Source organism: Variovorax sp. CF079 (assembly GCF_900101545.1).
In the GTDB taxonomy this organism is placed as follows: Bacteria; Pseudomonadota; Gammaproteobacteria; order Burkholderiales; family Burkholderiaceae_C; genus Variovorax.
Genome location: NZ_FMZU01000009.1, coordinates 164,627 through 249,251 on the forward strand (window position 1 = coordinate 164,627; position 84,625 = coordinate 249,251).

The following is an 84,625-nucleotide window of genomic DNA, read 5'->3' on the forward strand; positions in this document are numbered from 1 at the left end:
ATCCACTTGAGGCCGAACGCGCCGGGAGCCAGGATGCCGGTCGCCCACACGACAGCTGAAGCGATGTTGGCAATCTGAAACGTAGACGCGGGCATTTCGCAGATGCCTGCCACCAATGGCACAGACGCGCGAAGGGGGCCGAGGAAGCGCCCGAAAAATACGCCGACCACTCCCCAGCGCTCGAAGAGCCTATGACCGCGCGGGATCAGGTCCGGATGGCGAGACAGGGGCCAGTGGTTGCCGACATTGCTCTTCAGCCGTCCGCCGATCCAGAAGGACAACCAGTCCCCCAGGACGGCCCCGACGACGGCCGCGCACCACAGCGGCCAGAACGCAATGCCGCTCCCCCCGATGAGCCAGCCGACACCAAACAAGATCACGGTCGCCGGCAACAACAGGGAAATGAACGCCAACGATTCCCCGAAGGCGAGGGCCAGCACGATAGGAGCGCCCCAGGCCTCATGCGCTCGGATGAAGGCGATGGTTGCCTGAGTGATTTCGTCAAGACTCATTGGCCGCACGGCACCGCGAATACCTCGACCGGTGATGCCTTGCCAATCTGGTCGCTTCGCAGCTTGACGTTCTTCGTCGCCATTCTCAGACTTCCTTCTGCCTCTCAATGTCTGGTCTTGGCCGCGCCCTGCCTTCAGCCCGACACGGCGGCCAGCGCCGCGTTGAACGTTGCGCTCGGCCGCATCACCGCATCGGTCTTGCGCACATCCGGCAGGTAGTACCCGCCGATGTCGGCCGGCTTGCCTTGCACGGCGGCGAGCTCGTCCACGACCTTCTGCTCGTTGGCGGCCAGGGCATCGGCGAGCGGCTTGAAATGGGCGGCCAGTTCCTTGTCTTCAGTCTGCTCGGTCATGGCCTGGGCCCAGTAGAGCGCCAGGTAGAAGTGGCTGCCGCGATTGTCGAGCTGACCGGTCTTGGGCGAGGGGCCCTTGTTGTTGTCCAGCAGCTTGCCGGTGGCGGTGTCGAGTGACTTGGCCAGCAACTTGGCCTTGGCGTTGCCGGTCTTGATGCCCAGTTCCTCCAGGCTCACGGCCAGCGCGAGGAACTCGCCCAGCGAATCCCAGCGCAGGTGATTCTCCTCCACCAGCTGCTGCACGTGCTTGGGTGCCGAGCCGCCGGCGCCCGTTTCGTACATGCCCCCGCCAGCCATCAGAGGGACGATGGACAGCATCTTGGCCGAGGTGCCCAGCTCCATGATGGGGAACAGGTCGGTCAGGTAGTCGCGCAGGATGTTGCCGGTGGCGCTGATGGTGTCCAGCCCGCGGATCACGCGCTCCAGCGTGTAGCGCATGGCGCGCACCTGGCTCATGATCTGGATGTCCAGTCCGGCGGTGTCGTGCTCGTGCAGGTACATCTTGACCTTGGTGATGAGCTGCGCCTCATGTGGGCGGTAGGCGTCGAGCCAGAACACCACCGGCATGCCCGAGTTGCGCGCGCGCGTGACGGCGAGCTTGACCCAGTCGCGGATGGCGGCGTCCTTGACCTGGCACATGCGCCAGATGTCGCCCGCTTCCACGTTCTGGCTGAGCAGCACCTCACCCGTATCGAGATCGGTGATGTTGGCCACGCCGTCCTCGGGGATCTCGAAGGTCTTGTCGTGTGAGCCGTATTCCTCGGCCTGCTGCGCCATCAAGCCGACGTTGGGCACGGTGCCCATGGTCTTGGGGTCGAAGGCGCCGTGCCACTTGCAGAAGTTGATGATCTCCTGGTAAATGCGGGCAAAGGTGCTCTCGGGCATCACGGCCTTCACGTCCTTCAGCCGGCCGTCGGCACCGTACATCTTGCCGCCGTTGCGGATCATCGCGGGCATGGAGGCGTCCACGATCACGTCGTTGGGCGAATGGAAGTTGGTGATGCCCTTGGCGGAATCCACCATCGCCAGCTCGGGGCGATGCTCATGGCAGGCGTGCAAGTCGCGCCTGATCTCATCCTGCGTACTTTCAGGCAGCGTGGCGATCTTGTTGTACAGGTCGACCATGCCGTTGTTGACGTTCACGCCCAACTCCTCGAACAGCTTGGCGTGCTTTTCGAAGGCGTCGCGATAGAAGATCTTGACGCAGTGGCCGAACACGATGGGGTGCGACACCTTCATCATGGTGGCCTTCACGTGCAGCGAGAACATCACGCCTGTCTTGTGCGCGTCCTGGATCTGCCGCTCGTAGAAATCGAGCAGGGCCTTCTTGCTCATGAACATCGAGTCGATCACCTCGCGCTCGAGCAGCGAAACCTTCGGCTTGAGCACGATGGCCTTGCCGCTCTTGGTGATCAGTTCCATTTTCACGTCGCGCGCCTTGTGCAGCGTCATCGACTTCTCGCCGTGGTAGAAGTCGCCGTGGTGCATGTGCGAGACGTGCGAGCGCGACGCCTGACTCCACTCGGCCATGTGATGCGGGTTCTTGCGCGCAAATTCCTTCACTGCCTTGGGCGCGCGGCGATCGGAGTTGCCCTCCCGCAGCACCGGGTTCACCGCGCTGCCGATGCACTTGTTGTAGCGCGCGCGGATCTCTTTCTCCTCGTCCGTCTTCGGGCTCTCGGGGAAATCGGGAACCTTGTAGCCCTTGTCCTGCAGTTCCCTGATGGCGGCCTTCAGCTGGGCCACCGAGGCGCTGATGTTGGGCAGCTTGATGATGTTCGCTGCGGGCCGCAGCGTCAGCTTGCCCAGCTCTGCCAGGTTGTCCGGCATCCGCTGCGTTTCGGTCAGCACCTCAGGAAACTGCCCCAGGATGCGGGCCGCCACCGAGATGTCGCTGGTGGCGACGTCGATGCCCGCCGGCGCGGCGAAAGCTTGGATGATGGGCAGCAGCGAGGCCGTGGCCAAGCGCGGCGCCTCGTCGGTGAGGGTGTAGATGATCTGGGAGTTTCCGGCGGTCATGGGGGCTTTCGGGCGGGCTGAACAACAACGCAATGCCACGAGATTGACTGCGTGGCGAACGGGCGCAAACTTTAACAAGTTTGAGGCGCGGCGCGCACGGCATTGTGGGGGCTTGGGCCGTGGCTCGCCGGTGCCGGGCAACTGTTGAGGCGCCGCCGTTCAAGCCGGTGTATAGGCCAGGTTCACGGTGGTGAAGAACTCCTGCGCATGACTCGCCTGGCCGCGCCCGCGGCGATAGCGTGAAGGTGCTTGGTCAAGAGGACGGCCGCAACTTCAGAGAGGTGGGCAACAACGATGGCCCGCTGCGGATAGCTCGTCTTGAGCACGCCACCGACCGACCGGTCTTGGGTGAATTCTGCGGCGTCACGGCCTTCCTGACCATCCCCGAGTGCCTTGCGCAGACCCGCGATATGAACTCTGAGATTGCCGTCCACGACGACGTTTCGCGGCCAGACTCTTTGAACAATCTTGGCGTTGCTCACGAACCTGCCGGCGTTCTCTACCAACAACGACAGGATCTCGAGCGCACGGCTGCCGAGTCGCACCGGCCGCCCCGCATCCTGGAGGATGTGTGTGGTGGGCGACAGACTGAACGGACCGAAGTGGATCAGATCCTCCGAAGAGGTGCCGGCGGGCGCGTGACGCCGTTGCAGCGGGCTGAGGGCATCGGCCGATTCGACGGGCCACATTCTCACGTTGCTCATCTCGGTTTCTCCGCGACGCCCGCATCGCCGTTTGATACGGGCAGAAACGCAATTAAACCTCAGCCATCGGACATTGCCGTGGAAGCGAAGCGGACGCTCGCATCACCGCATCGAACGTCCGCCCGCTACGTATTTCCCCTCACGGGCTGGTCAGATTCCGATCAGTGGCAAGGCAGGACCATTCGCGCCGGTCAGCAACTGCCACACCGGAGACAAACATCCCATGATCGATCGAAACCTCGCCCGAGGGCTCTTCCTCATCGCGATCTCGCTGGCCTTCGGGCTCCAGTCCCTGCGCTACCCGATCGGCGATTTCAGCCGCGCGGGGCCGGGCCTCTTCCCTGCCCTGGTCAGCTCCCTGCTGTTCCTCGTCGGCCTGGCGACCGTGATCCGTTCGCGTTTTGTCGAACGCGTGCACCTGGACCTCAACCTCAAGAACATTGCCATCATCCTCACGAGCCTCTGCGGACTGGCCGTGATCTCGATGTACGTGAACATGATCGCGGGCATCGTCTTCATGGTGTTCTGCTCCACCCTGGCCGGCACCTCCTACTCATGGGTGCGCAACGTCAAGATCGCCGCCGGCCTGGTCACGATGGCCCTGGTCCTCCAGAAACTGCTCGGCCTGAACCTGCCGCTCTACTGATGGACGTCCTGCACAACCTGGCGTTCGGCTTCTCGCACGCCCTCACCCTCCAGAACCTGATGTTCTGCGCCCTCGGCTGCACCGTGGGCACGCTCGTCGGCCTGCTGCCCGGCCTGGGCCCGCTGGCCACCATCAGCCTGCTGCTGCCGCTGACCTATTCCATCCCCACGGGTGGCGCGCTCATCATGCTGGCCGGCATCTACTACGGCGCGCAATACGGCGACAGCGTGAGCGCCATAACGATGAAGATCCCGCACGCCAGCAGCATCGTGGCCTGCATCGACGGCTACGCGATGACGCTCAAGGGCAAGACCGGCCTGGCCCTGTTCACCGCCGGCGTCTCCAGCTTCATCGGCGGCACGATCGCCATCGTGGTGCTCGCATGGCTGGCGCCCGTGCTCGGCGAAGTGGCCTTCCTCTTCGGCCCTGCGGACTACTGCGCCATGATGATGGTCGGCTTCGTGTGCGTGAGCTTCGTCACCACGGGCAGCCTGCTCAATGGCCTTGCCATGTGCCTGATCGGCGTGCTGCTCGGCCAGATCGGCACCGACGTGAATAGCGGCACCGCGCGCTTCACCATGGACCTGCCCTTCCTGATGGACGGCGTCGGCATTGTGAGCATCGCGCTCGGCTGCTTCGGCATCGCCGAGATCACCAAGAACCTCGACGCCCGCGAGGAGCGCTCGCCTTTCAACGGCAAGATCAACCTGATCCCGACGTGGGCCGAGTTCAAGCGGATCATCCCCAGCGCCTTGCGCGGCGGCGCGATCGGCTCGTTCCTGGGCATCCTGCCCGGCGGCGGCCCCACCATCGCGCAGTTTGCCGCATATGCGATCGACAAGAAGGTCAGCAAGTACAAGCACGAGATCGGCACCGGCTGCATCGAGGGCGTGGCCGGCCAGGCCGCGGCCGACGAAGCGGCAGCGCGCACCAGCTTCATCCCGCTGATGAGCATCGGCATCCCCGAGAACGCGGTGATGGCGCTGATGCTGGCCGCCTTCGTCATCAAGGGCATCCAGCCCGGGCCGAACATGATCGCCAGCCACCCCGACCTGTTCTGGGGCCTGGTGGCCAGCATGTGGGTGGGCAACGTCTTCCTGCTCGTGCTGAACGTGCCGCTGGTGCGCTACTGGCTGTCGGTGTTCAAGATCCCGTACAGCGTGCTGTTCCCGTCCATCCTGTTCTTCTGCTGCATCGGCACCTACAGCGTGAACAACAGCATGGAAGACATCTTCATCACGGCTGCGTTCGGCTTCGTCGGCTACATGTTCATGCGGCTGGAGCTGGATGCCGCCCCGCTCATGCTCGGCTTCATCCTCGGCCCCATGCTGGAAGAGAACTTCCGCCGCTCGCTGCTCCTGAGCCGCGGGAGTTTCACCATGTTCTTCACCCGACCCATCAGCGGCACCTTGCTTGCGTTGATCGGCGTGTTCGTCGCGTGGCAGGTGGTGGCGTTTGTGTTCCATGCGCGCAAGCGGGGTGTGCTTCAGCAGCCGGTTGCGTAGTGGACTTTGAATCGAGAAAGCTGGTAAGCATGTCGTGCGTTCAGTCGTCTTCGTGCTGCTGCTTCCTCCACATCAACAACGAGGCGCAAGACGAGGCATGTCACTCAACGCCCGCGTCGAGAGTCATGCCTGGTGACGAAGCGCTCGTAGAGCAACTGCAGCGTCGCGGCCAGCGGACCGCCGATGCCTGAGCCAGTAGGCGACCAGTGGAGTGCGCTGTCTTCCAACGGCAGCACGCAACGGATCAATCCCTCGATGGACATGCCTTCGCGGGCGTGCACCTCGGAACACCGGGCGGCATCGATAGCGTCGAAGCACGCCTGCAGGCGCGTCATGCGGGCGAGAAAGATCTCGGTTTCCAGAGACGGAAAGGCGCCCTTGGCGCGGCGGTAGTCGGTGTTGAACTTCGCCGCAACGCAGGGCGCATCGCACGAGGCGACAACGACACCGACGTTGATGAACTCGGCCGTGCCGACGTCGTGCACGTAGCGAAGGACTCTGTAGGTGTAAGGGCCTTCCATCACTCGATCGTGGACGAGCGCCAATGCGTTTGCTCTACGAATAACGTAGACAAGCTACGGGACCAAAACCTCAACTAAAGTTGAGGCTGAGAGGTCCCGATGAAATCCAAGCCAGAACCCATAGATCGTTCCGCCACGCTTTCCGTCGGCGAGGTCGCGCAACGCAGCGGCGTCCCGGTCTCCACCCTTCATTTCTACGAATCCAAAGGCCTCATCGCGAGCCATCGGGCGCCGAGCAACCACCGTCGCTATGCGCGTGAGGTGCTCCGGCGTGTGGCGTTCATCCGTGTCGCGCAGCGGGTGGGCATCGCGTTGGCCGACATCTCCGATGCCCTGGCGACCCTCCCCACCTCGGCGGCGCCCAGCCGCGCGGACTGGGCGCGGCTTTCCGCCGGCTGGCGCGCGGAGCTGGACGAGCGCATGGCTCAGCTCAAGAAGCTGCGCGACACCTTGGACGACTGCATCGGCTGCGGCTGCCTGTCCATCGACCGCTGCCGGCTGCGCAACCCTGGCGACAAGCTGGCATCGCAGGGACCCGGCGCACGCCGCCTGGTGGTCATCCAGCGCGCGGAGGGCTGAGGGCCTGCTGTCACCCCGCGTCGATGGGGAGCAGCAGCGACATCAGCTCGCTCTTCTCCACCGAGTTCATCGCGCGCGCCAGCCGGCCGAGCTGGGCCTGGTAGCAAGGCAACATCAACGCCGCGGTCAGCGCGTGGACATCGTTGTTCCGCGTGAGATGGTCACTGCACGCGGCAATGCTGCGATGGATTTCGAGCGCGTGCGCGACGCGGCCGGAGGGTTGGGAATCACAGTTCATGCGCCGCACTGTGATCCCTCAAGCTAACTTGAGGTCAAGCGGAAATTTAATCAGGAGGCAAGAAAACAGAGCCCGCCACGTCGTGGTGGCTGGCCGCCGCACTTCGAGTTCAGGCGGCTGCCGGGCACCGGTCGCCGATGCAGTGCGAAACCGTAAGGCCACGCTGGCCGAGGAGTGCGGTGAGAAAGGCGACGCCACCGGCTGCGACTGAAGCCCAGAATCCCTGGCCAGGGCCGAATGCGTCGATGACCCAGCCGGAGGCGAACGAGCCGATGGCCATGCCGATGCCGATCCCGGTCATCACCCAGGTGATGCCTTCAGTGAGCTTGGCGGCCGGGACGAGCCGTTCGACCAGGCCGAAGGCCGTGATGAAGGTTGGCGAGATCGCTGCGCCGCTGATGAACAGGGCGAGTGCCAGCATTGGAACGTTGCCTACGAACAGCAGCGGCACGGTCGCCGCCGCCGCGATGGCGATCGCGATGGCGAATTGGCGCGAAAGCGGCATTTTGGGCTTCAAGGCGCCGAACACCAGGCCGACGAACATGGAGCCGAGGGCATAGCCGCCAAGCACCAGACTGGCCGCGGCCGCGTTGCCGAATTCGGCCGTGAGCGCAATGACGGTCACCTCCGCCGTACCGAAGATCGCGCCGATGGCCACCATCGCGAAGGTCAGGATCTGGACCGGGCGCAGTCTGATGGTCGGCGCGCCGCCGCTCTTGGCCGTCGGCTGCACCTTGGGCTCGGTACCCTTCTGCAGGATGAAGGCTGCGGAGCCGACGGCCAGGAACAGGGTCGAGGCGAGCGGGCCGGCCTCCGGGAACAGGGAGACGCTGAGACCGACGGCCAGGGCCGATCCCGATATATAGACAAGCTCGTCTGCGACCGACTCGAAGGCGAAGGCCGTGTTGAGCTTGGGTGTGCCGCGGTACAGCTGCGTCCACCGCGCCCGGACCATGGCCGGCATGCTGGGCATCGCGGCGGCGAGCAGCGCGAATGCGAACAGCGTCCAAACCGGCCCGCCGAAATGCGTCGCGACCAACAGACCGATGAAGCCCGCCACCGAAAGCGTCGTCGCCGGCGTCAGGATGCGACGTTGGCCGAGCCGGTCCACGAGACGGGAAATCTGCGGCGCGACGAGCGCGTTGGTCAGCGCGAACGTGGCCGCGACCGCACCCGCGAGCCCATACGCGCCGTGCGTCTGGGACAGCATGGCGACGATGCCGATCGTGGACATGGCAACCGGCAGGCGGGCGATGAAGCCGGCCGCCGCAAAGCCCTTGGCTCCTGGAGGCTTGAAGATCTCGCGATAGAGGTTGAGCATCGGGAAACACCTTGCAAATGAGCAGTGGCACAATGACATACGCAGTGTATGTCAAAAACATACGCCGCGTATATGAAAGGAAAAGCAATGGCACACAGACCGCGCAAGGAGATGCTTGCCGAGACACGGGCAAAGCTCGTGGATGCGGCGCGCCAGGCGTTCGGTTCGGTCGGCTACGCAGCCGCGTCGATGGACGACTTCACGGCCGCAGCCGGTCTGACGCGTGGCGCCCTCTATCACCATTTCGGTGACAAGAAGGGGCTGCTTCAGGCGGTCATCGCCGAGATCGACGAGGAGATGTCGCAACGTCTGCGCGCCATCGCTGCCAAGGCGAAGGACCCGTGGCGCGGCTTCGTCGATGAAAACATCGCCTACATCGAGATGGCCCTGGAGCCCGAGATCCGGCGCATCGTCATGCGCGACGGCCCCGCGGTGCTCGGTGATCCCTCGACCTGGGCGAGCCAGAGCGAATGCAACCGCTCGATGACCGAGGGCCTCAAGAGGCTGAAAAGCGACGGCTTCATCATCGATGTAGATCCGGAGGGTGCCGCCCGTCTGCTCAGCGGAGCCGCGTTGCACGCGGCGCAATGGATCGCCAATGCGGACGATCCGGCCGCCACGTCGAAGCGCGCGGTGAAGGCGTTCAAGGCGTTGCTGAACGGGCTTCTCGTCGAGGGCGCGAAAATGTCGCGGCGGCGGGTCAGTAGGACGTGCTGACGGCGGCGGAGTTTCTTCGCAGTGCTATTCAAACCGTATCTCGGCCACCGTCGGGGCATCGGGCCCCTTGGTATTTGAGTTCGCGATGGCGCCGTCTTTCGTGAACCAGTAGCGGCAGCCGGTTCGCATCACCATCGTGACGCACATATAGCCATCGGCGTTGAGGATCCACGTGCCCGACGCGCTGCCGGGGCCGCTTCGGTTGACGAAGTCGACGTGGCCGTCCGAATGGAATTCCCAGCGCGAGATCATTCCGGTCGCAAGATTGTTTGAAACTATGGCCCTGCCGATCAAGGTTCTCTCGATCTCGTCCTTGCTCAGAAACACGCGATCCTGGGCTGGCATCGGCTCTTCGGAGATGGCGGGCATGGCAGCGATGCACAACAGCATGCGGACGATGCAACGGGTGAACATGACGGCCCTCGGCGCCTATTCATAGGGGTTACACCGCAGTAACCAAAAAGTTCTACCTCTCTGCGTTCCAGGCGCGAGCCATGCACGCGAATCCAGCCTGCTCTGTCCAGCGACGGCGGTGCTCTCTTCGAGCCCGTGAATGTCAGGCGGCTTCCGTGGTGCCAGCTGGCCAGAAATGCGTAAGGACACGATCTGTGCTCCGGTTGCCTCTCTGCGAGTGGCCGAGAGACGGCGTGAGATCACTTTGCCGGCCCTTTCGACGTCGCATGTACTCCGGATGTAAGCAACAAACATCGTCCTCCGACCGTTGTGCCGAAAGTGCAATCTCTCGTCCGCACTGCTCCTACGTCGCGCATCCCTCGGCGCTGACACGCGAGCTGGGGCGCTGTCGGGAGGATTTGTTCGCTGTCTCTGCAGTTTCAAGCGAAGGGACTTTGATGAATCCGAAGAACCCCGATGACGCGACCCCAACCGTCGCGGATGAAGCCAGTGCCGTTGTTGACGACGAGCAGGTGATATCGAAAACGCTGCCTTGCACACCGATACCGGTGGGCGCAGCGCCACTCAAGGCCCATGTCGATCGAGCGCTGGGCGTGACGCGCGAATTCGTGATCGAGCAGCCCGTGCGAGCGGTGCTGATCGCTGCTGCCGCAGGTGCTGCGCTGTCCGCCTTGGCGAGCGTCTGGTTGCGCGACGACCTGGATCGCTAGAGCTGAACCTCGGTGATCTTCGCGCCGTGGAGCGAAACGCCGGCCTCCAGGCCCACATTGGTCAACACGAAGCCGACCACCGGTTGGCGGATCGTGTTGGTATCGATTCTGCCGTTGGCCCCGATGGTCGCGGCGGCTACCGTGGCGTCCGCCCCAGCCGTCCAGCCCTTGCTGTTGCGGAACTTGTCCAGCGCTTCCTGGGTGGTGAACAGATAGATCATTGCCTTCGACTGCGCGCCGGCCTGGAAGCCGATCGAGCCCGCCGTCGTGCTGTAGTAGGCCTGGGTGCGGCCGCCGACGCGCAGCGCGCCCCGGCCGTACTCGGCGCCGATCCCCAGCTTCGCGCCAACCACCGACGGGAACACCAGCACGCCCCTGGACTTGGCCACCAGCTCGCGTGAATCCGGTACGGCGTCGTAAAGCTTGGACAGGGAGGCGTCGACCTGCGCGTCGATGGACGTCCGCGAAGAAGCGGTGCTTGCACGGTCGTCGGGACGTGTCGTGGTGCAGCCGACGAAGGCAATGCTGCAGGCGGCAAGAGCTGCCGCGGTGCAGAAGGTTCGGAGATTGATGGCGTTCATGGCTCGCTCCTTTCCAGCATCAAAAGTGCGAGCCCTGACTCCTGATGGTGCAAGCCTGTTGCGCATGACGATGTAGGACGACCCTCCACGCGGGCATGCGTTGAGACGGCGCAACGTCATTCCACGCCTCGTCCGCTGTCACGGTCTTCCCGGGCCATGCGCGCGACCTCGTCGGCGAAGGCCATGAGTTCGCTCGACAGCGTCTCGCCGGGCGCCAGCACGCCGAAGCGCTCGGCCAGGGCCTGGTAAACCGCCCGCTGGGACGCCAAGCCGGGTGGAAGTGGAATATTGGGGTTTTCGGGCATCGTGGGCTCCTGTGGAGTGGTCAAACTTTCTTCGCGCGCTCGCCTGGCGTGGGTTTCTACGCTTGATTGGATACGAGCCATTCATCCACGCAAGCCCCGAACAGCGCGATGTTCTCGTCGACTTCGTCATGCAGGAACCGTCGCGCTCCGGCCTGGGCCACCGTGTCGGCTGCTATCCAGGCTTCCTGCGCATCGACGCTCGCAGGAGGAGCGGAAGCGCCCCACACCTGCGCGAAGATCGCGAGGGTTTCGGCGGCCGACAGATCGACCCAGATCATTCCTACCTTGGAGAGGATGCCCGGGCCGTCGCTCAGATCGATGCCGGTGAGTACGTGGCCGCCCTCTTCGACGATCACCGGGCTCAGGCCACCGCGCAGCATGACGCGCAGCAGATCCTTCGGCTCGGCGCGGCGAATCCACTCGTCCGCTCGCCGGACCAACTGCGCGGCGATGTCTGCCTTGTCGGGATGCGCGTGCTTAAGCATGTCGTTGCGATGAGGCGGGCGGGTCCTTTCGCATTAGCCTGCGTTCCATGGTGCATATCGCGCGCTCGATGACCGGTAGGCAAAGCTGCTTACGCTTCGAAGTCCTGTTCCTGCAAACAGGCGCGGCGCGGGATCAGCGGTGGGGTAGCCTGTCGTCATGGACTCCCTGATCGCCGCCTCCGCGCGCGCCCTCGCCGCCGGTGACGCGCTCGGCGCCCTCAAGCGGGTTGCCCTGCGCGACGACCCGCCGGCGCTGGCCCTGCGCGGCATCGCCATGGCCCAGCTCGGCGAGCACCCGCGCGCCCGCGAGCTCCTGCGGCTCGCCGCCCGCGGCTTCGGCGCCCACGAGGCGCTGGCGCGCGCTCGCTGCGTCGTTGCGGAGGCCGAGGTGGCGCTGGCCATGCGCGACCTCGGCGGCTCGCCGCGCTCGCTGGCGGCAGCCTCGGCCACGCTCGAGGCGCACGCCGACCATGCCAACGCGCTGCAGGCGCGGCTGATCGCGGCGCGCCGGCTCCTGCTGCTCGGCCGCCTCGACGAGGCCGCGGCCACGCTGGCGCCGCTCGATGCGCGCGGCCTGCCGCCGTCGCTGGCGGCGGTGGCCGAGCTGGCCGCGGCCGAGCTCGCGCTGCGCTCGCTGCGCCCCGGCCCGGCGCAGGCGGCGCTCGCCCGCGCGCACGAGGCGGCCGATCGTGCACGCGTGCCGGCGCTCCTGGCCGAGGTGGCGGAGGCGCGGGCTGCGCTCGATCGTCCCGCCGCCCGGCGCCTGTCCAACGGCGGCGAGCAGGCGCTGCGCCTCGACGAGGTCGCAGCGCTCCTGGCCTCGGACGCGCTGGTGGTTGACGCCTGCCGTCGCGGGGTGGGTGCCGGCGACGCGTGGCGGCCGCTGGCGCGCCGGCCGGTGCTGTTCGCGTTGGCGCGTGCGCTCGCCGAGGCGTGGCCCGGCGATATCGATCGCGAAGCCTTGATCGCGTGCGCGTTCCGCACCCGCCACCCCGACGAGACACATCGAGCGCGCCTGCGAGTCGAGATCGGCCGCCTGCGCGCGCTCGTCGCAGCGCTGGCGCAAGTCGAGGCCACCGCGCGCGGCTTCGTCCTCAGGCCGCGCGACGCGCGCGATGTCGTCGTCCTGGCGCCGCCCATCGACGGCGAGCAGGCATCGTTGGTGGCGCTGCTCTCCGACGGCGCGGCCTGGTCGACCTCGGCCCTGGCGCTGGCCCTGGGCGCCAGTCAGCGCACCGTCCAGCGCGCGCTCGTCGAGCTCGAGGCAGAGGGGAGGGTGCGCGCTATCGGGCGGGCGCGGGCGCAGCGCTGGCTCGCGCCGCCGCTGGCCGGATTCACGACGATCTTGTTACTCCCCGCTGCGCTCGCGCTTGATTAGAGTTGTCTCCAGGCGCCGATCCGAGGCGCACCACAAGGAGCAACGATGAGCAGCAAGGACAGACCTCAGGCAACGGCGCGTGCGGCCGAGATCGTGCGCGAGTACGGTCCCTTCCCTGGGGCCGACAGCGTGCACGGCGTGACCCACGATGGCCAGCGCGTCTGGGCCGCCACCGGGGCCAGCCTGATCGCCTTCGATCCCGAGAGCGGCGAGCCCACGCGCACGCTGGCCCACGCCTGCGACGCCGGCACCGCCTTCGACGGCACGCACCTCTATCAGATCGCCGAGGCACGCATCGACAAGATCGATCCTGTCAGCGGCGACGTGGTGGCCTCCATCCCGGCGCCCGGCAAGGGGAGCGACTCGGGGCTCACCTGGGCTGAGGGCAGTCTGTGGGTGGGCCAGTACCGCGATCGCAAGATCCACCAGATCGATCCGGCGACCGGCGCAGTCATTCGCACCATCGAGTCCAACCGCTTCGTCACCGGCGTGACCTGGGTCGACGGCGAGCTGTGGCACGGGACATGGGAAGGCGACGAGAGCGAACTCCGCCGCATCGACCCGAAGAGCGGCACCGTGCTCGAGCGGCTGGAGATGCCGCACGGCATCGGCGTCAGCGGGCTCGAGTCCGACGGGGCCGATCTCTTCTATTGCGGCGGCGGCGCGAGCGGAAAGGTCCGCGCCGTGCGGCGTCCGAAAGGCCTCAGGTCATAAAGCAAAGGAGCACACCATGAACACCACCGAAACAAGCACAGTGAACCATCCCGTCGTGTCGAAGGAGCGATGGGTTGCCGAGCGCAAGACGCTGCTGGCCCGCGAAAAGGAGCTGACGCACCTGCGCGACCAGATCGCCCGCGAGCGCCGCGCGCTGCCGTGGGAGCGCATCGAGAAGGACTACGTCTTCGACGCGCACGAAGGCCGCCGCGCGCTCGCCGACCTCTTCGAGGGCCGCCGCCAGCTGCTGGTGCAGCACTTCATGCTCGGCCCGGGATGGGAGCAAGGGTGCCCGAGCTGCTCCTACATGGCCGACCACACCGACGGCATGAACGTGCACCTGGCGCATCGCGACGTCACGTTCGTGGCCATCTCGCGCGCGCCGCTGGCCGAGATCGAGCGCTTTCGCCGGCGCATGGGCTGGCAGTTCAAGTGGGTGTCCTCTAACGGCAGCGACTTCAACTACGACTTCGGCGTCAGCTTCACGCCGGAGGAAGTGGCCAAGGGCAAGCTCCACTACAACTACGGCGAGTGGCCCCTCGCTGGGGAGGAGTGGCCCGGCATCAGCGTGTTCTATAAGGACGACGCGGGCGAAGTCTTCCACACCTACTCGACCTACGGGCGCGGCGTGGAAGTGATGATGGGCACCTACAACCTGCTGGACCTCACGCCCAAGGGCCGCGACGAAAACGCGGGCCAGGGCATGGCATGGGTGCGCCACCACGACCGCTACGAGCCGGCACCGGCCGCGAAGCCGGCCGCTGCGGCCGGATCGTCCTGCCACTGACATCGAGCATGCGTCATGGCAAGCCTTTGGCCATGGCTGGCGGTCGCAGGGGTCGGCGCCCTTCACGGGCTGAACCCTGCCACCGGCTGGATGTGGGCCGCCGCCTGGGGCCTGCGTTCGCGCGATCGGGCGCAGGTGCTGCGGGCCTTGATGCCCATCGCCGTTGGGCATGCCGTGTCGGTTGCGATCGTGGCCTGCGCCTTTGCACAGGGCATGTCGATGGACCGCACGCTGGTCCAGGGCCTGGCCGGCGCACTGCTCGTCGGCGCGGCGGCCTACCGTTGGCTGCGCGGCGCCGGGCAGCGCACGCCCATCAGCACGCAGGCCGGCCACGCCGGCATCGCGCTCTGGTCCTTCCTGATGACCACCGCGCACGGGGCCGGGCTGATGCTGGTGCCGGCGCTCGTGCCGCTGTGCCTTGGCGACAATCCGGCGCGCGAGATCACCGCGTCGGGCTCGCTGGTCCTGGCACTGACGGCCGTCGGCGTGCACACGGCTGCGATGCTGGTCACGACCGGCGTCATCGCCACCGGCGTGTGCCGCGGCGTCGCCATGCACCCTCGCCTGCTGAGCGGCACGGCGCCGCGCCAGGCCTGGACCGCGGCCCTGGCCCTCACCGGCGTGCTGTTGATGGCGCTTCGCTAGCAAGCAGATTCGACATGCGCCGGCAGTCCGCTCTGGCCGACGGCGACATGGCTTGCCAGCACATGGCCGTCCGGATAGTCTCCGCCGTTCTGCCGCCGGAAGGGAATGGGTGCGTCCTCGAAGAGGCCCGCTAGACGCGAACGCCAGGCTTCCTTCGTCGCGCTCAGCGCTTCCCCTCTCATGCGCCCGGCGCCATAGGCCGCAAAGGTCGGCAGCACGTCGAAGCCAGGGAAGTAGAGCGAGCCGTGCGTGATGGGAAAGAGCAGCTGCTCGAGCGGCCCGTTGATGCCTCGCGGCGAATAGTCCTTCGCCGGCCCACCGGCCGCGACGCACAGCATGGCCCGCTTGCCCTTGAAGGCGCCATCGCCGTAGCGATATGTGTTGCCGGCGTTCTTGTAGCCATACGCGAGGCCGTAGGCCCACACCCTGTCCAGCCAGCCCTTCATGATGGCCGGCATGCCGTACCACCAAAGCGGAAACTGAAAGATGACTGCGTCCGCGGCAAGCACTTTCTGCTGCTCCGCGGCGATGTCGGCGGCCTGGCGTCCGTTGGCATAGGAATGCCCGGACTCGTCCACGAAGGACAGCCGCTGCGAATCGGCACGGGCGGGGAAGTCGTGTTCGTCGAACACGGCTTTCCAGCGCATGCCGTACAGGTCCGACTGCAGCACTGCATGCCCTTGCTGCCGAAGCGTCTGCCGGGAGACCTCGACCAGCTGCCGGGTCAGCGATGTGGGCTCGGGGTGGGCATGGACGATCAAGACTTTCTTCATGCACGCAAGTCTCGGTCGCTCGCAGCCATCCGTGAAATCGCAAAATTGTTTGGCTACCATCCATCCAATGGATAGCAAACGCCTCGACCTCAATCTGCTGGTCACGCTGGAGGCCTTGCTGGTGGAGCAGAACGTGACGAAGGCGGCCGCCCGCCTGCACCTGAGCCAACCAGCGGTCAGTGCCCAGTTGAGCCGTCTGCGGGATGTCTTCGATGACCCGCTGCTCATTCCCGCACAGCGAGGGATGACGCCGACCGCCAAGGCGGTCGACCTGCTCGACCCGCTGCGCCAGGCCCTCGATCAGCTTCGTGCCACGGTCGCCGCCCACAGCAACTTCAACCCTGCCAAGGCCAGGCTGACCGTCGCCATCGCCTGCACGGACTACCTGCACGCCGCGCTGGTCAAGCCGCTCGTCGTGCAACTCAGGACGAAGGCGCCCGGGGTGCGTGTGGCGCAGCGCAATCTGGACATCCCCGAGTTGGAAGCACAGATGGCGCGCGGCGATGTCGACCTGGCGCTCATGACGCCGCAAGCCGCGCCGCCCAGTCTTCGCACCCGGCATCTGTTCGACGAGCGCTATGTGCTCATCGGCCGGCGAAAGCACCCGCGGCTGCGGGCCGGGATCACTGTCGAGGAATTTGCCCGGCTGGAGCATGTCGTCGTGTCCCTTTACGGAGGCGGCTTCGTTACGCCGGTGGACGACGCCCTGGCTGCCTTCGGACTCAAGCGCAACGTGGTGCTGTCGGCGGCTTCGTTCCTGGTCGTCCCAGATATCGTGTCCCAGTCGGACTTCGTGGCCCTGGTCCCGGAACGGCTGGTACGCGACCGTGCCGACCAGCTGAAGTTGATCGACTGTCCGTTCCCGGTGGAAGGCTTCGCGGTGGGGATGGTGTGGCACGAGCGCAGCCACGGGCACAGCGGCCAACGCTGGATCCGGGAGACCGTCGCCTCTCTGATCGGTCAATCCTGAGCGTGCATCCCGCCTTCTGGCGAGCGCTGGAATCTCGCATAAACAGAAACCAAAGGCGTATCCTCGCAAGTTCGCTCCAGAGGGTGGCGAACAATGCAAACAATTGTCCAGTGGCTTGCTGAGATCGGCATGGAGCGCTATGCGCCGATGTTCGAGGCGCAGCGCATTGAACTGGACGTCATCGCCGGCCTCACCGACGCAGACCTCAAGGAAATCGGCATCGCGGCGCTGGGCGATCGCAAGCGGATCCTGTTGGTGATCGCGCAGGGTATCCAAGAGGTCCCCACGAGCCACATCACGCAGGCTGCGGCTAGCCTGCCTGCGACAGCGCAAGTCGCCGAGCGGCGGCAACTGACGGTGATGTTCTGCGACCTGGTCGGTTCGACCCAATTGGCCGGCCTGCTCGATCCCGAGGATCTGCGGGCCGTCATCGGCGACTACCATGCCGCGGTGACGGCGGCGGTGGCTGCACACAACGGCTACGTCGCACAGTTGCTCGGCGACGGGGTGCTCGTGTATTTCGGCTACCCGCACGCCAACGAGGACGATGCAGCGCGCGCGATCCATGCAGCACTGGACGCGATCGCTGCAGTCGGCCGACTCGCAGCGGGTGGCCAGCACGCCTTGCACACCCGCATCGGCATCGCGACGGGCCTCGTCGTCGTCGGCCAGATCGGATCCGGCACGCCGGCGGCCGAGTTGAGCGCCAGCGGCGAAACGCCGAGCCTGGCGGCCAGGCTGCAGAGCCAGGCAGCGCCTGACTGCATCGTCATCGCAGATCGGACCCGGCGGCTCATCGGTGAAGAGTTCGAACTCGACTCGCTGGGTCTGCTGGAGCTCAAGGGCTTCGAAGCGCCGGTGCATGCGTGGCAAGTGCTGCGCGAGCGCCGGACCGCAAGCCGTTTCGAAGCCATTCACACACAACAACTGTCCCAGTTGATCGGACGCGACAGCGAACTGGCGCTGCTGCTCGAGCGGTGGAACACCGCGTGCGAGGGCGAGGGCCAGATCGTGCTGCTCTCCGGCGAGCCGGGGATCGGCAAGTCGCGGATCACCCAGGCCCTGCGGGAACGCACAGCCGCCGGAGCCCGCGAGACGATGGTGCTGCAATGCTCGCCCTCTCACAGCAACAGCGCCCTCTATCCGCTGGTGCGCGGTCTGGAAAACGCGGCGAACCTGACGCCGGCCGATCCACCGGCCCAGCGCGCCGCGAGCTTCGAACGGTATCTGAGCGACCATGGGGTATCGCTCGTGCCCGATGCGCTGGGTTGCCTGCTCAGGCTGATGATGCTGCCGGATGGAGGCCGGCCGGCCCCGGCCGGCCAGACGCCGCAGCAACAGAAAAGCGCGACCTTGCAGGCGGCGATCGACGTCATCGACGGTGTTTCCCGTCGGGCGCCGCTGCTCGTGCTGGTCGAGGACGCGCACTGGATCGATCCGACGACCGAGGAATGGATCGGCCTGGCCGTCGACGGCCTGCGCGACGCGCGCGTCCTGATGCTGTTGACCTGCCGTCCGCAATACGTGCCGTCCTGGGGCAACCCTTCGACCTGGTTGACGATGAACCGGCTGAGTCACCGGCAGTCGGCGGCGCTGATCGAAACCGTCACCGCCGGCAAGTCGCTGCCTGTGGAGTTGATCGACGAGATCATCCGCAAGACCGACGGCGTACCGCTGTTCGTCGAGGAGCTGACCAAGACCGTGCTGGCCTCCGCGCTCGTCGAGGACACACCGGCGGGCTACCGGCTGCACGGTCCTCTGCAGACGCTGGCGATTCCGTCGACGCTGCAGGATTCATTGATGGCGCGGCTTGACCGGCTGGCTCCCGCCAAGGAGATCGCACAGGTCGCAGCAGCCATCGGACGCGATTTCAGCCATGCGCTGCTCGCGCAGGTGCTGCAGATGCCGGCCGCGCAGCTCGACCAGGCGCTGGATGAGCTGCTTCGTGCCGAGCTGGTGTTTCGCCGCGGTACGCCTGCGGACGCGGGCTATGCGTTCAAGCATGCGCTGATCCGGGACACGGCCTACAACAGCATGGTCAGGAGCCAGCGCGCGCTGCGGCATGCGCAGATCGCGGACGCACTGGAGCGCAGCGAGCCGCAGACCGTCGCTGCGCATCCCGAACTGCTGGCTCAGCATCATCAGGAAGCCGGCCACGGCAGCGAAGCCATCCGGTACTGGACGGCGGCCGGCGACCTGGCGCAGCGCCGATACGCCAGCCGCGAAGCAGCGAGCCACTACAACGCCGCCATCGCACTCGTGTCCCGCTTGCCTGCCGGGCCGGCGCGCAGCGAGCTCGAGCTGGCTCTCCAGCTGAAACTCGGCAATGCGCTGACGGTCTCGGAGGGCTACGCCTCCAGCGCCACGTACCAGAGCTACGCGAGGGCGCGCGAACTGGCGCGAGAACTCGGACGGGTCGAGGACTACGTGAGCGCGTGGGTCGGCTCGGCGCCGACGATGAACTCGGTCAGCAACAGCGAAATCATCGAAAGCATCCGCGAGATCGAACCGGCGCAGCTGGCGTCGCTGCAAGCGCGGTTGCGCGTCAGCGTATCGATCGTTCTCGGTAGCGCCCGCTATCTGCGCGGCGAGATCGGCGAGGCGTGGGCGCACCTGGAAGAGGCCAAGGCGCTCGACGACAGCGTGCAGCTCACGCATGAACACCCCATCGCGGGGGCGGATCCGGCGGTCATGATTCGCGCCATCAGCATGAGAGTGCGCGGGATGCAGGGCTATCTGGAGCAGGCCGAAGCGCTCGCGGCGCAAGCGTTGCAGATCGCCGAAGCCAGAGGTCATCCCCCGACGATCGCAATGGCCAGGCAAACCTGGATCAGGGTCCTGCTGGCTAAAGGCGAGCCGGCGCAGGCAGCTTCGGAAGCGAAGCAGATGCTGGAGCTGTCCGAACGTTTCGGCATCCAGACGCGGGTTGCCAACGCCTTGATTTTCCTCGGACGGACCAGCGTTGCGCTGGGCGATGTCGAGGCCGGGATCCTTCTCCTCAGGAAGGGCTATGACCTCTGGAGGTCCGCCGGCGGAAAGCAACAAGGCTCGCAGTACGGGGCGCAGGCGGCAGACGTGCTGTTGCGGGCCGGGCGAAGCGACGAAGCACGGCGATTCATCGCCCAGGCGCAGGCTGCCCAGGGCGAGACTGACGAGCGCTTCTACGAGACCGAACTGCTGCGGCTTTGCGGCCGGTTTCTGGAGATCGACGGCGACGACACCGGCGCCGAAGCGCACTACCAGAACGCCATCGCCATCGCCGAGGAGCGCGGCGCCAAGCTCTTTTCATTGCGCGCGGCCCGCGACCTGGCGGGGTTCTGGCAGCGTCAGGGGAAAAGCACCGAGGCGCGGCAGATGCTGCAGCCGCTCTACGGCTGGTTCACCGAAGGGTTCGGGTTCAGCGATCTTCGCGAAACTAAGGCGCTGCTCGACTCGCTGCAGAAAGGGCAGACGAAGCTCGACCGTTGAGGCAGTGGTTCGCCCCTCAGTACTTGAGCTTCGGATACCAGTCGGTCCCGCGTCCGTCCGGAGTCAAGTCCAGCATGGACCAGAGCGAGGCGATGTCGGGGGCGTCGCGCGGGTCCTGGCCGGGGTCGGCCATCTCGCTGGTCATCTCACTCGCCCAGAACAGCCGGACCTTGCTGCCGTCGCGCCTGAACACGTTCAGCGCCGGGTACTCGCTCCCGTCGGGCATCAGGATGCCGAGGTCGTTGGCGTAGTCGTCGCCGATGGTCTGCACGAAATTCAGGTCACGCCAGCCGCGCTCCTGCGCGAAGGCGTATTGCCGCTCCACGGACGAGCGCCCCAGGATCTTGAGCGCAACCCGCTGCTTGATGTCGGCGGCATTGCCGTTCACCGCGCCCAGCCAGTTGGTGCACATCGGACACGGCCGTTCACGCTGCGGCCCGTACATCCAGAAGTAGGTGACGAGCGTGTCCTTGTCGCCGAACAGATCGATGAGCCCGACCTCGAAGGCCTGCTCGTCCTTGAAGCGGTAGTCCTTCTCGATCACCGGCCCAGGCGGCAGCGCGCGGCGCTGCTCGCCCAATCGAGTCATGTGGCGACGAAACTCGATCTCTTCCGCCAGCAGCGCTTGGCGCGCGGCGTCGTATTCGGCCGTCGCGCCCGGGAACGGCGTCTTCGCCTTCTTCGCGAGTTCTGCGGCGGGGGTGAGCGGATCTTTCATGTCTTGCTCCTGTGTTCGGTGCCGGCCGAGGCGCGGCGCTCCACAGTGCATGGTGCGCGTTCGACGAGCGGTAGACAAGGCTGCTTGCGCCGCTGCAAAGAAGAGCGGTGCTAGGCTGCGGCCCTATCCCTCATCCCCGGTAGGACAGATGAAAGCCGACGACCACGCCAGGAAATACCGCAGACGCTCCGGCAACAAGGGCTTGAGACCTTACGTTTTGGTTGCCGTCTTCGCGGTCATCGGCGCATGCCTTCTCTATGCATGGACGCCCGAGCCGCTGCCGGCCTCCGCGGCGTCTGCCGGATCGATCGACTCGGGCAGGAAGCCGATTGAACGAACGGCCGCACTTCCGCCCCTGAACCTGCCGGCCGACGACGCGCCTCATGGGTCCGGCATGGAATGGTGGTACTACAACGGAATCCTCGACGCGAAGACAGGCCATCGCTATGCATTTCACGTTGTTGTCTTCGTAGCCAACGGGCTGGTCAAGCACACGGTCATGCACGCGGCGTTGACCGACCTCCAGACCGGGCAGCGCTATTCCAGCCAAACGCGTACCGGCGGCGTTCCTGCGAAGAGCGCCGCAAACGGCCTGGACTTCAGGCAGGACGGCTGGCAAGTCGCTGCTGCGGGCCCATCTCATGCAGTGCACGCTTCTCTTGAAGGAGGTGCTTCGATTGCGCTCGACCTGAGCGATTCGCACCAGCCTGTCCCCCATCGAGCTGCAGGGTCGGAAACCCCGGGTCTGCTTGATTTCGGCATGAGCGGGATCAGTTACTACTATTCGCGTCCCCGCATTTCCGCCCAAGGCGAAGTCTCCATCGGAGGGAAGCCGGTCCAGGTCAGCGGCGACGTGTGGTTCGACCATCAATGGGGCGATTTCGATGTGTTGAGCCTCGGATGGAACTGGTTTGCGTTGCATCTGGCGGATGGTTCCGACGTGATGCTCTATGCGCTTTTCGACACGACTGGCCGGCAAGTCATGACAGCCGGCACGGTCTCGAATGCACGCGGGTCTCATCCATTGAAGCCGGACGAGATCGAGCTGGTGCCCGTCAACAGATGGACGAGTCCGAGCACGAAGATCAGCTACCCCGTCGATTGGCGCATCAGGCTCCCCTCCGGCGAGTTGAGCATCAAGCCCTTCTTTGCCGACAGCGAATTCGATTCGCAGAAAACGACTGCGAACATTTATTGGGAAGGGCCCGTCCGGGTGACGGGAAGTTCCACGGGCGAGGGTTTTCTGGAGCTGAGCGGATACGACCGCTTGAAGATTCGATGACCTGAAGCGCCCACGCGTTGAGCAGGCCTCTCACTCCTTCACCGACCCCGTCAACCCCGACACGTAGTACTCGACGAAGAAGGAGTAGATGAAGGCCACCGGCAGCGACCCCAGCAGCGCGCCTGCCATCAGCGGCCCCCACTGGTACACGTCGCCCTGCACGAGCTCGGTCACCACGCCCACCGGCACGGTCTTGATCTCCGACGACGAGACGAAGGTGAGCGCGTAGATGAACTCGTTCCACGAGAGCGTGAAGGCGAAGATGCCTGCCGAGATCAGGCCGGGCACGGCGAGCGGCAGCACGATCTTCACCAGGATCTGCCAGCGGCTCGCGCCGTCGATCAGCGCGCACTCCTCCAGCTCGAAGGGGATGGAGCGGAAGTAGCCCATCAGCAGCCAGGTGCAGAAGGGGATGAGGAAGGTCGGGTAGGTCAGGATCAGCGCCAGGCGCGTGTCGAAGAGACCGAGGCCGAACACCACGTTCGCGAGCGGAATGAACAGGATCGACGGCGGTACCAGGTAGGCGAGGAAGATCGCGAGTCCCACCTGCCGCGAGCCGTTGAAGCGCAGCCGCTCGATCGCATAGGCCGCGAACACCGAGCAGGCGAGCGAGCAGAAGGTCGACACCACCGACACCAGCAGCGTGTTCCAGATCCACTGCGGGTACGAGGTCTCGAACAGCAGCTTGTGGAAATGCGCCAGCGTCGGCGCCACCACCCAGAACGGGTTGCCCTCGCGCGTCAGCAGCTCGGCATCGGGCTTCACCGAGGTGATCGCCATCCAGTAGAACGGGAACAGCAGCACGATCAAAAAGACCACGAGCGGCAGGTACACGGTCACCACCTTGCGCGGCAGCGATTCGAGATAGCTCATGCCGACCATGTCGGTCGTTGCGGCCTTCGCGTTCATTTGTCCGATCCCCCTTGCTGCCACTTGCGGCGCTGCAAGCCGAAGTAGCTGAACAAAACGCAGGCCAGCAAGAACGGCACCATCGCGATCGCAATGGCTGCACCCTCGCCCAGCGCCCCGCCCGAGATCGCGCGCTGGAAGGACAGCGTGGCCATCAGGTGCGTCGCGTTCAACGGACCTCCGCGCGTGATCACGTAAATGAGCTGGAAGTCGGTGAAGGTGAAGAGCACCGAGAAGGTCATCACCACCGCGATGATCGGCGTCAAGAGCGGCAGCGTAACGTGCCGGAACTGCTGCCAGGGCGAGGCGCCGTCGATGGCCGAGGCCTCGTAGTACGAGGGCGAGATGGTCTGCAGCCCCGCCAGCAGCGTGATGGCGACGAAGGGGATGCCGCGCCACACGTTGGCCGCGATCACGGACCAGCGCGCATTCCAGGGATCGCCGAGGAAATCGATGTAGGCGTCGATCAGCCCCATCTTCATCAGCGCCCAGCTGACGATCGAGAACTGCGAGTCGTAGATCCACCAGAAGGCGATGGCCGATAGGGCCGTCGGCACGATGTAGGGCAGCAGGATGACGGCGCGGAAGAAGGTCTTGAAGCGGATGTTCTTGTTGAGCAGGAGGGCCAGCCACAGCCCCAGCACGAACTTGAACACGCTGGCCACCACCGTGTAGAGCAGCGTGTTGAAGAGCGCCAGCCGCGTGACCGCGTCGTCCCAGAGAAACTCGTAGTTCTCCAGCCCGATCCACTGGCCTCCGCGGCCGACCTTGGTGTCGGTGAAGCCGAGCCAGATGCCCAGGCCGAGCGGATAGGTGAGAAACAGCAGCAGCAGCCCCGCCGCCGGCAGCATGAAGAGCAGGCCGAGGAAGTTGCGGCTGTCGGCCAGCCGCGCCGTCCACGGACGCGCCGCAGGCGCGTCCGTGGCAGGCTCAGACCTTGTAATAGCGTTCGGCACGCTTTTGCGCCCGTTCGGCGGCTTCCTTCGGCGACTTGGAGCCGCTGGCCGCCTCGGCCACCATGTTCGTCACGATGAAGTCCGCTCCCGCGCCGGCCGACGCATAACCCAGCGTGCCGGCATACCCGGTCGGCCGCATGTTCTTCGTGCAGTCGCGGTACGGCGTGTGCTTCGGGTCGACGGTCCAGACGGCGCTCTTCTCGTAGGCTGCGAGCGGCTGCGAGATGTAGCCGCCTGCGGCCTGCAGCCACGGGTCGAACTGCTCCTGTTCCATCATGAAGCGCAGGTACTCCTTGGCCGCCTGCGGGTACTTCGTGTACTTCATGACCATCTGATTGAAGAACAGGTGCGACTCGGTCGGCACGCCCGCCGGCCCGATCGGGTAGGGCGCGTGGTTGATGTCCTGCGCCATCTCCTTGAGCTTGTCGTCCTTGGAGTTCTTCGTCGCGTAGTAGATCGAGATGCCGTTATTGGTCAGGCTGATCTGGCCGTCGAGGAAGGCCTTGTTGTTGTTCGGGTCCAGCCACGACAGCGTGCCGGGCGCGAAGGTGGCGTACATCTCCTTGGCGTACTCGAGCGCCTTGATGGTCTCCGGGCTGTCGATGACGACCTTGTTGCTCTTGTCGACGAGCTTGCCACCGTGCGACCAGATCAGCCAGTTGGTCCACAGCCCGTCGCCGGTGGCGTTGCCGAGCGCGAAGCCGGCGGGCGTGCCTTTCGCCTTCATCGCCTTGAGCAGCTCGAGGAAGCTGTTCGTGTCCTTCGGGAAGGTGTCGAAGCCGGCCGCCTTCACGTGGCTCTGGCGGTACACCAGCATCGCGCCGGCGGTGCCGAGCGGCACGCCGATCCACTTCTTTCCGTCGGGCCGCAGGTAGGCCTCGCACCCCTGGTACCAGCCGCCGTACTTGCGGCCAAGGTAGGTGCACAGGTCGGTGACGTCGAGCAGTTTCTCCGGGTAGAGGTTCGCGTCGTCGTTGGTCGACAGGATGATGTCGGGCCCCGCGCCGGTGTTGGCCGCCACCGCCGCTTTGGGTCGCACGTCCTCCCAGGTCTCGTTGTCGACGCGCACCTGGACGCCCGTGGCCTCGGTGAACTTCTTCACGTTGGCCATGTAGGCATCGATGTCGCCCTGCACGAAACGGCTCCAGCGCAGCACGCGCAGCGTGGCGCCCTTCTCGGGCTTGAAAGTCATCGACTGCGCATGCGCGGCGGTGGAGAAGAGCGCGGTGCCGGTGCCGAGCGTGGCCGCGGCGGCGACGCCGGCCGAGCCTTCCAGAAACTTGCGGCGGTTGAACTCATTCATTCGTGTTGTCTCCTGTGCGTTGTGAACGGACTGCCGATGGAAACCTCAGGACACCAGCCGTTCGCCGGTGCCTGCGTCGAAAAGATGCGCGCGCTGAAGATCGGGCTGCAGGTGGATCGTGGTGCCGGGCGCGAAGTCGTGGCGCTCGCGGAACACCGCGGAGAGTTCGGCGCCCTCGTGGCGGCACGAGACGAAGGTGTCCATGCCGGTCGGTTCCATCACCGCCACGCGCGCGGGGATGCCGCTGCCGTCGGCGAGCGTCAGGTGCTCGGGCCGGGTGCCGTAGACCACCGACTGGCCGTCGACGCCGCCGGCGTGCACGGGCGCATCGAGCTGCGTGCCGTCCTGCAGTTCCACGCGCGCCGTGCCGGCGCTGCGCCTGAGCGTGCCCGGCAGGAAGTTCATGGCCGGCGAGCCGATGAAGCCGGCGACGAACTGGTTGGCGGGGTTGTCGTAGAGGTCGAGCGGGCTGCCGGTCTGCTCGATGCGGCCGTCGCGCATGACCACGATCTTGTCGCCCATGGTCATGGCCTCGATCTGGTCGTGCGTGACGTAGATCGAGGTTGTCTTCAAACGCTGGTGCAGCTCCTTGATCTCGCCGCGCATCGCCACGCGCAGCTTGGCGTCGAGGTTGGACAGCGGCTCGTCGAACAGGAACACCTGCGGGTCGCGCACGATCGCGCGGCCCATCGCCACGCGCTGGCGCTGCCCGCCCGAGAGCTGGCGCGGAAAGCGGTCGAGCAGAGGAATGAGACCGAGAATCTCGGCAGCGCGCTTGACCTTCGATTCGATCGTCGCCTTGTCCAGCTTGGCGAGCGCCAGCGCGAAGGCCATGTTGTCGCGCACCGTCATGTGCGGATAGAGCGCGTAGTTCTGGAACACCATCGCGATGTCGCGTTCCTTCGGCGGCAGGTCGTTGACGCGCCGCTCGCCGATGCGGATCTCGCCGCCGTTGATCTCCTCCAGCCCGGCGATCATGCGCAGCAGCGTCGACTTGCCGCAGCCCGAAGGCCCCACCAGCACGGTGAAGGAACCGTCCTGGATGTCGATGTCCACGCCATGCAGGATGGGGACATTGCCGAAGCTCTTCTTGACTGCCTGGATCGTGACACTGGCCATGCACTGGAATCCTGAAGTTGCGCGAAGCTCGCGGGCGACGCGGGACCCCTGCATCGCAGACGCGGAGTATCGGCACTGGGTTGCCGGGTCGCTATCAGGGCAAACCGGTACGCGTTAACCCCTCGATGATTTGTATGATGACCTGATCACCGTGCTCCATTCCGCCACGCCCGCGCAGGCGCCCGCCCCCTCCGAACCCCTGCGGTCGGCAGCCGACCGGCTGTCCGACCGCCTGGCGCTGCGCCTCGGTGCCCTCATCGAATCCGGCGAGCTGGCGCCCGGCGACCGCCTGCCCACCGAGCAGCAGCTGGCGGCGACGCACGGCGTCTCGCGAACGGTGGTGCGCGAGGCGTTGCACCAGCTCAAGTCCAGGTCGCTGGTGGTGTCGCGCCAGGGCTCGGGCGTCTTCGTGGCGCCCACGCCGCAGAACCAGCCGCTGGCCTTCGACCCGGCCGTGCTGGGCTCCGTGCAGGCCGTGGTGCACGTGGTCGAAGTGCGGCGAGTGCTCGAAGGCGCGATCGCGGCCCTGGCGGCCGAGCGCGCCACCCGTGCCCACATCGCGGCGCTGCGCCGCGCGCTCAAGGCCATCGACGCCGCGGTGGCCGAGGGGCGCGACGGGGTGGCCGAGGACCTGGCCTTCCACCGCATCATCGGCGAGTCCACGGGCAACCCGCAGTTCCGCCTCCTGCTCGGCTTTCTCGAGCAGTACCTGCGCGAAGGCATGCGCATCACGCGCGGCAACGAAGCGCGCCGCAAGGATTTCATGGAGGCGGTGCAGCAGGAGCACCACGCCATCGTCGAGGCGATCGCCTCGCGCGACCCGGAAGCGGCACGCCACCACGCCACCCGGCACCTGATCCTCGGCGAAGAACGGCTCGTAGAGGGCGGCATCATTCCCAGCCGCAAACGAAGATTGAAGGAGAAGAAATGAAACTGCTGATCACCGGAGGCGGCGGCTTCGTCGGCGCGCGCCTCGCCCGCACCCTGCTCGCGCGCGGCACGCTCGCCGGCGAGCGCATCGACCGCATGGTCCTCACCGACATTGCGCCGCCGCCGGCCGACCTGCTGGCGGATGCGCGCGTCGAGGCGCGCACCGGTCCGCTGCTGGCGCAGACCGACGCATTGCGCACCGAAGCCTTCGACGGCGTGTTCCACCTGGCCTCCGCCGTCTCCGGCGAATGCGAGCTCGACTTCGATCTCGGCCTGCGTTCCAACCTGGACAGCACGCGCGCGCTGCTCGATGCGCTGCGCGCCAACGTCAATGCCGGCGGCAAGGTCACGCGCGTGGTGTTCTCGAGCTCGGTCGCGGTCTTCGGGCCGGATCCGGCCGTGCCGCTGCCGAAACTGGTCGCCGACGACACGCTGCCCGCGCCGCAAACTTCCTACGGCACGCAGAAGCTGATCTGCGAACACCTGATCGCCGACTACACGCGCAAGGGCTACATCGATGGCCGCGCCGCACGGCTGATGACCGTGACGGTGCGGCCCGGCAAGCCCAACGCCGCGGCCTCGTCCTTCTTCAGCGGCATCATCCGCGAGCCGCTGGCCGGCGTGGAAGCGATCTGCCCGGTCTCGCCCGAGGTCTCGCACCCGATGTCTTCGCCGACACGCACGGTGGACGGCCTGATCGCCGTCTACGAAGCCAGCCGCGAGGCCTTCTGCGGCCGCACCGCGCTCAACCTGCCGGCCCTCAACGTGCGCGTGAGCGAGATGCTCGACGCGCTCGAGCAGGTCGCCGGCCCGGCGGTGCGGGCGCGCGTGCGCTTCGAGCGCGACGAGCGCATCGCCGGCATCGTGGCCAACTGGCCCGGCGGCGCAACGGCCGCGCGCGCCGCGCGGCTCGGCCTGCTGCCGCACGAGAGCTTCGCGGACATCATCCGGCAGTACATCGACGATTGCCGCGCGCTTCCGAACGCCAACGAAACCCTGAAGGGAATGTCCTGATGAAACCGAAGAACAACAACAAGAAGCCGAAGCAGGCCCTCAAGCTGCGCTCCCAGGCCTGGTTCGACAACCCGGCCAATGCCGACATGACGGCGCTCTACCTCGAGCGCACGATGAACTTCGGCCTCGGCTTCGACGAGCTGCAGTCGGGGCGGCCGATCATCGGCATCGCGCAGACCGGTTCGGACATCGCGCCCTGCAACCGCCACCACCTGGTGCTGGCCGAGCGCGTGCGCGAAGGCATCCGCGATGCCGGCGGCATCGCCTTCGAGTTCCCGATCCATCCGATCCAGGAAACCTGCAAGCGCCCGACGGCGGCGCTCGACCGCAACCTGCAGTACCTGTCGCTGGTCGAGGTGCTCTACGGCTACCCGCTCGACGGCGTGGTGCTGACCACCGGCTGCGACAAGACCACGCCGGCGCAGATCATGGCCGCCGCCACGGTGGACATCCCCGCCATCGCGCTCAATTCGGGGCCGATGCTCAACGGCTGGTACGAGGGCGAGCGCACCGGCTCGGGCACCATCGTCTGGAAGGCGCGCGAGCTGATGGCCGCGGGCAAGATCGGCTACCAGGAGTTCCTGAAGCTCGTGGCCTCCTCGGCGCCGTCGACCGGCCACTGCAACACCATGGGCACGGCGTCGACCATGAACTCGCTGGCCGAGGTGCTGGGCATGACGCTGCCGGGCGGCGCTGCGATCCCGGCGCCCTACCGCGACCGCCAGGAGATGGCGTACATGACGGGCAGGCGCATCGTCGAGATGGTGCGCGAGGACCTGAAGCCTTCGGACATCCTCACGCGCGCCGCCTTCGAGAACGCGATCGTCGTCAACTCTGCGCTCGGCGGCTCGACCAATGCGCCGGTCCACCTGAACGCCATCGCGCGCCACATCGGCGTCGAGCTGACGACGGCCGACTGGGAGAAGCACGGCTACAAGATTCCGCTGATCGTGAACCTGCAGCCCGCCGGCGAGTACCTCGGCGAGGAGTACTACCGCGCCGGCGGCGTGCCCGCGGTGGTCGCCGAGCTGATCGCCCAGGGCAAGATCCAGCCCGCCCTCACCGCCAACGGCAAGACGCTGGTCGAGAACTGCGAAGGCAAATTCACGAGCGACCGCAAGGTGATCTTTCCGTACGCCAAGCCGATGAAGAAGAACGCCGGCTTCCTCAACCTCAAGGGCAACCTGTTCGACTCCGCGATCATGAAGACCAGCGTGATCACGCCGGAGTTCCATGCGCGCTACCTCGAGAACCCGAAGGACCCGATGGCCTTCGAAGGCACGGCGATCGTCTTCGACGGGCCGGAGGACTACCACCGCCGCATCGACGACCCGAAGATGAAGCTCGATGCGAACAGCATCCTCTGCATGCGCGGCGTGGGGCCGGTCGGCTATCCCGGCGCGGCCGAGGTGGTCAACATGCGCGCGCCCGACTACCTGCTCAAGAAAGGCATCACCGCGCTGCCCTGCATCGGCGACGGCCGGCAGTCGGGCACCTCGGGTTCGCCGTCGATCCTCAATGCCTCGCCGGAGGCCGCGACGGGCGGTGGGCTCGCACTGCTCAAGACCGGCGACCGCGTCCGCATCGATCTCAAGAAGCGCACCGCGAACATGCTGGTCTCGGACGAAGAGCTTGCCAAACGTCGCGCGAAGCTCGAAGCCGCCGGCGGCTATCCGTATCCGCCGAGCCAGACGCCGTGGCAGGAGATCCAGCGCGCCGTCGTCGACGAGCTCTCCGAAGGCATGGTGCTGAAGCCCGCGGTCAAGTACCAGAAGATCCACGCGACCTTCGGCATTCCGCGCGACAACCACTAGCGCCTGTCAGCGTCTAGGCACGCGAAGCCTTGCTTGCCTGTCGCGGCGCTCCGTGCGCCAAGTTGGCGGCAATGAGTGCCGCGGTCAGTGTCACGAGCCACGAAAAATACACCCATAGCAAGAAGACGGGAAAGACCGCGAAGGCTCCGTAGACGGCCTTGTAGGTGGGAATCTTGAGAAGGTAGGTCGCGAAGCCGCGCTTGCCCAACTCGAGAGCGATGCCGGCGATCAAGCCACCCGCGATCGCATCACGCCGCCGAACCTTGGTGTTCGGGACGAAGTAGAACAGGCTCGTCACGACCACCATGCAGAGCGCCAACGGGCCCAGGTTCAGTACGAACCTGACCGAGGGTGGCAGGGTTCCGATCAAACCCATCGACGCACCCAGCACATGCGACGTCGCCCACAGACTCACCCCCAGGGCCGGTGGCCCCACGGCCAGCATCAACAAATACAGGCCCACTCGCTTATAGAACGGACGATTTCTTTTCACGTTCCAGATCTGGTTGAAGGCGTTTTCTACGGTGAGCATCAGCGCAATCGCCGCCACCAGCAGAAACAATGAGCCGACCAAGGTGAGGCCACTCGCATTGGCGGCGAACTGATGGAGGTACTTCAGCACCGTGCGTGAGATGTCTGCCGGAAGCAGGCTCTTCAACAAGTGCTCTTCGAGCGCATCCTCGAAGCGCTTGAACATCGGGAACCGCGTGAACAGCGCGAGGCTCACCGCGAGAAACGGCGCGATGGACAGGACTGTCGTGAAAGTCAGGCTGCCGGCGACCTGGGCCAGGCGTTCTTTCCTGGCGCGGCGGATCGTGAGTCGGGTCAGGCTGAGCATGCGTCATTGATGTTTGGGTGTCGGCTGAGATTCTCGCCTGGAGGAGGTGCCGGAGGAGATGGCACGTGGCCGCGAGACGTCTTGAAAAAGGAGCATGTCCCGCACGCGCCGCGAGGCACCGTCGTAGAAGCCCTGCGTCGGCTGCTCCTGCGCGGCTGGATTGGAAAAAGTGCCGAATCCCGACCACGCTGGTCGCCGCGGGCGCGGCGCGCGAGCGCGGGCTCTCGACCGTGATGGGCGGGCCCAACGTCGTTCGCGGCGGCTCGCATTCGGGCAACGTGGCGGCGGCCGAGCTGGCGCGCCACGGCCTGCTCGACATCCTCTCCTCCGACTACGTGCCGAGCAGCCTGCTCGGTGCCGTGATGCGGCTGGTGGAGGACGAGATCCTCACGCTGCCGCAGGCGCTGGCCACGGTCACGCGCGCACCGGCCAAGGCCACCAGCCTGCACGACCGCGGCGCGATCGAGCCCGGCCTGCGTGCCGACCTAGTGCAGGTGCGCATGGCCGAGCTGGCAGATGGCTCGCGGCATGCGGTGATGCGCGGCGTGTGGCGCGAAGGGCGCCGCGTGCTTTAGGTGCGATTCGCCGCGCTGCTTCGCGGCGCCACGGCGGCACCTTCGATGCCATGCCGCCTCAGCGCGTCCGCAACGAAGCCGGAGGCCTTCATCTCCTCGATGAAGCCGCTGAGCCAGGCCTGGGCGGCGGTCCGGCCCTTCGGCACCCCCATGGCCTGCTCGATGACCATGAAACGCCCGGGCAGCAGGCGCACGCCGCCCACGCGCTTGGCGTCCGCTTCCAGCTGCTGCTTCACGCCCGCGGCCACTTCGAGGTTCTGCGCCAGGAACATGTTGGTGACCTCGGGCGAGGTCGGTGCGCGCACCAGCGTGGCGGCCTTCAGCGCGCGCGTGAGGAACAGGTCGTAGGCGCTGCCGTGGCCCACCACGACGCGGGTGCCCGTGCGGTCGACCTCCGCGTTGCCTTGCAGCGGCGAGCCGTTGCGCACCAGGTAGGCGCCTTCGATGATCACGTAGGGCGCGGTGTATTCCATGTCCGCTGCGCGCACCGGGTCGATCGCCACGAAGGCCAGGTCGACCTGTTGCGCCTTCACGGCTTCCACGACGTTGCCGGCGGAGTTGAACTGCACCAGCTCGACGGCCAGCCCGAGACGGCGTGCCGCCTCGCGCGCAAGGTCCACCGACACGCCGCGCGGCTCGCCGCCCGGGCCGCGGCTGGCCAGGATCGGGTTGCCGAAATTGATGGCGGCGCGCAGCTTGCCGGTGGCGCCGAGCTGCGCGATGGCGCCCGCCGGCGGGTTGGACCGGGTGCCGGCGCAGCCGGCCAGCACCAGCGCGCTCGCGGCACAGAAGCAGCGGCGCGTGGCGGCCATCAGAAGTCGACCTTCTGGCCCGGCTCCGGCACCAGCACGCGGGTGGCGGACGCGGCGCCGAGCGCGGAAGAGAACTCGGCGGGCGTGCCGCGAAGCAAAGGGGACGTGCCGTAGTGCATGGGGATGGCGTACTTCGGCTTGATCATGTCGCGCACCGCCGTGGCGGCGTCCTGCGGGCCCATGGTGAAGTGGCCGCCGATCGGGATCAGCACGAGGTCGGGCTTGTAGGTCTCGCCGATCAGCCGCATGTCGCCGAACAGGCCGGTATCGCCCATGTGCCAGATCTTGAAGCCGTTCTCCAGTTCGATGATGTAGCCCACCGGCTCGCCGCCGTAGTGCGTCTCGTCCTTGTCCGTGGCGGGGTTCTTCCACGCCAGCTCGGAGGCATGCTCGGCGTGGACCGCCGTGATCTTCGGGCCTGTGGCGCCGAAGGGCGCGACGGTGCCGCCTTTGCCGAAGCGCTGCACCAGCGCCGCGGGCAGGATGCCGAGGGTGATGATGCTCTGGCCCATGCCGCCCGCGTTGTAGACGGGTGCGTTGTGCAACCTGGCCAGCGCGGGGGCGTCGGCGAAATGGTCGGCGTGGGCATGCGTCACGAGGATCAGGTCGACCTTGCCCAGCGCGTTCAACTGCTTGTACTGGGGCGGTGTCTTCGGGTTGGTGATGAGCCAGGGGTCGATCACGATGACCTTGCCGCCGGGCGTGGTGATGCGCATGGTGGCCTGCCCGAGCCAGAGGACTTCCGCCTTGCCGGAGGCGATGCTGGCCGGTGCAGTGGGCTGCAGCGCCGGCGGCGCCTGCGTGGAGGTGCCCGCGCACCCGGCGAGTCCGGCTGCGAACGCGGTAGCCAGAAGAAGGGAAACGAATCTTTTCATGTGCTTCTCTCTCTTTCTTTGATGAATGAACTACCGGACCATGTCACGAGCAGCCTAGGGGCGCGCAAGGGCCGTGAGCGTGCGAACGTCTCCTGCCTCGCCCAGCGCCCAGCATCCGGCCAGCAGCGTCGAGCTGCGCTGCGCGCCGACGACCGCATCGGCCAGGCCGTGGAACTTGCGCGCCAGGTCCTCGTCGCTCATCGGCCGCTGCAGCGAGCCGATCGCGTGTTCGACGAACACGTGCTCGCGCCGGCCATCGGTGAGCACCGCGGTCACGTCGGCGCTCGCCTCGTCGATCTTGTCGTCCACCGTCGCGACCACCTTGCGGCGCAGCGCGACCACGTCGGGGCGCGTCACGATGGCGTCCGCGAACTCTTCCTCGGCCGCGCGCCCGAACAGCAAGCCGGCCGCACACCCGTGATAGACGCTGAACTTGCCCTGCAGGCCGTCGGCCGGCTCCTTCTTGCCGGTGAGCTCCAGCACCAGCGAGTGGACCTTGAGCTCGATGCGCTCGATCTGCTCCGGCGCGATGCCGCGCTCGCGCAGCTGCACGCAGGCGTCGATGCTCGGATGTATCACGATGCCGCAGGCAAAGGGCTTGTAGCTGTTGAAGGAGATCTCGAAGCGCTGGCCCAGTTCGTCCGTGACTTCATTCCATGCGCACTTGGTCGACACCACCTGCGCCCAGCCGCGCGGCGCCTCGATCGCCTTCGGGCTCGCGGTATAGCCGTGCTTGGCCATCAGCGCGGCCATCAGGCCGGCGCGCGCTGCGCCGCCGGGATGGAAGGGCTTGGTCATGGTGCCGAACTGCTCGCGCAGGCCGACCGGTTGCGAGGCGGCGATGCCGAGTGCCATGGCCGTCTTCTCCGCATCGAGGCCCAGCAGGCGCGCGCAGCCGGCCGCAGCGCCCAGCATGCCGGTGGTGCCGGTGATGTGCCAGCCGCGGTCGTAGTGCTCGGGGTAGACCGTGTTGCCCAGGCGGCAGGCGACGTCGATGCCGAGCACCAGCGCGTCGAGCACAGTGCGGCCGCTCGCGCCGGTGTGCTCGGCAAGCGCCAGCACCGCAGAAGCCACCGGGCCGGCCGGGTGAATGATGGTCTTCAGGTGCGTGTCGTCGAAATCGAAGGTGTGCGAGCTGATGCCGTTGAGCAACGCGGCGCTTGCGATGTCGACCTTCTCGGCGCGGCCGAGCACGGTGGCCTGGGCAGCGGGCTGCAGCATCTGCACCGCGGCCAGCGCGGCTTCGACGGCTTCGTGGCGCGCCGCGCCGACGGCGCAGCCGAACCAGTTGAGGAAGGTGCGGTGCGCCTCGTGGTCCACCGCGTCGCTCCAGCCGCGCGATGGATGGTTGGCCACGTACTCGGCGAGGATGCGCGTGACGGGCGGGGCGTTGTGGTCGGCGGCGACCTGGGTATTGCGGGCCATGGGTGAAATGTCTTGCGGAGTGGTTGAAAGAAAAAGGGGTAAGCGCGCGCTAGTTGTCGAGCTGGATGTTGCGATCGCGGGCGAGTTTGGTCCAGCGCGCGATGTCGGCGCGGATGTAGTCGCCGAACTGCTGGGCGCTCATGGGCATGGGTTCGACGGCCTCGACCGACAGCTTCTCCCGCAGGTCCGGCGCCTTCAGTACCGCGTTGAGCGATTCGTTGAGCTGGCGAACGATGTCGGCAGGCATGCCGGCCGGGCCGACCACGCCGTACCACTGCATGGCATCGAAGCCCTTGAGGCCGAGCTCCTCGAGCGTCGGCACGTCCGGCAGCGCCGGGTGGCGCGTTGTACCAGTGACGGCCAGCGGGCGCACGCGCTGCGACCGGATGTGCGGCATCGCCGCGGCCAGGCCCGGGAACATGGCTTGCGTCTGGCCGCCCACCAGGTCGGTGAAGGCCGGCGCGATGCCGCGGTAGGGCACGTGCAGCATGAACGCGCCGACCTGCTGCTTGAAGAGCTCCATGGTCAGGTGGGTGAGCGATCCCGCGCCGGCCGAGCCGTAGCTGATCTTGCTCGGATTGGCCTTCGCGTAGGCAACGAACTGCTTGAAATCCTTGGCCGGCACGTCGGCGTTGACCACCAGCACGTTGGGCGTGCCGCCAATCATGCCGATGGGCGTGAAGTCCTTGACCGCGTCGTAGGGCAGCTTGCGCGTGGCCGGGCTGGTGCCGTGGGTGGCGACGTAGCCCTGCATCAGGGTGTAGCCATCGGCCGGCGCGCGCGCGGTGTTCTGCGACGCGATCACGCCGCCGCCGCCGCCCTGGTTGTCCACCACGAAGGTCTGGTTCAGGGCCTTGCCCCAGCGCTCGGTCACGGTGCGGCCGACCATGTCGCTGCCGCCGCCCGCGGACACCGGCACGATGTAGCGGATGGGCTTGTTCGGGTAGGCCTGGGCATGCGCCAGCCGTGCCAGCCCTATCAAGGCCGGCGGGAGGGCGAGGACGAAGGTGCGTCGTTGCATGGTTTGTCTCCTTGAGCTGTCTGGGAAAGAGGGTTCGGCGGCTCAGCGCACCGCACCCTGAAGCCGGACGTAGGCATCGCCGACGTGGCGCGCCATGAGCTTTTCGCAGCGCGCGACATCGCCTTCCCGAAGCGCGCGGGCGATCGCCAAGTGCTCGGCGATCGATACGGTCATCCCGGTGTCCCGCGAAAGGTTCTTCAGCCGCGAGAGGTGCAGCTTCTGCACCACGCCGCGGTAGGTGTTGGCCAGCGCCTGGTTGCCCGCGGCCTCCACGATCGCCCAGTGGAAATGCAGGTTCTCGCGGTAGTAGCGCTGAACGTCCTGCGCGGCAGCGGCGGCATTCATGGCGGCGATGGAGGCATCGAGCGCATCGGCCAGCGCGATGCGCGGCAGGGCGTCGAGTCGCGCCGCGCGCCGCCCTGCAAAGCCATCGAGCAGCCCGCGCATCTCGTAGAGGTCGCGCACCTCGTCCGCGCTCGGCTCGCGCACGAAGACGCCGGCGTGCTTGCGTGCCACCACCAGGCCGGTGCTTTCGAGTTCGCGCAGGGCTTCGCGCACCGGCACGCGAGAAATGCCGAGCCGGCCGGCGACGTCGGGCTCGTTGATGCGCTGACCCGGTAGCAGTTCGCCCCGCAGGATCATGGCCAGCATGTCGTCGCGGGCCAGTTTGGCCAGCGGGATATCGCGCACGGTTGAGAGGCGGTCAGGGATCGGATCGGCGAGCCAGGGCAGCATGCAAAGTCCTTCGTAGGTCGGCATATCGTATACGAGTGCCTTTCAATATGTCCACTCTTTCAATAAAAGTGTTGACACTTTATCGATCAATGAAAACAATCCATCCCATTCAAGGCCATCAAATTCCCGCCGAATGCCACACCTGCCTGCTTCCTCCGCCCTGCAACGATTCCGCGTGATCGACCTGACGCAGGTTCGCGCCGGCCCCACCGCCTGCAGGCAGCTCGCCGACTGGGGCGCCGACGTCATCCAGGTGCAGATGCCCGAGCACATGCGCGGCGACGACACCCTGGGCGGGCAGGACGGTTCCGACTACCAGTACACGCACCGCAACAAGCGCTCGATCACGCTCAACCTCAAGGAAGAAGAAGGCGTCGCCACTTTGAAGCGCCTGATCGCCGGCGCAGACGTGGTGGTCGAGAATTTCCGGCCGGACGTCAAGTTCCGCCTCGGCATCGACTATGAGACGCTCGCGGCGGACAACCCGGGCCTGGTCTACGCCAGCATCTCCGGCTTTGGCCAGACCGGCCCGCTGGCGAAACGGCCGGGCTTCGACCAGATCGCGCAGGGCATGGGCGGACTGATGTCGGTGACCGGCCTGCCGGGCGACGGCCCGGTGCGCGTCGGCATCCCGATCGCCGACCTGTGCGCCGGGATCTTCGCGGCGCAAGGCATCCTGGTGGCCTTGCTCGAGCGCGAATCCTCCGGTCGCGGCCAGTGGCTTCACACCTCGCTGTTGGAGTCGATGGTCTACATGCTGGACTTCCAGACCTCGCGCTACCTGATCGACGGCGAAGTCGGCGTGCAGGCCGGCAACTTCCATCCGACCAGCATTCCGACGGGGGTCTACAAGGCACGCGACGGTTATCTCAACATCGCCGTGTTCGGCTCCAAGATCTGGGAGCGCTTCTGCAACATCCTCGGCGCGCCCGAATGGATCAGCGACGAGCGCTACCACGACAAGGCGGGGCGTTCGCTCAACCGCGATGCGCTCAACGCCGAGATCAACCGGCGCCTCGCCGCGCACGACCGCAGCCACTGGATCGAAGAGTTCAATGCCGGCGGCGTGGCCTGCGGCCTCATCAGCGACATGCGCGAAGTCTTTGCGGAGCCGCAGGTCCGGCACCTGGGCATGGTCAAGGAGGTGGTCTCGCCCCGGCTTGGGCCCCAGCGGCTGGTCGGCCAGCCGATGCAGCTGGAGCGCACGCCCAGCACCATTGCCCGCGCTGCCCCGCGGCGCGGAGAACACACGGAGGAAGTCCTGCTCGAACTCGGTATCGGCCGGGACGATCTCGCCCGCATGAAAGCGACCGGAGTCTATTGATGTCGAATCCCGTCTACGAATCCAGCACCGAACGCGTGCAGACCTGGCTCGACGCCAGCACGCTGCACATCCGCTTCAACAACCCGGCGCGGCACAACGCGCTCTCGGTCGACATGTGGGAAGCCGTGCCGCGGCTGCTTCGCATGGCACAGGACGACGACCGGGTGCGCCTAGTCGTCTTCTCCGGCGCGGGCGAGAAGGCCTTCGTCTCGGGCGCCGACATCTCGCAGTTCGAGGACATGCGCGCCGCGCGCGAGGCCGTGGCGCGCTACGAGGCGATGGCCGAAGAGGCGCTGATGAGCATCCACGACTTCGCCAAGCCGACGCTGGCCTGCATCCGCGGCTACTGCATCGGCGGCGGGGTGAACGTGGCGATCAGTTGCGACATCCGCATCGCGTCCGAGGACTCGGTGTTCTCGATTCCGGCCGCGCGGCTGGGCCTGGGCTACCGCTACTCCGCGATGAAGAACCTGGTCGATCTGATCGGCCCGGGCGCGGCCAAGGACCTGTTCTTCACCGCCCGGCGCATCGATGCCGCGGAGGCCAAGTCGCTCGGTCTCGTGACGCGCGTGAGCGCGCCGGCCGCGCTCGACAAGCTGCTGGCCGAGTACACCGGCGCCATCGCCGAGAACGCGCCGCTGACCGTGGCGGCGGGCAAGGCGATCACGCGCGAGATCCTCAAGCCCTCGCCGGCGCTGGACGAGGTTTTGTGCGCATCGCTGATCCGCGGCTGCTTCGAGAGCGCCGACTACACCGAAGGCCGCACCGCCTTCATGCAGAAGCGCAAGCCGGTCTTCACCGGCCGCTAGCCGCACACGAGAAGCCAAGGAGACACCATGCAGTCGTACTGGATGCAGATGAGCGATGCGGCAACGCTTCTGGAACTGCGCGAGGTTGCCGTGCCGCAGCCGGGCCCGCAGCAGTTGCTGTTGCGCATGCACACCGCGTCGCTCAACCGCGGCGAGTTCGTGGCCGGCCATGGCCTGCACGGCGCGGCCGGCAGCTGGAAGGCGATCGGCGGGGAAGGCGCCGGCGAGGTCGTTGCCGTCGGGGCGGAAGTCACCCGCTTCAGGCCGGGGGACCGGGTCATGGGCCGCTGTGCCGGCGCGTTCGCCGAGTTCGCGCTCATGGAGGAGGCCGAGGCGATGGCAGTGCCATCCGGGCTGTCGTGGGACGAGGCCGCCAGCGTCGCGCTGACCTTCCTGGTTTCCTACGACATGCTGGTGCTGCAGGGCCGGCTCGACGCCGGCGATTGGGTCCTGATCAACGGCGTGTCTTCGGGCGTGGGGGTGGCAAGCCTCCAGCTGGCCAAGGCGCTGGGCGCGAAGGTCATCGGCACCTCGGGCTCGGCCGACAAGCTGGCCTCGCTGCAGCCGCTCGGCCTGGATGTCGCCATCTGCACGCGCGCGCCCGACTTCGCTGCCGCGGTGATGGAGGCGACGCAACAGCACGGCGCGGACCTGGTCGTCAACACGGTGGGCGGCACGGTCTTCGCAGAGAACATTCGCGCCATGGCTTTCGAAGGCCGGCTCGCCACCGTGGGCTATGTCGACGGCGTGGTGCACGCCGAGCTCGACCTCGCCGCCCTGCATGCGAAGCGGCTCACCGTGTTCGGCGTGTCCAACAAGCTGCGCAGCAAGGCGCAGCGCGCAGCGGCGGTGCCCGCCTTCGTCGCGGAGGTGCTGCCGCACATCGCAGCCGGCCGGATCAGGCCGCGGATCGACCGGGTCTTCGAGTTCGCCCGCCTGGAAGAAGCCAAGGCACGCATGGAATCCGGCGGCCATGTCGGAAAGATCGTCCTGCGCATGCCGGCCGCGGCCTGATTCCCAAGAACACAAAGGAGACAAGCAGATGAGAACCAAGAACCTCGTCCTGGCATGGGGTCTGTGCGCGTTCGCGTGCGCCGCCTGGGCGCAGCCCGCGGACTATCCGGGCAAGCCGATTCGCCTCGTGATCGGTTTTGCCCCTGGTGGTGCGGCCGACTACGTGGCGCGCGCCATGAGCGAAGCGCTCGGCAAGGCGCTCGGGCAGCCGGTGGTGGTCGACAACAAGCCGGGCAACGGCTCGAGCATCGCGGCGGACCTGGTGGCCAAGTCGGCGCCCGACGGCTACACGCTGCTGATCGCGAGCCCCAGCAGCATCTCGGTGAATCCGGCGCTCAATCCCAAGTTGCCGTACTCGGCACGCGACCTCAAGCCCGTGACCAAGATGACCACCTCGCCGCTGGTGCTGGCGGTCCACCCGGCGACCGGCATCCGTTCGGTCGCCGACCTCATCGCGGCAGCCAGGAAGGACCCCGGCAAGCTCAACTACTCGACCTCCGGCAACGGCTCGGCACCGCACCTGGGCGCCGCGCTGTTCAGCCAGGTGACCGGCGCGGAGATGACGCACATCCCGTACCGCGGCGGCAGTCTGGCGATCCAGTCGGTGATGGCGGGCGACACGCAGCTGACCTTCGGCACCTCGCCCTCGGTGCTGCCCATGGCCAACGGCGGCCGGCTGCTCGCGCTGGCCGTCAGCACGCGCGATCGTTCGCCGCTGGTGCCCGGGCTGCCGGGCATGAAGGAGGCCGGCCTGCCCGACTACCACCTCGAGTTCTGGTATGGCATGTTCGTGCCGGCCGCGACGCCGCCGGCCATCGTCCGGAAGATCTACGACGCGACCATCAGTGCGATGCAGCAGCCCTCGGTCAAGGCCTCGCTGGCGCGCGACGGCACCGAGGTGTCCGTCTCCGCATCGCCCGAGCAGTTCGACAGCTTCCTCGCCGAGGACGGCAAGTTCTGGGTCAAGCTGGTCAAGAGCGCGAACGTCAAGGTCGAGTGAGAGGCCGCGCGGGGAAGCGTCCACGACCAGGTCAGAAGTTAGGATTGCGCATGCCCCCGCCCTCTTCAAGCACCCGTGGCTCCGCCCTGTCGGAAGCCATCGTCAACGAGCTCAAGCAACTCATCTACACCGGCGAGTTCAAGCCGGGTGAGCGGTTGAACGAAGCGGCCCTGGCCCTTCGCATGGGCACCAGCCGCGGGCCGATCCGCGAAGCCATCAAGGTGCTGGCGGGGCTGGGCATCGTCAATGCCGTCACCAACCGCGGCGTGTACGTGCGCCAGTTGTCGCTGCGCGAGATGGTCGAGATCTACGAGCTGCGCGCGCTCGTGTTCGGCTATGCGGCCGACCGGGCCTGCGAGCATCTGACCGAAGAGCACAAGAAGCAGTTCGAGGACCTGCTCGCGGCGATGGACGCCGCCTGCGATGCGGAAGACGGCACGCTCTACTACGAGCTGAACCTGCAGTTCCACGCGCTGATCCTCACGCTTTCGAACAACCGGCGCGCCTACCAGGCCTACGACGACTACGTGAAGGAATTGCACCTGGTGCGGCGCAAGTACTTCAATGCGCCGGGCAACATGCGCCGCTCGAACGTGGAGCACCGCGCGATCTACGAGGCGATCGCGGCATCGAACCGCACGCGCGCGCGCGCGGCGGCGGAACGTCACGTATTGGCCGGGAGGGCGCGGCTGCTGTCGAACTTCGAGGAGTAGCTGCCGGGCGCCTGACGCAGTTCAGGAGCGCGCCGCCTTCCGCCCCTTCGCTTCCGCCGCCTGCAGCTCCTTCGCAGTCAGCACGTAGGCCGGGTTGTTGACCAGGCGCTTGAGAGCCAGGTCGATGAAAGCCCTGACGCGCATGGGCTGGGCGGTGCGGCTTCCGTAGTAGATGAAGGTGCTGGAGCGATCGGCCACGTGCCTGGTCAAGAGCGGCACCAGGCGTCCCGCGCGAATGTGCGGCGCAGCGGCGACGTTGGTCAGGAGCCCGAGGACGTGGCCGGCCAGCACGGCTTCGGTCTCCAGCGGCTCGTCGTTGACGCACAACGCCGGCACCACGTGGTGCTCGACGATGCTGTCTTCCACCTTGACGTACCAGGGCATGAGCGTGCCGTTGCGCGGACGGCGAAAGACGCTGCAGCGGTGCGCGGCGAGCGCGTCGAGGTTGTCCGGCGCACCATGGCGAGCCAGGTACGCCGGCGCCCCGCAGATGATGAGCTGCAGCGGAAACAGCTTGCGTGCGATGACGCCCTCGGCCGGCGAGGGCCCGACGCGAAAGCCGACGTCGACGCGGTCTTCCACCCAGTTGCCGATGCGGTCGTCCAACTGCACGTCGGGCTGCACTTCCGGATGCAGCCGGCAGAACTCGTCGAGCACCGGCCACAGCACGGGCGCGAAGACCGAATGCGGGCCGACGATGCGCAGCGGCCCGGCGATCTCGTCCTTGGCCTGACGCGCCATGTGAAGGGCGCGCTGCATGCCGACCAACGCCGGCTGCGCGGCCTCGAGGAACTGCCGGCCTTCGTCGGTGAGTGACAGGCTGCGCGTCGTGCGGTGAAACAGCCGCACGCCGAGGTGCTGTTCCAGCTGTGCCAGGGCCTGGCTCGCCGCCTGCGGCGTCATCCCCTGCGCAGCGGCAGCCTGGCGCAGGCTGCCGAGCTCGGCGGCCTTCGCAAAGGTCGCGATGGAACGCAATTCGTTGATCGGCATGGAGCGCCCTTTCTCCATCGATTATCAACAGCAACTTGTCAGTCCTTCAAGGTTGCGCGGTCTATTCGGCCAGAAGGTGCAGACCTAAAGTGCCTTCATCAAGGAGTGCTACGCCATATGAAAACCCCCGATGTGTTCACGATTTCCCGGCGCGGCCTGCTGAAGGCCGGTGCGGCATCCGCCTCCGTCCCCGCGATGGCGGGGGCGGTCGCCGCCGCGCCCACGCGCGCGGCCAGCGGGGCGGGCCCTTCGACCGTGACGCTGAGCGTAAACGGCAAGACGCGCCGCCTGGTGCTGGACACCCGCACGACCTTGCTCGACGCGCTGCGTGAGCATATTCATCTGACCGGAACCAAGAAGGGTTGCGACCATGGCCAGTGCGGCGCCTGCACGGTGATGGTCGATGGCCGGCGGATCAATTCGTGCCTGACGCTCGCCGTGATGCACGAAGGTGCCAAGGTGACGACGATCGAAGGCCTCGGCACGCCCGCCAAGCTGCACCCGATGCAGGCGGCCTTCGTCAAGCACGACGGCTACCAGTGCGGCTACTGCACGCCGGGGCAGATCTGCTCGGCCGTGGGCATGCTGGGCGAGATCGCCCAGGGCATACCGAGCCATGTCAGCGCCGATCTCACGGCCAGCCCCCAACTCACGACCGTCGAGTTTCGCGAGCGCATGAGCGGCAACATCTGCCGCTGCGGCGCCTACAGCAACATCGTCGAAGCGATCTCCGAGGTCGCGGGGGTGAAGGCATGAGAGCCTTCAGCTACGAGCGCGCGAGCTCGCCTGCGCAGGCGGTGGCGGCGGCTGCGCGCGAACCCGGCGCGCGCTTCATCGCAGGCGGCACCAACCTGCTGGACCTGATGAAGCTGGAGATCGAGACGCCCGGCCATCTGATCGACGTCAACGGCCTCGGCTTCGACAAGATCGAGAGCACGTCCGACGGCGGCCTGCGCATCGGTGCGCTGGTGCGCAACACGGACCTTGCCGCGGACCTGCGCGTGCGGCGCGACTACGGCCTGCTGTCGCGCGCACTGCTCGCGGGCGCATCGGCACAGTTGCGAAACAAGGCGACCACCGCGGGCAACCTGCTGCAGAGAACGCGCTGCCCTTACTTCTACGACACGAACCAGGCCTGCAACAAGCGCCAGCCCGGCAGCGGCTGCTCGGCGATCGGCGGTGTCAGCCGGCAGCATGCGGTGGTGGGCGCGAGCGACGCATGCATCGCGACGCATCCCAGCGACATGGCGGTCGCCATGCGCGCGCTCGATGCGAGCGTCGAGACGATGCGCCCGAACGGGTCGCGCCGGACCATCCCGATCGCCGACTTCCACAAGCTTCCCGGTGCCACGCCGCATGTCGAGACGGCGCTCGAGTCCGGCGAACTGATCACCGCGGTCACGCTGCCCAAGCCGGTGGGCGGCCAGCAGATTTATCGCAAGGTGCGCGATCGGGCTTCCTATGCCTTCGCGCTGGTGTCGGTCGCCGCCATCGTGCAGCGCGACGGCACCGGCCGCGTGGCCCTGGGCGGCGTGGCGCACAAGCCGTGGCGCGTCGAGGCGGCCGAGGCGGAGATGCCACGCGGCGCTCGTGCCGTCGCGGCGCAGCTGTTGGCCGGCGCCAGTCCGACATCCCACAACGAATTCAAGCTGATGCTGGCCGAGCGAACGCTCGGCGCGGTGCTGGCACAAGCAAAGGCTTAAGCGATGAAGTTCGACACGCCCGCAACCACCAACCCGATCGACCAACTCAAGGTCGTCGGCAAGCCCGTCGACCGGATCGATGGCCGCCTGAAGACGACGGGCACCGCCCCCTATGCCTACGAACGGCACGACGTCGTTCCCAACCAGGCCTATGGCCATGTGGTCGGCTCGGCCATTGCCAAGGGTCGGATCGCCTCGATCGACCTGAGCCGCGCCAAGGCAGCGCCCGGCGTGCTCGCCATCGTCACCGCAGACAACGCCGGGAAGCTCGGCAAGGGCAGCTTCAACACCGCCAAGCTGCTCGGCGGTCCCGAGATCGAGCACTATCACCAGGCGATCGCGCTGGTGGTCGCTGAGAGCTTCGAGCAGGCCCGCGCGGCCGCCCAGCTGGTTCGCGTCGACTACGTCAAGGCACAAGGATCGTTCGAGCTCGCGGCCGTCAAGGACGCCGCGGCCAAGCCCCCGCGCATCACCGCCGGCGCGCCGGACACCGCCGTGGGCGACTTCGCGGGCGCATTCGCCGCCGCGCCGGTTCAGCTCGACGAGAGCTACACCACGCCCGACGAGGCCCATGCGATGATGGAGCCGCCTGCGTCGATCGCGGCCTGGAACGGGGACAAGCTCACCCTCTGGACCTCGAACCAGATGATCGACTGGGGCGCGACCGAGATGGCGAAGACGCTCGGCATCGACAAGGCGAACGTCCGCCTCATCTCGCCGTTCATCGGCGGCGGCTTCGGCGGCAAGCTGTTCCTGCGAGCCGACGCGCTGCTGGCTGCGCTCGGCGCGCGGGCCGCGAAGCGCCCGGTGAAGGTTGCGCTGACGCGGCCCTTGATGTTTAACAACACGACGCACCGGCCCGCGACGATCCAGCGCGTTCGCATCGGCGCCACGCGCGACGGCCGGATCACCGCCATCGGCCACGAGAGCTGGTCGGGCGATCTGCCGAGCGGCAAGCCCGACGGCGCGGTCCACCAGACCCGCCTGCTCTATGCCGGCGCCAACCGCATGACGGCCACGCGCCTCGCGGTGCTCGATCTGCCCGAAGGCAACGCGATGCGCGCGCCGGGCGAGGCCACGGGCATGATGGCGCTCGAGATCGCGATCGACGAAATGGCCGAGAAACTCGGACTCGACCCCGTCGAGTTCCGCATCCGCAACGACACCCAGGTCGATCCCGAGAATCCCGAGCGGCCCTTCTCGCAGCGCCGGCTGATCGAGTGCCTGCGCAGCGGCGCCGATCGCTTCGGATGGAGCAAGCGAGATCCGCAGCCGGGCAAGACGCGTGAAGGCCATTGGCTGATCGGCATGGGCGTCGCCGCGGCGTTTCGCGGCAACCAGGTCACGAAGTCGGCCGCGCGCGTGCGGCTCGACCGCCGCGGCGTCGTGACGGTGGAGACCGACATGACCGACATCGGCACGGGCAGCTACACGATCATCGCGCAGACCGCTGCAGAGATGATGGGCGTGCCGCTCGACAAGGTGGTCGTGCGCCTTGGCGACTCTTCCTTTCCGGTGTCTGCGGGCTCCGGCGGGCAATGGGGCGCCAACTGCTCCACTTCAGGGGTGTATGCGGCTTGCGTGAAGCTTCGCGAAGCGGTGGCGCAGGCGCTCGGCCTCGACGCGGCGGATGCGGTGTTCGCTGACGCACAGGTCCGCTCGGGCGGCCGCAGCGTGCCGCTGGCGCAGGCGGCCGGCGAGAAGGGCCTCGTGGCCGAGGACACGATCGAGTTCGGCGATCTCGACAAGAAGTACCGGCAGTCGACCTTCGGCGCGCACTTCGTCGAAGTCGCCGTGGACGCTGCAACGGGAGAGACGCGCGTGCGACGCATGCTCGCCGTCTGCGCCGCCGGCCGCATCCTGAACCCCAAGACCGCGCGCAGCCAGGTCATCGGCGCGATGACCATGGGCGTCGGCGCGGCACTGACGGAAGAGCTCGTGATCGACAAGCGCGTCGGCTTCTTCGTCAACCACGATCTGGCCGGCTATGAAGTGCCGGTTCACGCCGACATTCCCCATCAGGAGGCGATCTTCCTCGATGAGACCGATCCGATCTCGTCGCCGATGAAGGCCAAGGGCGTCGCCGAACTCGGCATCTGCGGGGTGGCCGCGGCCATTGCGAACGCGATCTACAACGCGACCGGCGTGCGGGTGCGCGACTACCCGGTCACGCTGGACAAGCTGCTCGCCAAGATGCCTTCGCTCGCGAGCTGACGACCTGCAAGAAACACCCTCATGAAATCCGTGGCAATGACCGCCATCTCCCTTTCCATGGCCGCATCCGCGCTGGCGCAGGACACCGGCCTGCAGATCGCGCGCAATGGCTCGCAAGCTTCAGCCAGGGGGCCGGCCGACTATTTCACCGGCACAGTCCGGGTCGACCCGCTGTTCCCCAAGCCCAGGGAACCCTCGCGTGCGACGGGCTCGTACGTGACCTTCGAGCCCGGCGCACGCACGGCCTGGCACACGCACCCGATCGGACAGACGCTGATCGTCACGGCCGGCACGGGCTGTGTGCAGCGCTGGGGCGACCCGGTGCAGGAGATCCGGCCGGGCGACGTGGTCTGGATCCCGCCGGGCCAGAAGCACTGGCATGGCGCGTCGCCGACCACGGCCATGACGCACATCGCCATCACGGAGCAATTGGATGGCAAGGCCGTCGACTGGCTGGAGAAGGTCAGCGACACGCAGTACGGGAGCCGGCCCTGAGCGATCACCAAAGAAGAGAAGCCATGAAGAAATCAGTTGCAGGTTCCCTGGCCGGCGTCGCCGTGGCGTTGGCGGGGGCGGTGTCCACGCCCGCCCAGGCACAAGCGACCCCGCCGGCTCCGGCCGCGCGCGGTGCCACCCCGGCCCAGCAGATGTTCGGCGACATCTCGCCCAAGTTCGCGGAGCTCACGGACAACGTGCTGTTCGGCGACGTGTGGGCGCGTCCGGGCCTTTCGCCGCGGGACCGCAGCCTGGTGACCGTCAGCGCGCTGATCGCGATGAACCGTCCCGACCAGCTTCGCCCTCACCTCGTCAGGGCGCGCGACAACGGCGTCACGCAGGAAGAGCTGATCGAATCCATCACGCACCTGGCCTTCTATGCCGGCTGGCCGAGCGCGGTGACCGCCATTTCGGTGGCCAAGGAAGTGTTCCAGAAGAAGTGAAAGCCATCTCTCCAGTCCGCACCACCTACGACAAGGGCATGGTGCTCACCATCATCCGCCAGCTACCTGGTGATCGCGCTGCCTGAGCCTTCTAGGCTGTCACGAAGGTGAGCCGCGCCTCGTGCGCCAGCTCATCGCGAACGATGTCTCGGGCATCGTCGTCTGCGAACTGGAAGAGTGCATCCGGGATCTCGTCTTCATCGAGCGCGAAGAGGATCTCGATGGCCTCTTGCTGGGCTTCCGAGAAGGTGCCGACCTGGGTCAAGCGGTTGAACTTCGCAGCGGTCTCCTGAGGCGCCAGCTGGCGCAACTCGAGCAGCTCGAGCACGAGCGTCATCTGCGATGGGGTGAGGGGCTTGGGAGCGACAGAAGGCTTCATGGCGTCTGATCCTTTTCGGTGGAGCTCGGGACTGTTCCTTTGCTGTGGAATCAGTCTCTTCGTCGATCCTTAAGCGTCGCTGAAAAGTCCCCCGGGATGGCCTTTCCCGATGGCCGAAACCTGGCCTGCGCGTGAGGAAAGTCTCGCGCCATCGCGTTGATCGCGGTCGTCTGGTGCAGCCGGAGAGAAGCGCGTAGCATGCCGACCGGCTTTCCGATCTCGCGTTCTTTCCAGCTTCTTCCATCGTTGTTCATGAGGTGAGTCATGGCGCAAGAAGAGTTCGATCCGAAATTGAATGGTTCGGTATTACGTCGCAAGCTTCTTCGCGGCGTGGGCGCCGCGGTAGGCGCCGCGATGGTCGCCCCGCGCTGGGCACACGCGCAAGCTGCACCGGTTGCACCGCCGAGCACCATCACGCAGCCGCCACGCGACTTCAGCCGGCGAGGGGCCCCGACCACCTACTTCACCGACCCCGACGTGCTCACGATCGACCCGGCCTTCGATGGCCTGCGCCAGCCCAATGCCCCGATCCAGCGGCTGTGGACCGGCGCGTTGTGGGCCGAAGGACCGGCATGGAATTCGGTCGGCCGTTTTCTGGTCTGGAGCGACATTCCGAACAACCGCCAGCTGCGCTGGAGCGAGGACGACGGACACGTCAGCGTGTTCCGCACGCCTTCCAACAACAGCAACGGCAACACCTTCGACTACCAGGGAAGGCAGCTGTCCTGCGAGCACCTCACGCGGCGCGTCGTGCGCTACGAGCTCGACGGTTCGGTGACCGTTCTCGCCTCGACCTTCAACGCCAAGCGACTCAACTCGCCCAACGATGTTGTCCCTCACCCCGATGGCAGCTACTGGTTCACCGATCCGCCGTATGGCGCCCAGCTCTACGAGGGCACGGTCGATGCCCCGGGCGGACCCGCGAACAAATCCGGGCGGCTGAACCCGAAGCTCGGTCAGCCGCCGGAGATCGGCGCGTACAAGCGCGAATTGCCGACCGCGGTCTACCGCCTGGACAAGAGCGGAACGCTCACTCAAGTGGCCGGTGAAGATCTCGTGCCTGACCCGAACGGTCTCTGCTTCTCGCCCGATTTCAAGAAGCTCTACGTCGTCAGCACCGGGCAGGGACCGGGTGACACCATCGCCGGCGGCAAGGGCGACATGTATGTGTTCGACGTCGGGACGGACAACAAGCTCGGCAACGGCAAGCTGTTCAGCAGCTTCATGGTCGACGGCGTGAAGTGCGGGCCCGACGGTGTCCGCACCGACGTGGACGGCAACCTGTGGTGCTCCAGCAATGCGGGCCGCAGCGTGGGCTACAGCGGCGTCACCGTCTGGACGCCGCAAGGACGGCTCATCGGGCGCATCCGGCTGCCCGAGGTCTGCGGCAACGTCTGCTTCGGCGGCCCCAAGCGCAACCGCCTGTTCATGGCGGCCAGCCAGTCGCTGTATGCCGTCTACACGGCCACGCAGGGTTCGGCGCCGGGCTAGAGGGACAAGGCGCCAACGCGCGAGCCGCTTCATCCTGCGACAGCGACGTCAAGGTGGAACGCCCGTCGCACGCCCAGTCCGCCAGCCCGCTCCACAGGTCGTGACCGTCCGCTTCTCGGACGGGCGCAGGACCGCACTGAAGTCACTGAACGACCAAAAGCGGAAGTCAAACAAAGGTGCGCATAGCGGCCGTTCGCACGTGGGTCCGAGGCCAATTTTGCCAATCGGACTTTTCAGAACGAGACGAGCAATGTCGCGACACCCCATGCGACCAAGAGGGCCCCTGCGCCGCGGCCTATCCAGTCGCCGCCCGGGCTGAGCTTTTCGACCAGCACGAACAGAGCGATGCCCGCGATCCAGGCGAGGTTCATGACGCCACCAATGAAGAGCAACAACATCAGCAACCAGCAGCAACCCACACAGACCGCGCCGTGACGCAAGCCCATCCTGAACGCGCCGCCCGCGCCAGGGCGCCAATGCGTCATGATGAAGTCCAGAGGCGAGCGGCAATACCGAAGGCAGGCGTGCTTCAACGGCGTCCATTGGTAAAGACCGGCGCCGATCAGCACTGCGCCCGAGAGCGCTATGCTGGTTGTCTGCATCATCGGCGACAGCATGGCGACTTTCTCCAGCCCAAACTGAAGGGCTGCCGCTGCCAAGCTGAACGCAGCCCAAACAGCGATGTACCCGATGGCGAAGATGCCTGAAGCAGTCGCGCATTCGCCTCGTTCGCTGCGGCGCTGTGCGATGGTGGCATAGAGCAGGATCATCGGCGCGGCGCTCGGCAACATCATTGCCGCCATCATCACAGCCCACATGACGAGGACGATGATCGCATGGCCGAATGTCCATGGCCCTGAACTCATGGGCATCAGCATTTCGCCCATCTCTTGCATCATCCCGGCGCCGGTCAGCAAATAAGTCCACGACAAGACGACAACGAACAACAGGCAGGAAATGACGAGGAGGCGGTCACGCCGCAGCGCCCCCTGGATCAGTGAGCCGCCATTCACTTGGGCGCCTCCAACGGTCTCTTCACCTCTGCGCAGGCGGAGCCCTCGCTACGCTGCCACACCTTCCGGTGTCTGCACGACGTGGGCAAGTGTGCTGTGTCCACCCTGCGTCTCGAACTTGATGGCCCCGGTGCTGCGGATGTTGGAAGAAGCCACCTCGCCCTCGAGGTTCTCGAACCCCTCCGGACACACGATTTGGACTCGGTGGGGGGCACCGGTCACCGGGTTCTTGATAGGTTCCACCTCGGTTTCGAGCACGCCGGGGATGACGAGGCGTGCGGTCCGGGCGGACTTGTCAAACTGGAACGTGATGGGAGCGAAGATGGGGTCATGCATCTTGGTCACGATGAGGCTGCAGATCTGAAAAAGCGTCCCTTCGGCCGAGTTCTTTCCCGACATGATGTTGAACAGCGCCTCGCGCTGCTCCGCGGTGGCGCGTTCCTCAATGATGGGTTGCAGCTGGCCATTCCCTTCATGCAGCGGGCCGGGGAATGAGACGACCGCGAAGAAGCACAGTCCATCCAGCGTCGTGCTGTCGAAATGTCCCTTCGTGATGCGCATACCCAAGAAGCCCTTGCAGTAGCCCTGTGTCGGCTTCGCGTTGAAATCGCAGGGGCAGCCGTATGCGCAGGTGCAGTTCTTGAGCCATTCGCCTTCGAGGCGCCAATTCGCTTGTGCCATGATCTTGTCTCCTGTCAAAGGTTGCGACGATCGCGGCGGGCGTCCCCTTACCATCCTGCCCCTTCCCGCTCTCGGCCCGCGTGAAAGCGAGACCTCCAGCTCCACGCTGGCAGCAGATCGGCGCGCCGCGCACGTTGCATACGGCCAGTTGACTATCTGCCGATTGCAGGCGGAGCGCAACACCTGTTCGAGGCATCAATAGCTATCTCGCCAGTTCCCCGAGGACCGCTTCGACGTCGAAAATGTGCCGCTCAGGTCGGGTTCGGGTCGAAAGCGGGGTTGGCAGGCCGCTTTGGGGCGCCAGCACTGACCGGCTGCTCTGGCCGATTGTTGCCCGCCGCGTGGTCAGTGCGCTCGCGGCACCCACGAGGAAGAGCGCGCCGCCAACAAGCATGTTGGTCCAGACCTTGAACAGAAAAGCGCCTGCATGCGCGCCGCTCGCAACAGCGAGATATGAGACCGGCGACTTCGGCTGGCCGCGCTCGAGCGCTTCGGTCCTCTCTGACCTCGTTGATTCCTGGCCGCGCTCTCATGAGGACGCGGCCGGAACAAGTGACTTGCGATAGAAAATCCGCTCGTACCCACCCTCGGTTCTGCGGTCGTACTCGACGTAGCCGATCTTCGGGTAGAGGATCTGGTTCTCGGTCATCCTGGCGTTGGTGCGCAGGTAGACGGCCTCGAAACCGCGGCGCAGCGCCTCGCTCTCGGCAAAGCGCAAGAGCGCCCGTCCGACTCCCGTGCCCTGACACGCCGGGGCCACAGCCACGGTGTCGACATAGAAGCCATCCTCCGTCTCGTACTGCACGAGCACCCCCGCCACTTGGCCGCTGCGCACCGCGACCCACACCTTGTCTGCACCAATGAGCGCAGGATAGTCGGCCAGCATGGGCGCCGGCGCCTTGCCCATGCGCTCGATGTACAGCTCGAAAGCGGCATTGACGCACGCCGCGGCCGCGACAGCATCATCAAGGCCGGCGGCGCGAACAAGGATCTCTGATGCCGGAACCGGCGCTCCGGCAGCGCCGCGCAACAACGCCATCGAATAGCTGTCGAAGTACTCGCCGTCGACCCGGAAAGCGCGGCGCAGGAGCCCTTCGACTTCGAAACCGAGCCGTTCGTACAGGGCCTTGGCGTTCGTGTTGTCGACGCGCACCGTGAGTTCGATGCGCGTCATTCCCTTGGCCCATGCCGCCGCGATGGTTGCCTGCATCAGCTTCGCGCCGATGCCCAGATGCCGCGCGGATGGAATCAGGCCGATGCCGAGAATGCCCACATGCGACCGGGCCTGGCCATGGCTCGGCAGCACGTCGCACCAGCCGGTCACCTGTCCGTCGAGCAAGGCGACCATCTGGCAGCCGTCGTCGGCGATGATGGAGCGGTAGAAGTCGAAGGCTTGCTCCACAGGAGGCGCCTGCGTGAATGCAAGAAATCGCTTCTCGCGCGCCACCGTGTCGAGCGCGACACGCAGCCCCGCGAAATGCGCTTCGGAAACGGGTTCGATCGACAGGTTCATGTCTCAGCCTAGCAGCGCCAGAGATCGCGCTCATCTCACGATACATGGCCTGCGCCTGAAAGCCATCGGCTGACACACGGGCGTTGTCAACGCGTCAAGAGGCCGTCACAGCCGGTCATCAGACTCCGGTTGTCTAGACGACTTCGAGACCGACGATGGAAACCGAGCCGGACGCGCTTTCGGGTGTCAGATATGAGAATAATTCTCATTCTGTCGCCTACAATCGACCGGTCTCAATCTCTCTTTCCTGATGTCGTCGCCGGGATCTGCGCCCGTCGGCTTGCGTTCCCATGCACAAGTTTTTCGCCTCGATGCCGCTCGCGCTGGCGGCGCAGCTGGCCTGCGCGCAGGCCGCCCCCTCTCCCTCGAATACCGGCGACGAACTCCGCGCCGTGACCGTGCAGTCCGACCGCACCAGCGGCTTCGTCGCCAACACCGTCGAAGCCGGCACCTTCCGCGGCGCCAGCATCATGGACGTGCCGGCCACGGTCAACACGGTGACGCGCGAAGTCATCGAGCTGCAGGGCGCGGCCAGCATCTACGACGTGCTGCGCAACACGGCCGGCGTCACGCGCCAGCAGAACGGCGGCGACACCTTCGACCAGCTCGTGATCCGCGGAATCGCGGTGGAGAACCGCACCAACTACCGGCTCAACGGCTCGCTCGCGATTCCCAACGTGTCGGAGATCCCGATGGAGAACAAGGAGCGTGTCGAAGTTCTGAAGGGCGCGTCGGCGCTCTACTACGGCTTCACCTCGCCGGCCGGCGTCGTCAACTTCGTGACCAAGCGCGCCGGCAGCACGCCGGTCGCGACGCTCGGCATGACTTTCGACAACCACGGCACGGCGCAGGGCTTCGTCGACGTGGGCCGCCAGTTCGGCGACCAGAACCAGTACGGCCTGCGCATCAACGCGGCCGGCGGACAGCTGGGCTCGCCGATCGAGGGCGTCGACGGCAACCGCAAGTTCCTGTCGGCGGCATTCGACTGGCGCGTCAACAACCGCCTGACGCTGAAGGCCGATCTCGAGCACTACCGCAAGAGCATCACCGAGCAGGCCGGCATCACGCGCCTGGCGGCCGTCAACGGCGTGATCGCGCTGCCGGCCCTGCCCGACCCGCGCAAGCTGATCGGTCCGCCTTGGGCCACCTTCGAAGCCGAAGTCACGAACACCCAGCTGCGCGCCGACTACTCGCTCAGCGACAACTGGGCCCTGATGGTGGAAGCCGGGCATTCCGAGGCCGAGCGCGACCGGCGGCTCGCGATGTTCGGCAACTACAACGTGCGCACCGGCGCCGGCCGCATCACCGGCAACGTGCAGCACCTGGAGCAAAGCTCCGACCTGCTGCGCAGCGAGCTGTTCGGCACCTTCGCGACCGGCGGCGTGCAGCACGAGCTCACGCTGGGCGTCGCGCGCAGCGACAAGACCCAGGACCCGATCTTCCAGCGCAACTACGGCGGCGCCACCACCGCGCAGAACCTGTACTTCCCGCGCGCCATCGGCTTCCTGCCGCTGACCGCGCTGCCTACACAGCCGACCACCGGCGCGCAGGACAGCACGGAGCTGGGCCTGTACGCGCTCGACCGCATCACTTTCTCGCCGGAATGGCAGCTGGCGGCGGGCGTGCGGCACACGCGCTTCGAGAGCACGCAGTTCGCCAGTTCGACGCTGCCGCGGATCGACTACGACGTGAAGAAGACCACGCCGCTGGCCGCGCTGAGCTACAAGTTCACGCCCGATCTCGTGACCTACGTTTCGTATGCGGAAGGCGTCGAGGAAGGCGAGGTCGCACCCACGGGCACCGCCAACCAGAACAACCGCATGCCGCCGGGCGTGAGCAAGCAGAAGGAGCTCGGCCTGCGCTGGCTGACCGGCACGGGCACGCTGCTGTCGGCGGCGCTGTTCGACATCGAGCGGCCCGGCGCCTACACCAACAGCGCCAACACCTTCGTCGCCGACGGCCGCCAGAACTACCGCGGCATCGAGCTCTCGGCGCAGGGACGCCTGACGCGCCAGCTGGCCTGGCAGCTGTCGGCGCAAGCCCTCGACGCCGAGTTCCGCGACGTCAACGCCCAGTACAACGGCAAGATGCCCGAGAACACGGCCAAGCACACGGCGAGCGCCTTCCTCTCCTACGACATCGCGGCGGTGCCGGGGCTCTCGGTCAACGGCGGCGCCTACTACACGGGCCGGCGCCCGATCGACGACCTGAACCAGGGCTTCATCGGCGGCTACACGATCTTCGCCCTCGGCACGCGCTACGTCACGCAGCTCTTTGGCAAGCGGACGCTGTGGCAGCTCAACGTCGACAACGTCGGCGACAAGCGCTACTGGGCGGCCGCCGGCACACGGCTGGCGGTGGGCGCGCCGCGCAGCGTCAAGGCGACGCTCAAGATCGATCTCTAAAGAAGACGACGGCTTCTGCGATGGCTCTTCTTCGGCGCATCTGGGTCCAGATTCACTGGTTCATCGGCATCACGGCCGGGACGGTGCTGGCCGTCATCGGCTTGAGCGGCGCCGTGCTTTCGTTCCGCGCCGAGATCGTCGACCTGCTCAATCCGGCGCTGCACCGCGTGCCGGCCGCAGCCGATGCCAGGGCGCTGGCGCCGGCCGCCCTGCTCGACCAACTCCAGGCCGCAGAGCCCGGCCGCCGCGTCCTGACGCTGACGCTTTACGCCGAGCCGGGCCGGCCGGCGCGCGTGAACTTCGCCCCCCCGCCCGGCGAACGCCGCGGCGAAACGCGCCTGGTCGATCCCTTCAGCGCGGCCTTGCTGCCCGAGCCGCGCGGCGATGCCTTCTTCGAGTTCGCCGAAAGCCTGCATCGCTGGCTCTTGATGCCGCGCGACACCGGCAAGCCGGTCACCGGCACGCTGGCCGCAGCGCTGCTGGTGCTCGCACTGTCGGGCCTGTACCTGCGCTGGCCGCGTCGGCCGCTCGCGTGGCGCAGCTGGCTGCGGATCGACTTCGCGCAAAGCGGCCGTATTTTCCTGTGGAACCTGCATGCCGTGGCCGGGACGATCGCGCTCCTGGCCTATCTGGTGTCCGGCCTCACGGGCATCTACTGGGCCTTCGATGGGGTGCGCTCGCTGGTCGACGACGCGGCAGGCGTTGGGCGCGCCGCGCGGACGCAGCGGATGCAGGGCGGCGCCGCCAATGCCGCCGCCCCCGTCCGGCTCGACCTCCAGCGCGTGTGGCTGTCCTTCCAGCAAACGACCGGCGGCGACTGGAGCCAGGTCACGCTGCGCCTGCCGGCGCGCAATGCCTCGCAAGTCGAGGCGACCTACCTGCGCGCCGCGCCCGAGCACGAGCGCGCGCGCAACCGGCTCTACCTGCACGCCGCCACCGGCGAGGCGAGCCAGCACGAACGCTATGCCGACAAGCCGCTGGCCGGACGTCTCGTGAACAGCATCTATCCGCTGCACATGGGCACCTACTGGGGCCTGCCGGGCCGCATCCTGATGATGCTCGCCAGCCTGGGCCTGGTGCTGTTCGCGATCACCGGCTGGATGCTGTACCTCGGCCGCCGTCGCACAAGCCAAGCGGTGCGCGCCGAGCGTGCGCGGCTCGGCCGCGGCCGAAGCGGCGCGGCGCAGGGCGCGGAGCAGGTGCTGATCGCCTTCGCCACGCAGACGGGCCATGCCGAGCGCGTCGCCCTGCAGACCGCGGCCGCGCTGCAGTCGGCGGGCGTCGGCACCGTGGTCAAGACCCTGGCCGAGCTGAGCGTCGATGCGCTGCTGCACTTCCGCAAGGTGCTGTGGGTCGTCAGCACCTTCGGCGACGGCGATCCGCCCGACAGCGCACGCGCCTTCGCGCGCAAGTTCGCGCAGCAGGCGGGCTCGCAGCTGCGGCACGTGCACTACGGCGTGCTGGCACTCGGCGACTGGCACTACGCCGCCTTCTGCGGCTTCGGCCGGAAGCTCGATCACGACCTGCGCAGCCAGGGGGCGCAGGCGCTGTTTCCGATGGTCGAGGTCGACAACGGCAATCCCGAAGCCATCGGGCGCTGGCAGCGGTCGATCGCCGAGGCCTTCGATGTGCGGGGTCCTGCGTGGCCCTCGCATCCGGCCTCTTCTGCCGAGCGTCCCTTCGAAGCCTGGCGGCTCGTGCGCCGCAGCCTGCAGAACGATGGCAGCCAGGGCGATCCGCTGTTCGAGATCGAGCTGCATCGTGCCGGCGCGCCAGCGTGGGCGCCGGGCGCGCTGGTCGAGGTGCTGCCGCCTCATCCGAACGGCACTGCCGATGCCCGTCCTCCTCTTGCGCCGCTGGCGCCGCGCAGCTATTCGGTGGCCTCGATCGCTGCCGACGGCTGCGTGCAACTGCTGGTGCGGCAGGCGCGCCACGACAACGGCCTGGGCGTCGCATCCGGCTGGCTGACCGCCGGCGCGCCGCTCGATGCCGACATCGAGATGCGGCTGGTCGCCAACCCCGGCTTCGCGCTCGCAGACGAGAACCTGCCCTGCATCTTCATCGGCAACGGCTCCGGCTTCGCGGGCCTGCGTTCGCACCTGCGCGAGCGGGTGCGGCGCGGCCACGGGCGCAACTGGCTGGTGTACGGCGAACGCCAGTCCGCGCACGACGCCTTCTGCGCCGCGGAGGTCGCGCAGTGGCAGGCGCTCGGCATGCTGGCGCGCGCCGACCTCGTCTACTCGCGCGACCAGCCCGAGCGCAGGTACGTGCAGGACCGCCTGCGCGAAGCGGCGGACGAACTGCGGCGCTGGATCGCCGATGGCGCGCTCGTCTACGTGTGCGGCAGCCTCGAAGGCATGGCGCCCGGCGTGGACGCGGTTCTCGGGGAAGTGCTGGGAACGGCCGGGTTCGACGAGCTGATCGCGCAAGGCCGCTATCGGCGCGACGTGTATTGAGCCCCTTCAGGCCGGATCCATGCCATGGCGGCGCTTTGATTCGGCGCTGTCCGCCGAGATCATGAAATCGAGCAGCGCGCGCACGGCGGCGGGCTGCGCGGAGCCGATGCCCGGAGCGGCCGAAAAGATCGTGATGATCTGAATCTCCGGTGGCAAGGGGCCGATCAATCGGATCCTTTCGATGCCGATCAGCTCGCTCATTTGCTGGAATCCCAGCGCGGCCTCGCCGCGCGCGATCAGCGAACCGACCGGCACGCCAGGCGGCGCCTGCACCAGTCGGCTCCGGATCTCGCCGGCAATGCCCCAGCGCTCGAACAATGCCATCAATGCGACGCCGCTCGGGCCGGTGGAATAAGCGATGCTCGCGGCGCCCTGCACAGCGCTGCGTAGCGCATCTCCCGTGGAGATGTCGGGTCGCTCGGCGCTCGCGTGCACCGCCACGCCGACGCCCGAGCGGGCCAAGTCGACCTTGCCGGCCGCGTCGACCTTGCCTGCGGCGACCAGCTTGTCGATGGCGTCGGAGGCAAGCGCCACCACGTCGAAGGGCTCGCCCGCGGACACGCGCCGTACGGCTTCGACACCGCCGACCGGCAGGAAGGAGACCGGCACCCCGGTGAGCCGTGAATACATCGCTGCCAGCTCGTCCAGCAGAGCTCGCGTTGCCATCGAGCAGATGCCTCGGATCGAAGTCGTCATGGTGATGGGTGCCAACGAGCCGGCAGGCGAGAGAACATGTCAATCCGGCTTGATGCCGGCCTCGCGAATGAGCTTCCCGTAGCGAACGGCGTCGCTCTTGAGCAGCTTGTCGAAACGCTCGGTCGCACCGGGCAAGGGAACACCGCCGGCCGCGGCGAGCTGGTCGCGTACTTCCGGCGACTCGAGCGCCTTCTGCACGGCTTCATGCAATTTCGTCAGCACCGGCTTGGGAAGGCCTGCCGGTGCCACGAAGCCGTACCAAACGCTGGCTTCGAATCCTGGATAGCCCGACTCGGCGACCGTCGGCACGCCGGGCAGCACCGCTGCGCGCTCGGGACTCATCAGTGCCAGCACGCGCAGCTTGCCGGCCTTCGCCAGCGGCGAGGCTTCGAGCGCATTGACCGCGACCACGTCCACATGCCCGCCGATCACATCGGTGATAGCCGGTGCGCCGCCCTTGTAAGGCACGTGGCGCAGCGATACGCCGGCGGTGTGCTGGAACAGCTCCATGGCCAGGTGCGGCGTGGAACCGTTGCCCGGCGTGGCGACGCTGAGGGTACCGGGCTTGGCCTTGGCAGCGCTCACCAGCTGCTGCAGGGTCCTCCACTCCGAGTCCTCGCGCACCGCAGCCACCACCGGCACCCGCGCGACCAAGGACACCGGCGTCACGTCGCGCTCCAGGTCGTAGGGCGCCGGCTGGAACAGCGTGGGGTTCACGGCCAGTGCGTTGGCTGCCAGCATCAGGGTGTAGCCATCGGGCGGGCTGGCGATGAGCGCCTTGACCGCGATGTTGGTGCCGGCGCCCGGCTTGTTCTCGACGATGATGGGCTGGCCGAGAATGGTGGCCATGCGCTGGCCGACCGAGCGCGCGATCAGGTCGACCGCGCCGCCGGCGCTGTAACCGACGATGATCTTGATGGGCTTGGTCGGGTAGGCATCGGCGGCGCCGGCACCGAATGGCGCGCCGATCGCCAGCAGGCCGGCCAGGGCGAGCAGGTGGCGGCGGGAAAGCATCTTCATGACCTGTTCCAGGTTTGGGGCGCCGCGTCCTTGCCGGCCACCGAATACAGTGCGCTAGGCGCGTTGCGGGTTTGCTGGAACGCTTCCAGCGATTGGCCGCGCATGGCGGCGTAGATGTGAAGGTTGGAAACGCCGAGCACGGCGCCGAGCTTCTCGAGCATGAAGAAGATGACGCCGTAGTGGATCAATCCGCGCCAGTCGCGCTGGCGTACGAGTTCGCGCTCTTGCAGGGTCAGCTCGGCCGCTTCGAACGCGCCCTCTTCGTCAGCCAGGAAGCGGGCGCGATGCTCGGGGCGCGTCATGCCGTGCAGGAACTTGTTGAGACGCAAGGCGCGCACGCTGGTCTCCAGCGTGAACGGATAGGTGCCCTCCAGCGCTTCCACGCCGACCAATTGCTCATCGATGCGGCGACGATGCCGCTTCGCCTCGCCGGCGACCGGCGGGCTCGCCAGGTTCTCGTAGATCGCGGTGGCGATGCCGGTCATCGAAGGCAGGTAGTAGCTCTGGTGCGTCTTGCGGACGTTGGACGAAAGGGCGCCCCGCATGACCAGCCACATGATGACTTCCGCACCTTCAAGTCCGCCCAGGGTCGCCAGCTCCGCCTGGGTCATCTCGGTGAGCCGGACCGGGTCGTTCTCGATCAGGTCGAGGAACTGCGCATCCCAGGCTGTGTTGTTGAAGCCGGCGCGCTCACCGTGCACCTGATGCGAAAGGCCGCCCGTTGCAACGATGGCCACCTTCAGGTCTTCCGGATAGCTTTCGATCGCGCGCCGCAATGCCTGCCCCAGGCGCCAGCAGCGCCGCGCCGATGGCGCGGGCGACTGCAGCACGCCGACCTGCAGCGGCACGACCGGTGTCGGCCATGCCGGCTCGTGGGGGCACAGCAGCGAAAGCGGCGAGAACACGCCATGGTCCAGCGGCCGGTCCTGGAAGAAGGACATGTCGAACTCGTCGGCCACCAGCGAGCGGCCGATGTGCCGCGCCATCGCCGGGTGGCCGGCCAGAGCAGGCAGATCGCGCGCGCCGCCACCCTCGTCCGCCACCTCGTGCCGCTCGCCAACGCCGAGTGCGAAGGCCGAATAGTGGTCGAAGAAGAAGGAGCTGACGTGGTCGTTGTAGATGACGAACAGCACGTCGGGTTGGCGCTCTTCCAGCCAGCGTTGCACGGGCTCGAAGGCCTCGAAGATGGGTGCCCAGACCGGGTCCTGCTGCTTGCTCTTGTCGAGAGCGAAGCCGATGGTGGGCGTATGCGAGCAGGCGACGGCGCCGATGATGCGAGCCATGTGTCTGCGCTCAGTCGATGTAGCGCAGGCCGGCCTTGGCCAGCGGCTCGCGCATGGCGTACATGTCCAGGCCGAGCTCGCCGGCGGCGAAACGCGCGCGCTTGTTGACCTCGTTGGACTCGCGGGCTTCGGCCGCGTCGGCCACCTGCTGCGCGCGCGAAGCCGGCACCACCACCACGCCGTCGATGTCGGCCACCACCACGTCGCCCGGATGCACCAGGGCGCCGGCACACACCACCGGCACGTTGACCGAGCCCAGCGTCGCCTTGATCGTGCCCTTCGCATGGATGGCGCGGCTGAACACGGGGAAGTTCATCCCTGTGAGATCGCGCACGTCGCGCACGCCGCCGTCGATCACCAGGCCCTTGCAGCCACGCGCCTTGAAGGAGGTAGCCAGCAGATCGCCGAAGAAGCCGTCGGTGCTGTCGCTGGTGCAGGCCGCGACCACCACGTCGCCGGGCTGGATCTGCTCTGCCGCGACATGCAGCATCCAGTTGTCGCCGGGCTGCAGCAGTACGGTGACGGCCGGACCGCACAAGCGCGCGTCGGGATAGATGGGGCGGATGCGCGGTTGCATCAGGCCGAGGCGGCCGAGCGCCTCGTGCACGGTCGAGACGCCGAAGCGTGAGAGCTTTTCGACAGCGGCCGGGTCGGCGCGCGTGACGCTGCGGTGGACGACGCCGAGTTGATGGAGTGTGGTCATGGTCAAAGGCTCTTGGCTTTGAGGGCGCGGTCGAGGCGCGGATACACCCGGCGCGCGTTGGCTTCGTAGATCTGGTGGCGCGCCGCGTCGTCGAGCATGGGCGTGGCGTCGATGTAGCGCCGCGTGTCGTCGTAGGGAAAACCGGTCTCCGGATCGATGCCGCGCACCGCGCCGATCATTTCGCTGGCGAACAGGATGTTGTCGACCGGGATCACGCGCGTCAGCAGATCGATGCCCGGCTGGTGGTAGACGCAGGTGTCGAAGAAGATGTTGTTCAGCAGGTGGTCCTTCAGCAGCGGCTTCTTCATTTCCTGCGCCAGGCCGCGGAACCGGCCCCAGTGGTAGGGCACCGCGCCGCCGCCGTGCGGGATCACGAAGCGCAGCGTCGGGAAGTCCTCGAAGAGGTCCGACGTCAGGCACTGCATGAAGGCCGTGGTATCGGCGTTCAGGTAGTGCGCACCGGTGGTATGGAAGCAGGCATTGCAGCTCGTGCTCACATGCACCATCGCCGGGATGTCGTGCTCCACCATCTTTTCGTAGAGCGGGTACCAGTGGCGGTCGGACAGTGGGGGGCTGGTCCAGTGGCCACCCGAAGGGTCGGGGTTGAGGTTGAGGCCGACGAAGCCGTACTCCTTCACGCAGCGCTCCAGCTCCGGGATGCAGGTGCGCGGATCGACCCCCGGCGACTGCGGCAGCATGGCCGCGCCGATGAAGTGATCAGGGAACAACTGGCTGACGCGAAAGCACAGCTCGTTGCATAGGGCCGCCCAAGCGGAAGAAATCTCGAAGTCGCCGATGTGGTGCGCCATGAAGCTCGCCCGCGGGCTGAAGATCGTCAGATCGCTGCCGCGCTCCTTCATGAGGCGCAACTGATTGCCCTCGATCGACTCGCGCAACTCGTCGTCGCTGATCTTCAAATCCGAGGCGCGGGGCTTCAGCGCGGAATCCCTGATGCCCGCGATCTGCTGATTGCGCCAGTTCTCCAGTGCCTTGGGAGCAGTGGTGTAGTGGCCATGGCAGTCGATGATCATTTGCAATCCAGTCGGTTGATGACGTCATTGCGCCAAGTGTGGTTGCCGGCGCCGCGGCGTGGCGTGAATTCGGCTTGCCTTGCCATCAGACTTCTTTATCTGCTAGGGTTTACACTGAGATTCATCAACTCCTTTGGAGAGAGAAGATTTGCCGGTGAAGCCCGACCATCAGAGACACAAAGTTATCGACAGGGCACACAGCGGCGCGCTCGGCATCAACCTGCGGCACCTGCGCGCGTTCTCGGCCGTGGCCGCGGCCGGCAGCATCGCCGGGGCCGCGGACGAGCTGTACCGCGTGGCCTCGGGCGTCACGCGCTCCATCTCTGAACTCGAAGGCGGGCTGGGCAGGCCGCTGTTCGATCGACGCCCGCGCGGAATGGCGCTGAATTCGTACGGCGAGCTGGTGCTGGTGCGTGCGCACCGCATCGAGCGCGAGTTCGAAGACGCACGAGCCCGGCTCGTCGCACGCGGCGGCATCGGCGCGTCTGCCGACCTCCACCCGCTGTTCACGTCGATACTGAACGGCCGTCGTCTCGCGGTGGTCGCGAGTCTCGTCGAGAAGCGCAACATGCCTGCGGTCGCGCGCGAGTTCGGGATCACGCAGCCGGCCATCAGCAGCGCGCTGAAGGACCTTGAAGGCGGGCTCGGTGTCGCGCTCTTCGATCGCAAGACGCGCGGGCTGTCGCCGACGCCGGCGGGCGAGATCGTCGCGTTCCACTTCAAGCGGGTGCTTGCGGAACTGCGCCACATCGGCCCGGACATCGCCGCCAGCGAAGGAACGCTGCAGGGGAGCGTGAATGTCGGCGCGCTTCCGCTCGGCCGTACGCAGATCCTGCCGCTCGCGATCGCTTCGCTGGTCGTGCGTCACGCGGGACTGCACGTTGCGACGGTTGAGAGCCCATACGACGCGTTGGCAGCATCGCTGCGCAGCGGCGACATCGACTTCATCCTCGGCGCACTGCGCAGCGCCGACGAGGCGAAGGACCTGAAGCAGGAAGCGCTGTTCGAGGATCGCATTTCGGTGATCGCACGCGCCGGCCATCCGCTCGCACGCGCCGCGCGCATCGACTTCGATGCGTTGCGCCAGGCGAGATGGGCGCTCTCGCGGCACGGCTCGCCGTCGCGCGAGTTGCTCGAGCGCTTCTTCTCGGAGGCGCGGCAGGCGCCGCCGATGCCTGCCGTCGAGACCGGCGATCTCGCGGTGCTGCGCGGCTTGCTGCTGGAAAGCGACATGCTGACCGCGATCTCGGCGCACCAGCTGCGTTACGAGATTCGCGACCGCAGCCTGGTCGTACTGAACTTCCCCCTTGACCGGACGCGCCGCGAGATCGGTCTCACGCAGCGTCTGGGCGCATTCCCCTCGCCGGGCGCGCGAGCGTTGATGCAAGAGATCAGAGCGGTGGTGGCTCGATCCCCCGATTTCCGCGCTCGGCGTTGATCCGACGCCATGCTCAGCTCGGTTCGTCGGCGTGCGGCCTGCCGAGAACAAGGATGTTGGCCGCCTGCATCAGTGCGGTCTCATATCGCTGGCACTCTTCGGCGATGGCTTCGTCCGTCCAATCCCTGAAACCTTTCTTCGCCTTGACGCCGAAGCGCCCGCGCGTCATCAGATCCGTCAGCGTCTTTCGGGGGGCGCTGTCGTTGCAGAGCGACGGATAGATGACGGTCGCCGCCGCGTGCTGGGTATCGAAGCCCGCGAACTCCTTGAGCAACATCGGGCCGGCAGCTGCATAGCGGAATCCGAATCCAAACCGAACAGCGACATCGACGTCCTCGGCCGTCGCAGCCCCTCGTCGATGACGGCAAAAGCCTCCCGCATCAGCGCGTGCTGGATGCGGTTGGCGAGGAAGCCTGGAACGTCGCGATTCACGCGCACCGGCGCTCTTCCCAGCGAGCGGAACACCTGGTGGAGCGCATCCAATGTCGATGCTTCAGTGCGTTCGCCTTTGGCGATTTCCACCAAGGGGACCAGATGCGCGGGCTGAAAGAAATGGGTGTTCGCCATGCGCTCTGCGGTTTTCAGGCCCGCACAGATGTCGGTGATGCGCATGCTGGAGCTATTCGACCCCATTGGAACGCCCGCAGGAGCCAGCCTGTCCAGGGTCGAAAAAATCGACTTCTTGATCTCCATATTCTCCGTGACCGACTCCAGCACGATATGGACGTTGGCCCATGAGATGTCTTCGATCCGGGAGTGAAATACCAGTGACCCGGACTCTTGCTCCGAGCCCAGCTGCTGGACAGACTTCGCGATGCGCTCCTGCGCACCCACCCACTTCGAGGGACTGTGCCCCACGAGCTGCACCGACCATCCGCCGGCCAGGAAGATGGCCGCAATATCGCAGCCCATGATTCCGCACCCGATCACCACCGCGCTTCGATCATTCATGCTCACACCTTGATTCTTCGTTGGCCGGATCACGTTCTAGAGCGCATCGCGCGCGGCGACGATCATGTCCAGCTCCACGGCCGCATTCTTCGGCAGGGCGTAGACGCCGACGGAGGTGCGGGTGTGCACGCCGGCCTCGCCGAAGACACGGTGCATCAGATCCGAGGCTGCATCGGCCACCTCGCTTTGCTGCGTGAAGTCGGCGGTGCATTGCACAAGCACGCCGATGCGCAGGATCTTCTCGATCGCATCGAGCGAGCCGAGGGTCTGGCGCAGGATGGCGAGGGCGCGCAGCGCGCAGATCTGCGCAGCCTTCCGCGCCTCATCGAGCGAGACCTGTTCTCCGACGCGGCCGGTCACCATCACCGTGCTGCCGACCCGCGGCACCTGGCCGCTGATGTAGACCGTGCGGCCATCACGCACGGCGGACACGTAGTGGCCGCCGATGCGGATCTCACCGTCGAAGCCATGCCCCAGTTCGGCCGCGATCTGATCGGCAATCTGGCTGCGGGTCAGTGTTGTCATGGAACCTCTCGCTTGAACGGGGTTCCATCCTCGTCGCGCAGTGCGGGGAAGAACAGATACAGAACGTGCGAAGTCGATGCGCAACAGGTGGATGTTCGGTCGTGCGACCGACTTGATCAGTGCGCGCAGGCGGTGGCCACGACCGAACCCCGTCGCTTACCGCTGCGCAGCCCCGGTAACGGCGCCCGGCTCCCTCCTCCCATCGTCCGCAAGCCGCAGCCCGCGGCGCTCCACGCTCGAAGCGATCTGCGCCACCGACCGGCGTCCCAGTCGCGTCATGACAAACAGCTTCCGGGGCGATACGCGCGTCACGTCGCGGACTGTGTTCAGGTCGTGGCGCCGCAGCACGTTGGAGGCTCGCAAGGAAAGGCCGAGGATCGCGATGTCGGCGTCGAGAAGGGTTTCGCTGGACGGTTCTGCTTGTGGCATGGGCGGGCGGGTGGCAACGGATGCCGCTTGACAGTGCACATGCCGTGCCTGCGCTCGTGCACCCTCCTTTCCCGGAGGCTCGCGAAGGCATGGCCGCACCGTGTTGGAAATGCGGACAAATCAACTGCCTGAAACATCGACAACTGTCTGCTGAATGAGCAGGGTTGTCCCTGAGGCATGCGCGTGCGACCTCACCCCATGTGAACCGCGTCACATGCCACGCGTGCGCTGCTTACTCGTGCCGAAGGAGGCGAATCCCCAAAATTAGCGGCCATGGCGAACCCGATTGCGACACGGGTTCCGATCGACGAAAGGCCCACATTGTGCGCAGTTCCTCCTTCATCCGGTTCGCCTTCGCCGCACTCGCGACATTCGCCATCCTGCAGCCGGGCGCGGCCTTCGCCGAAGAGCGCACCTACCTGAGCAAGGCCGAGATCGAGGCCAGCCTGCTCGGCAAGACGGTGGTGTCGAAGAACATCGCGAGCGGAAAGCTTTCCCAGTGGGAATTCCGCGCAGACGGAACGGTGGAAGCCGTGGGCGGGCTCGGCCGGGTCGTGGGCACCTGGAGCATCCGTGACGACGGGCAGACTTGCGTGAAGGTGCTGGGCCGCACCGGATGCCGCTACTGGTTCCGCCAGGGCGGCGCCTACGCCAACGCGGACACCAACCAGGCCGATGCCCCGGTCGTGGCCGAGGTGCGCTATCTTTGATGCGCTTCGCCTGTGCCGGGTTGAGGCCAGCTTCAAGAAGGACCTTGCGTATGTCGCGAGCATCCATGCAGAAAGTACTGATCGCTGTTCTTGCGCTTGGCTTTTCAGTTCTCGTTGGATGCACCCGACATGCTCGCGAGCAAGCTTCAAAAGCAGAAGTCGGATTCATAGAGGCGACTTCCGACATCAAGCTCAGGCGGATGGTCGTTCACACTGCAAGGCCGAAAGGCGTCGTGCTTTTTCTGCATGGCTTTCCGGAGACTCTCCATGCCTGGAAGGATATTTCCCTGGTGCTCGGCAAGGACTACGAAGTCCATGCTTTCGACTGGCCGGGCTACGGTCTTTCATCAAGACTGCCGGCGGGCAAGTTCTCTTACGCGCCGCAAGACTATGCGCGTGTGCTGAAGGCATACATCGACAAGGCAGGCATCGATAGATCCAGGCTGGTCATCTACGCCACGGACATCGGTGCCCTGCCGGCGCTTCTTCTCGCCTTGGAAGAGCCGGGTATCGCGAGGACGATCATCGTGGGCGACTTTGCGCCATTCGACAGGCCTCAGTACATGCACGAGAACCTGCAGGGCCTCAAGTCGAAGCCATCGTCCGATTTGATTCATGCCTCGATGAACAGGAATCGCGACGAGATACTGGAGAACGCTTTCAGAAGAGGCTTGCCAAAGAATGAGCAGTTCGACCTGTCCCCGGAACTCAAGGACGACATGCTGCGCGGATGGAGTCAAGACGGCCTCACCTCGGCGGATGCCTTCTATCACTACTACTCACACTTCACCAGGGATCAGAAGTATTTCGAGTCCCATCTGGCGAGGCTCAAGACGCCCGTCAAGGTCATCTGGGGTGAGAAGGATTTCTATATCAACAAGGAGATGGGCGTCGAGTTCGCCAAGAAGGCCAATATCGAATTCACTCTTCTCCCCCATCTCGGGCACTATCCGCATCTCCAAGATCCAAAACAAACAATCGCAGAAATTCAGGCCTCCTTCAGCAGCAGGTGAGAAAAGCTCTGAATGTCGCTTCGACCCGGCCCACGCGAGGCCGCGCTCAGCGCGACGAGCAGACGCTGACGACCACCTTGCAAGGCTCTGTCGGCAGATGGCTGTCGCATTGCCCGGCGGCCGCCTTGCCCGCAGCGGCCGCCGTGGAAGCGGTGGCCGTGCCCCATTCCCCGTAGTTTCCCGTCGCGAGAGCGCCGCAGGAGCGATCGAAGTACGCGCGGACCGCACAAGGGCCCGAGCGGCCCGCCGCGCGATCGCACTGGGCGCGTGCCGCAAGCTCCGCAGCGCCGCGGGATGGGTGGTTGATCGAGTAGCCGTACCACCCGTGCACGGACGCGATCGCGCCCCAGCTCGGGCCTTGGCCGGGGTTGGCATGGGCCGGAGCGACGGCGATGTCTGTCAGGCCGCAGCACAACGGCAGCGCAAGCGCTCCGAGCATGCGGGCTACGCGTGATGGAAGGCTCATGGAGCAGCGGACCGCTAGCTCCCCGCGGGTTCGTGGCATGCGACGCAGAGCTTGTTGCCATCCGGGTCGCGGAAGTAGGCGCCGTAGTAGTGCGGGTGGTACTGTTCTCTGAGCCCGGGCGGTCCTTCGCAGCTTCCGCCATGTTCCAGCGCTGCCTGATGTGCAGTGTGGACCTTGGCCCGGTCGGCGGCAGCGAAGGCAATCATTTGACCGTTTCCGGCCTCATGCGGCTGGCCGTCGTAGGGTTTGCAGATCACGAAGAACGGCCGCGCGCGCCCGGCGCTGTGCCAGCCCGCCCATGGCTTCTCGCGCTCGCAGAACCGAAGCTCGATGCCGAGGCTGTCCATGACGGCGCTGTAGAAGGTCAACGCGCGCTCGAAATCGGTCACGCTCACAAAGACATGTGAAAACACAGAGGCTCCTGCGGCACGGGTGATGAGAAATGGGAGCTGCATTCTGACGTAGCGGCATGTCGCGGCGCCGATGGTTCTTCGGCCTGCTCGCGATCTCGATCGTGTTCGACACCTTGCTGAAGGGGCACCAGTACTTCGCCGGCTTCGACCTCGAGTACCCGCTGCACATCGGGGGCTACCTCGTGCTGGCGGGGGGTCGCGGCCTATACGGCGAACCGGCGTTTCCACGCGGGGCTCGCGGCGGCGAATCTGGTCTACCAGCTGTCGTGGATCCTGCGCAGCTTGGACGTTCTCAGCTAGGGCCCGCCCGGGACATCGCCTCGGCCTCCTGCACGATCCAGGCTTCGAAGGCCTGCACGCGCTCGGGCAGCGGCGCTTCGCTGCGGCAGGCCAGGTAGTAGGCGCCCGGCGTTTCCACCTGCAGCGCAAACGGCGCCACCAGGCGGCCCGATGCCAGGTCGTCGCGCACGAAGGCGTGCAGCGCGACCATCACGCCCAGCTGGTCCGCTGCCGCCTGGTAGGCCAGCGCGGCGTTCTCGAACTTGAGGCCGCTGTTGCCGTCGATCTGCGGCGCGCCCGCGGCCGCCAGCCAGGCCGGCCAGTCCTTGGGCCGGTTCATCGAACACAAGAGCACGTGGCGCGCGAGGTCGGCCGGCCGCGCCAGTGGTGGCCCGCGCTGCAGCAGGCCCGGCGCGCAGACCGGCAGCAGTGTCTCGCCGAACAGGCGCCGCACGCCCGGCCCCGCGGGCGGGCTCGGCTCGGAATGGATGCTCACGTCCACCTCCTCGCGCGCGAAGTCGGCGCGCTGGTGCGAGGTGGTGATCTGCACGTCGATGCGCGGGTGCAGCGCATGGAAGCGCGCGAGCCGCGGCACCAGCCAGCGGATCGCGAAGGTGGGCGGCAGCTTGATGCGCAGGCAGCGCTCGTCGGGGCTGGCCTGCAACTGGCGCGTGCCGTAGTCGATCTGGTCCAGCGCCGCGCGCACGGTGCCGAAGTAGGCCTGCCCCGGCGGCGTGAGCGCGATGCCATGACGGCCGCGCTCGAAGAGTTGCACCTTGAGCCAGCCTTCCAGCGTCGCGACATGCCGGCTCACCGCGCCCTGGGTGACGCACAGCTCCTGGGCCGCGCGCGTGAAATTGCCGCAGCGGGCCGCGGCTTCGAAGGCGCGCAGGGCATTGAGCGGGGGCAGACGTCGTGACATGGAAGTTGAGGTTGAGGCATGAGCTTTGATCATGCCCCGCATGCCTTAATTGTGATTGCTGCGCCGGGCTGCGGCAAATAGCATGGCCTCCACTACAAAGACAGGAGACCACGCGATGATGAAGAAAGCGCATGTCTGCATGATGGCGGCCCTGCTCGCCGCCGCAGGACTCGCGGCAGCCCAGCAAGGAGCCGCCGGCTACCCGAACCAGCCGATCAAGCTGATGGTGCCCTGGCCCGCGGGCGGCGGCGTCGACACCACCGCGCGCATGATCTCGGAGCCGATCGCGCAGAAGCTGGGCCAGCCGATCGTGATCGACAACCGCGGCGGCGCGGGCGGCAACATCGGTACCGAGCTCGCGGCGCGCATGAAGCCCGACGGCTACAACCTGCTGATGGGCTCGATCAGTCCCAACGCGGTCAACATCCATCTCTATTCGAAGCTGGGCTTCGACCCGATCAAGGACTTCGCGCCGATCGTCTACGTCTCGAACGTGCCCAACATCCTCGTCGTGCCGGCCTCCTCGCCGGCCAAGACGGCCAAGGAGCTGATCGAGGTGGCGCGCGCCAATCCGGGCAAGCTCAACTACGGCTCCGGCGGCGTCGGCTCCTCGCAGCACCTGGCGGCGGTGCAGTTCATGAGCGCCGCCAAGATCAACATCGTGCACGTGCCCTACAAGGGCACCGCGCCGGCCGAGGCCGACCTGGTGGCGGGCCACATCTCGCTGATGCTCGACACCACCACCTGCCTGCCCTTCATCGCCAGCGGCAAGATGCGCGCGCTCGCGGTGGCCTCGAAAAAGCGCAATCCCGCGCTGCCCGACGTGCCCACTTTCGACGAAGTGGGTCTGCCCGGCGTCTATGCCTCCTCGTGGTACGGGCTGATGGCGCCGGCGGGCACGCCGCGGCCCGTCATCGACAAGCTCAATGCCGAGGCCAACCAGGTGCTGCAGTCGGTCGACATGAAGCGGCGCATGGCCGAGTTCGGCGCCGAGATCGGCGGCGGCACGCCCGAGGAGTTCGGCCAGTTCATCGTCTCCGAGATCAAGCGCTACGAGTCGATCGTGCGCTTGTCAGGCGCCAAGCTCGATTGATCCAGAACCGATGACATCGAACACGCCCCCACGCACCCTCCTCGACAAGATCTGGGCCGAGCACGTCGTGATGCAGCGCGACGACGGCCAGAGCCTGCTCTATGTCGACCGCCACCTGCTGCAGGACGGCTCGGCGCCGGCCTTCGAGATGCTGCGGCAGAAGGGTCTGAAGGTCCGCGCGCCGGAGCGCGCCTTCGCCACGCCCGACCACTACGTGCCCACCGACGCGCGCGCGCTCGGCCGCATCGCCGACCCCGAGAAGCGCGCGATGGCGCAGGCGCTCGAGGACGATTGCGCCGCCGCCGGCATCCGCTTCTTCGGCCTCGACGACGAGCGCCAGGGCATCGTGCACGTGGTCGGCCCCGAGCAGGGCTTGAGTCTGCCGGGCATGCTGATCGTCTGCGGCGACAGCCATACCTCCACGCACGGCTCGCTCGGCGCATTGGCCTTCGGCATCGGCGCTTCGGAAGTGGCGCACGTGCTCGCCACGCAGACGCTGTGGCAGCGCAAGCCGCGCACGCTGCGTGTCAGCGTCGAGGGCCGTCTAGTCGCGGGCGTGACGGCCAAGGACATCATCCTCGCCGTCATCGGCCGCCTCGGCACCGCCGGCGCCACCGGCCACGTGATCGAGTACGCGGGCGAGGCGATCCGCGCCCTCTCGATGGAAGCGCGCATGACGGTGTGCAACATGTCGATCGAAGCCGGCGCGCGCGCCGGCATGATCGCGCCCGACGACACCACCTTCGCCTGGCTGGCCGGCCGGCCCCACGCGCCGCAGGGCGCCGCCTGGGACCAGGCCGTGGCGCGCTGGCGCACGCTGCCCGGCGATGCCGATGCGCGCTTCGACCGCGAGCTCTCGCTGCATGCGGACGACATCGCGCCCATGGTCACCTGGGGCACCAGCCCCGAGGACGTGCTGCCCATCTCGGGCCGCGTGCCCGACCCCGCGAACGCGGCCGGCGCCGAGAAACGCGAGGCCATGCGCCGCGCCCTCGCCTACATGGGCCTCGAGGCCGGCCAGGCCTTGACCGACATCGCGGTGCAGCGCGTGTTCATCGGCTCCTGCACCAACGGCCGCATCGAAGACCTGCGCAGCGCCGCCGCCGTGGCGCGCGGGCGCCATGTGGCCGAGGGCGTCGAGGCCTGGGTGGTGCCCGGCTCGGGGCTGGTCAAGCGCCAGGCCGAGGCCGAGGGGCTGGATGCGGTGTTCCGCGCGGCCGGCTTCCAGTGGCGCTACGCGGGCTGCTCGATGTGCCTGGGCACCAACGGCGACCAGGTCGCGCCGGGCCAGCGCTGCGCCTCCACCTCCAACCGCAATTTCGTCGGCCGCCAGGGGCCGGGTGCACGTACGCACCTGATGAGCCCGGCCATGGCTGCCGCCGCTGCCGTGACCGGCCGGCTCGCCGACGTGCGCGGCCTGATGCAGAAGGAGCATTGAGCATGGAAGCCTTCAACCGGCTCGATGCCGTGGCCGCGCCGCTCGCGCGCATCAACATCGACACCGACCAGATCGTGCCGGCGCTCTATCTGCAAAAGCCGCGCTCGGCGAACTTCGGCGACTTCCTGTTCCGCGACGTGCGGCGCGATGCAGAGGGCGCGCTGCGCGCCGACTTCCCGCTCAACAACCCCGCCTATGCCGAAGCGCGCATCCTCGTGGCCGGCCGCAATTTCGGCTGCGGCTCCTCGCGCGAGCATGCGGTGTGGGCGCTCGTCGACGGCGGCTTCCGCGCCGTGATCGCGCCCAGCTTCGGCGACATCTTTTTTTCCAACGCGCTCAAGAACGGGCTGCTGCCGGTGCGCCTGGCCGAAGACCTCGTCGACGGTCTGCTCGCCACCCTGAAAGCCAGGCCCGGCGCGCGGCTTTGCATCGATCTCGCGGCGCAAAGCGTGACGGCGCCGGACGGCAGCCGCGCTTCGTTCGAGATCGATCCCTTCGCGCTCCACTGCCTGCTCGAAGGCCTCGACGAGCTCGACTACACGCTGACGCAGTCCGCGCGCATCGAGGCTTTCGAGCGCGCTCGCGCGGGCGCCTGACCCTCCCTCCTCTCAACGAAAGAAGTGTCCCCAAGATGAAGATCGCAGTGATGGCCGGCGACGGCATTGGTCCCGAGGTGACGGCCCAGGCCGTCAAGGTGTTGAAGGCCGTGCTCGGCCCGACCCAGGCGGTGGAACTGGTGGAGGCGCCCATCGGCCAGGCCGGCATCGACAGCGCCGGCGACCCGCTGCCCGCCGCCACCAGCGAGATCGCGCGCCGTGCCGACGCCATCCTGTTCGGCTCCGCCGGGATGCCCGGCGACGAGGCCATTCCCTTTGCCATGCGGCCGGGCGCAAGCCTGCTGCGGCTACGCAAGGAACTCGGCCTGTTCGCCAACTTCCGTCCCGCTTTTCTCTTCCCCGAACTGATCGGCGCCTCGACGCTCAAGCCGGAGATCGTCGAAGGCCTGGACCTGATGATCCTGCGCGAGCTCACCGGCGACGTCTATTTCGGCGAGCCGCGCGGCAGCGGCACCAACGCCCGGGGCGAACGCGAGGCCTTCAACACCATGCGCTATTCGGAGCCCGAGATCGAGCGCATCGCGCACGTCGCCTTCCGCACCGCGCGGGCGAGGCGGCGCAAGCTGTGCTCGGTCGACAAGGCCAACGTGCTCGAAGTGATGCAGCTCTGGCGCGAGGTCGTCGCGCGCGTGGGCGCCGAGTATCCCGACGTCGAGCTCACGCACCTGTTCGTCGACGCGGCCGCGATGCAGCTCATGCGCGCGCCCAAACAGTTCGACGTGATCGTCACCGGCAACATCTTCGGCGACATCCTCTCGGACGCGGCCGCCATGCTTACCGGCTCCATCGGCATGCTGCCCTCGGCCTCGATGGCGGCCGGCAGCAAGGGCCTCTACGAACCGGTGCACGGCACCGCGCCCGACATCGCCGGCAAGGACCTCGCGAACCCGCTCGCGTCCATCCTCTCGATGGCGATGCTGCTGCGCTATTCCTTCGGCCTCGCCGAGCAGGCCGAGCGCGTCGAGCGCGCGGTGCGCGCGGTGCTGGCCGAAGGCCTGCGCACGGGCGACATCTTCCAGCCGGGCTGCCGGCGCGTCGGCACGCGCGAGATGGGCGAGGCCGTGGTGGCGGCGCTTCGGCGCGCGGCCGGCTGACTACGGCAGCTTCGCCTTCAACTGCCGGTAGGCGTTCGGATCTTCACGCCTGAGCGCGTCGAGTTCTTTCTGCAGCCGCTCGACGCGCGGCTGCCGCGCGCTCTGCTTGATGCGCTCGACCTCGCGCGCCAGCGTCTCGAAGTCGGCGATGCGCTTGTCGGATTTCTCCTTGGGCGGCAGCTTTTCGGCCAGCGCCGAGACCGCGTCCATCAGCCGGCCGATCTGGCGGCCATAACTGTGCTGCTGGAGCACGTCGCGCTCGATGTCGGGTGCCGACGAGTTGTTATGGGTCACGCTGACCAGTGACCAGCCCGAGTTGATCGGCTGGCTCAGCTGCTGCGGCGCGACAGCCGGCCATGGCCACTGCTGCAGGGGCCAGTTCCACCACGAGGAACGCCCCGCGCCGAAGTCCGCGGTGCCGCTGCCATCCGACCTTGCTGCCGTTGCCATACCACCTCCTGCCGAACGCGTGTCGCGCGATGTGGATCGTAGCGCGCCGCCGGCGAGTTGCGCGATGACGACCTTCGGGTGCTCAATGGCTAGCTCGCACGATGACGACTTTCAAAAGAACAAGGAGACCGCCATGGATTGCGATGTCCTGATCGTCGGCGCCGGCCCCACCGGCCTGATGCTCGCCAACCAGCTCGGCCGGCGCGGCGTTCGCACCGTGATCATCGACCGGCACGCCGGGCCCTCGCTGCAGACCCGGGCGCTCGGCGTGCAGGCGCGCACGCTGGAGATCTACGCCCAGCTCGGGATCGCCGAGCGCGCGCTCGAACTCGGCAAGCGTGGCACCGGCGCCAACATGTGGGCCGAAGGGCGGAAGATGGCGCGCGTGCCCCTGGGCGAAGCCGGCGCACGCGTGACCCCGTTCCCGTACATCCTGATCCTCGGCCAGGACGACAACGAACGGATCATGGGCGACCGGTTGAGCGACTGGGGCCTGGCGGTGCACTGGAACACCGAGATGATCGAGCTCGCTCAGGAGCCCGGCCATGTGACGGCGACGCTCCGAGTTGCCGGCGGCACGATCCGCCGCATCGACGCCACCTGGATGGCCGGCTGCGACGGGGCGCGCAGCGCGGTGCGCGAGATGAACCGCATCGGCTTTCCCGGCGCCCCCTACGAACACGTGTTCTTCGTCGCCGACGTGGAGATGACGGGCGGCATGGTCCCCGACGAGGTCAACGTGTATTTGTGGAGGAAAGGCTTCCACCTGCTCTTCCCGATGCGCGGCCAGGACCACTGGCGCATCGTCGGCATCCTGCCGCCCGAGCTGCGCGGCAAGGACGACGCGCGCTTCGAGGACGTGATTCCTTCCTTGCACGCCGAGGCCGGCACCGGGCTGTCCTTCAAGGCGTGTACCTGGTTCTCCACCTACCGCATCCACCACCGCAGCGCGTCGCGGTTCCGGGATCGCCGCTGCTTCCTGCTCGGCGATGCGGCCCATATCCACAGCCCGGTGGGCGCCCAGGGCATGAACACCGGCCTGCAGGATGCCTACAACCTGGCATGGAAGATCGCGCTGGTGGTCGAGGGCAAAGCCGGCGAGACGCTGCTCGACTCCTACGAGGCCGAGCGCCTCCCCGTCGCGCGGCGCCTGCTCGAGACGACCGACCGGGGCTTCAGGGTGGTGGTCTCCGACGCGCCGTTCGCCGGCCTGCTGCGCACGCGGGTGCTGGCCCGGCTCGCCGCCTTCGCGATGGGCCGCGAACGCGTGCAGAAGCTCGCGTTTCGCACCGTCTCGCAGACCGGCATCCACTACCGCGCGGGCCCGCTGTCGGCAGCGCTGGACGCGCTGCCGTCCGATGCGCCGAGCGCCGGCGATCGCTTCCCCTGGCTGTATCTGCGCTTTGCCGCGGACGGGCCGGTCGAGGATTCGTTCGACAAGCTCGCGGACACGCACTTCCATCTGCTCGTGTTCGGACAGGACCTGCCTGCGGGCAGCGCGACGGGCCTCGGCGAGCTGCTGCGGGTGCACGTGATCCCGGCCGATCCGGTCAACGACGCGGAACTGGAGCGCCAGAAGATTGCGCGGCCTTCCTTCTATCTCGTGCGTCCCGACGGCCATGTCGCGCTCTGCGGGCGGCGGCTTGCGCCTGCGGCCGTCGCGCGCTACGCCGAGGAGCGTCTGAAGTTCATGACCTGCGATGGCGGCGAACTGAACTTCGATCGGCCCTGGCGTGCTGCGGGATTTCACCAAGGATTTGTGCCGTCCTGAGCGGCGCATACTGGCGGCAGACCCGAGCCGGCTCCTCCCCGGGGAGCCCCGGGCGGCAGACAGGAGACACGCTTTGCAGCGAACCAACATTGCCAACCCGGCCTATTTCCACAAGGTCGTCGATTGCCAGTACGCCTGTCCGGCGCACACCCCGGTCCCCGAATACATCCGCATGATCGCGCAGCGCCGCTACGGCGACGCCTACATGATCAACTGGGTCTCCAACGTCTTCCCCGGCATCCTGGGGCGCACCTGCGACCGGCCCTGCGAGCCGGCCTGCCGGCGTGGGCGGGTGGAGGAGAGCAACGCCAGCAAGCCCGAGCCGGTGGCGATCTGCCGGCTCAAGCGCGTGGCGGCCGACATGAAGGACGACGTGCGTTCGCGCATGCCGGCGGTGGCGCCCAGGAACGGAAAGCGCATCGCCTGCGTGGGCGCCGGGCCGGCCTCGCTCACCGTCGCGCGCGACCTGGCGCCGCTGGGCTATGAAGTGACGGTGTTCGACAGCGACGCCAAGGCCGGCGGTTTCATGCGCACGCAGATCCCGCACTTTCGCCTGCCCGAGTCGGTGATCGACGAGGAGACGGGCTACATCCTGGACCTGGGCGTGGAGTTCCGCGGCGGCGAGCCCATCGACTCGATGAAGGCCCTGCTGGCGCAGGGGTGGGACGCCATCTTCGTCGGCTGCGGCGCGCCGCGCGGGCGCAACCTCGAACTTCCCGGGCGCCAGGAGGCGGCGGCCGGCATCCACATCGGCATCGACTGGCTGAACTCCGTCTCCTTCGGCCACGTAACAAGCATCGGCCAGCGCGTGATCGTGCTGGGCGGCGGCAACACGGCGATGGACTGCTGCCGCTCGGCCCGCCGCCTGGGCGGCACCGACGTGAAGGTCATCGTGCGCAGCGGCTTCGAAGAGATGAAGGCCTCGCCCTGGGAAAAGGAGGACGCCCAGCACGAAGGCATTCCCATCATCAACTTCCATGTACCGAAGGCCTTCGTCCACGACAACGGCAAGCTGCTGGGCATGCGCTTCGAGATCGTCCGCGCGGAGTACGACGACAAGGGCCGTCGCACGCTGGTGCCCAGCGGCGAGCCGGACGCCTTCTTCGAATGCGACGAGGTGCTGGTGGCGGTGGGGCAGGAAAACGCCTTCCCCTGGATCGAGCGCGACTGCGGCATCGACTTCGACAACCACGGCCTGCCCACGTTGGACAAGAACACCTTCCAGTCCACGGTGCCGCAGGTGTTCTTCGGCGGCGATGCGGCCTTCGGCCCCAAGAACATCATCTGGGCCGTGGCCCATGGGCACGAGGCCGCGGTGTCGATCGACCGGCTGCTGCATGGCCAGCCGGTCACTGTCCGCCCGCCGCCCATGACCAACCTGGTGTCGCAGAAGATGGGCATCCACGAGTGGAGCTACGACAACGACACCTCGAACGACCTGCGCTACAAGGTTCCCTGGGCCAAGGCCGAGAAGGCGCTGGCCAGCATCCGGGTGGAGGTGGAACTGGGCTTCGACGCCGCCACCGCCTTCAAGGAGGCCGAGCGCTGCCTGAACTGCGACGTGCAGACCGTGTTCACCGAGGCCGCCTGCATCGAATGCGATGCCTGCGTGGACATCTGCCCGATGGACTGCATCAGCTTCACCGCCAACGGCGAGGAGAGCGAACTGCGGGCCCGGCTGAAGGCGCCGGCGCTCAACCTGGCGCAGGACCTCTATGTCTCCGGCGGGCTCAAGACAGGCAGGGTGATGGTCAAGGACGAAGACGTCTGCCTGCACTGCGGCCTGTGCGCCGAGCGTTGCCCCACGGGGGCCTGGGACATGCAGAAGTTCCTGCTGAAGATGACGCCCGCAGGGCAGGAGGTGACGGCATGAGCGCCATTCCCGCAGCACGGCCGCCCGAAGGCGGGAAAGCCCCCTCGGGGGGCAGCGAAGCACACGAAGTGGCGAGCGTGGGGGCCATCCCACAAATCGAGGCGGTCAACGATTTCGTCATCAAGTTCGCCAACGTCAACGGCTCGGGTTCGGCCTCGGCCAACGAGCTGTTCGCCAAGGCCATCCTGCGCATGGGCGTGCCGGTGAGCCCGCGCAACATCTTCCCCAGCAACATCCAGGGCCTGCCGACCTGGTACGAGGTGCGCGTGACCGAGCGCGGCCACATGGGGCGGCGCGGCGGCACCGACATGATGGTGGCGATGAACCCGCAGACCTGGGACGCCGACGTGGCCGAGCTGGAGCCCGGCGGCTACCTGTTCTACGACAGCACGCGGGCGCTGCCGCCGTCGAAATTCCGCGACGACATCCGCGTGATCGGCATGCCGCTGACCGAGATCTGCAACGCCGTCTACCACGACCCGCGCCAGCGCCAGCTGTTCAAGAACATCGTCTACGTGGGCGCCCTGGCCATCCTGCTGGGCATCGAGCCGGAGGTGGTCGAGAAGCTGTTCGGCGAGCAGTACAAGGGCAAGGAAAAGCTACTGGCCTCCAATGTCCAGGCGCTGCACCTGGGCTGCGACTTCGCCAGGGAGCATCTGCGCGGCGAGCCCCTCGGGCTGCAGGTGCGGCGCGCCGACCGGGTGGGCAACCGGATCTTCGTGGACGGCAACAGCGCCGCGGCCCTGGGCTGCGTGTATGGCGGCGCCACGGTCGCGGCCTGGTATCCGATCACGCCCTCGTCGTCGGTGGCCGAGGCTTTCCAGAAGTACTGCACCAAATTCCGCGTCGATCCGGCCAACGGCCAGAACCGCTTCGCCATCGTGCAGGCGGAAGACGAGCTCGCTTCGATCGGCATGGTGGTCGGCGCCGGCTGGAACGGCGCACGGGCCTTCACGGCGACCTCGGGGCCGGGCATTTCCCTGATGGCCGAGTTCATCGGCCTGGCCTACTTTGCCGAGATTCCGGTCACCCTCATCAACGTGCAGCGCGGCGGACCTTCCACCGGCATGCCCACGCGCACCCAGCAGGCCGACATCCTGTCCTGCGCCTACGCCTCGCACGGCGACACCAAGCACGTGCTGCTGTTCCCCGAGGATCCGCACGAGTGCTTCGAGCAGGCGGCGGCGGCGCTGGACCTGGCCGACCGGCTGCAGACGCCGGTGTTCCTGATGACGGACCTGGACATCGGCATGAACCAGCGCCTGTGCGCGCCCTTTGCCTGGGACGACAGCCGGGCCTACGACCGCGGCAAGGTCATGAGCGCCGAAGAGCTGGAGGCGGGCCGCGACTTCGGCCGCTACAAGGACGTGGACGGCGACGGCATCCCCTGGCGCACGCTGCCGGGCACGCACCCGACCAAGGGCAGCTTCTTCACCCGCGGCACGACGCGCGACGCCTACGCGCGGTATTCCGAGCGCGGCCCCGACTACATCTACAACATGGAGCGGCTCTTGAAGAAGTTCGCGACCGCGGCCACCCTGGTGCCGCAGCCGATGCTGCGGCTGGCCGCCGAAAAGACGGACCTGGGCGTGATCTATTTCGGCTCGACCAGCCCGGCCATGCAGGAGGCGCTGGAGGAGCTGGCCGAAGGCGGCGTCCAACTCGACGCGCTGCGGCTGCGCGCCTTTCCCTTCCCGGACAGCGTGGCGCAGTTCCTCGCGCGGCACCGCCAAGTGTTCGTGGTCGAGCAGAACCGCGACGGCCAGATGCGCAGCCTGCTGGTCAACGAGCTCGGCATCGATCCGGCCAGGCTGGTCCCCGTGCTGCATTTCGACGGCACACCCATCACGGCGCGTTTTGTGGTCCAGGCGATCAGCGCCCATCTCGCCAAGGAGCCCGAATGACCTACCTCGCCAAGCCCAAGCTGCGCCACCCGACGCTGGCCACCAACAAGGTCGGCTACACGCGGCGCGACTACGAGGGCAAGATCTCCACGCTGTGCGCCGGCTGCGGCCACGACTCGATCTCCGCCGCCATCATCGAGGCCTGCTGGGAGCTGGACATCGAGCCGCATCGGGTGGCCAAGCTCTCGGGCATCGGCTGCAGCTCCAAGACGCCGGACTATTTTCTGGGCGCCTCGCACGGCTTCAACACGGTGCACGGCCGCATGCCCAGCGTGCTGACCGGCGCCAACCTGGCCAACCGCGACCTGCTCTACCTGGGCGTTTCGGGGGACGGCGACTCGGCTTCCATCGGCCTGGGCCAGTTCGCCCACGCCATGCGGCGCGGCGTGCGCATGGCCTACATCGTCGAGAACAACGGGGTCTACGGCCTGACCAAGGGCCAGTTCTCGGCCACCGCCGACCAGGGCTCCAAGAGCAAGAAGGGCGTCGTCAACAGCGACAGCCCGGTGGACCTGGTGGCCATGGCGCTGCAGCTGGGCGCCAGCTACGTGGGGCGCGGCTTTTCGGGCAACAAGGCGCAGCTGGTACCGCTGATCAAGGGCGCGATCAGCCACGGCGGGGCCGCGTTCATCGACGTGATCAGCCCCTGCGTCGCCTTTAACAACCACCCCGGCAGCACCAAGAGCTACGACTACGTGCGCGAACACAACGAGGCGGTGAGCCGCATCGACTTCATCCATGAGCGCCAGGAAATCACCGTGGACATGGCGCCGGGCGAAGTGATGGACGTGCGCCAGCACGACGGCACGCTGCTGCGGCTGCGCAGCCTGCATCCCGACTACAACCCCGGCGACCGCTACGCCGCCATGGCCTACATGCAGCGGCACCAGGAAATGGGCGAAGTGGTGACGGGCCTGCTCTACGTCGATCCGCTGGCCACCGATCTGCATACGGCGCTCAACACCAGCGAGCGGCCGCTCAACACGCTGGGGCCCGCCGAGCTGTGCCCCGGCGTCGGTGCGCTGGAGCGGCTCAACGCCACCTTGCGCTAAGCGAAGGTCCGTCGCAACATAGCGCGTTCCGCAGGAGGGTGCACCATGGATGAACGTACCGTTTTCCAGTCCATCTCGCGCAAGCATGTGACCTGCTTGGGCCCGCAGGCCAGCGTGCGCGAAGCTGCGGGCGTGATGACGCACGCCAACTGCGGCAGCGTGCTCATCATCGAGCCGCCGGAGACCCTGCTGGGTATCCTGACCGAGCGCGACCTGATGACACGGGTGCTGGCCCGGGGGCTCGATCCGGAGCGCACCACGGCGCGCGAGGTCATGACGCCCAACCCGATCTGCGTGCCGCCGGAAACGCTGGTGTCCGACGCCGTCGTGATGATGCTCGAGCGGGGTTTCCGCCACCTGCCGCTGGTGGCGGGGACGAAGATCCTCGGCGTGTTCTCGGTGCGCGATGCGCTGCCGCGGGAAATCGGCGCGGCGCTGAGCCAGGCCGAATTCAACGAGCAGGTGAACGACGTTCTGGGCTAGGAATGCGCTGGGTCGCCGCCGCCCTCCTGCTGTTGCTCGCCGCGCTGCAGGCCGAGGCCGGCACCACCAGCGCGTTCACGCTGAGCCCGCAAAGCTATTCGGGCTCGCGCGAGCGGCAATACAAGGTCTATGTGCCGGACGGCCTCACGGCCCCGGCGCCGATGGTGATGGCGCTGCACGGCTGCCAGCAGACGCATGACGACGTGCTGCGCGACTGGGGCCTGGTGGCGGCCGCCGATCGCTTCCGCTTCATCCTCGTCGCGCCCTTCATCACCAGCTACGACGGGCTGCGCAACACCAACTGCTGGGGCTTCTGGCTCGACCAGCACCGCCACCAGGGCCGCGGCGAGCCCGAAGACCTGCACCAGATCGCGCGGCAGGTCGAATCGCGCTTCGGCATCGACCCGAAGCGGCGCTACGTCACCGGGCTCTCATCGGGCGGCGCCATGGCGGTGGTGCTCTCGGTCACGCACAACGAGTACTTCGCGGCCGCGGCCAGCGCCTCGGGCCTGCCCTATGGCGAGGACGCGGCCTCGGTGTCCTTCTCGGGCTGCCCCGGCAGCGCCACTTTTCATGCCGTGAGCCAGGTGGTGGCCGATATGCAGCGCGAGCGCAATGCGAGCTACCCGATCCCATTGATGGTGTTGCAGAACAACCAGGACTGCACCGTGATCCAGCCCGCCGGCCGCAACATGCGCGATGCGCAGCTGCTGCTCAACGGCGACGCCTTGCACAACAGCCCGCCCGAAGCACAGGCGCGGGAGCGTGCCTGCACCCCGGCCAACGGCTCCGACTACAACTGCCAGCAGGTCTTCTACACCGTCGACGCCCAGCCGGGCAGCCGCTCGCTGGTCGAGACCGTGTTCTACAACGGTCCCACGGTCACGCCCGACCCCGGCGACACCGACCACGGCCACTACTGGATCGGCGGCCAGAACGGCCGCGACGGCCGATGGGCCTTGCAGCGCGGGCCGAGCTACCCCGACATCGTCTGGGACTTCTTCTCGCGCCATGCGGCCGATACCAGCGGGCCGCCACCCCCACCGCCTCCGCCACCGCCGCCGAGCTGCAACACCGTGAGCGCTGCGCCGGGCGCCCACGTCTCGGCGGGCCGCGCGACAGCCGGCGGCCTCTTCAGCCTGCGCGCGATCTCGTCCGGCGACATGCGCGACATCGGCTTCGCCTGGGATTTCTTCTTTACGCGCGTGGACCTGCACCAAGGGGCAGGCGGGCGCTGGTTCGTGCAGCCGCCGGCGGGTTGCTAAGACTCCAGCGGCTTCTCTTCGCGCCCGTCGGGATGCCGCGCAAAACGCGCCGGATCGCGCCCGTGCACCGGCGCCATGTCGGGCCAGGGCCAGCCGCCGAACTGCGTGCGGCGGTAGTCGGCCATGGCTTGCGCGATCTCGGTCTGCGTGTTCATCACGAAGGGGCCGTACTGCGCCACCGGCTCGCCGATCGGGCGGCCCTGCAGCAGCAGGAACTCGCTCGGCTCGTCGCCGTTGATCAGCTCCACCCTGGCGTCGGCGCGCAGCTCGATGGCGGCGTGGTTCTCGATCTTCCGGCCCGCCACGCTGACCGTGCGGCCCTTGAAGAAATACAGGTTGCGCCGCGTGTCCTCGCCGTCCGCGGCAGGCAGCATCCAGCAGGCATGGGGTGCCATGCGGATCGTCCAGATCGCGATGTCCGCATCGGCCTCTGCGGCCCACGAATCGGGCGGCGGCGCCAGCGGCCCGCCGGCGCCCGGCTCGCCGTCCACCGGCGCGACACGGCCCGCGACGACCGCGACCTCGGTCGCATGGCCGTCGGCATCCATCGCGGTGAAGCGCGGGATGTCTTCGGCCCAGAACATCGTGAAATGCGGCTCGACCATCTTGTTGCGCGCCGGCAGGTTGAGCCAGATCTGGAACAGCTCCAGCGGGTTGGGCGCGGAAGCATCGAGCAGCGGGAACATCTCCGAATGCACGACGCCCTTGCCGGCCGTGAGCCACTGCACATCGCCGCCGCCGAAGCGCGCGGTCGCGCCGAGCGAATCGGAATGATCGATCAGCCCCTTGCGCACGATGGTCACCGTCTCGAAGCCGCGGTGCGGATGCCCCGGGAAGCCCGGCACGGGGTTGCCGTGGTACATGCTCCAGCCGTCCTTGCGGCTGAAGTCCTGGCCCAGGTCGCGCCCGGCCAGCGAGGCATCGGGCCCCATCTGGGCATTGGCCTTGGGATAGGCGTCGTCGTGGTAGGCGCAGAACAGGAAGGGGTCGATGGTCTCCCAGGGGAAGCCGAGGGCCTTGATCTGGACGATGGGGCTGGTGGTGACAGTGGCGGTGGCGGTCATGGCGTGCGTGCTTTCTTGCGAGGCGCTCATTCTGTTCGATGCGAGAGGAGCGATCCCTCACATGTGGGGGTGGCGCCCTGTTCCTGAAGTGCGGCCGGTGGAACGCAGTCGCACCATCTGCGGAACAACAGAAGGGGAAAATCCCGGCTGTTCGTTGGATGGACGCCACGCCGATCCGTTCACAATTCGCGCGGCGGAGCCATCGATCCCCACAAACAACAACGACGTGCATGAACACCGAACAGCAACTGCAGCACAGCTATTTCGAGATGCGCGAGCGGCCCGCAAAGGGGTCCGCTGCCAGGCAGCATGCCGAAGTGCCGCTGCCGAGCCTGGCCGCCGCCCAGCGCAAGGCGCGCGGCGCGGTGATGGGCTTTGCCGCCCCCTTCCTCGCCGTGATGGGCTACTACGCCCTTGGCATCTGCACCTTCGCGCTGATGGCTGCTTCCAGCGTGCCCGGCGGCGGCGAGGTGTCGCAGCTCGCCTGGTGTGCCACGGAGAGCACCAGCCCCATCGCCCTGGCCGCCGCGCTGGCAGCCGGGCGCTGGTGGGTCTGACAACTGCCGGTTTGCGCCCGGCTCCAAACAGTCGCGCGACGACATCCTGACCCTTGCCGGCGCGTCAGCGAAGCGCGTCTGACGCCGGCTTTCGCCTGATCTCATAGCACCCAGGCCGGCGCCTTGGGCGGCGCTCGCGTGGCCGAGCGCCTGGTTTCATTTCCCGGCCGTTCTTGCCGCCCCTCCAGGGCGCGCGCCACACCCTCCGCAATGTGAAAAATCTCACGAATGCTCGTGGGATCAGCCCTGGCTGCTATCCAAACCATAGCATTTTCGACGCCAAGACACGGTTCTGTAACCGATTGTGTGAACTCCTTCCTTAGAAATTGAATACCTCGGTACTAAAGTCAAAAGTATTCAATTACCGCTTCGGCGGGGGATGGAGGAGGCGATATGAACCGCGTTTTCAGGATCATTTGGAATGCCGCCAAGGGTCTTTGGGCCGTGGCATCGGAGCTGGCAACAGGCGTCGGCAAGTCGGCGGCGACCAGCACCCCGGTTCCCGATTTGCAACTCCAAGCGCCTGAGTTTGCGCGGGCCAAGGGGCTGCAGGCTTGTGTGGCGGTGGCGCTTCTCGCCTTCGCAGGTACCGCGTCGGCGGCGAACTGCGGCAACGACAAGGATGTCGGCAACGCCAAGTGCTCGACACCTGCACCTGCACCTGCACCTGCACCTGCACCTGCACCTGCACCTGCACCTGCACCTGCACCTGCACCTGCACCTGCACCTGCACCTGCACCTGCACCTGCACCTGCACCTGCACCTGCACCT

Annotated in this window: 83 protein-coding genes and 1 pseudogene (1 of these 84 only partly in view); 43 read left to right on the plus strand and 41 right to left on the minus strand. The window is 67.0% G+C overall.

The genetic code is table 11. The features are described from left to right. The 3 genes from BLS74_RS14140 to BLS74_RS14150 all read right to left on the minus strand — a co-directional run. Positions 1-512: the 5' portion of a DedA family protein gene (locus BLS74_RS14140; protein ID WP_093107195.1), read on the minus strand. It extends 16 nt beyond the left edge of the window; the window shows 512 of its 528 coding nt (coding positions 1-512); its start codon is at positions 510-512; its stop codon lies beyond the left edge, outside the window. Positions 513-646: 134 nt separating this feature from the next. Then, a complete protein-coding gene (locus tag BLS74_RS14145; protein WP_093107197.1) occupies positions 647-2,884 on the minus strand; it encodes an NADP-dependent isocitrate dehydrogenase in 2,238 nt (745 codons plus the stop codon). Positions 2,885-3,066: 182 nt separating this feature from the next. Beyond that, positions 3,067-3,588 (minus strand): winged helix-turn-helix domain-containing protein, encoded by a 522-nt coding sequence (locus BLS74_RS14150; RefSeq protein ID WP_093107199.1) that lies wholly within the window; start codon positions 3,586-3,588, stop codon positions 3,067-3,069. 223 nt (positions 3,589-3,811) lie between these two features. Here BLS74_RS14150 and BLS74_RS14155 point away from each other — a divergent pair, with 223 nt between their 5' ends. Both BLS74_RS14155 and BLS74_RS14160 read left to right on the plus strand, forming a co-directional pair. Continuing rightward, on the plus strand, positions 3,812-4,234 hold the full coding sequence (locus BLS74_RS14155; RefSeq protein ID WP_170855599.1) for a tripartite tricarboxylate transporter TctB family protein: 423 nt from the start codon (positions 3,812-3,814) through the stop codon (positions 4,232-4,234). Continuing rightward, positions 4,234-5,739, plus strand: a complete 1,506-nt coding sequence (locus BLS74_RS14160) for a tripartite tricarboxylate transporter permease (protein WP_093107201.1) — start codon at positions 4,234-4,236, stop codon at positions 5,737-5,739. Before BLS74_RS14155 ends, BLS74_RS14160 begins: the two co-directional genes overlap by 1 nt. A 104-nt stretch (positions 5,740-5,843) precedes the next feature. Here BLS74_RS14160 and BLS74_RS14165 read toward each other — a convergent pair whose 3' ends face one another. Next, positions 5,844-6,284, minus strand: a complete 441-nt coding sequence (locus BLS74_RS14165) for a DUF3037 domain-containing protein (RefSeq protein ID WP_139191688.1) — start codon at positions 6,282-6,284, stop codon at positions 5,844-5,846. A gap of 75 nt (positions 6,285-6,359) precedes the next feature. Here BLS74_RS14165 and soxR point away from each other — a divergent pair, with 75 nt between their 5' ends. Further along, a complete protein-coding gene (gene soxR / locus BLS74_RS14170) occupies positions 6,360-6,839 on the plus strand; it encodes a redox-sensitive transcriptional activator SoxR (RefSeq protein ID WP_093107205.1) in 480 nt (159 codons plus the stop codon). A gap of 10 nt (positions 6,840-6,849) precedes the next feature. Here soxR and BLS74_RS14175 read toward each other — a convergent pair whose 3' ends face one another. Then, entirely contained in the window at positions 6,850-7,077 is a 228-nt protein-coding gene (locus tag BLS74_RS14175) for a hypothetical protein (RefSeq protein WP_093107207.1), read from the minus strand. A 109-nt stretch (positions 7,078-7,186) separates the two neighbouring features. Next, positions 7,187-8,398, minus strand: a complete 1,212-nt coding sequence (locus BLS74_RS14180) for an MFS transporter (RefSeq protein ID WP_093107209.1) — start codon at positions 8,396-8,398, stop codon at positions 7,187-7,189. 87 nt (positions 8,399-8,485) lie between these two features. On the opposite strand from BLS74_RS14180, the gene BLS74_RS14185 reads away from it, so the two are divergent. Beyond that, the gene (locus BLS74_RS14185; protein WP_093107211.1) at positions 8,486-9,115 is read left to right on the plus strand and encodes a TetR/AcrR family transcriptional regulator; all 630 of its coding nucleotides are present in this window, start codon (positions 8,486-8,488) and stop codon (positions 9,113-9,115) included. A 24-nt stretch (positions 9,116-9,139) separates the two neighbouring features. Here BLS74_RS14185 and BLS74_RS14190 read toward each other — a convergent pair whose 3' ends face one another. Beyond that, on the minus strand, positions 9,140-9,529 hold the full coding sequence (locus BLS74_RS14190) for a hypothetical protein (RefSeq protein WP_093107213.1): 390 nt from the start codon (positions 9,527-9,529) through the stop codon (positions 9,140-9,142). Between the two features lie 437 nt (positions 9,530-9,966). Between BLS74_RS14190 and BLS74_RS33830 the strand changes: the two genes are divergently transcribed. Further along, entirely contained in the window at positions 9,967-10,239 is a 273-nt protein-coding gene (locus BLS74_RS33830) for a hypothetical protein (RefSeq protein ID WP_139191689.1), read from the plus strand. On the opposite strand, the gene BLS74_RS14195 is transcribed toward BLS74_RS33830, so the two are convergent. From BLS74_RS14195 to BLS74_RS14205, 3 genes are all read right to left on the minus strand, one after another. Beyond that, the gene (locus BLS74_RS14195; protein WP_093107215.1) at positions 10,236-10,820 is read right to left on the minus strand and encodes a BPSL1445 family SYLF domain-containing lipoprotein; all 585 of its coding nucleotides are present in this window, start codon (positions 10,818-10,820) and stop codon (positions 10,236-10,238) included. The genes BLS74_RS33830 and BLS74_RS14195 overlap by 4 nt on opposite strands. 116 nt (positions 10,821-10,936) lie before the next feature. Next, a complete protein-coding gene (locus BLS74_RS14200) occupies positions 10,937-11,125 on the minus strand; it encodes a hypothetical protein (RefSeq protein ID WP_093107217.1) in 189 nt (62 codons plus the stop codon). A gap of 56 nt (positions 11,126-11,181) precedes the next feature. Continuing rightward, positions 11,182-11,610 carry a hypothetical protein gene (locus BLS74_RS14205; protein ID WP_093107219.1) on the minus strand — a complete coding sequence of 143 codons (429 nt, stop codon included), beginning with the start codon at positions 11,608-11,610 and terminating at the stop codon, positions 11,182-11,184. Positions 11,611-11,767: 157 nt separating this feature from the next. On the opposite strand from BLS74_RS14205, the gene BLS74_RS14210 reads away from it, so the two are divergent. Genes BLS74_RS14210 through BLS74_RS14225 form a run of 4 tightly spaced genes read left to right on the plus strand, consistent with a single transcriptional unit; the run spans position 11,768 to position 15,134 of the window. After that, positions 11,768-12,988, plus strand: coding sequence for a helix-turn-helix domain-containing protein (locus tag BLS74_RS14210; RefSeq protein ID WP_093107221.1), 1,221 nt, complete (start codon positions 11,768-11,770; stop codon positions 12,986-12,988). Positions 12,989-13,033: 45 nt separating this feature from the next. Further along, positions 13,034-13,702, plus strand: a complete 669-nt coding sequence (locus BLS74_RS14215; protein WP_093107223.1) for a Vgb family protein — start codon at positions 13,034-13,036, stop codon at positions 13,700-13,702. 16 nt (positions 13,703-13,718) lie between these two features. Next, on the plus strand, positions 13,719-14,489 hold the full coding sequence (locus BLS74_RS14220; RefSeq protein ID WP_093107225.1) for a DUF899 domain-containing protein: 771 nt from the start codon (positions 13,719-13,721) through the stop codon (positions 14,487-14,489). A 15-nt stretch (positions 14,490-14,504) separates the two neighbouring features. After that, positions 14,505-15,134: a hypothetical protein gene (locus BLS74_RS14225; protein ID WP_093107227.1), complete on the plus strand. Its 630-nt coding sequence runs from the start codon at positions 14,505-14,507 to the stop codon at positions 15,132-15,134. Here BLS74_RS14225 and BLS74_RS14230 read toward each other — a convergent pair. Further along, positions 15,131-15,907 carry an NAD(P)H-dependent oxidoreductase gene (locus tag BLS74_RS14230; RefSeq protein WP_093107229.1) on the minus strand — a complete coding sequence of 259 codons (777 nt, stop codon included), beginning with the start codon at positions 15,905-15,907 and terminating at the stop codon, positions 15,131-15,133. The genes BLS74_RS14225 and BLS74_RS14230 overlap by 4 nt on opposite strands. A gap of 67 nt (positions 15,908-15,974) precedes the next feature. Between BLS74_RS14230 and BLS74_RS14235 the strand changes: the two genes are divergently transcribed. Continuing rightward, the gene (locus BLS74_RS14235; protein ID WP_093107231.1) at positions 15,975-16,877 is read left to right on the plus strand and encodes a LysR family transcriptional regulator; all 903 of its coding nucleotides are present in this window, start codon (positions 15,975-15,977) and stop codon (positions 16,875-16,877) included. Positions 16,878-16,970: 93 nt separating this feature from the next. After that, the gene (locus tag BLS74_RS14240) at positions 16,971-20,345 is read left to right on the plus strand and encodes an adenylate/guanylate cyclase domain-containing protein (RefSeq protein ID WP_093107233.1); all 3,375 of its coding nucleotides are present in this window, start codon (positions 16,971-16,973) and stop codon (positions 20,343-20,345) included. Positions 20,346-20,361: 16 nt separating this feature from the next. Here the strand turns inward: BLS74_RS14240 and BLS74_RS14245 are convergent, their stop codons facing one another. Then, on the minus strand, positions 20,362-21,063 hold the full coding sequence (locus tag BLS74_RS14245; protein ID WP_093107235.1) for a DUF899 family protein: 702 nt from the start codon (positions 21,061-21,063) through the stop codon (positions 20,362-20,364). A 148-nt stretch (positions 21,064-21,211) separates the two neighbouring features. Here BLS74_RS14245 and BLS74_RS14250 point away from each other — a divergent pair, with 148 nt between their 5' ends. Next, complete coding sequence (locus BLS74_RS14250) at positions 21,212-22,345, plus strand: lipocalin family protein (protein ID WP_170855600.1); 1,134 nt, start codon at positions 21,212-21,214, stop codon at positions 22,343-22,345. 30 nt (positions 22,346-22,375) lie between these two features. Here BLS74_RS14250 and BLS74_RS14255 read toward each other — a convergent pair whose 3' ends face one another. The 4 genes from BLS74_RS14255 to ugpC form a co-directional block, all read right to left on the minus strand. Then, the gene (locus BLS74_RS14255; RefSeq protein WP_093107239.1) at positions 22,376-23,254 is read right to left on the minus strand and encodes a carbohydrate ABC transporter permease; all 879 of its coding nucleotides are present in this window, start codon (positions 23,252-23,254) and stop codon (positions 22,376-22,378) included. Beyond that, positions 23,251-24,105 (minus strand): carbohydrate ABC transporter permease, encoded by an 855-nt coding sequence (locus BLS74_RS14260; RefSeq protein ID WP_093107241.1) that lies wholly within the window; start codon positions 24,103-24,105, stop codon positions 23,251-23,253. Before BLS74_RS14260 ends, BLS74_RS14255 begins: the two co-directional genes overlap by 4 nt. 79 nt (positions 24,106-24,184) lie before the next feature. After that, positions 24,185-25,513: an ABC transporter substrate-binding protein gene (locus BLS74_RS14265; RefSeq protein WP_093107243.1), complete on the minus strand. Its 1,329-nt coding sequence runs from the start codon at positions 25,511-25,513 to the stop codon at positions 24,185-24,187. A 45-nt stretch (positions 25,514-25,558) separates the two neighbouring features. Further along, on the minus strand, positions 25,559-26,632 hold the full coding sequence (gene ugpC / locus BLS74_RS14270) for an ABC transporter ATP-binding protein (protein WP_093107245.1): 1,074 nt from the start codon (positions 26,630-26,632) through the stop codon (positions 25,559-25,561). 151 nt (positions 26,633-26,783) lie between these two features. Here ugpC and BLS74_RS14275 point away from each other — a divergent pair, with 151 nt between their 5' ends. The 3 genes from BLS74_RS14275 to BLS74_RS14285 are packed head-to-tail and all read left to right on the plus strand — an operon-like array spanning position 26,784 to position 30,390. Then, on the plus strand, positions 26,784-27,563 hold the full coding sequence (locus BLS74_RS14275; protein ID WP_244503872.1) for a FadR/GntR family transcriptional regulator: 780 nt from the start codon (positions 26,784-26,786) through the stop codon (positions 27,561-27,563). Continuing rightward, positions 27,560-28,576 (plus strand): D-erythronate dehydrogenase, encoded by a 1,017-nt coding sequence (denD, locus tag BLS74_RS14280; protein WP_093107247.1) that lies wholly within the window; start codon positions 27,560-27,562, stop codon positions 28,574-28,576. The genes BLS74_RS14275 and denD overlap by 4 nt, the downstream gene beginning before the upstream one ends. Then, positions 28,576-30,390, plus strand: coding sequence for an IlvD/Edd family dehydratase (locus tag BLS74_RS14285; protein WP_093107249.1), 1,815 nt, complete (start codon positions 28,576-28,578; stop codon positions 30,388-30,390). The genes denD and BLS74_RS14285 overlap by 1 nt, the downstream gene beginning before the upstream one ends. A gap of 13 nt (positions 30,391-30,403) precedes the next feature. Here BLS74_RS14285 and BLS74_RS14290 read toward each other — a convergent pair whose 3' ends face one another. Beyond that, positions 30,404-31,228 (minus strand): YihY family inner membrane protein, encoded by an 825-nt coding sequence (locus BLS74_RS14290; RefSeq protein WP_093107251.1) that lies wholly within the window; start codon positions 31,226-31,228, stop codon positions 30,404-30,406. Between the two features lie 179 nt (positions 31,229-31,407). On the opposite strand from BLS74_RS14290, the pseudogene BLS74_RS14295 reads away from it, so the two are divergent. Continuing rightward, positions 31,408-31,803 (plus strand): annotated as a pseudogene (locus BLS74_RS14295) (amidohydrolase family protein); the annotation flags it as partial. Here the strand turns inward: BLS74_RS14295 and BLS74_RS14300 are convergent. The 5 genes from BLS74_RS14300 to BLS74_RS14320 are packed head-to-tail and all read right to left on the minus strand — an operon-like array spanning position 31,800 to position 36,671. Then, entirely contained in the window at positions 31,800-32,615 is an 816-nt protein-coding gene (locus tag BLS74_RS14300) for an ABC transporter substrate-binding protein (RefSeq protein WP_093107253.1), read from the minus strand. The pseudogene BLS74_RS14295 and the gene BLS74_RS14300 sit on opposite strands and share 4 nt — an antisense overlap. Continuing rightward, positions 32,615-33,490 (minus strand): metal-dependent hydrolase, encoded by an 876-nt coding sequence (locus BLS74_RS14305; RefSeq protein WP_093107255.1) that lies wholly within the window; start codon positions 33,488-33,490, stop codon positions 32,615-32,617. Before BLS74_RS14305 ends, BLS74_RS14300 begins: the two co-directional genes overlap by 1 nt. Positions 33,491-33,544: 54 nt before the next feature. After that, positions 33,545-34,915 carry an MmgE/PrpD family protein gene (locus tag BLS74_RS14310; protein ID WP_093107257.1) on the minus strand — a complete coding sequence of 457 codons (1,371 nt, stop codon included), beginning with the start codon at positions 34,913-34,915 and terminating at the stop codon, positions 33,545-33,547. 49 nt (positions 34,916-34,964) lie between these two features. Continuing rightward, positions 34,965-35,936, minus strand: a complete 972-nt coding sequence (locus tag BLS74_RS14315) for a Bug family tripartite tricarboxylate transporter substrate binding protein (RefSeq protein ID WP_093107259.1) — start codon at positions 35,934-35,936, stop codon at positions 34,965-34,967. 42 nt (positions 35,937-35,978) lie between these two features. Then, positions 35,979-36,671 (minus strand): GntR family transcriptional regulator, encoded by a 693-nt coding sequence (locus BLS74_RS14320; protein ID WP_093107374.1) that lies wholly within the window; start codon positions 36,669-36,671, stop codon positions 35,979-35,981. A gap of 133 nt (positions 36,672-36,804) precedes the next feature. On the opposite strand from BLS74_RS14320, the gene BLS74_RS14325 reads away from it, so the two are divergent. Genes BLS74_RS14325 through BLS74_RS14345 form a run of 5 tightly spaced genes read left to right on the plus strand, consistent with a single transcriptional unit; the run spans position 36,805 to position 41,531 of the window. Then, on the plus strand, positions 36,805-37,995 hold the full coding sequence (locus BLS74_RS14325) for a CaiB/BaiF CoA transferase family protein (RefSeq protein ID WP_093107261.1): 1,191 nt from the start codon (positions 36,805-36,807) through the stop codon (positions 37,993-37,995). Beyond that, positions 37,995-38,804, plus strand: coding sequence for an enoyl-CoA hydratase (locus tag BLS74_RS14330; RefSeq protein WP_093107263.1), 810 nt, complete (start codon positions 37,995-37,997; stop codon positions 38,802-38,804). The genes BLS74_RS14325 and BLS74_RS14330 overlap by 1 nt, the downstream gene beginning before the upstream one ends. A gap of 27 nt (positions 38,805-38,831) precedes the next feature. Then, positions 38,832-39,818 carry a zinc-binding dehydrogenase gene (locus BLS74_RS14335; RefSeq protein WP_093107265.1) on the plus strand — a complete coding sequence of 329 codons (987 nt, stop codon included), beginning with the start codon at positions 38,832-38,834 and terminating at the stop codon, positions 39,816-39,818. A 28-nt stretch (positions 39,819-39,846) separates the two neighbouring features. Next, the gene (locus BLS74_RS14340) at positions 39,847-40,818 is read left to right on the plus strand and encodes a Bug family tripartite tricarboxylate transporter substrate binding protein (RefSeq protein WP_093107267.1); all 972 of its coding nucleotides are present in this window, start codon (positions 39,847-39,849) and stop codon (positions 40,816-40,818) included. A gap of 50 nt (positions 40,819-40,868) precedes the next feature. Next, the gene (locus tag BLS74_RS14345; RefSeq protein WP_093107269.1) at positions 40,869-41,531 is read left to right on the plus strand and encodes a GntR family transcriptional regulator; all 663 of its coding nucleotides are present in this window, start codon (positions 40,869-40,871) and stop codon (positions 41,529-41,531) included. A 21-nt stretch (positions 41,532-41,552) separates the two neighbouring features. On the opposite strand, the gene BLS74_RS14350 is transcribed toward BLS74_RS14345, so the two are convergent. Next, positions 41,553-42,521, minus strand: a complete 969-nt coding sequence (locus tag BLS74_RS14350) for a LysR family transcriptional regulator (RefSeq protein WP_093107271.1) — start codon at positions 42,519-42,521, stop codon at positions 41,553-41,555. Between the two features lie 117 nt (positions 42,522-42,638). Here BLS74_RS14350 and paoA point away from each other — a divergent pair, with 117 nt between their 5' ends. From paoA to BLS74_RS14375, 5 genes are read left to right on the plus strand one after another with little or no spacing between them, the layout of a single operon-like run. After that, on the plus strand, positions 42,639-43,277 hold the full coding sequence (gene paoA / locus BLS74_RS14355; protein WP_093107273.1) for an aldehyde dehydrogenase iron-sulfur subunit PaoA: 639 nt from the start codon (positions 42,639-42,641) through the stop codon (positions 43,275-43,277). Then, positions 43,274-44,224: an FAD binding domain-containing protein gene (locus tag BLS74_RS14360; protein ID WP_093107275.1), complete on the plus strand. Its 951-nt coding sequence runs from the start codon at positions 43,274-43,276 to the stop codon at positions 44,222-44,224. Before paoA ends, BLS74_RS14360 begins: the two co-directional genes overlap by 4 nt. 3 nt (positions 44,225-44,227) lie before the next feature. Continuing rightward, positions 44,228-46,438, plus strand: a complete 2,211-nt coding sequence (gene paoC, locus BLS74_RS14365; RefSeq protein WP_093107277.1) for an aldehyde oxidoreductase molybdenum-binding subunit PaoC — start codon at positions 44,228-44,230, stop codon at positions 46,436-46,438. Between the two features lie 21 nt (positions 46,439-46,459). Continuing rightward, a complete protein-coding gene (locus BLS74_RS14370; RefSeq protein WP_093107279.1) occupies positions 46,460-46,933 on the plus strand; it encodes a (R)-mandelonitrile lyase in 474 nt (157 codons plus the stop codon). 23 nt (positions 46,934-46,956) lie between these two features. After that, positions 46,957-47,376 carry a carboxymuconolactone decarboxylase family protein gene (locus tag BLS74_RS14375; RefSeq protein ID WP_093107281.1) on the plus strand — a complete coding sequence of 140 codons (420 nt, stop codon included), beginning with the start codon at positions 46,957-46,959 and terminating at the stop codon, positions 47,374-47,376. Positions 47,377-47,467: 91 nt separating this feature from the next. Here BLS74_RS14375 and BLS74_RS14380 read toward each other — a convergent pair whose 3' ends face one another. Beyond that, positions 47,468-47,755 carry a hypothetical protein gene (locus BLS74_RS14380; protein WP_093107283.1) on the minus strand — a complete coding sequence of 96 codons (288 nt, stop codon included), beginning with the start codon at positions 47,753-47,755 and terminating at the stop codon, positions 47,468-47,470. A gap of 330 nt (positions 47,756-48,085) precedes the next feature. On the opposite strand from BLS74_RS14380, the gene BLS74_RS14385 reads away from it, so the two are divergent. Then, positions 48,086-49,246, plus strand: coding sequence for an SMP-30/gluconolactonase/LRE family protein (locus tag BLS74_RS14385; protein ID WP_244503876.1), 1,161 nt, complete (start codon positions 48,086-48,088; stop codon positions 49,244-49,246). Between the two features lie 233 nt (positions 49,247-49,479). On the opposite strand, the gene BLS74_RS14390 is transcribed toward BLS74_RS14385, so the two are convergent. The 3 genes from BLS74_RS14390 to BLS74_RS34795 all read right to left on the minus strand — a co-directional run bounded on the left by BLS74_RS14390 (position 49,480) and on the right by BLS74_RS34795 (position 52,453). Beyond that, complete coding sequence (locus BLS74_RS14390; protein WP_093107287.1) at positions 49,480-50,259, minus strand: DUF2182 domain-containing protein; 780 nt, start codon at positions 50,257-50,259, stop codon at positions 49,480-49,482. A gap of 48 nt (positions 50,260-50,307) precedes the next feature. After that, positions 50,308-50,940, minus strand: a complete 633-nt coding sequence (locus tag BLS74_RS14395) for a DUF1326 domain-containing protein (RefSeq protein ID WP_093107289.1) — start codon at positions 50,938-50,940, stop codon at positions 50,308-50,310. Between the two features lie 529 nt (positions 50,941-51,469). After that, positions 51,470-52,453 carry a GNAT family N-acetyltransferase gene (locus BLS74_RS34795; RefSeq protein ID WP_212733661.1) on the minus strand — a complete coding sequence of 328 codons (984 nt, stop codon included), beginning with the start codon at positions 52,451-52,453 and terminating at the stop codon, positions 51,470-51,472. 290 nt (positions 52,454-52,743) lie between these two features. Between BLS74_RS34795 and BLS74_RS14405 the strand changes: the two genes are divergently transcribed. Then, a complete protein-coding gene (locus tag BLS74_RS14405) occupies positions 52,744-54,858 on the plus strand; it encodes a TonB-dependent siderophore receptor (RefSeq protein WP_093107291.1) in 2,115 nt (704 codons plus the stop codon). Between the two features lie 20 nt (positions 54,859-54,878). Further along, entirely contained in the window at positions 54,879-57,314 is a 2,436-nt protein-coding gene (locus tag BLS74_RS14410; RefSeq protein WP_093107293.1) for a PepSY domain-containing protein, read from the plus strand. A gap of 6 nt (positions 57,315-57,320) precedes the next feature. Here the strand turns inward: BLS74_RS14410 and BLS74_RS14415 are convergent, their stop codons facing one another. From BLS74_RS14415 to BLS74_RS14435, 5 genes are read right to left on the minus strand one after another with little or no spacing between them, the layout of a single operon-like run. Then, complete coding sequence (locus BLS74_RS14415) at positions 57,321-58,010, minus strand: substrate-binding domain-containing protein (protein WP_093107295.1); 690 nt, start codon at positions 58,008-58,010, stop codon at positions 57,321-57,323. A gap of 39 nt (positions 58,011-58,049) precedes the next feature. Further along, entirely contained in the window at positions 58,050-59,030 is a 981-nt protein-coding gene (locus BLS74_RS14420; RefSeq protein WP_093107297.1) for a Bug family tripartite tricarboxylate transporter substrate binding protein, read from the minus strand. After that, on the minus strand, positions 59,027-60,313 hold the full coding sequence (locus tag BLS74_RS14425) for a gallate dioxygenase (RefSeq protein ID WP_093107299.1): 1,287 nt from the start codon (positions 60,311-60,313) through the stop codon (positions 59,027-59,029). The genes BLS74_RS14420 and BLS74_RS14425 overlap by 4 nt, the downstream gene beginning before the upstream one ends. A gap of 10 nt (positions 60,314-60,323) precedes the next feature. After that, positions 60,324-61,016, minus strand: coding sequence for a 4-carboxy-4-hydroxy-2-oxoadipate aldolase/oxaloacetate decarboxylase (ligK, locus tag BLS74_RS14430; RefSeq protein WP_093107301.1), 693 nt, complete (start codon positions 61,014-61,016; stop codon positions 60,324-60,326). 2 nt (positions 61,017-61,018) lie between these two features. Then, complete coding sequence (locus BLS74_RS14435) at positions 61,019-62,047, minus strand: amidohydrolase family protein (RefSeq protein ID WP_093107303.1); 1,029 nt, start codon at positions 62,045-62,047, stop codon at positions 61,019-61,021. Positions 62,048-62,201: 154 nt separating this feature from the next. Here BLS74_RS14435 and BLS74_RS14440 point away from each other — a divergent pair, with 154 nt between their 5' ends. Further along, positions 62,202-63,485 (plus strand): LysR family transcriptional regulator, encoded by a 1,284-nt coding sequence (locus BLS74_RS14440; protein ID WP_093107378.1) that lies wholly within the window; start codon positions 62,202-62,204, stop codon positions 63,483-63,485. A gap of 13 nt (positions 63,486-63,498) precedes the next feature. Here BLS74_RS14440 and BLS74_RS34800 read toward each other — a convergent pair whose 3' ends face one another. The 4 genes from BLS74_RS34800 to BLS74_RS14455 all read right to left on the minus strand — a co-directional run bounded on the left by BLS74_RS34800 (position 63,499) and on the right by BLS74_RS14455 (position 65,390). Continuing rightward, the gene (locus tag BLS74_RS34800; RefSeq protein ID WP_212733662.1) at positions 63,499-63,654 is read right to left on the minus strand and encodes a hypothetical protein; all 156 of its coding nucleotides are present in this window, start codon (positions 63,652-63,654) and stop codon (positions 63,499-63,501) included. 8 nt (positions 63,655-63,662) lie between these two features. Next, positions 63,663-64,436 carry a 3-hydroxyacyl-CoA dehydrogenase family protein gene (locus BLS74_RS14445; RefSeq protein ID WP_212733663.1) on the minus strand — a complete coding sequence of 258 codons (774 nt, stop codon included), beginning with the start codon at positions 64,434-64,436 and terminating at the stop codon, positions 63,663-63,665. Positions 64,437-64,472: 36 nt separating this feature from the next. Continuing rightward, the gene (locus BLS74_RS14450) at positions 64,473-64,961 is read right to left on the minus strand and encodes a RidA family protein (protein WP_093107305.1); all 489 of its coding nucleotides are present in this window, start codon (positions 64,959-64,961) and stop codon (positions 64,473-64,475) included. A gap of 156 nt (positions 64,962-65,117) precedes the next feature. Next, entirely contained in the window at positions 65,118-65,390 is a 273-nt protein-coding gene (locus tag BLS74_RS14455; RefSeq protein WP_139191690.1) for a DNA-directed RNA polymerase subunit alpha C-terminal domain-containing protein, read from the minus strand. Positions 65,391-65,713: 323 nt separating this feature from the next. On the opposite strand from BLS74_RS14455, the gene BLS74_RS14460 reads away from it, so the two are divergent. Together BLS74_RS14460 and BLS74_RS14465 are read left to right on the plus strand one after the other, a co-directional pair. After that, positions 65,714-66,100 (plus strand): hypothetical protein, encoded by a 387-nt coding sequence (locus tag BLS74_RS14460; protein ID WP_093107309.1) that lies wholly within the window; start codon positions 65,714-65,716, stop codon positions 66,098-66,100. Between the two features lie 65 nt (positions 66,101-66,165). Next, entirely contained in the window at positions 66,166-67,113 is a 948-nt protein-coding gene (locus tag BLS74_RS14465) for an alpha/beta fold hydrolase (protein ID WP_244503873.1), read from the plus strand. A gap of 46 nt (positions 67,114-67,159) precedes the next feature. Here BLS74_RS14465 and BLS74_RS14470 read toward each other — a convergent pair whose 3' ends face one another. The 3 genes from BLS74_RS14470 to gcvA form a co-directional block, all read right to left on the minus strand. Next, positions 67,160-67,579, minus strand: a complete 420-nt coding sequence (locus BLS74_RS14470; protein ID WP_170855601.1) for a DUF4189 domain-containing protein — start codon at positions 67,577-67,579, stop codon at positions 67,160-67,162. A gap of 14 nt (positions 67,580-67,593) precedes the next feature. Further along, positions 67,594-67,992: a VOC family protein gene (locus BLS74_RS14475; protein WP_093107315.1), complete on the minus strand. Its 399-nt coding sequence runs from the start codon at positions 67,990-67,992 to the stop codon at positions 67,594-67,596. Between the two features lie 292 nt (positions 67,993-68,284). Continuing rightward, positions 68,285-69,193, minus strand: a complete 909-nt coding sequence (gene gcvA, locus BLS74_RS14480) for a transcriptional regulator GcvA (RefSeq protein WP_170855602.1) — start codon at positions 69,191-69,193, stop codon at positions 68,285-68,287. Positions 69,194-69,308: 115 nt separating this feature from the next. On the opposite strand from gcvA, the gene BLS74_RS14485 reads away from it, so the two are divergent. The 4 genes from BLS74_RS14485 to leuB are packed head-to-tail and all read left to right on the plus strand — an operon-like array spanning position 69,309 to position 73,435. Continuing rightward, the gene (locus tag BLS74_RS14485; protein WP_093107318.1) at positions 69,309-70,286 is read left to right on the plus strand and encodes a Bug family tripartite tricarboxylate transporter substrate binding protein; all 978 of its coding nucleotides are present in this window, start codon (positions 69,309-69,311) and stop codon (positions 70,284-70,286) included. Positions 70,287-70,296: 10 nt separating this feature from the next. After that, a complete protein-coding gene (leuC, locus tag BLS74_RS14490) occupies positions 70,297-71,724 on the plus strand; it encodes a 3-isopropylmalate dehydratase large subunit (protein WP_093107320.1) in 1,428 nt (475 codons plus the stop codon). A gap of 2 nt (positions 71,725-71,726) precedes the next feature. Further along, the gene (leuD, locus tag BLS74_RS14495) at positions 71,727-72,320 is read left to right on the plus strand and encodes a 3-isopropylmalate dehydratase small subunit (RefSeq protein WP_093107322.1); all 594 of its coding nucleotides are present in this window, start codon (positions 71,727-71,729) and stop codon (positions 72,318-72,320) included. A gap of 35 nt (positions 72,321-72,355) precedes the next feature. After that, positions 72,356-73,435 (plus strand): 3-isopropylmalate dehydrogenase, encoded by a 1,080-nt coding sequence (gene leuB, locus BLS74_RS14500; RefSeq protein ID WP_093107324.1) that lies wholly within the window; start codon positions 72,356-72,358, stop codon positions 73,433-73,435. Here leuB and BLS74_RS14505 read toward each other — a convergent pair whose 3' ends face one another. Further along, positions 73,436-73,885, minus strand: coding sequence for a hypothetical protein (locus BLS74_RS14505; protein ID WP_093107326.1), 450 nt, complete (start codon positions 73,883-73,885; stop codon positions 73,436-73,438). It lies immediately after the preceding gene. A 133-nt stretch (positions 73,886-74,018) separates the two neighbouring features. Between BLS74_RS14505 and BLS74_RS14510 the strand changes: the two genes are divergently transcribed. The 6 genes from BLS74_RS14510 (at position 74,019) to BLS74_RS14535 (ending at position 82,233) form a co-directional block, all read left to right on the plus strand. Then, a complete protein-coding gene (locus BLS74_RS14510; RefSeq protein WP_093107328.1) occupies positions 74,019-75,656 on the plus strand; it encodes an FAD-dependent monooxygenase in 1,638 nt (545 codons plus the stop codon). Positions 75,657-75,729: 73 nt separating this feature from the next. Then, entirely contained in the window at positions 75,730-77,529 is a 1,800-nt protein-coding gene (locus BLS74_RS14515; RefSeq protein WP_093107330.1) for an FAD-dependent oxidoreductase, read from the plus strand. Between the two features lie 86 nt (positions 77,530-77,615). Further along, on the plus strand, positions 77,616-79,433 hold the full coding sequence (locus BLS74_RS14520) for a 2-oxoacid:acceptor oxidoreductase subunit alpha (protein ID WP_093107380.1): 1,818 nt from the start codon (positions 77,616-77,618) through the stop codon (positions 79,431-79,433). Beyond that, on the plus strand, positions 79,430-80,485 hold the full coding sequence (locus BLS74_RS14525; RefSeq protein WP_093107332.1) for a 2-oxoacid:ferredoxin oxidoreductase subunit beta: 1,056 nt from the start codon (positions 79,430-79,432) through the stop codon (positions 80,483-80,485). The genes BLS74_RS14520 and BLS74_RS14525 overlap by 4 nt, the downstream gene beginning before the upstream one ends. A gap of 45 nt (positions 80,486-80,530) precedes the next feature. Continuing rightward, positions 80,531-80,968: a CBS domain-containing protein gene (locus BLS74_RS14530; protein WP_093107334.1), complete on the plus strand. Its 438-nt coding sequence runs from the start codon at positions 80,531-80,533 to the stop codon at positions 80,966-80,968. Between the two features lie 2 nt (positions 80,969-80,970). Further along, the gene (locus BLS74_RS14535) at positions 80,971-82,233 is read left to right on the plus strand and encodes an extracellular catalytic domain type 1 short-chain-length polyhydroxyalkanoate depolymerase (protein WP_093107336.1); all 1,263 of its coding nucleotides are present in this window, start codon (positions 80,971-80,973) and stop codon (positions 82,231-82,233) included. Here the strand turns inward: BLS74_RS14535 and BLS74_RS14540 are convergent. Beyond that, the gene (locus BLS74_RS14540) at positions 82,230-83,297 is read right to left on the minus strand and encodes a pirin family protein (RefSeq protein WP_093107382.1); all 1,068 of its coding nucleotides are present in this window, start codon (positions 83,295-83,297) and stop codon (positions 82,230-82,232) included. The two genes, BLS74_RS14535 and BLS74_RS14540, sit on opposite strands and share 4 nt — an antisense overlap. A 230-nt stretch (positions 83,298-83,527) precedes the next feature. On the opposite strand from BLS74_RS14540, the gene BLS74_RS14545 reads away from it, so the two are divergent. Next, entirely contained in the window at positions 83,528-83,854 is a 327-nt protein-coding gene (locus BLS74_RS14545; RefSeq protein ID WP_093107338.1) for a hypothetical protein, read from the plus strand. The last annotated feature ends 771 nt before the right edge of the window (positions 83,855-84,625 follow it).

Coding starts and splice junctions, on each gene's coding strand:
- BLS74_RS14145 (WP_093107197.1), bottom strand. CDS start 2,884: ATGACCGCCGGAAACTCCCAGATCATCTACACCCTCACCGACGAGGCG.
- BLS74_RS14150 (WP_093107199.1), bottom strand. CDS start 3,588: ATGAGCAACGTGAGAATGTGGCCCGTCGAATCGGCCGATGCCCTCAGC.
- BLS74_RS14155 (WP_170855599.1), top strand. CDS start 3,812: ATGATCGATCGAAACCTCGCCCGAGGGCTCTTCCTCATCGCGATCTCG.
- BLS74_RS14160 (WP_093107201.1), top strand. CDS start 4,234: ATGGACGTCCTGCACAACCTGGCGTTCGGCTTCTCGCACGCCCTCACC.
- soxR (WP_093107205.1), top strand. CDS start 6,360: ATGAAATCCAAGCCAGAACCCATAGATCGTTCCGCCACGCTTTCCGTC.
- BLS74_RS14175 (WP_093107207.1), bottom strand. CDS start 7,077: ATGAACTGTGATTCCCAACCCTCCGGCCGCGTCGCGCACGCGCTCGAA.
- BLS74_RS14180 (WP_093107209.1), bottom strand. CDS start 8,398: ATGCTCAACCTCTATCGCGAGATCTTCAAGCCTCCAGGAGCCAAGGGC.
- BLS74_RS14185 (WP_093107211.1), top strand. CDS start 8,486: ATGGCACACAGACCGCGCAAGGAGATGCTTGCCGAGACACGGGCAAAG.
- BLS74_RS14190 (WP_093107213.1), bottom strand. CDS start 9,529: ATGTTCACCCGTTGCATCGTCCGCATGCTGTTGTGCATCGCTGCCATG.
- BLS74_RS33830 (WP_139191689.1), top strand. CDS start 9,967: ATGAATCCGAAGAACCCCGATGACGCGACCCCAACCGTCGCGGATGAA.
- BLS74_RS14195 (WP_093107215.1), bottom strand. CDS start 10,820: ATGAACGCCATCAATCTCCGAACCTTCTGCACCGCGGCAGCTCTTGCC.
- BLS74_RS14200 (WP_093107217.1), bottom strand. CDS start 11,125: ATGCCCGAAAACCCCAATATTCCACTTCCACCCGGCTTGGCGTCCCAG.
- BLS74_RS14205 (WP_093107219.1), bottom strand. CDS start 11,610: ATGCTTAAGCACGCGCATCCCGACAAGGCAGACATCGCCGCGCAGTTG.
- BLS74_RS14210 (WP_093107221.1), top strand. CDS start 11,768: ATGGACTCCCTGATCGCCGCCTCCGCGCGCGCCCTCGCCGCCGGTGAC.
- BLS74_RS14215 (WP_093107223.1), top strand. CDS start 13,034: ATGAGCAGCAAGGACAGACCTCAGGCAACGGCGCGTGCGGCCGAGATC.
- BLS74_RS14220 (WP_093107225.1), top strand. CDS start 13,719: ATGAACACCACCGAAACAAGCACAGTGAACCATCCCGTCGTGTCGAAG.
- BLS74_RS14225 (WP_093107227.1), top strand. CDS start 14,505: ATGGCAAGCCTTTGGCCATGGCTGGCGGTCGCAGGGGTCGGCGCCCTT.
- BLS74_RS14230 (WP_093107229.1), bottom strand. CDS start 15,907: ATGAAGAAAGTCTTGATCGTCCATGCCCACCCCGAGCCCACATCGCTG.
- BLS74_RS14235 (WP_093107231.1), top strand. CDS start 15,975: ATGGATAGCAAACGCCTCGACCTCAATCTGCTGGTCACGCTGGAGGCC.
- BLS74_RS14240 (WP_093107233.1), top strand. CDS start 16,971: ATGCAAACAATTGTCCAGTGGCTTGCTGAGATCGGCATGGAGCGCTAT.
- BLS74_RS14245 (WP_093107235.1), bottom strand. CDS start 21,063: ATGAAAGATCCGCTCACCCCCGCCGCAGAACTCGCGAAGAAGGCGAAG.
- BLS74_RS14250 (WP_170855600.1), top strand. CDS start 21,212: ATGAAAGCCGACGACCACGCCAGGAAATACCGCAGACGCTCCGGCAAC.
- BLS74_RS14255 (WP_093107239.1), bottom strand. CDS start 23,254: ATGAACGCGAAGGCCGCAACGACCGACATGGTCGGCATGAGCTATCTC.
- BLS74_RS14260 (WP_093107241.1), bottom strand. CDS start 24,105: ATGCTGCCGGCGGCGGGGCTGCTGCTGCTGTTTCTCACCTATCCGCTC.
- BLS74_RS14265 (WP_093107243.1), bottom strand. CDS start 25,513: ATGAATGAGTTCAACCGCCGCAAGTTTCTGGAAGGCTCGGCCGGCGTC.
- ugpC (WP_093107245.1), bottom strand. CDS start 26,632: ATGGCCAGTGTCACGATCCAGGCAGTCAAGAAGAGCTTCGGCAATGTC.
- denD (WP_093107247.1), top strand. CDS start 27,560: ATGAAACTGCTGATCACCGGAGGCGGCGGCTTCGTCGGCGCGCGCCTC.
- BLS74_RS14285 (WP_093107249.1), top strand. CDS start 28,576: ATGAAACCGAAGAACAACAACAAGAAGCCGAAGCAGGCCCTCAAGCTG.
- BLS74_RS14290 (WP_093107251.1), bottom strand. CDS start 31,228: ATGCTCAGCCTGACCCGACTCACGATCCGCCGCGCCAGGAAAGAACGC.
- BLS74_RS14300 (WP_093107253.1), bottom strand. CDS start 32,615: ATGGCCGCCACGCGCCGCTGCTTCTGTGCCGCGAGCGCGCTGGTGCTG.
- BLS74_RS14305 (WP_093107255.1), bottom strand. CDS start 33,490: ATGAAAAGATTCGTTTCCCTTCTTCTGGCTACCGCGTTCGCAGCCGGA.
- BLS74_RS14310 (WP_093107257.1), bottom strand. CDS start 34,915: ATGGCCCGCAATACCCAGGTCGCCGCCGACCACAACGCCCCGCCCGTC.
- BLS74_RS14315 (WP_093107259.1), bottom strand. CDS start 35,936: ATGCAACGACGCACCTTCGTCCTCGCCCTCCCGCCGGCCTTGATAGGG.
- BLS74_RS14320 (WP_093107374.1), bottom strand. CDS start 36,671: ATGCTGCCCTGGCTCGCCGATCCGATCCCTGACCGCCTCTCAACCGTG.
- BLS74_RS14325 (WP_093107261.1), top strand. CDS start 36,805: ATGCCACACCTGCCTGCTTCCTCCGCCCTGCAACGATTCCGCGTGATC.
- BLS74_RS14330 (WP_093107263.1), top strand. CDS start 37,995: ATGTCGAATCCCGTCTACGAATCCAGCACCGAACGCGTGCAGACCTGG.
- BLS74_RS14335 (WP_093107265.1), top strand. CDS start 38,832: ATGCAGTCGTACTGGATGCAGATGAGCGATGCGGCAACGCTTCTGGAA.
- BLS74_RS14340 (WP_093107267.1), top strand. CDS start 39,847: ATGAGAACCAAGAACCTCGTCCTGGCATGGGGTCTGTGCGCGTTCGCG.
- BLS74_RS14345 (WP_093107269.1), top strand. CDS start 40,869: ATGCCCCCGCCCTCTTCAAGCACCCGTGGCTCCGCCCTGTCGGAAGCC.
- BLS74_RS14350 (WP_093107271.1), bottom strand. CDS start 42,521: ATGCCGATCAACGAATTGCGTTCCATCGCGACCTTTGCGAAGGCCGCC.
- paoA (WP_093107273.1), top strand. CDS start 42,639: ATGAAAACCCCCGATGTGTTCACGATTTCCCGGCGCGGCCTGCTGAAG.
- BLS74_RS14360 (WP_093107275.1), top strand. CDS start 43,274: ATGAGAGCCTTCAGCTACGAGCGCGCGAGCTCGCCTGCGCAGGCGGTG.
- paoC (WP_093107277.1), top strand. CDS start 44,228: ATGAAGTTCGACACGCCCGCAACCACCAACCCGATCGACCAACTCAAG.
- BLS74_RS14370 (WP_093107279.1), top strand. CDS start 46,460: ATGAAATCCGTGGCAATGACCGCCATCTCCCTTTCCATGGCCGCATCC.
- BLS74_RS14375 (WP_093107281.1), top strand. CDS start 46,957: ATGAAGAAATCAGTTGCAGGTTCCCTGGCCGGCGTCGCCGTGGCGTTG.
- BLS74_RS14380 (WP_093107283.1), bottom strand. CDS start 47,755: ATGAAGCCTTCTGTCGCTCCCAAGCCCCTCACCCCATCGCAGATGACG.
- BLS74_RS14395 (WP_093107289.1), bottom strand. CDS start 50,940: ATGGCACAAGCGAATTGGCGCCTCGAAGGCGAATGGCTCAAGAACTGC.
- BLS74_RS34795 (WP_212733661.1), bottom strand. CDS start 52,453: ATGAACCTGTCGATCGAACCCGTTTCCGAAGCGCATTTCGCGGGGCTG.
- BLS74_RS14405 (WP_093107291.1), top strand. CDS start 52,744: ATGCACAAGTTTTTCGCCTCGATGCCGCTCGCGCTGGCGGCGCAGCTG.
- BLS74_RS14410 (WP_093107293.1), top strand. CDS start 54,879: ATGGCTCTTCTTCGGCGCATCTGGGTCCAGATTCACTGGTTCATCGGC.
- BLS74_RS14415 (WP_093107295.1), bottom strand. CDS start 58,010: ATGACGACTTCGATCCGAGGCATCTGCTCGATGGCAACGCGAGCTCTG.
- BLS74_RS14420 (WP_093107297.1), bottom strand. CDS start 59,030: ATGAAGATGCTTTCCCGCCGCCACCTGCTCGCCCTGGCCGGCCTGCTG.
- BLS74_RS14425 (WP_093107299.1), bottom strand. CDS start 60,313: ATGGCTCGCATCATCGGCGCCGTCGCCTGCTCGCATACGCCCACCATC.
- ligK (WP_093107301.1), bottom strand. CDS start 61,016: ATGACCACACTCCATCAACTCGGCGTCGTCCACCGCAGCGTCACGCGC.
- BLS74_RS14435 (WP_093107303.1), bottom strand. CDS start 62,047: ATGATCATCGACTGCCATGGCCACTACACCACTGCTCCCAAGGCACTG.
- BLS74_RS34800 (WP_212733662.1), bottom strand. CDS start 63,654: ATGACGCGCGGGCGCTTCGGCGTCAAGGCGAAGAAAGGTTTCAGGGAT.
- BLS74_RS14445 (WP_212733663.1), bottom strand. CDS start 64,436: ATGAATGATCGAAGCGCGGTGGTGATCGGGTGCGGAATCATGGGCTGC.
- BLS74_RS14450 (WP_093107305.1), bottom strand. CDS start 64,961: ATGACAACACTGACCCGCAGCCAGATTGCCGATCAGATCGCGGCCGAA.
- BLS74_RS14455 (WP_139191690.1), bottom strand. CDS start 65,390: ATGCCACAAGCAGAACCGTCCAGCGAAACCCTTCTCGACGCCGACATC.
- BLS74_RS14465 (WP_244503873.1), top strand. CDS start 66,166: ATGCAGAAAGTACTGATCGCTGTTCTTGCGCTTGGCTTTTCAGTTCTC.
- BLS74_RS14470 (WP_170855601.1), bottom strand. CDS start 67,579: ATGAGCCTTCCATCACGCGTAGCCCGCATGCTCGGAGCGCTTGCGCTG.
- gcvA (WP_170855602.1), bottom strand. CDS start 69,193: ATGTCACGACGTCTGCCCCCGCTCAATGCCCTGCGCGCCTTCGAAGCC.
- BLS74_RS14485 (WP_093107318.1), top strand. CDS start 69,309: ATGATGAAGAAAGCGCATGTCTGCATGATGGCGGCCCTGCTCGCCGCC.
- leuC (WP_093107320.1), top strand. CDS start 70,297: ATGACATCGAACACGCCCCCACGCACCCTCCTCGACAAGATCTGGGCC.
- leuD (WP_093107322.1), top strand. CDS start 71,727: ATGGAAGCCTTCAACCGGCTCGATGCCGTGGCCGCGCCGCTCGCGCGC.
- leuB (WP_093107324.1), top strand. CDS start 72,356: ATGAAGATCGCAGTGATGGCCGGCGACGGCATTGGTCCCGAGGTGACG.
- BLS74_RS14505 (WP_093107326.1), bottom strand. CDS start 73,885: ATGGCAACGGCAGCAAGGTCGGATGGCAGCGGCACCGCGGACTTCGGC.
- BLS74_RS14510 (WP_093107328.1), top strand. CDS start 74,019: ATGGATTGCGATGTCCTGATCGTCGGCGCCGGCCCCACCGGCCTGATG.
- BLS74_RS14525 (WP_093107332.1), top strand. CDS start 79,430: ATGACCTACCTCGCCAAGCCCAAGCTGCGCCACCCGACGCTGGCCACC.
- BLS74_RS14530 (WP_093107334.1), top strand. CDS start 80,531: ATGGATGAACGTACCGTTTTCCAGTCCATCTCGCGCAAGCATGTGACC.
- BLS74_RS14535 (WP_093107336.1), top strand. CDS start 80,971: ATGCGCTGGGTCGCCGCCGCCCTCCTGCTGTTGCTCGCCGCGCTGCAG.
- BLS74_RS14540 (WP_093107382.1), bottom strand. CDS start 83,297: ATGACCGCCACCGCCACTGTCACCACCAGCCCCATCGTCCAGATCAAG.
- BLS74_RS14545 (WP_093107338.1), top strand. CDS start 83,528: ATGAACACCGAACAGCAACTGCAGCACAGCTATTTCGAGATGCGCGAG.